This window comes from Hyphomonadaceae bacterium BL14, assembly GCA_027627705.1.
In the GTDB taxonomy this organism is placed as follows: Bacteria; Pseudomonadota; Alphaproteobacteria; order Caulobacterales; family Maricaulaceae; genus Oceanicaulis.
In genome coordinates, this window is record CP091242.1 from 1250040 (window position 1) to 1361419 (window position 111380).

The 111380-nt window shown below is 65.3% G+C and carries 111 protein-coding genes, 2 tRNA genes and 3 pseudogenes (2 of these 116 cut by a window edge); 47 read left to right on the forward strand and 69 right to left on the reverse strand.

The window, feature by feature from the left end; genetic code table 11:
• From L2D00_05985 to L2D00_06010, 6 genes are all read right to left on the reverse strand, one after another.
• Positions 1-1315, reverse strand: partial view of a methyl-accepting chemotaxis protein gene (locus tag L2D00_05985; protein ID WBQ14230.1) — the 5' portion only. The gene continues 365 nt to the left of window position 1, outside the view; the window shows 1315 of its 1680 coding nt (coding positions 1-1315); it begins with the start codon at positions 1313-1315; its stop codon lies off the left edge, out of view.
• 144 nt (positions 1316-1459) lie between these two features.
• Positions 1460-2119 (reverse strand): ABC-type transport auxiliary lipoprotein family protein, encoded by a 660-nt coding sequence (locus L2D00_05990; protein ID WBQ14231.1) that lies wholly within the window; start codon positions 2117-2119, stop codon positions 1460-1462.
• On the reverse strand, positions 2116-3072 hold the full coding sequence (locus tag L2D00_05995) for an MlaD family protein (protein WBQ14232.1): 957 nt from the start codon (positions 3070-3072) through the stop codon (positions 2116-2118). The genes L2D00_05990 and L2D00_05995 overlap by 4 nt, the downstream gene beginning before the upstream one ends.
• 24 nt (positions 3073-3096) lie before the next feature.
• A complete protein-coding gene (locus L2D00_06000; protein ID WBQ14233.1) occupies positions 3097-3873 on the reverse strand; it encodes an ABC transporter ATP-binding protein in 777 nt (258 codons plus the stop codon).
• Positions 3870-5021 (reverse strand): ABC transporter permease, encoded by a 1152-nt coding sequence (locus L2D00_06005; protein ID WBQ14234.1) that lies wholly within the window; start codon positions 5019-5021, stop codon positions 3870-3872. Before L2D00_06005 ends, L2D00_06000 begins: the two co-directional genes overlap by 4 nt.
• A gap of 60 nt (positions 5022-5081) precedes the next feature.
• Entirely contained in the window at positions 5082-6251 is a 1170-nt protein-coding gene (locus L2D00_06010; protein WBQ14235.1) for an MFS transporter, read from the reverse strand.
• A 170-nt stretch (positions 6252-6421) separates the two neighbouring features.
• Between L2D00_06010 and L2D00_06015 the strand changes: the two genes are divergently transcribed.
• Genes L2D00_06015 through L2D00_06025 form a run of 3 tightly spaced genes read left to right on the forward strand, consistent with a single transcriptional unit; the run spans position 6422 to position 9467 of the window.
• Positions 6422-7648 carry a glycosyltransferase family 4 protein gene (locus L2D00_06015; protein WBQ14236.1) on the forward strand — a complete coding sequence of 409 codons (1227 nt, stop codon included), beginning with the start codon at positions 6422-6424 and terminating at the stop codon, positions 7646-7648.
• On the forward strand, positions 7645-8367 hold the full coding sequence (locus L2D00_06020) for a class I SAM-dependent methyltransferase (GenBank protein WBQ14237.1): 723 nt from the start codon (positions 7645-7647) through the stop codon (positions 8365-8367). Before L2D00_06015 ends, L2D00_06020 begins: the two co-directional genes overlap by 4 nt.
• A complete protein-coding gene (locus L2D00_06025) occupies positions 8364-9467 on the forward strand; it encodes a hypothetical protein (protein ID WBQ14238.1) in 1104 nt (367 codons plus the stop codon). The genes L2D00_06020 and L2D00_06025 overlap by 4 nt, the downstream gene beginning before the upstream one ends.
• Here the strand turns inward: L2D00_06025 and L2D00_06030 are convergent.
• Together L2D00_06030 and L2D00_06035 are read right to left on the reverse strand one after the other, a co-directional pair.
• Positions 9436-10068: a class I SAM-dependent methyltransferase gene (locus L2D00_06030; protein WBQ14239.1), complete on the reverse strand. Its 633-nt coding sequence runs from the start codon at positions 10066-10068 to the stop codon at positions 9436-9438. The genes L2D00_06025 and L2D00_06030 overlap by 32 nt on opposite strands.
• 13 nt (positions 10069-10081) lie before the next feature.
• A complete protein-coding gene (locus L2D00_06035; GenBank protein WBQ14240.1) occupies positions 10082-10606 on the reverse strand; it encodes a hypothetical protein in 525 nt (174 codons plus the stop codon).
• A 240-nt stretch (positions 10607-10846) separates the two neighbouring features.
• Between L2D00_06035 and pip the strand changes: the two genes are divergently transcribed.
• Positions 10847-11815, forward strand: coding sequence for a prolyl aminopeptidase (pip, locus tag L2D00_06040; GenBank protein WBQ14241.1), 969 nt, complete (start codon positions 10847-10849; stop codon positions 11813-11815).
• 555 nt (positions 11816-12370) lie between these two features.
• Positions 12371-13954, forward strand: a complete 1584-nt coding sequence (locus L2D00_06045; GenBank protein WBQ14242.1) for an alkaline phosphatase — start codon at positions 12371-12373, stop codon at positions 13952-13954.
• Between the two features lie 229 nt (positions 13955-14183).
• Here L2D00_06045 and L2D00_06050 read toward each other — a convergent pair whose 3' ends face one another.
• From L2D00_06050 to L2D00_06085, 8 genes are read right to left on the reverse strand one after another with little or no spacing between them, the layout of a single operon-like run.
• Positions 14184-15329, reverse strand: a complete 1146-nt coding sequence (locus tag L2D00_06050; protein WBQ14243.1) for a nitrilase — start codon at positions 15327-15329, stop codon at positions 14184-14186.
• Positions 15313-15714, reverse strand: a complete 402-nt coding sequence (locus L2D00_06055; protein WBQ14244.1) for a hypothetical protein — start codon at positions 15712-15714, stop codon at positions 15313-15315. The genes L2D00_06050 and L2D00_06055 overlap by 17 nt, the downstream gene beginning before the upstream one ends.
• Complete coding sequence (locus L2D00_06060) at positions 15711-16634, reverse strand: polysaccharide deacetylase family protein (protein ID WBQ14245.1); 924 nt, start codon at positions 16632-16634, stop codon at positions 15711-15713. The genes L2D00_06055 and L2D00_06060 overlap by 4 nt, the downstream gene beginning before the upstream one ends.
• A complete protein-coding gene (locus tag L2D00_06065; GenBank protein WBQ14246.1) occupies positions 16631-17581 on the reverse strand; it encodes a polysaccharide deacetylase family protein in 951 nt (316 codons plus the stop codon). The genes L2D00_06060 and L2D00_06065 overlap by 4 nt, the downstream gene beginning before the upstream one ends.
• Positions 17578-18285 (reverse strand): isochorismatase family protein, encoded by a 708-nt coding sequence (locus L2D00_06070; GenBank protein ID WBQ14247.1) that lies wholly within the window; start codon positions 18283-18285, stop codon positions 17578-17580. The genes L2D00_06065 and L2D00_06070 overlap by 4 nt, the downstream gene beginning before the upstream one ends.
• 3 nt (positions 18286-18288) lie before the next feature.
• Positions 18289-18987, reverse strand: coding sequence for a chromophore lyase CpcT/CpeT (locus L2D00_06075; GenBank protein WBQ14248.1), 699 nt, complete (start codon positions 18985-18987; stop codon positions 18289-18291).
• A 26-nt stretch (positions 18988-19013) separates the two neighbouring features.
• Positions 19014-20216: a hypothetical protein gene (locus L2D00_06080; GenBank protein WBQ14249.1), complete on the reverse strand. Its 1203-nt coding sequence runs from the start codon at positions 20214-20216 to the stop codon at positions 19014-19016.
• Between the two features lie 5 nt (positions 20217-20221).
• Positions 20222-21013, reverse strand: coding sequence for a DUF1838 domain-containing protein (locus tag L2D00_06085; protein WBQ14250.1), 792 nt, complete (start codon positions 21011-21013; stop codon positions 20222-20224).
• A 166-nt stretch (positions 21014-21179) separates the two neighbouring features.
• Here L2D00_06085 and L2D00_06090 point away from each other — a divergent pair, with 166 nt between their 5' ends.
• Both L2D00_06090 and L2D00_06095 read left to right on the forward strand, forming a co-directional pair.
• The gene (locus tag L2D00_06090) at positions 21180-21629 is read left to right on the forward strand and encodes a DUF1330 domain-containing protein (protein ID WBQ14251.1); all 450 of its coding nucleotides are present in this window, start codon (positions 21180-21182) and stop codon (positions 21627-21629) included.
• Entirely contained in the window at positions 21626-22159 is a 534-nt protein-coding gene (locus L2D00_06095) for a GNAT family N-acetyltransferase (protein ID WBQ14252.1), read from the forward strand. The genes L2D00_06090 and L2D00_06095 overlap by 4 nt, the downstream gene beginning before the upstream one ends.
• Positions 22160-22168: 9 nt before the next feature.
• On the opposite strand, the gene gltX is transcribed toward L2D00_06095, so the two are convergent.
• The 6 genes from gltX to L2D00_06125 all read right to left on the reverse strand — a co-directional run bounded on the left by gltX (position 22169) and on the right by L2D00_06125 (position 27866).
• The gene (gltX, locus tag L2D00_06100) at positions 22169-23515 is read right to left on the reverse strand and encodes a glutamate--tRNA ligase (GenBank protein WBQ14253.1); all 1347 of its coding nucleotides are present in this window, start codon (positions 23513-23515) and stop codon (positions 22169-22171) included.
• 90 nt (positions 23516-23605) lie between these two features.
• Positions 23606-24787: an FAD-dependent monooxygenase gene (locus tag L2D00_06105; GenBank protein WBQ14254.1), complete on the reverse strand. Its 1182-nt coding sequence runs from the start codon at positions 24785-24787 to the stop codon at positions 23606-23608.
• Between the two features lie 4 nt (positions 24788-24791).
• The gene (locus L2D00_06110; GenBank protein WBQ14255.1) at positions 24792-25955 is read right to left on the reverse strand and encodes a DNA cytosine methyltransferase; all 1164 of its coding nucleotides are present in this window, start codon (positions 25953-25955) and stop codon (positions 24792-24794) included.
• Between the two features lie 140 nt (positions 25956-26095).
• Positions 26096-26893: a pyrroline-5-carboxylate reductase gene (proC, locus tag L2D00_06115; GenBank protein ID WBQ14256.1), complete on the reverse strand. Its 798-nt coding sequence runs from the start codon at positions 26891-26893 to the stop codon at positions 26096-26098.
• A 51-nt stretch (positions 26894-26944) separates the two neighbouring features.
• A complete protein-coding gene (locus L2D00_06120; GenBank protein ID WBQ14257.1) occupies positions 26945-27442 on the reverse strand; it encodes a YbjN domain-containing protein in 498 nt (165 codons plus the stop codon).
• Positions 27443-27563: 121 nt separating this feature from the next.
• The gene (locus tag L2D00_06125; protein WBQ14258.1) at positions 27564-27866 is read right to left on the reverse strand and encodes an accessory factor UbiK family protein; all 303 of its coding nucleotides are present in this window, start codon (positions 27864-27866) and stop codon (positions 27564-27566) included.
• Positions 27867-27973: 107 nt separating this feature from the next.
• On the opposite strand from L2D00_06125, the gene lgt reads away from it, so the two are divergent.
• The 5 genes and pseudogenes from lgt (at position 27974) to lpxC (ending at position 33807) form a co-directional block, all read left to right on the forward strand.
• A complete protein-coding gene (gene lgt, locus L2D00_06130; GenBank protein WBQ14259.1) occupies positions 27974-28825 on the forward strand; it encodes a prolipoprotein diacylglyceryl transferase in 852 nt (283 codons plus the stop codon).
• Between the two features lie 12 nt (positions 28826-28837).
• Positions 28838-29971, forward strand: coding sequence for an SAM-dependent methyltransferase (locus L2D00_06135; GenBank protein ID WBQ14260.1), 1134 nt, complete (start codon positions 28838-28840; stop codon positions 29969-29971).
• A 90-nt stretch (positions 29972-30061) separates the two neighbouring features.
• Positions 30062-30901, forward strand: a pseudogene (locus L2D00_06140) (glucose 1-dehydrogenase).
• Between the two features lie 162 nt (positions 30902-31063).
• The gene (gene ftsZ, locus L2D00_06145) at positions 31064-32665 is read left to right on the forward strand and encodes a cell division protein FtsZ (GenBank protein WBQ14261.1); all 1602 of its coding nucleotides are present in this window, start codon (positions 31064-31066) and stop codon (positions 32663-32665) included.
• Between the two features lie 242 nt (positions 32666-32907).
• Positions 32908-33807, forward strand: coding sequence for a UDP-3-O-acyl-N-acetylglucosamine deacetylase (lpxC, locus tag L2D00_06150; protein WBQ14262.1), 900 nt, complete (start codon positions 32908-32910; stop codon positions 33805-33807).
• A 10-nt stretch (positions 33808-33817) separates the two neighbouring features.
• Here the strand turns inward: lpxC and L2D00_06155 are convergent, their stop codons facing one another.
• From L2D00_06155 to L2D00_06165, 3 genes are all read right to left on the reverse strand, one after another.
• The gene (locus L2D00_06155; protein WBQ14263.1) at positions 33818-34045 is read right to left on the reverse strand and encodes a ribbon-helix-helix domain-containing protein; all 228 of its coding nucleotides are present in this window, start codon (positions 34043-34045) and stop codon (positions 33818-33820) included.
• Complete coding sequence (locus tag L2D00_06160; GenBank protein ID WBQ14264.1) at positions 34045-34278, reverse strand: DUF4169 family protein; 234 nt, start codon at positions 34276-34278, stop codon at positions 34045-34047. The genes L2D00_06155 and L2D00_06160 overlap by 1 nt, the downstream gene beginning before the upstream one ends.
• 112 nt (positions 34279-34390) lie before the next feature.
• Complete coding sequence (locus L2D00_06165; protein ID WBQ14265.1) at positions 34391-35986, reverse strand: phosphoenolpyruvate carboxykinase; 1596 nt, start codon at positions 35984-35986, stop codon at positions 34391-34393.
• Positions 35987-36169: 183 nt separating this feature from the next.
• Between L2D00_06165 and L2D00_06170 the strand changes: the two genes are divergently transcribed.
• The gene (locus L2D00_06170) at positions 36170-37270 is read left to right on the forward strand and encodes a DUF2891 domain-containing protein (protein ID WBQ14266.1); all 1101 of its coding nucleotides are present in this window, start codon (positions 36170-36172) and stop codon (positions 37268-37270) included.
• A 4-nt stretch (positions 37271-37274) separates the two neighbouring features.
• Here the strand turns inward: L2D00_06170 and L2D00_06175 are convergent, their stop codons facing one another.
• The 3 genes from L2D00_06175 to L2D00_06185 all read right to left on the reverse strand — a co-directional run bounded on the left by L2D00_06175 (position 37275) and on the right by L2D00_06185 (position 41419).
• Entirely contained in the window at positions 37275-38354 is a 1080-nt protein-coding gene (locus L2D00_06175; protein WBQ14267.1) for an alpha/beta fold hydrolase, read from the reverse strand.
• Positions 38351-39355, reverse strand: a complete 1005-nt coding sequence (locus L2D00_06180; protein ID WBQ14268.1) for an NADP-dependent oxidoreductase — start codon at positions 39353-39355, stop codon at positions 38351-38353. Before L2D00_06180 ends, L2D00_06175 begins: the two co-directional genes overlap by 4 nt.
• A gap of 315 nt (positions 39356-39670) precedes the next feature.
• Entirely contained in the window at positions 39671-41419 is a 1749-nt protein-coding gene (locus L2D00_06185) for a HAMP domain-containing histidine kinase (protein ID WBQ14269.1), read from the reverse strand.
• A 171-nt stretch (positions 41420-41590) separates the two neighbouring features.
• Here L2D00_06185 and L2D00_06190 point away from each other — a divergent pair, with 171 nt between their 5' ends.
• Both L2D00_06190 and L2D00_06195 read left to right on the forward strand, forming a co-directional pair.
• On the forward strand, positions 41591-42670 hold the full coding sequence (locus L2D00_06190; GenBank protein WBQ14270.1) for a hypothetical protein: 1080 nt from the start codon (positions 41591-41593) through the stop codon (positions 42668-42670).
• A gap of 152 nt (positions 42671-42822) precedes the next feature.
• Positions 42823-43182: a hypothetical protein gene (locus L2D00_06195; GenBank protein ID WBQ14271.1), complete on the forward strand. Its 360-nt coding sequence runs from the start codon at positions 42823-42825 to the stop codon at positions 43180-43182.
• 246 nt (positions 43183-43428) lie between these two features.
• On the opposite strand, the gene L2D00_06200 is transcribed toward L2D00_06195, so the two are convergent.
• The 3 genes from L2D00_06200 to hppD form a co-directional block, all read right to left on the reverse strand.
• The gene (locus tag L2D00_06200) at positions 43429-44094 is read right to left on the reverse strand and encodes an alternative oxidase (GenBank protein WBQ14272.1); all 666 of its coding nucleotides are present in this window, start codon (positions 44092-44094) and stop codon (positions 43429-43431) included.
• Between the two features lie 186 nt (positions 44095-44280).
• Positions 44281-44733: a MarR family winged helix-turn-helix transcriptional regulator gene (locus L2D00_06205; protein ID WBQ14273.1), complete on the reverse strand. Its 453-nt coding sequence runs from the start codon at positions 44731-44733 to the stop codon at positions 44281-44283.
• Between the two features lie 46 nt (positions 44734-44779).
• Complete coding sequence (hppD, locus tag L2D00_06210) at positions 44780-45850, reverse strand: 4-hydroxyphenylpyruvate dioxygenase (GenBank protein WBQ14274.1); 1071 nt, start codon at positions 45848-45850, stop codon at positions 44780-44782.
• Between the two features lie 136 nt (positions 45851-45986).
• Here hppD and maiA point away from each other — a divergent pair, with 136 nt between their 5' ends.
• On the forward strand, positions 45987-46631 hold the full coding sequence (gene maiA, locus L2D00_06215) for a maleylacetoacetate isomerase (protein WBQ14275.1): 645 nt from the start codon (positions 45987-45989) through the stop codon (positions 46629-46631).
• Positions 46632-46640: 9 nt separating this feature from the next.
• On the opposite strand, the gene L2D00_06220 is transcribed toward maiA, so the two are convergent.
• Together L2D00_06220 and L2D00_06225 are read right to left on the reverse strand one after the other, a co-directional pair.
• Positions 46641-47036 carry a gamma-glutamylcyclotransferase gene (locus L2D00_06220; GenBank protein WBQ14276.1) on the reverse strand — a complete coding sequence of 132 codons (396 nt, stop codon included), beginning with the start codon at positions 47034-47036 and terminating at the stop codon, positions 46641-46643.
• Complete coding sequence (locus tag L2D00_06225; GenBank protein WBQ14277.1) at positions 47033-48250, reverse strand: DUF418 domain-containing protein; 1218 nt, start codon at positions 48248-48250, stop codon at positions 47033-47035. Before L2D00_06225 ends, L2D00_06220 begins: the two co-directional genes overlap by 4 nt.
• Positions 48251-48467: 217 nt before the next feature.
• On the opposite strand from L2D00_06225, the gene L2D00_06230 reads away from it, so the two are divergent.
• The 3 genes from L2D00_06230 to msrB all read left to right on the forward strand — a co-directional run bounded on the left by L2D00_06230 (position 48468) and on the right by msrB (position 51473).
• Positions 48468-48722, forward strand: coding sequence for a hypothetical protein (locus L2D00_06230; protein WBQ14278.1), 255 nt, complete (start codon positions 48468-48470; stop codon positions 48720-48722).
• 109 nt (positions 48723-48831) lie between these two features.
• Positions 48832-50850: a hypothetical protein gene (locus tag L2D00_06235; GenBank protein ID WBQ14279.1), complete on the forward strand. Its 2019-nt coding sequence runs from the start codon at positions 48832-48834 to the stop codon at positions 50848-50850.
• Between the two features lie 83 nt (positions 50851-50933).
• Complete coding sequence (msrB, locus tag L2D00_06240) at positions 50934-51473, forward strand: peptide-methionine (R)-S-oxide reductase MsrB (GenBank protein ID WBQ14280.1); 540 nt, start codon at positions 50934-50936, stop codon at positions 51471-51473.
• On the opposite strand, the gene L2D00_06245 is transcribed toward msrB, so the two are convergent.
• Positions 51470-52351, reverse strand: a complete 882-nt coding sequence (locus L2D00_06245) for a VOC family protein (GenBank protein ID WBQ14281.1) — start codon at positions 52349-52351, stop codon at positions 51470-51472. The two genes, msrB and L2D00_06245, sit on opposite strands and share 4 nt — an antisense overlap.
• Before the next feature lie 167 nt (positions 52352-52518).
• Between L2D00_06245 and L2D00_06250 the strand changes: the two genes are divergently transcribed.
• The 3 genes from L2D00_06250 to L2D00_06260 all read left to right on the forward strand — a co-directional run bounded on the left by L2D00_06250 (position 52519) and on the right by L2D00_06260 (position 54007).
• Positions 52519-53265, forward strand: coding sequence for a hypothetical protein (locus L2D00_06250; protein WBQ14282.1), 747 nt, complete (start codon positions 52519-52521; stop codon positions 53263-53265).
• 81 nt (positions 53266-53346) lie between these two features.
• Positions 53347-53784, forward strand: coding sequence for a hypothetical protein (locus L2D00_06255; protein ID WBQ14283.1), 438 nt, complete (start codon positions 53347-53349; stop codon positions 53782-53784).
• Positions 53785-53788: 4 nt separating this feature from the next.
• The gene (locus L2D00_06260) at positions 53789-54007 is read left to right on the forward strand and encodes a helix-turn-helix transcriptional regulator (protein ID WBQ14284.1); all 219 of its coding nucleotides are present in this window, start codon (positions 53789-53791) and stop codon (positions 54005-54007) included.
• A 3-nt stretch (positions 54008-54010) separates the two neighbouring features.
• Here the strand turns inward: L2D00_06260 and L2D00_06265 are convergent, their stop codons facing one another.
• On the reverse strand, positions 54011-54637 hold the full coding sequence (locus tag L2D00_06265; protein WBQ14285.1) for a helix-turn-helix transcriptional regulator: 627 nt from the start codon (positions 54635-54637) through the stop codon (positions 54011-54013).
• 161 nt (positions 54638-54798) lie between these two features.
• Here L2D00_06265 and L2D00_06270 point away from each other — a divergent pair, with 161 nt between their 5' ends.
• The 8 genes from L2D00_06270 (at position 54799) to L2D00_06305 (ending at position 63780) form a co-directional block, all read left to right on the forward strand.
• Positions 54799-55149 carry a DUF952 domain-containing protein gene (locus tag L2D00_06270; protein WBQ14286.1) on the forward strand — a complete coding sequence of 117 codons (351 nt, stop codon included), beginning with the start codon at positions 54799-54801 and terminating at the stop codon, positions 55147-55149.
• On the forward strand, positions 55146-56180 hold the full coding sequence (locus L2D00_06275) for a quinone-dependent dihydroorotate dehydrogenase (GenBank protein WBQ14287.1): 1035 nt from the start codon (positions 55146-55148) through the stop codon (positions 56178-56180). Before L2D00_06270 ends, L2D00_06275 begins: the two co-directional genes overlap by 4 nt.
• A 4-nt stretch (positions 56181-56184) precedes the next feature.
• The gene (locus tag L2D00_06280; protein ID WBQ14288.1) at positions 56185-56406 is read left to right on the forward strand and encodes a hypothetical protein; all 222 of its coding nucleotides are present in this window, start codon (positions 56185-56187) and stop codon (positions 56404-56406) included.
• Between the two features lie 69 nt (positions 56407-56475).
• Entirely contained in the window at positions 56476-57357 is an 882-nt protein-coding gene (locus L2D00_06285) for a glycine--tRNA ligase subunit alpha (protein WBQ14289.1), read from the forward strand.
• Positions 57357-57953 carry a glutathione S-transferase family protein gene (locus L2D00_06290; GenBank protein ID WBQ14290.1) on the forward strand — a complete coding sequence of 199 codons (597 nt, stop codon included), beginning with the start codon at positions 57357-57359 and terminating at the stop codon, positions 57951-57953. Before L2D00_06285 ends, L2D00_06290 begins: the two co-directional genes overlap by 1 nt.
• A 12-nt stretch (positions 57954-57965) precedes the next feature.
• The gene (gene glyS / locus L2D00_06295; protein WBQ14291.1) at positions 57966-60089 is read left to right on the forward strand and encodes a glycine--tRNA ligase subunit beta; all 2124 of its coding nucleotides are present in this window, start codon (positions 57966-57968) and stop codon (positions 60087-60089) included.
• Positions 60090-60129: 40 nt separating this feature from the next.
• Positions 60130-62796: a pyruvate, phosphate dikinase gene (gene ppdK, locus L2D00_06300; GenBank protein ID WBQ14292.1), complete on the forward strand. Its 2667-nt coding sequence runs from the start codon at positions 60130-60132 to the stop codon at positions 62794-62796.
• A gap of 231 nt (positions 62797-63027) precedes the next feature.
• Positions 63028-63780, forward strand: a complete 753-nt coding sequence (locus L2D00_06305) for a cell wall hydrolase (protein WBQ14293.1) — start codon at positions 63028-63030, stop codon at positions 63778-63780.
• Between the two features lie 93 nt (positions 63781-63873).
• On the opposite strand, the gene L2D00_06310 is transcribed toward L2D00_06305, so the two are convergent.
• The 17 genes from L2D00_06310 to L2D00_06390 form a co-directional block, all read right to left on the reverse strand.
• Entirely contained in the window at positions 63874-65241 is a 1368-nt protein-coding gene (locus L2D00_06310) for a sodium-dependent transporter (GenBank protein WBQ14294.1), read from the reverse strand.
• 144 nt (positions 65242-65385) lie between these two features.
• Entirely contained in the window at positions 65386-66531 is a 1146-nt protein-coding gene (rodA, locus tag L2D00_06315; protein WBQ14295.1) for a rod shape-determining protein RodA, read from the reverse strand.
• A 3-nt stretch (positions 66532-66534) separates the two neighbouring features.
• Complete coding sequence (gene mrdA / locus L2D00_06320) at positions 66535-68412, reverse strand: penicillin-binding protein 2 (protein WBQ14296.1); 1878 nt, start codon at positions 68410-68412, stop codon at positions 66535-66537.
• Between the two features lie 43 nt (positions 68413-68455).
• Positions 68456-68980: a rod shape-determining protein MreD gene (mreD, locus tag L2D00_06325; GenBank protein WBQ14297.1), complete on the reverse strand. Its 525-nt coding sequence runs from the start codon at positions 68978-68980 to the stop codon at positions 68456-68458.
• Positions 68980-69933 (reverse strand): rod shape-determining protein MreC, encoded by a 954-nt coding sequence (locus L2D00_06330; GenBank protein ID WBQ14298.1) that lies wholly within the window; start codon positions 69931-69933, stop codon positions 68980-68982. Before L2D00_06330 ends, mreD begins: the two co-directional genes overlap by 1 nt.
• A 29-nt stretch (positions 69934-69962) precedes the next feature.
• The gene (locus L2D00_06335; GenBank protein WBQ14299.1) at positions 69963-71003 is read right to left on the reverse strand and encodes a rod shape-determining protein; all 1041 of its coding nucleotides are present in this window, start codon (positions 71001-71003) and stop codon (positions 69963-69965) included.
• A 63-nt stretch (positions 71004-71066) separates the two neighbouring features.
• On the reverse strand, positions 71067-71837 hold the full coding sequence (locus L2D00_06340; protein WBQ14300.1) for a VTT domain-containing protein: 771 nt from the start codon (positions 71835-71837) through the stop codon (positions 71067-71069).
• Between the two features lie 51 nt (positions 71838-71888).
• A complete protein-coding gene (gene ilvC, locus L2D00_06345; GenBank protein WBQ14301.1) occupies positions 71889-72878 on the reverse strand; it encodes a ketol-acid reductoisomerase in 990 nt (329 codons plus the stop codon).
• Positions 72875-73822, reverse strand: coding sequence for a tRNA (adenosine(37)-N6)-dimethylallyltransferase MiaA (gene miaA / locus L2D00_06350; protein WBQ14302.1), 948 nt, complete (start codon positions 73820-73822; stop codon positions 72875-72877). The genes ilvC and miaA overlap by 4 nt, the downstream gene beginning before the upstream one ends.
• Entirely contained in the window at positions 73819-75216 is a 1398-nt protein-coding gene (locus L2D00_06355; GenBank protein WBQ14303.1) for a Do family serine endopeptidase, read from the reverse strand. The genes miaA and L2D00_06355 overlap by 4 nt, the downstream gene beginning before the upstream one ends.
• Before the next feature lie 77 nt (positions 75217-75293).
• Positions 75294-75488: a DUF2065 family protein gene (locus tag L2D00_06360; protein WBQ14304.1), complete on the reverse strand. Its 195-nt coding sequence runs from the start codon at positions 75486-75488 to the stop codon at positions 75294-75296.
• Positions 75488-76405 (reverse strand): protease modulator HflC, encoded by a 918-nt coding sequence (locus tag L2D00_06365; GenBank protein ID WBQ14305.1) that lies wholly within the window; start codon positions 76403-76405, stop codon positions 75488-75490. The genes L2D00_06360 and L2D00_06365 overlap by 1 nt, the downstream gene beginning before the upstream one ends.
• A gap of 3 nt (positions 76406-76408) precedes the next feature.
• Complete coding sequence (gene hflK / locus L2D00_06370; GenBank protein WBQ14306.1) at positions 76409-77560, reverse strand: FtsH protease activity modulator HflK; 1152 nt, start codon at positions 77558-77560, stop codon at positions 76409-76411.
• A gap of 136 nt (positions 77561-77696) precedes the next feature.
• Positions 77697-78203 carry a dihydrofolate reductase gene (locus tag L2D00_06375; GenBank protein WBQ14307.1) on the reverse strand — a complete coding sequence of 169 codons (507 nt, stop codon included), beginning with the start codon at positions 78201-78203 and terminating at the stop codon, positions 77697-77699.
• Positions 78200-78580: a hypothetical protein gene (locus L2D00_06380; protein WBQ14308.1), complete on the reverse strand. Its 381-nt coding sequence runs from the start codon at positions 78578-78580 to the stop codon at positions 78200-78202. Before L2D00_06380 ends, L2D00_06375 begins: the two co-directional genes overlap by 4 nt.
• A gap of 66 nt (positions 78581-78646) precedes the next feature.
• Positions 78647-78979, reverse strand: coding sequence for a hypothetical protein (locus tag L2D00_06385; GenBank protein WBQ14309.1), 333 nt, complete (start codon positions 78977-78979; stop codon positions 78647-78649).
• Between the two features lie 8 nt (positions 78980-78987).
• Entirely contained in the window at positions 78988-79833 is an 846-nt protein-coding gene (locus L2D00_06390) for a thymidylate synthase (protein ID WBQ14494.1), read from the reverse strand.
• Between the two features lie 194 nt (positions 79834-80027).
• Here L2D00_06390 and L2D00_06395 point away from each other — a divergent pair, with 194 nt between their 5' ends.
• Positions 80028-80396 carry a VOC family protein gene (locus tag L2D00_06395; protein WBQ14310.1) on the forward strand — a complete coding sequence of 123 codons (369 nt, stop codon included), beginning with the start codon at positions 80028-80030 and terminating at the stop codon, positions 80394-80396.
• Positions 80397-80448: 52 nt separating this feature from the next.
• Here L2D00_06395 and L2D00_06400 read toward each other — a convergent pair whose 3' ends face one another.
• Positions 80449-80772 carry a hypothetical protein gene (locus L2D00_06400; protein WBQ14311.1) on the reverse strand — a complete coding sequence of 108 codons (324 nt, stop codon included), beginning with the start codon at positions 80770-80772 and terminating at the stop codon, positions 80449-80451.
• A 433-nt stretch (positions 80773-81205) separates the two neighbouring features.
• Between L2D00_06400 and L2D00_06405 the strand changes: the two genes are divergently transcribed.
• The 3 genes from L2D00_06405 to L2D00_06415 all read left to right on the forward strand — a co-directional run bounded on the left by L2D00_06405 (position 81206) and on the right by L2D00_06415 (position 83662).
• Entirely contained in the window at positions 81206-82051 is an 846-nt protein-coding gene (locus L2D00_06405) for a MoxR family ATPase (GenBank protein ID WBQ14312.1), read from the forward strand.
• A 15-nt stretch (positions 82052-82066) separates the two neighbouring features.
• Positions 82067-83242, forward strand: a complete 1176-nt coding sequence (locus tag L2D00_06410; protein WBQ14313.1) for a VWA domain-containing protein — start codon at positions 82067-82069, stop codon at positions 83240-83242.
• Positions 83243-83308: 66 nt separating this feature from the next.
• A complete protein-coding gene (locus tag L2D00_06415) occupies positions 83309-83662 on the forward strand; it encodes a chorismate mutase (protein ID WBQ14314.1) in 354 nt (117 codons plus the stop codon).
• Positions 83663-83690: 28 nt separating this feature from the next.
• On the opposite strand, the gene L2D00_06420 is transcribed toward L2D00_06415, so the two are convergent.
• Complete coding sequence (locus tag L2D00_06420; protein WBQ14315.1) at positions 83691-84032, reverse strand: Hpt domain-containing protein; 342 nt, start codon at positions 84030-84032, stop codon at positions 83691-83693.
• The gene (locus tag L2D00_06425; GenBank protein WBQ14316.1) at positions 84029-87277 is read right to left on the reverse strand and encodes a S41 family peptidase; all 3249 of its coding nucleotides are present in this window, start codon (positions 87275-87277) and stop codon (positions 84029-84031) included. The genes L2D00_06420 and L2D00_06425 overlap by 4 nt, the downstream gene beginning before the upstream one ends.
• A gap of 59 nt (positions 87278-87336) precedes the next feature.
• Between L2D00_06425 and L2D00_06430 the strand changes: the two genes are divergently transcribed.
• Positions 87337-87831, forward strand: coding sequence for a MaoC family dehydratase (locus L2D00_06430; protein WBQ14317.1), 495 nt, complete (start codon positions 87337-87339; stop codon positions 87829-87831).
• 111 nt (positions 87832-87942) lie between these two features.
• On the opposite strand, the gene L2D00_06435 is transcribed toward L2D00_06430, so the two are convergent.
• The 3 genes from L2D00_06435 to L2D00_06445 all read right to left on the reverse strand — a co-directional run bounded on the left by L2D00_06435 (position 87943) and on the right by L2D00_06445 (position 90801).
• The gene (locus tag L2D00_06435) at positions 87943-88569 is read right to left on the reverse strand and encodes a DUF2497 domain-containing protein (protein ID WBQ14318.1); all 627 of its coding nucleotides are present in this window, start codon (positions 88567-88569) and stop codon (positions 87943-87945) included.
• 93 nt (positions 88570-88662) lie between these two features.
• Positions 88663-90024 carry a TolC family outer membrane protein gene (locus L2D00_06440; GenBank protein ID WBQ14319.1) on the reverse strand — a complete coding sequence of 454 codons (1362 nt, stop codon included), beginning with the start codon at positions 90022-90024 and terminating at the stop codon, positions 88663-88665.
• Positions 90025-90147: 123 nt separating this feature from the next.
• Positions 90148-90801: a protein-L-isoaspartate O-methyltransferase gene (locus tag L2D00_06445; GenBank protein WBQ14320.1), complete on the reverse strand. Its 654-nt coding sequence runs from the start codon at positions 90799-90801 to the stop codon at positions 90148-90150.
• A gap of 174 nt (positions 90802-90975) precedes the next feature.
• On the opposite strand from L2D00_06445, the gene L2D00_06450 reads away from it, so the two are divergent.
• Positions 90976-91049: transfer RNA gene (locus L2D00_06450), tRNA-Cys, on the forward strand.
• A gap of 27 nt (positions 91050-91076) precedes the next feature.
• On the opposite strand, the gene L2D00_06455 is transcribed toward L2D00_06450, so the two are convergent.
• Positions 91077-91433 carry a DUF962 domain-containing protein gene (locus L2D00_06455; protein WBQ14321.1) on the reverse strand — a complete coding sequence of 119 codons (357 nt, stop codon included), beginning with the start codon at positions 91431-91433 and terminating at the stop codon, positions 91077-91079.
• A gap of 351 nt (positions 91434-91784) precedes the next feature.
• Here L2D00_06455 and L2D00_06460 point away from each other — a divergent pair.
• Positions 91785-91860, forward strand: a tRNA-Asn gene (locus L2D00_06460).
• 319 nt (positions 91861-92179) lie between these two features.
• Here L2D00_06460 and L2D00_06465 read toward each other — a convergent pair.
• The 9 genes from L2D00_06465 to L2D00_06505 all read right to left on the reverse strand — a co-directional run bounded on the left by L2D00_06465 (position 92180) and on the right by L2D00_06505 (position 101129).
• Positions 92180-92995 (reverse strand): transglutaminase-like cysteine peptidase, encoded by an 816-nt coding sequence (locus L2D00_06465; protein ID WBQ14322.1) that lies wholly within the window; start codon positions 92993-92995, stop codon positions 92180-92182.
• A gap of 349 nt (positions 92996-93344) precedes the next feature.
• A complete protein-coding gene (locus L2D00_06470; GenBank protein ID WBQ14323.1) occupies positions 93345-93671 on the reverse strand; it encodes a hypothetical protein in 327 nt (108 codons plus the stop codon).
• A gap of 154 nt (positions 93672-93825) precedes the next feature.
• A complete protein-coding gene (locus L2D00_06475) occupies positions 93826-94587 on the reverse strand; it encodes a serine/threonine protein phosphatase (GenBank protein WBQ14324.1) in 762 nt (253 codons plus the stop codon).
• 45 nt (positions 94588-94632) lie between these two features.
• Entirely contained in the window at positions 94633-96870 is a 2238-nt protein-coding gene (locus L2D00_06480) for a polysaccharide biosynthesis tyrosine autokinase (protein ID WBQ14325.1), read from the reverse strand.
• Between the two features lie 71 nt (positions 96871-96941).
• Positions 96942-98171 (reverse strand): outer membrane beta-barrel protein, encoded by a 1230-nt coding sequence (locus L2D00_06485; GenBank protein ID WBQ14326.1) that lies wholly within the window; start codon positions 98169-98171, stop codon positions 96942-96944.
• A gap of 155 nt (positions 98172-98326) precedes the next feature.
• Positions 98327-98761, reverse strand: coding sequence for a hypothetical protein (locus tag L2D00_06490; GenBank protein WBQ14327.1), 435 nt, complete (start codon positions 98759-98761; stop codon positions 98327-98329).
• 229 nt (positions 98762-98990) lie between these two features.
• The gene (locus tag L2D00_06495; protein ID WBQ14328.1) at positions 98991-99578 is read right to left on the reverse strand and encodes a polysaccharide export protein; all 588 of its coding nucleotides are present in this window, start codon (positions 99576-99578) and stop codon (positions 98991-98993) included.
• Positions 99579-99751: 173 nt separating this feature from the next.
• Complete coding sequence (locus L2D00_06500) at positions 99752-99979, reverse strand: hypothetical protein (protein WBQ14329.1); 228 nt, start codon at positions 99977-99979, stop codon at positions 99752-99754.
• A gap of 163 nt (positions 99980-100142) precedes the next feature.
• On the reverse strand, positions 100143-101129 hold the full coding sequence (locus tag L2D00_06505) for a hypothetical protein (GenBank protein WBQ14330.1): 987 nt from the start codon (positions 101127-101129) through the stop codon (positions 100143-100145).
• Positions 101130-101451: 322 nt separating this feature from the next.
• Between L2D00_06505 and L2D00_06510 the strand changes: the two genes are divergently transcribed.
• Positions 101452-102936: an exopolysaccharide biosynthesis polyprenyl glycosylphosphotransferase gene (locus L2D00_06510; GenBank protein ID WBQ14331.1), complete on the forward strand. Its 1485-nt coding sequence runs from the start codon at positions 101452-101454 to the stop codon at positions 102934-102936.
• 87 nt (positions 102937-103023) lie between these two features.
• Here the strand turns inward: L2D00_06510 and galE are convergent, their stop codons facing one another.
• Positions 103024-104013 carry a UDP-glucose 4-epimerase GalE gene (gene galE / locus L2D00_06515; protein ID WBQ14332.1) on the reverse strand — a complete coding sequence of 330 codons (990 nt, stop codon included), beginning with the start codon at positions 104011-104013 and terminating at the stop codon, positions 103024-103026.
• An 852-nt stretch (positions 104014-104865) separates the two neighbouring features.
• Between galE and L2D00_06520 the strand changes: the two genes are divergently transcribed.
• The 9 genes and pseudogenes from L2D00_06520 to pseF all read left to right on the forward strand — a co-directional run.
• On the forward strand, positions 104866-105405 hold the full coding sequence (locus L2D00_06520) for a sugar transferase (protein ID WBQ14333.1): 540 nt from the start codon (positions 104866-104868) through the stop codon (positions 105403-105405).
• Positions 105406-105446: 41 nt separating this feature from the next.
• On the forward strand, positions 105447-105743 hold the full coding sequence (locus L2D00_06525; GenBank protein WBQ14334.1) for a hypothetical protein: 297 nt from the start codon (positions 105447-105449) through the stop codon (positions 105741-105743).
• Entirely contained in the window at positions 105740-106318 is a 579-nt protein-coding gene (locus tag L2D00_06530) for a hypothetical protein (protein WBQ14335.1), read from the forward strand. The genes L2D00_06525 and L2D00_06530 overlap by 4 nt, the downstream gene beginning before the upstream one ends.
• 442 nt (positions 106319-106760) lie before the next feature.
• A pseudogene (locus tag L2D00_06535) lies at positions 106761-106973 on the forward strand (phosphoglucosamine mutase).
• 46 nt (positions 106974-107019) lie between these two features.
• A pseudogene (locus L2D00_06540) lies at positions 107020-107175 on the forward strand (UDP-N-acetyl-D-glucosamine dehydrogenase).
• A gap of 162 nt (positions 107176-107337) precedes the next feature.
• Positions 107338-108471 carry a glycosyltransferase gene (locus tag L2D00_06545; GenBank protein WBQ14336.1) on the forward strand — a complete coding sequence of 378 codons (1134 nt, stop codon included), beginning with the start codon at positions 107338-107340 and terminating at the stop codon, positions 108469-108471.
• Between the two features lie 118 nt (positions 108472-108589).
• Positions 108590-109600, forward strand: a complete 1011-nt coding sequence (pseB, locus tag L2D00_06550; GenBank protein ID WBQ14337.1) for a UDP-N-acetylglucosamine 4,6-dehydratase (inverting) — start codon at positions 108590-108592, stop codon at positions 109598-109600.
• Positions 109600-110748, forward strand: a complete 1149-nt coding sequence (pseC, locus tag L2D00_06555; GenBank protein WBQ14338.1) for a UDP-4-amino-4,6-dideoxy-N-acetyl-beta-L-altrosamine transaminase — start codon at positions 109600-109602, stop codon at positions 110746-110748. The genes pseB and pseC overlap by 1 nt, the downstream gene beginning before the upstream one ends.
• Positions 110745-111380, forward strand: partial view of a pseudaminic acid cytidylyltransferase gene (gene pseF / locus L2D00_06560; protein ID WBQ14339.1) — the 5' portion only. Its footprint extends 60 nt past the window's final position; only the first 636 of its 696 coding nucleotides appear in the window; it begins with the start codon at positions 110745-110747; the stop codon falls past the right edge of the window. The genes pseC and pseF overlap by 4 nt, the downstream gene beginning before the upstream one ends.

Sequence of the window (111380 nt, forward strand, 5' to 3'; positions counted from 1 at the left end):
GGGTGGCGAGCGCCTTCACCTCGTTGGCCACGACCGCAAAGCCCTTGCCGGCTTCGCCAGCGCGGGCCGCTTCGATGGTGGCGTTCAGCGCCAGCAAATTGGTCTGCTCGGCAATCCCGTGGATCAGCGAGACGACTTCGCCCACCTTGCTGGCATTTTCAGCCAGGGCGCGCACATCGGCATCGGTCGCCCGGGCCGTGGATACAGCCTGGCCGATGAGCGAGGAGGCGTCCGAAATCTGGCGTGAGATCTCCAGGATGGACGCGGACAGCTCTTCCGACGCGCCGGCCACCGACTGCACATTGGCCGACGTCTCCTCGCAGGCAGCGGCGGCCGAGGTGGATTCTTCGCTGGAGCGGGTCGCGTTCGAGTTGACGACGCCGGCGGCCTTGTAGACGCGGCCCGCAGCCTGGAAGACGTCCTCGATCAAGGCACCGACCTCGGACTCGAATTGTTCAGCGGTGTGGATCATTGTCTCGCGCTGCGCGGCGCGCTGACGCGCCTCCGCCTGCTCCTGATCGGCCTTGAGCGCCTGCGCCTCGTTCAGGGTCGCGCGCAAGACGCCGACCGTGGTCCAGAGCTGGCCGATCTCGTCACGGGTCTGAACGGCCGGGACTTCCACCGACAGATCACCTTTGGAGACCTGTTCCAGCACGTGAGTTACGTTTTTGAGCGGCCGGCTGACCTGGAACACGGCGATGAACAGGCCCAGGCCAAGCCCCGCGGCGACACCGGCGACAGCAATGATCAACAGAACCATAAAACGGGTTTCATAGAATGCCGCCAGCTCGGCCTTGATCGCATCAAGCTCGACCCGATTTTTGTCTACCACCGCGTTGATTTCTTCCTGATAGGCGCGGCGGTTGGAGCGGTTCGCATCGTTATTGCCCTGAACGTTCGCGAGCGCGGGGTCCACATTGGCCCCCAGGCGCGCCGTCTCTGCGCGGAATGCCCGAAACTCCGCCGTACGGGCCCGGACCGCTTCAAACAAGACCCGGTCTTCACCCGAAGCCGGCACGATCTGGCTCCATTCATCCAGCAGCGCGTCGATGGCATCCAGACGCCGCATCAAGCCTTGCGCGAACGGTGCCGCCTGCTCAGTCGTGTCCGAGGCGTAGATGCCGCGCGATTCCATCACCACAGCCGTCACAAGGCGGTTGAGGTGCTCGCCGTAAAAGGCGCGGTCGGCAGCATTCTCGTACGCTGCCACCCGGACATTGTAAGCCTGCATGCTTTGAATTCCGAGGCCTGCCAGAATGACCGACACGAGACCAAACACGCCCAGCGCGAAAAAAATCTTGACGCGAATACTCATTTTCACTCTCCCAGCAACTTGGGACAGGAATGGCCCAGATAGGATAATGCGCCGTAAACCATCGTGACAGCTTCATCGCCGTGCCGCCGCAGGGTCACTGTCTGATGGCCTGGCCCATCCGGGACGGGATTCCGCACAGAGCCTTCAGCCGCAGGCCTCTGCTTCCGGGTCCGCCGCGCAAACGGTCGCCGCCGCCCAGCGCGCAATGTCCCGCGCAGCGTCACCCGACGCGCTTGAGAAAGCGTCCACGATGGGGCCCTGGCGATGAGCGCTGGCGCGGACCTCGTGATTGAACACCTGACGCGCAGCGAGAATGCGTTCGTCACAGTCAATGATGCGCGCCCGCACCGTCACGCGCACCAGCGGCGGCGCGCTGTCACCCTGATCATACACCGCCTCGAACCGGCGCAGCGCCACGTCCAGACGGAAGCGCGCACTCACCCCGTCCTCGGCCCGCACAGGCGACACTTGCGGCGCAGCGGCCTGGAAGGCGTCTTCCAGCACGCTTTCGAACATCGCCGGCGCAGGCGAGGCCCACGCGGCACCGGCCATGTAGGCAATGGCACCGCCGCGATCGATGGCGATCTTGTCACCCGCCAGCGCGCGCGGCGCGGACACACGCTCGACACTCAGCGCAATGGCCCCGCGCACGGGCGCGTCAGCCGTTTCGGAGGTTCCGGTATCCAGCCTGTAGAGCATGCGCGGATTGCTCTCGGGCAGAAGCGAGATGCACCCGCTCAGGGCCAGGATCGCCGCCAATGCAGCCCCCAGCGCCAGCGGGCGCTTGCGATTCAGAGCGCTCATTGCGGCACCTCCACTTCGTCACCCGCCGAACGGGCAACAAAGCCCGACGGGTCTTCTTCCAGATCGAGCACAATGCGTTCAATCGCCGCCAGCGCCGCGCGCAGATCGCGAATGGCGGCGGTTAGCTGCCCCAGGCCTTCTTCGGTGAAGCGCTCCAGACCGGGGCGCAGTTCGGTCAGCATGGCGTAGGTTTCCTGCGAGGCGCGGTCCACCTCGATCGAGGCGGCCGACACGTCAGCCACCATTACCCCGACTTCGTCTGTCAGGAAGGCTTCGGCGGTGCGGCCGAACTGTTCAAGGCTGATGGCCGCGCCCGATACGTCCTGGGCGGCCTGGTCGAGGCTGCGCAGGGCCGTGCGCAGCTCGGTGACCAGCCCGTCTTCCTGCGCGAGTTCAGCGGTCAGAACCTCGATATTACTCATCGTGCGCGAGAAGGTGGCGATATTCTCCTCACTCAGGAGCGCGCCGACGCGCGTAAACGCGACCTGTGAGCTTTCCAGCAGCGTCTCGCCCCCGGATATCAGCTCGTCCAGCTGGGTCTGGCGGGCGTAGATGCGCGGTGCCCGGTCACCGAACCGGCCTTCCAGGCGCGCAGCGTCCTGTGATCCGCCCGACACCTGGATCAGCGACAAGCCTGTCAGGCCTTGCGGCTCCAGCTGCGCGACGGAGTCCACTTTCACCGGCGTGGTCGCATCCACACGAATGCGCGCGACCACCTGAGTGGTGTCTTCAGGATTAAGCCCCAGATCGGTAACCTCCCCGACCTGGATGCCGTTGAAGCGGACTTCGGACGCCACACGCAGCCCGCGCACCGGCCCCTCGAACAGGACGTCGTATTCGCGATACTCGCGGTCAAACGCCATCTGCGAGAGCCAGAGCGCAAAAAAGCCCCCGGCCAGCACCAGAAAGACGACGAAAAAGCCGACGAGGGCGTGATGGGCTTTAGTTTCCATAATTCAGTCCGCCTGTTCGCGCCTTCATTGCCCGGCACCCGAGCGCAGCGCGGCCCGCCCGCGCGGTCCGCCGAAATATTCCTGTATCCACGGGTGCGGGTTTTGCGTCAGCTCGGCCAGCGGCGCATTGGCGATGACGCGCTTTTCCGCGATGACCGCCACCCGGTCGCAAATCGTGTGCAATGTATCAAGATCGTGCGTGATCATCACTACCGTGAGGTCCAGAGTCTTCGACAATTCCCCGATCAATGTGTCGAATTTACCCGCTGCGATGGGATCAAGCCCCGCCGTCGGCTCGTCGAGAAAGAGAATATCGGGGTCCAGGGCCAGTGAACGCGCGAGCGCGGCGCGCTTGCGCATCCCGCCCGACAGCTCGGACGGCAGCTTGCCGGCAGCCTCAGGGCCCAGCCCGGCCAGCGAAATCTTGAGGTCGGCCAGCTCTTCCATCAGCGCGCGGCCCATGGACAGGTGCTCGCGCATCGGTGCCATGACGTTTTCGCGCACGCTCAGTGCAGAGAACAGCGCGCCATACTGAAACAGGACACCCCAGCGCCGCTCCAGTGCCAGTTGCTCTTCGCCGGTGAATTTCGAGCGCGCCTTGCCGTCGAACAGGATCTCGCCTTTGGCCGGTTGGAGCAGGCCGATGATGGAATTGAGCAGCACCGACTTGCCTGATCCCGAGCCGCCGACAATACCCAGAACCTCGCCACGCCGGACCTCCAGGTCCAGCCCGTCATGGACCACATGGGTGCCAAACCGGGTCACCAGCCCGCGCACTTCGATGAGCAGGTCGGCGCTCATATGTCGAGCTCCAGATAAAGCATGGCGAACAGGGCATCGATCAGGATCACGGCAAAAATCGCCTGCACCACCGCTGTGGTCACCGCCGACCCGAGGCTCTCCACATCACCGCCCACCTTCAGACCATGGCGGCAACCGATGACGGCGATGATCAGGCCGAACACAGGGGCTTTCGACAGGCCCACAAACATGTGCTGGATCGGCACTGAGTCCTGAAGGCGAATGATGAACTGGGCCGGCGAAATATCCAGCGTTGTCCAGCTGACCAGCATGCCGCCAAACAACCCGCTCAGCATCGCTGCCAGGGTCAGCAGCGGCGCCATCACCACGCAGGCCACCAGCCGGGGCAGGACCAGCACCTCATACGGATCGAGCCCCATGACCTTCATGGCGTCGACTTCCTGCTGCATCTTCATCGATCCGATGGAGGCGGTGAAGGCCGAGGCCGAGCGCCCCGCCAGCAGGATGGCCGTGATCAGCACCGCAAACTCGCGCAGCACGGCAATGCCCACGAGGTCGACGGTGAAAATCGAAAACCCGAACACTTCGAGCAGGTTGGCGCCCATGTAGGCGACCACGGCACCGATGAACAGGGAGAGGACCGCGATGATCGGCAGCGCATTGACGCCCACCGATTCCATCAGCGCCACCATCGAGGTCACACGCCAGCGTGTCGGGATCGGCGCCACCGCCAGCGCCGTCAGGACGGTGCGCCCGAAAAACGCAAAGCTCTCCACGGTTTCCAGCCAGACCGCATGAGCGCCGGCACCGATGCGCGCCATGATGCCCATGAATGACCGGTCGATATCGGGCTCGGGCTGGCAGCGCACTTGACGGGTTCGGATATCCGAGATCAGGCGCCGGGCGGTGGGGTGTTCGCCGATATAGGTGATGTCATCACCCGCATCCGGGCACGCCCCGAAGGTGCGGCCCAGCAGATACGCGCCCGCCGTATCGATCCGCCCCAGGCCGGTCACGTCAAGTGCGAGACTGCCCGGGTCGCTCTCGGCTTCCAGCTTGCGCAGCGGCGCATCCAGTCGCGCAATAGCCTGCACGACCCAGTCGCCACGCGGCTCCAGGATCAGGCGTCCGGCCTCCAGGCGCGTCGAGAGACTTGCCCGGCCAGGCTTGATCGTATCGGCGCTCATATTCGAGTCTGGACCCCTTTACCCTCGCCGTTCAGACCCTTGGTCTCAAGTCCGGCAAGATTATGGCCTGCTTCGCCCCCGGTTTGCGAGCGTTATGGCGCAGACAAGACCCAGCCCGGCCGGGATCGCCATCATGGCAAACCCGCCCGCCCCGAACGCCGCATAGGCGAAACCGGAGGTGAAGCTGGCGGCGGCCAGGACCAGCCCGCCCGACAAAGCCGAGTTGACGGCCTGCGCCGTGGCCGCGAACCGGTCGGGCACGTGATCAGACGCATAACGCAGGAAACCCAGATAGGTTGCGCCAAAGCTCAGCGCATGCAGGCCTTGCAGCACAAACAGGGCCGCGAGCGGCGGCGACAGGGAGAGTAATCCCCAGCGCAGGATCGCCGCTGCACCGCCCACCGCCATCAGCACCGCAGGCGGAAACCGCGCCATATAGCGCGCCGACAGTGTGAAGAAGACAATCTCTGCCCCCACGCCGGTGGCCCATAGCGCCCCAATCCAGGCCGGGGCGATCCCCTGCGCCTGCCAGGCCACCGCCGAGAACGTGTAATAGAACCCGTGCGCGCCCTGGATCAGTGCCGAGGCAGCAAACGCCAGCGGCATGCCGCCGGCCATCAGTGCGGCGCGCACACCGGGGCGCGGGACCCCCGCAGGCGGCGCCGGGGCGCGCCGGCCTTCGGGCAACCAGAACGAGGCCAGCACCGCCAGCGCGGCCCCGGCCAGCGTCCAGTACAGCGCCGCCTCCCCGCCGAGCAGCGAGATCAGCGCGCCGCAGCCCACATTGCCCAGGATGAACGCCCCTGACCCGATGGCGCGCGGCGGTCCGAACGCGAACCGGCGCCGGCGCGATTCGCCCATGGCGAACGCGTCGATGATCGGGTTGATGCCGGTATAGGCGCCGCCCGCCAGCCCTGCGAGCGCGACGATCAGCCAGGGCTCGCGCGCCGGAATGTGCGCCAGAAAGATCAGCAGCGCCGCAATCGAGAAGGCCGCCACCGCCATGCGCCGGCGCGGCGCGCGGTCGGCCAGATACGCCCCCAGCGGCGCCGCCAGCACCCGCCCCGCCATAGCCGCCGCCCCTGCAGCGCCAATCATTTCAGGGCTTAAGCCCCGCGCCTCGAACCAGACCGGCATGTAGGGCAGATAGGCACCAAAGCCGATATAGAAGGCGCTGTAGAACAACGCAAAACGCGCCGGGCGCGGCAGGGGGAAAAGGCGCAGCTCCATGGCTGCAAGCCTCTAGCGCGCTGCGAGGATTTGCGAAAGGCGCGAGCGCGCGCTGCCCCTGCGGGTGAACAGTGTTTGCTCTTGGCCTTCGCCCCCGCGCGCTATAGCGTCCCGCGCCGATGAAAGACGCCCTGCACCCCCCTCGCCGATCCGTGCCTTTGCGGGTTCTGGTGACGAGCTACCGCTCCCACCCCCATGTCGGGGGACAGGGCGTGTATGTGCGCGAGCTGACGCGGGCGCTGGCGCGCGAGGGCTGCTCTGTGACCGTCGCCTCCGGACCGCCCTACCCGGAGCTGGATGACGCGATTGTGCTGGAGCGCCTGCCCTCGCTGGATTTGTTCGCCGCGCCCAACGCCCTCATGGCGCTGCGCTGGAAGCATCTGGTTTCGCAGGCTGATTTGCATGAGTGGGCTGCGCACAATACCGGTGCCTTTGGTGAAATGACGGCGTTTGCCCTGCGTCTGGAATCCTTCCTCGCCGCCAATGCCGGCCGCTTCGACGTGATCCACGACAACCAGACCCTGGCCGCACCTCTGGCGCGAATCGCAAAGCGCACGCCGGTGATCACCACGCTGCACCATCCCATCGCCATTGATCGGGATTTCGCTGTGGCGGGCGCGGCGACGCGCATGGGCCGCATCCTGTCGCGACGCTGGCATTCCTTTGTGGAGGTGCAGGCGCGCGCAGCGCGAAAACTGGAGCATTTCCTGTGTGTGTCAGAGGCGTCGCGCCGCGCCTATGCCACGCGTTGCGGGGTCGATCCGGCGCGCGTCATGGTGGCCCATAACGGCATTGATCACGCGACGTATTATCCCGATCCGGCGGTCGTGCGGGAGGAGGACAAGCTGGTTGCGCTGGCCTCGGCAGATGTCCCCATCAAAGGCCTCGACGTGCTCATCGAGGCGCTGGACGCGCTCAAGCGCGAGGGCCGCATCGTCCGCCTGACCGTGATCGGCCAGTTGCGCGAAGGTCAGGCGAAACGCGCGCTCGAACGCGCCGGTCTGATGGATCAGGTGACCTTCGTCTCCGGCCTCACCCGCGAGGCCATCGCCGATCTCTACCGGCGCTGCACGGTGTTCGTCTCCGCGTCGCGGTTTGAAGGTTTCGGCTTTCCTACCGCTGAGGCAATGGCCTGCGGCGCGCCGGTGATCGTCTCCGATGGCGGCGCCCTGCCGGAAGTCGCGGGCGATGCCGGCCTCGTGACACCGGCGGGCGACAGCCAGGCTCTGGCACAGGCACTGTCGGGCCTGCTCGGCGATCCTGACCGCCGCGCCCGGATCGGGGCCGCCTGCGCCGCACGTGCCGCGTCCGCCTTCCGCTGGGACGATCATGCCCGCGCCGCGCTTGCGTTGTACGACGAGGCTCTGTCTGCGCGCGAAGGCGCCGCCGCCCCATGATGGTCACGCTGCGCCTGGATGCGCTGGACCTCAAGGATGGTCAGCGCGTGCTTGATCTCGGCTGCGGCCGGGGGCGCCATTCCCATGCGCTGTACTGGCATGAGCGCGCGCTGGACGTGGTGATGCTGGACCTGTCGCTGGACGATCTGAAAGGCGCCGTCGACGGTTTCTTCCAATTGCCGCCACCGTCCCAGCAGCCGCCGCGCAGCGCGGTCTGGTGTGTGGGTGATGCGGCGCGCCTGCCCTGGCCGGACGCCAGCTTCGACGCGGTGATCTGCAGCGAGGTGCTCGAACACCTGCCCGACGTGGACGCGGCGCTGGCCGAGATCACCCGCATCCTGAAGCCCGGCGGCCGGTTTGCGCTGTCGGTCCCGCGCTACTGGCCCGAGGCGATCTGCTGGCGCCTGTCGGACGATTACAGCAATACGCCCGGCGGCCATGTGCGCATTTTCCGCCCTGGCACCCTGCAGGAACAGGTCGAGGCGCGCGGCCTCACCGCCTACAAGCGCCACCACGCCCACGCTCTGCACAGCCCGTACTGGTGGCTGCGCTGCGCCAAATGGGCGCGTCAGGAGCAGAGCCGGTCGGTGGCGCTCTACCGGCGCTTTCTGGAATGGGATCTGATGAAGCGCCCCCGCCTGACCCGCTGGCTGGAGGCGGCCTTGAACCCGGTGCTGGGCAAATCGGTGGCGATGTATTTTCAAAAGGCTGACGCATGAGCCCGCGCGCCCTGCATCTCGGCGTGGATGTCGCCGCCTGCGCTGACCGGATCGAGGCGCTGCAGCGCCGTGACGGAACGATTCCCTGGGTCGAGGCCGGGGTGTGGGACCCGTGGAATCACGGCGAAAGCGCCATGGCGCTGGCGGTCGCCGGACGCAGCGAGGCCGTGACCAAGGCCCTGGACGCTCTGGCGGCGCGTCAGGAGGCCGATGGCGGCTGGACCGGGGAGCTGGGCGCGGGCGTGCCCATGGACGAAAGCGGCGAGCGCATCGCCCCGCCCGCCATTCCCGTCACCGCCCGCGACACCAATTTCACCGGCTATACCGCCGTGACCGTGCTGCGCTGCGCCCTGGCGCTGGACGAGCCGCGCCTGATTGCGCGCCACGCCCCCATGGTCACGCGCGCGCTGGACTGGGTCGCGGCGCGCCAGTGCGAGGCCGGCGACATTGTCTGGCGCGATCCCGATCCGGGCCAGCCCCTGGAGGAGATCGACTCCCTGCGCGCCGGCAATGCCTCGCTGTTCAAGAGCTTTGAAGCGGGCCTGCGCATCGCCGACGCCCTGGGACAGCGCAAGCCGGACTGGGCCCGCGCACGCGCCGCCATCGCCCGTGTTTTCAGTCACACGCCCGAGCGCTTTGACCGGCTGGGCGAAGACCGGACGCGCTATGCCATGGACTGGTACTATCCCGCCCTCAGCGGTGCCATCAGGGGTCAGGCGGCGCGCGACCGGCTGGAGGCAGGCTGGGCGAAATTCGTGGTCGCCGATCTGGGCTGCCGCTGTGTCGCCGAGGAACCGTGGATCACGGCAGCCGAAACCGCCGAGCTCGCCATGGCGTGCCTGTCAGTGGGGTGGCGCGACCGGGCCCTGGGTCTGATCAGCGATCTGGCACCGCTGGCGCGCGGGGGCGGCGGCTACTGGATGGGCTGGCAGTTCGATCTGGGGATGATCTGGCCGAAAGAACGCCCGGGCTGGACGTCAGCCGCCGTGGTGCTGGCCGCCGACGCCCTGTTCGAGCTGGCGCCCGGCCACGATCTGATGGTGCGCCACGCGCGCGCCGACGCCTGGCTCAAACCCGGCGCAGAAACTCGAGCGTATTGACCCGGCCCGCCGGCTCGAACAGGCCGGACGCCACCGCCAGCTTCCAGATTTCATAGGGCGGGCGCCCGCCGTCTTTGGGGTCGGGGAACACGTCATGGATGGCCAGCACGCCGCCGCGCGCCAAATGACCGGCCCAGGCGCGATAGTCAGCCAGCGCGGTCTCCATGGCATGCCCGCCATCGATGAACACGAAGGCCAGCGGCCCGGACCAGGCCGCGCCGGCCGCATCTGACCGGCCCACCACGGGGATCACCCAGTTTTCCAGATCGGCCAGCGCCAGCGTGCGCCGCAGGGCGGGCAGCGTGTCCACGCGGCCCAGCTCGGCGTCAAACAGCGAGGCATCGTGATAGCCTTCTCCAGGCTGATGCTCTTCCGATCCGCGATGATGGTCCACGGCGAACAGAACCCGGCCCGCCGCCCGCGCAGCCCGGCCCAGATACACGCTGGAGCGCCCGCACCACGAGCCGATCTCCACCAGCGCGCCGGGCGCGGCCGCAGCGGCCTCAAGGGCGCGCGCCTGCAGCGCCTCGCCTTCATCGTGCGCCAGAAATCCCTTGATGGATTGCGGATCGAGCCGGTCGCCCGGAATGGCCAGGGTCATGACACAGCTGAGCCTAGCTGACCGCGCCGAGGCGCGTGGCCCAGCGGCGCTCGGCCAGCGCGTCCGCAGCCAGCGCCAGATGCTGCTCGGCCTCACCCAGCTCGGACAACGCCCCGGTCAGACGCTCGCCCCCGGCGCCGGCGTCTTCAGCGGCCGCAAGGAAGAAGCCCTTCGCGCGCCGCACCGCCGCCAGCGCCCCCTCCACAGCCGCCAGATCCGCTGCCAGCGCCTCCGGGCCTGCGTTTGGCGCAGACGCCGCCCGCATGGCCAGCGACGCGGTCTGGTGAGACGCTTGTGTCAGGCGCCCCGCATCGGCTGAGAGCACGGCAGCGGGATTGCCCTCGACTGCGTCAAGATACCGCGCCACGGCGCGTTCACCGGTGCTGTCATGGCCCCGGATCAGGCGCGCCATCAGAGGTGTGCCGCCCAGCGTCCAGCCCTGATCCTCGACCAGGAAGCGCAGGCGCGACGCCGATTGGTGCAGCTCTGCGTGGGCCGTTGCATCCGAAGCGCCATTGAAACCGGCTGACATATCCATCGGCGCGCCCGCACAGGCCGCCAGTCCGGTCGATATCAATAATGCAGAAGCGGTCAGACAGGACCGCATCACCCATACTGAACGCACACGTATTCCCTCGCCAGCGCGGTGCCGAACCCCCTCCGACACCGCTTTCAACTCGATATAAAAGGGCATACTGTCACGGCTAACAAAAGGAAAATATCACTGGCAGGGCGCGCAGCGCCCGGTTGACCCTGGGTGTCGGGACGGGCCTGAGGCATGGATACGCATCGCAATACCAGACGTCTGGGCCTCTACCCTCCCATCGACGCGGCCCATAGCGGTCATCTCGATGTCGGCGACGGGCACAGCATGTATTACGAAGAGTGCGGGCGCCCCGACGGCCTGCCTGTCGTGGCCCTGCACGGCGGACCCGGGGGCGGCGCGGCACCGGCCATGCGCCGCTTCTTCGACCCGCGCGTCTACCGCATCATCATCTTCGACCAGCGCGGCTGTGGCCGCTCCACGCCTCATGGCGAGGTGGAGGCCAATGACACCGGCCGCCTGATCAACGACATGGAACATCTGCGCACGCATCTGGGCGTGGACCGCTGGGTGGTGTTTGGCGGGTCCTGGGGTGCCACGCTGGCCCTGGCCTATGCCCGCGCCTGCCCCGGACAGGTGATCTCCATGATCCTGCGCGGCGTGTTTGCCTGCACGCGCGGGGAGATTGACTGGTTTTACCGCGACGGCGCCAACCGGCTTTTCCCTGACGCGTGGGAGCGGCTCACTGCCCGCCTGACCGCCACCGAGCGCGAGGATGTGCTCAAAGCCTATCACCGGCGCCTGTCGGGCGATGTGGCTGCGCGCCGCGCGGACGCCATTGAATGGGCGCGCTGGGAAAGCGCGCTGATCAGCCTGCATGCCGATCCGAACGCCGCCTCGCCCGAGCCACGCCGGGCCGACGCGCTGGCACGCATGGAGACCCATTACTTCATCCATGGCGGTTTCCTCGACTATGACGGCGTATTGCTCGAGGAAACCGGCCACCTCAAGGACATTCCCGGCATTATCGTCCAGGGCCGCTATGACATGGTGACGCCGGTGCAGACCGCCTGGCGCCTGGCCAGGGCCTGGCCGGCGGCGCGCCTCGACATCATCCCTGACGCCGGCCACGCCGCAGGCGAACCGGGCACCATCGACGCCCTGGTGCGCGCCACCGACAATATGGCGCGAAGGTTCGCGTGAAATGTAACGGGGGTAGGCGGAACAGAACTCTCGCCTCCCACGCATGGGGGTGAGGCCGCAAAGTCTGGTCCGGGGGGCGTGCCTTCTCAGCAACCCGGACGCCCCCCCTCACCGCCGCACACCCCACCCTGGCCCTCCCCTCAAGGGGAGGGACAGATGCGGCGGCGTCTTGGCTCTTCGTTTCAACATGTTTGCGAATGGCTGACACAGCTCCCCCTCCCCCACCGGGGGGGGCGGGGTGGGGGCGCCGCCGAAAGGCGGCCACTAGAAACCTGCACCGGGCGGCGCCATCACCCCACCCGGCCCGGGGCTGACGCCCCGGCCCACCCTCCCCATCAGGAGAGGGAAAAAGAAAGGCCGCGTCCCCCTCCGTACGCTACGCGGACACCTCCCCCGCAACCGGGGAGGAAAGAGGCTGCCCTTTTCTCCCCCTGCGCCCGGCAAACCCGGCTGGCCGCAGCGCGCGTGCGCACCATGTCATGGCGACGTGACAAACACTCGATAAGTTGGTTTTGACCTGACCTGATCTGATCCAGACTGGAGGCTTCGTTGCCCATGATCCGCTTTCGTTATCTTGCCGCTGCTGCCGTCCTCACTCTGGTGCCGGGTGCGGCTTTTGCCGCTGAAGCGCCGGGCGCGCGCAATGTCATCCTGATGATCTCGGATGGTGCCGGCTTCAATGGCTGGCTCGCCGCCGACTATTACGAGGGCCGCGCTGGAGCCCAGCCTTATCAGGTCGTCCGCCCCGACGGCACGGCGCCCTATGTGGGCGCCTCGGCCCACTACGCCCTGCGCCTGATCGCCCCGGACGGGTCGGTGCTGGAGAACAACCAGATCGATGCCGCGCGCGGTGCCGAGGCCCAATACTATGATCCACGTGATCGCTGGACGCGCCTGGAAGGTGCCTTCGCCAATGACTTCGGCGACGTGTCCATCGCCTATACCTCCTATACCGACTCCGCTGCCGCCGGCACGGCGCTTCATAGCGGCCGCAAGACCTCGCCCGGCCGGCTCAACATGACCTGGGACGGAAGCCAGCGGCTGCAGACCATCGGCCATATCGCCCATGAAATGGGCCTGGCCACCGGCGCCATCGCGACGGTGCAGGTCTCCCACGCCACGCCGGCCTCGGTCTGGGCGCAGGTGGACTTCCGCAACCAGTACGCCGAGATTTTCCAACAGATGGCCGACGGCCGCCTGGACGTGATGATGGGCACGGGCGATCCTTATTTTGACCCGACCGGACGCCCGGTCGAGGAACCGAATGACCGCGCCTTCAACTTTGTTGGCGGCCGCGACACCTGGACGGCGCTCACCGGCGAAGAGGGGCTGAACGGTTATACCCTGATCCGCGAGCGCGCGGCGTTCGAACAGCTGGCCGAAGGCGGCGGCGATCTGCCCGCCCGGCTGATTGGCATCCTGCCCTCCACCGGCTCGCATCAGGCCACGCGCATGGACTTCCCGGCAGACGCCTCCACCCCGTCGGGCATGGCGTTCAACCCCGACATGCCCGATCTCGCCACCATGAGCCGGGCGGCGCTCAATGTGCTCAATCAGGATCCGGACGGCTTCTTTCTCATGATCGAAGGCGGCGCGGTGGACTGGATGGGTCACGCCAACAACATGCCGCGCTTCATCGAGGAGCAGATGGACTTCAATGCCGCGGTCAACGCTGTCATTGACTGGGTGGAGACCCATTCCAGCTGGGACGACACCTTGCTGATCATCACCTCCGACCACGAAACCGGCGGCATCTGGGGTGACGGCACGTTCGAGGCCGCCTCGGGCCTGCCCCAGCAGATCACGATGGATCAGGATGTCCTGAACCAGACCCGCTTTGATCCGGCACGCGACCGCTTCGTGGAATTCCGTGCGGTCCAGGACCGCGGTGCCGGCGAGATTCCCGGCCACCAGTTTGCCTCGGGCAATCACACCAATGATCTGGTGCCGCTCTGGGCGCTGGGCACCGGCTCACACCTGTTCGCGCAGTTTGAGCGCCATGACGCGTTCGCGCAGGAACTCTGGGGCGAGCCCTATGGCTGGGACGGCAATTATGTGGACAACACGGCGGTGTTCCACGTGATGAACGCGGTGCTGGCCAACCGGGCGCGGGCCGCGGCGCAGCAGGCGGCGGAGTAGGCAGGCGGAGACGCACAAGACGCCAGGTCCTTCAATCTCCAACCCCTGCTTTCCCGGAAACCGCGAAGCGGTTGTCCGGGACCCATCCCGATATGCCTGATCCGCTTAAGCGGTTGAAAACATAGGTGGATGGATCCCGGCTCGTCCCGGCACGAGGCCGGGGCGTCCGGGACGGCAGCGTTTGATGATTGTGTCTCCGGCTGGATACGGCGTTTCGGAAGCGGGCTCCCTACGGCGCCTCGAACACGCCCGCTTCCCGCAGGCGGTCGATCCGCCCGCGCTGGCGCTCTATGGCTTCGCCCTGGGTGAGCATGCGGCCGTCCGCCATGGCGTTGGGTTCCTGCGACACGCCGGCCTCATAGCCCGGCGCAAAGGCGGCCAGCGGCAGCCGGGTGAGCAGATTGCTCATGCCGGTGCGGGCGCGCGCGGCGCGCAAGGCCGGCAGGTCCAGGATCGCATTGGCGTTGAGGCTCTCGCCCGGACCGGCTTCTGCCAGCACGCGGCCGTTCCAGTCGACAATCTTGCTCATGGCGTCGGTGGAGGCCGACGGCACGGGCGTGCCGGTAATCTCGGCGGAGTTGGCCGACACCACATAGGCCATGTTCTCGATGGCCCGGGCGCGCTTGGAGAGATGCTTGACGGTGAGCTGGGGCGAGCCGACCTCGGAGGTGGGGTGCAGGAACACTTCAGCGCCCTTCAGCGCCTGCATGCGCGCGATTTCCGGATACAGGATCTCCTCCGACGCGATCGAGCCGATGACACCGAGCTCTGTTCGCGCCACAGGGAAGACCGCGTCCATCCCGTACACATCCAGATACCGGTCCCACACATCATAGGGGGTGGGCGTGTAGAGCGAGATCATGCGCCGGTAGCGCAGCACGGTCTCGCCTGAGGGGGCGATCAGGAAATTGGTCTGGAAGTAGAGCTCGGGGAAGTTCGCGTCATTCTCATAGGCGTTACCGCCGAGATACACGCTGTGACGCTGGGCCAGCGCCGCCAGCGCGTCATATTCGGCGCCGCCAATATCCAGCGCCGCCTTGGCCTTCCACTCCTCGCGGCTTTCACGCAGGGGAAAACCCGTGAGGAAGTATTCGGGCAGGCAGACCAGTTTCAGCTCGGTACCATTGAAGGTGCGCAGAAAGCCCTTGGACGCCGCGATCTGACCGCCAATGCGCGCGATCGAGGCCATCATGCGCGCGCGCGCCGTGTCCACGCTGGCATCCTGATTGACGGCGTCACACACCACTTGCAGCGCGCAGGCTGAATAGCGCGGATCCGCCGCCTGCCCCCGGGCCGCTCCGGGCAAGGACGCCGCAGCGGCCGCAGAGAGCGCCAGCGCGCCTGCGCCGGTGACCAGATCACGCCGTGTCGTCATGGCCAAATTCCTTCAATCGGTGGGCGTTTTGCGCGTCCCAGTCTGTCAGAAAACGCTTGGGCGCCTGCTGGCGCCAGACCTTGAACAGATTGCCGCGCGCCCAGCCGGCGTCGAACGCCTCGGGCCGCATCAGGATGAGCCCGTGGGGGCGATGATGGTCGGTGATGAAGAACACCTCCGGCGCGGCCTCAAGCAGAAACTCCTGCTCCTCGCGCGCCACCTTGAACACCGGCGCGTCGGCGAATTGCTGGGGCGCCCACCAGGTCCACAGCTTGCCATGGGCTTTCAGCCCCGGATTGCCCCAGGACACGCTGTCCTCCACCCCCGGCAGGTCCAGCGCCAGCGCGAAGGCGCGCAAGTCCGCCCATCCGCGCAAGCCGCTCATGGGGCCGCCGCGGCGAACGCGCCGGCAATCTCATCGGCACCCGCACACCACACCGCCTCATCCCCGGCGAGCCCATCCAGCAGCGCCTCCAGCGCCGCAATCCGGAACGGCTGACCCGCCACGAACGGGGTGAGCTGAAAGCCCAGCACCGACGCGCCGCGCGCCGCGTGCTCGGTTTTGAGATAGTCCTTCGCTTCGAGAATCTGGCGCACCCACGACGCTTCGTCCTGCTTGCGCTCGATCAGAAGTTTAAAGTCCTCCAGCTCGTTTGAGAGCGGCAGCGCGGCGAGCGGGCCGTGCGCGGTGCGCAGGGGCAGCGGAACCTGATCACTCTCCCAGTCCAGTACCCGGATGAAGCCGGCTTCGGTGAGCAGGTCGGGCGTCGCGAAGCTCTGCTGGCGCGCCGGTGACAGCCAGGTCACCGGCGTGAGTCCTGCGGCCTCAAACATGACCCGAACCTGGCCAATCTTGTCCCGCTCAGCCTGCGTTTCGTCACCAGAATGATGGATAGCCGCCCCGTGCAGCCCCGCCGCGGCGATCTCGTGTCCATCATTTGCAATCGCGTCTATCAACGGCGCCGCGCGCTCCAGCAGCGCGGCCGACACGGCAAAGGTCGCCGTCAGACCGCGCTCACGCAACGCCTTGAGAATACGGAATACGCCTACCCGATTGCCGTAATCGCGCGAGGTGAAATGGCGCAGATCCGGAAAAGGTGTAACCATTCCATGGGGATGGGCGAAGGGCGCCTTGCCTGGATCAATCGGGTGATACTCACACGCCACCACGATCATCGCCGCCAGCTTTGCCCCGGACGCCAGCCCCACCGCCGCGCGGTCTTTCGCCAGCGCCCAGTCATAGCGGTCCATGTCCTGGCCATAGCCGCGCTTCGGGTAGTCCAGATAGGACGGATCGAGGCTCATGACCCGGCCCACGCGTCGAATGCTGTTCCGCCAGCCCTGAGGCCCTTTTCGTCGAGATCATCCTGCACCGCGTCCCAGCAATGCTCGCGGAAATGGCCGGCGATCTCCTGCGCCGTGGCGAGCCAGACATCGTCCGTGTGACCGGTGATGTGGGCCAGCGCGGTTTCGAATGCCCGCAGGCGATGGGGCTGGCTGACCAGATAGGCATGCAGCGGAATGCACATCACCGTGCCGCTCTCCTCGCCCTCGCGCAGCAACTGGTCGAACTGGCGCTTGAGCACATCGGCATAGCGCCACGGGTCCATGGCCAGCTGGCCGTAGGTGATGACGTCATTGACCTCCAGCGAATAGGGCATGGAGACGAGCTTGCCGGTCCTGGTCTTCACCGGCTGGGGCTGGTCGTCCTGGAACAGGTCGCACGTGTACCAAAAATCATGCTCGGCGATCAGATCCAGCGTGCGGGTCGTGTGGGTCAGGGCCGGTGCCAGATAGCCGCGAATGCGCTGGCCGGTCGCGGCCTCCACTGTGGCGATGGAATCGGCCAGCACGGCGCGCTCCTGCGCCTCATCCATCTCGTAGGAAAAGCGGGTATTGTAGATGCCGTGGGAGAAGAACTCCCAGCCGCGCATGGCGCACGCCTCGATGATTTCCGGACAATGGTCGCACATGGCGACGTTCAGGCTGACCGAGCCGCGCAAGCCTTGCCTGTCCATCATCTCCATCAGGCGCCAATGCCCCACCCGGTTGCCGTAATCGCGTTGGGAATAGCCGGTCACATCCGGTGAAGGTCGTGGCCAGCCGGGGCGTTTGGGGTTTCTCGGCGGATCGTATTCATAGAACTCGATATTGGGTGCGATCCAGAAGGCGAGCTTCTTATCCCCCGGCCATGTAATCTTCGGCCGTCCACTATAGGGGTTGTAGTCGTAGAGATTGGGGTCGGTGTTCATGACCCTACCCTGCCCCCATACCCCTCCAGCCAGTCATACACCTCCTTCACCGCCACCACGTCGGCGTATTTGATCAGCAAATCGGTGAGGTTGGCGAAGTGATAGCTTTCATGCTTGTCGGCCACGCATTCGATGGGAACGATGGTGCGGTAGCCGTGGGACAGCGCGTCCACCGCCGTGGCGCGCACGCAGCCGGATGTCGATCCGCCGGTGACCACCACGGTGTCCACTTTGTGCCAGGTCAGAAAACTCGCCAGCGGGGTCTCGAAGAAGGCCGACGGCATGCGCTTGGTATAGACCGCGTCAACCCGCTCATCGATCTCGACCCGGTCATCAAAGGCATGGCGGTCCGAGCCGTATTTGATGTTTTGCAGGCTGTCGGGCGTGTCGGTACGGGTGCCCCAAACACCCGCATCAGCGGCATCGTCCATGTAGGCGACATGGGTCCACACCACCGGCAGGCCCCTGGCGCGCGCGGCTTTCGAGATTGCATTGATATGGGTCAGCTGGTCGGGGTCCGTCACATAGGCGGTCTTGGGAAACAGATCGGGGCGGGTATAGGCCTTTTGCGGGTCCACATTGATGATGGCCAGGCGCTCACCGAAGCCGAAGCGGGCGCGGGCCGGATTGGCGCGCACCTCTTCGAAAATCTCGCGCGCTGTCTGGCCGGAGCGGATCATGGTCGGCTCGAAACGCTGGGTCATGCCTTACTGTCCTTGCGGTGCCGGGCCACTGACCCGGACATAATGATTGGCGATCCCGCCCTCGGGAGCGAAGGTGTATTGCCCGTCATCGGCATACCGTCCGGCCTCGGCATGGGTAAACAGATCGGCCGAGATCGTGAATTCGGCCGTGATGACGAGCCTGCGCCCGGTGCGCCGGGAGTCCATCAGGCAATCGCCATCTACAATTTCGCCGCGGAACTGCGCGCCGTCGACAGTCCATTGAAAGTCGCAGCCCGGGTCAAAGCGCTCCAAATCATCCCGTGTCACCGAAGCCAGCCGCTCGGCCCGCACACCGGGATCTGCAAACGCCTCGGGCGCGCGCAACGTCCACACCGCCATGGCCAGGCGGCCATCTGCACCCGGCCCATCAGCGAACTGGTAGATACGCTGCCGGTAGACCGGCCCCTCCGGCCCGCCCGTGTGAAGCTGGGCGTAGACCAGCGCGCCCTCCATCGCGGCGCTGCTCACCGCCTCATGGATGACATGCAGGCGCGTGCGGCCATCCACGGCGGCCTGGTCTTCATTGTCGAAGCGGCCCGTCATGAGCGCCGCGATCGCCGCGCCGGTCAGGGCGGCCTCGCTCTCAACCGCCTCCGGCGCAGGCACAGCCTCAGGCTCCGCGCCCGGCGTCATGCGATCCGCCTCGCCGCACCCGGCGAGCGCCAGCACACCCAGCGCCATGATTGCCCCTCTGACCGCCCCGCCCCTCATCGCTGGTCCATCGCCCACACGCCTTTGTTGGCGAGATAGCGCGCCGCATCGGCCGTGTCGGTGGGTTGATAGTCAGCGAACAGATTGGGCGGGAACCGGTTGCGATAGGCGTCGAAGACCGGCCGGTACAGGTCCATATGGACATAGGGGATCGTGTGGCGCTGGCGGAACTGGGCCATGGGCAGGCGCGCATTGACCAGGGTTTCAAACTGCGAACCGGCTTCGGCCAGCACCGCGCCGTCCGGGCCGTAAACCGTCGAGCCGCCCGAATTGCCCGGATCCTCGAAAAAGCCCGGATTGCCCGGTGAAATCGCATTGTTGACGATCGCGGTGTAGACGCCGTTATGCACGCTGGTCGAGGCGATATCGGTCTGCGTGAAGCCGCCTGTGGCGGTGCGCAGGAAAATCTCCCCGCCCTTCATGGCAAAGGCGCGCATCAGTTCCGGCTCGCGCTGGACCGAGCTCGTGACGATATTGCCCAGCGGGGTGCGCGTGACCGGCATCACATGATCAAGCCCGTAGCGCTCGATATATTCATCCAGCACGTCATAGATCGTGGTGGTGAACAGCTCGAAACCCGGACCAAACAAGCCTTTGATATTGCGGGCCTTCCAGTGCTTGTCGACGATGGTTCCGGTATTGTCCATAACGCTGGTGATGGACAGGACATGGTTGGGCCAGCTGTCATCTCGCACATAGGAGCCAAAGACGATCCAGCAATTATACTGGCGCGCCTTGCGCGCAATCGCCTCGGTCTCCTCACCCGGAATCTCGATGGCCGCGCGCAGCGTATCCGCACGGCCCCAGCTCGCCCGGTAGCCGGTGATGGGAAATTCGTGGAAGAACAAGATGTCCTTCGGCCCGCCCCAGCCGAAACTGGCGTCGATCAGGTCGAGCATGTGGTTGAGATTGTCCGCCCGCGTGCGGCTGGCCGTACGGGTCGTGGCGGCGTCGACGCCGCGCACCCGGCTTTGCACAACGCCCAGCGTCACGACGGGTTTGGCGAGTTCCAGCTTCTCGTAATCGCCATCATGGGGCACGCCAGGATCCAGCCCACGGTCGGGCAGCGGGCTCGGCCCGTCCGGTGCCTCGTCATGGGCGCGGGCGAGCGCAGGGCCAACGGTGCCGGCACCGGTACCCAGCGCACTCAAAGCAGCGGCGGCGTAGAACAGGCGGCGGCGGTCGATTTCGGTGCTCATAGCGCTCACTCCCCCTGCTGCAACGCGCGGATGGCGTCGAGATCGGCGGGCGGCTCCAGCCAGAGCGGCGCTTCGGCCTCGACATACTCCCGGATCGACTGGGGCAGCTCGTCATATGTATCTACGCGCCAGTTGACGAGGTGAAGCACCGCCATCTGACCGCCCGCCCAGGGCGGCATGCGGCCGATGCGCGCCCAGCTCAGCTGGTGACGCCGGGCGACGCCTTCGGGCTGTATGAAGAAATCATAATTCTCCCACGCCTCGATGCGCCGGTCCGTGCCGGGTATCGCGAAATCGAGAAACAGCGGCGCGGTGAAGATGTATGTATCACCCAGCCTTCGCCAGCTCATGGGCTCGGCCTCGATGGACTGGATGCGCCCGCCTGATCCCTGTTCGACCACGCCTATGACCTGGCCCTCATCCAGGCGGTACTCGATGAACTGATAGGGATAGGCGATGGGGTCGATGGCCATGCCGTTGGCCTCGCGCGCCACCTCGCCAGTGACCGGATCGCGATAGATGAAAATCTTGCGGCCATACTGGTGAGCGATGGGGGCGCCGCGCCCTTCGGGCCGGAAGGACACCGCCGTATCGAACCCTTCCATCGTGTACAGAAGCTCGCCCGAAGGATATGCGCGCACCGTGCCGGTGGAATACCAGTAGACGGGCTCGCCGGCACCCGCGCGCGCATCCATCCAGGTGTCGAAGATCTCCTGGGTGAAGGGTCCGGTGTCCTCGGCCTGCGCCGCGGCGCTCCATCCCAGAACGCCAACCAGTGCAAGCAATCTGATAACCATGGTGCGCAATGCCTCCCTGATGTGTGCCGCCAGCGCCTTGAGTCCTGCGCCGTGTCCGGACAAGGATAGCAAGACCGGCGCGAGAGGGAATGGAAAAGATATATCTTTTCAGCAGGGCCCTCTCTGGGCCATGCTTGCCGGGTCGAACGAAAGGAGCAAGCGTGTCATGAGCGTGGTGCGAAGCGTGATGATCGCCGCCGGGGCCGGCGTGGCGGGCCTGGCGATGGGGCTGGTGCTGGGTCAGGGCCAGTTGTTCGCCAGCGGAAGCACCGCTTCCGCCGCCGAACCCGCCGGTGAGGTGCCCGATGGTGCCTACATGATCGTCATGGGCACCGTCCATGACCGCCCGGCCTTCTTCTCCGGCTATATGCCCGGCCTGCCCGAGCTTTATGCGCGCCATGGCGGCCGCTATATGGCGGTTACAGGCGAGGTAGAGACGCTGGAGGGCGAGACCGGCTTCCAGTCCATCGTGCTCAGCCGCTGGCCGGATATGCAGTCGGCGCGCGATTTCTGGGACGATCCCGATTACCGCGCCCTGGCCAATGCCCGCATTGACGGCGAATGGGGCGATTTCAACGTTGTGCTCGTCCCGGCATTGCCCGCTCGAACCGAGTGAGCACGCTCACCCCTGTCCTCCGCACGGCCCGCCTCACCCTGCGCGAAACGCACGCGCAGGATTTTGAGGCGTGCGCGGCGCTGTGGAGCGATGAACGCGTGGTGCGCTTTATCGGTGGCCGAGTCTCCACGCCGACCGAAAGCTGGGGGCGCATGCTGCGCTTTCCGGGGCTCTGGGCGCTGCTGGGCTATGGCTACTGGACGCTGGAAGAGCGGGAGACGGGCGTGTTTGCCGGTCAGGTGGGGTTCGCCGACTTCAAACGCGATCTCAGCGTCGACATCTCCGGCATTCCCGAAGCCGGCTGGGTGCTGAGCCCTTCTGTCCACGGGCGCGGCTACGCCACCGAAGCCATGCGTGCGGCGCTGGACTGGGCGGACGCCACGCTGGACGCAGTGCGCACCTGCTGCCTGATCGATCCCGGCAATGCCGCCTCGCTCAATGTCGCGCGCAAGCTGGGCTATCGCGACGCGCAAGCGGCCAGGCTCAATGATCACCACACGCTTGTACTGTGGCGGCCACGCGGTGGTTAGAGGCGCTGCCTAGCGTGCCTCACCCAGCAGCCGCGCCCGCGCGGTCTGCGCACCGATCAGCGGCAGCAGCACCGCCATCTCAGGCCCGCGCGGCTGGCCGGTCAGCGCCAGGCGCAGCGGCATGAAGAGGTCCTTGCCCTTGCGCCCGGTGGCGTCCTTCACCGCGCCGGTCCAGGCGCTCCAGCTGGTTTCATCCAGCGGTCCTTCAGGGAGCAGATTGGCGGCGGCATTTGCAAACTCTGCGTCCTCGATCACCGGCGTGACCGGGCCGTCAATCAGCTGGCGCCATTCGGCGACATCGCGTACGCGCACCAGATTGTCGCGAACGGCGTTCCAGAACGCCTCGCCGCTATCGGCATTGAGGGCGGCAAGGCGCTCCTTCACATCCGAATAGTTCATTTCATGAACCAACTTGGCGTTCAAACGCTCCAGGTCCGCCGGGTCAAAGCGTGCGGGCGTACGCGACAGCTTGGCCAGGTCGAAATCCGCCGCCAGCGCTTCGAGCGAGCCGCGCGCCTCGACCGGATCGGACGTGCCGAGCTTCGCCAGAAGGGACAGAACCGCCATGGGTTCGATGTCCTCGTCCTGGCGCAGGCCCTGCACTGACAGGGAGCCCAAACGCTTGGAGAGTTTCTCGCCATCCTTGCCCACCAGCAGCGGATGGTGGCCCAGCTGCGGCGCGCTGCCCTTGCCGCCCAGCGCCTCGAAAATCTCGATCTGGGCGGCCGAATTGGTGACGTGGTCCTCGCCGCGGATGATGTGGGTGATGCCCGCCTCCAGATCATCGACCACGCTGGGCAGGGTGTAGAGATAGCTGCCATCGGCGCGGATCAGGATCGGGTCGGAGACCGAGCTGGTCTCGATGTGGCTCGGCCCGCGCACCAGATCGGTCCACTCGATGCGCCCGCCCGACAGCTTGAAGCGCCAGTGCGGTGTGCGCCCTTCAGACTCCAGCGCGGCGCGCTCGGCGTCGGTGAGGCTCAGCGCGGCGCGGTCATAGACCGGCGGCTTGCCTTGCGCGCGCTGGATCTTGCGCTTGCGGTCAAGCTCCTCCTCGGTTTCGTAGCAGGGATAGAGATAGCCCGCCTCGATGAGGCGCGCCTTGGCCGCTTCATACTGGTCGAAATGGTGCGACTGGTTGAATGTCTCGTCCCAGTGCAGGCCCAGCCAGGTCAGATCATCCTTGATGCCCTGCTCGTACTCGGCTGTGGAGCGCTCCAGATCAGTGTCGTCGATGCGCAACACCACCTGACCGCCTTGGCCGCGCGCGAACAACACGTTCATCAGCGCCGTGCGCACATTGCCCACATGGATGCGCCCGGTGGGGCTCGGGGCGAAGCGGACTTTGACGGTCATGGTCGGGTCGGGTCCTTGAGGCGGGACAGGGGATTGCGGGCTTTAGACCGGCTGCAACCCGGCGTCAAACGCGCCGCGCCGGAGCGCCGCTCACCATGGCAGGCGGCCACGCCCCGTCAGCGTCCAGCCCATCCAGTGGCGCAGGCCCGGCAGCCGCCCCGACAGGTTGAAGACAATATCGCGCACCCAACCCAAGAGCCTGGACGAGGACTGGAAAACCGGCGTGAGCGCCCGGCTCATCAGGCCATAATAGGTCGTGGCGGGCCGGCGCGCGCGTTCAGTAGCCTTGATCGCGTGGTGCACCGGCACGTGGCCGGCCATCGCTGCGGCTAGCTCCGCCGCGTCGCACAGCGCCAGATTGGCGCCCTGCCCCAGCTGCGGGCTCATGGCGTGGGCCGCATCGCCCAGCAGCATGATCCGCCCGCGCCGCCAGCGCGGACACAGCGTGTCCTGATAGGCGGCATAGGCAAAATCGTTCAGCCCCGCTTCGCCCACCGCCAGTCCGGCGCGCGGCCAGTAGCGGGTGAAGCCATCACGGAAAGCCTCGTCACCTGCTGCCAGGACTGCGTCGCGCTCAGTGCTGCGCACCGACCAGAACACGCTCACCCCCGGGCGCCCCAGCGGATCAGCCGGGTTATCGCCCACGGGCAGAAGCCCGATCATGATCCGGCAGCCGTCATACACCTGCTCCAGCTCACCCTCGCGCGCGCCATCAGGATCAGGGCGGATGGCCCAGAAGGCCCCCCAGGGGAAGACCCGCTCTCGCGCCTGCGGGCAGACGATCCGGCGCAGGCGTGAATGGGCCCCGTCGCACACCACAATGAGATCAAACGGTGCCGTGGTCTCGCCGTCCGCCAGCGTGAGACAGGGCGTATCGGTGTCCGGCGCTGCGATATCGATCACGTCCGCACCCGTGCGCCAGTTCGCCCCCGCGTCGCGCGCTGCATCCAGCAGCAGGTTGAACAGGCTGGCGCGGTGAATGCCGACGCCGTAATCGCCTTTGCGTGCATCGCTGTAGCGCAGGTCCAGCACGGTGCGGCCCCTGGCGTTGCGCCCGTTCAGCCGGCTGACCCGCGCCCCGCGCGCCACGGCCTCGCCGCGCAGGTCCAGTGTATCCAGCGCCAGCAGCCCGCTGGGCTGCAGCAGCAGCCCCGCTCCCACAGGGCGGGGCTCGGCGAAGCGTTCAAAGATGGTCACCTGATGCCCGGCACGGGCGAGGTGGGCGGCGCTGGCGAGCCCGGCTATGCCACTGCCGACCACCGCCGCGCGCATCGCGCTATTCCGCCGCCAGCACGGCGGTGCGTGCGTAATCGAGCACCGGCTCGAACAGGCTTTCGCGCAGGAACGCCACCGCGTCCACTGACACGCCATCACCAGCCAGATGCAGCGCCGCATTGTCGCGAGACGGCAGGCGGTAATCCTCGGGCAGGCCCATCAGACGGGCGTATTCGCGCGCCGTCATGGGCCGGGTTCTCACCTTGCCGTTTCTGACCCAGACGACGAACTGGCGGGAGGACCCGCCGCCGGGGGTGCGCAGGCAACCTGCCAGCCCGTCGAAGCGTACTTCGGCGCGCTGGACCTTCACGCCGTTCTCAACCCGCATGCGCCGGTACAGCGCGCCCGCCACAGGTCCCGGCCCATTGCGCGCTTCGGCCAGACGCGCACGCGACGGCGCGCTCATCATGGCAATCAGACGGCGCGTTTCTTCCGGGCTGTGCCAGGGGATGGTGCGCGCAGGCTCCAGAACATCGATCAGCGCCGCATTGGGGCGTGGCGGCACGGGCAAGGCCCACCAGACCCAGCTGGCCTTCAACCGGTCCGGCAGCCGCGCCGCCGCCCGTCGCACCGCACCGGTCAGGAAGGGGGAGAGGTGATCGGGCTCGCTCGCCAGCGCCAGATCATCGGGGATCGGGATATCCTTGCGCAGGGCCAGCACGAACAGGCGCGGGCGCGACTGCGGGGTGAACCAGCGCGCATCGATTTCCACAGCCCCGAAGCGATAGCCGCCCGCATCCAGCGCCTCGCACAAAGCCGTAAAATCCGCGCCACCCGAACAGGTCAGCAGGCCCGGCACATTCTCCAGCCCGATCAGGCGCGGCGCCCGGCCTTCGCCCTGCAGCGCCTCTATCAGGTGCCAGAAGCCGTAGAACACGCCCGAGCGCGCGGCTTTCAGCCCGCCTCGCGGACCGGCCAGCGACAGATCCTGACAGGGAAAGCTCGCCCAGGCGAGATCCGCCGCGCCGGGCAATTCGCCCGGCACCACATCGCCCACATCCCCACCGCGCAGTCCGTGCGCGCCGAAATTCTCAGTGTAGGCTGCAAGCTTGGCCGGATCGATATCATTGGCGAAATCGCAGCGCCAATGACGTCCGAGGCCCAGACGGGCCATGCCACCGCCGCAGAAGAACTCGTAAAAACTGTATCGGGAATCAGCGGCCATGGCCTCAGCATAGCGCGTCCATGCCCCGCGCGAAGCACGGCAGTGTGGCGCTGCGGCGTTTTGGCCGGCCCGCCAGCGCGTGTTTGCTTTGGCGCGCTGTCGAACCGCAGAACCAGTTCCCACTTTTGCTGACAGCGCGCCTAGTTCGAATCCGATCCAAGCTGACGCGAGCGGCGAGCCGCGGCGGCCACGGCGTTTCGCACCAGGCCTGGCAGGCCAGACCCGCCCATCAGGGCGTCGAGGCCCGCCTGGGTCGTGCCGCCGGGCGAGGTGACGGTGCGGCGCAGCTCACTGGCATCGCCCTGGCCGCTGGTCAGCAGCGCGCCGGAGCCCGCCACCGTGCGCACGGCCAGTCTCTGGGCCAGCTCGCGCGGCAGGCCCTCGGCTTCAGCTGCGGCGGCCAGCGCCTCGCAGAACAGGAAGACATAGGCGGGCCCGGACCCGGACACGGCCGTAACCACGTCCATCAGGCGCTCATCATCCACCCACTCCACCGGACCGGCCGGTTTCAGCAACATTTCGGCCCGCGCGCGCTCGTCAGGGCCGTCACCGGCTTCATTGGCCACGCACACCGAGACACCCTTGCCGATGGCACCGGGCGTGTTGGGCATGGCGCGCACGGCCGGACGGCCCGGCAGCGCCCGGCCCAGCGTGCGCAGCGTCACACCTGCAGCGATCGACACCACAAGCGCGTCCTCGGGCAGTTGATCTTTGAGCGGGGCGAGCACATCGGTGACCATGGCCGGCTTGACCGCAATCACGATATCGCTGACCTGCCGGGCCAGCGTCGGCGTCAGCGCCGGTTCGCAACGCACGCCATTGGCGTCAGCCAGCGCGCGCGCGGCATCGCTCAAATTCGGGTCGATGAACACGATCCGTTCGGGCTCGACCCGGTTGCGTGATTTTTTCAGCCAGCCCGCCGCAAGAGCCGCACCCATGCGGCCGGCGCCGATCAGCGCGATTAGACCTAGTGTATCTGACATAACGGTTCAGGCTTCCCCGACCGTATCAAACATGGCCGCCGCGACCGCTTCGGTCGGGGTTTTCCCGCTCCACAGCAGATAGTGGAAGGCTGGGTAAAGCCGCTCGCCGGCCTCCTTGGCCGCAACGATCAGCGCTGCCGCCTGCGCCTCCGACACCCGGTCAAGGTCCGGCAATGTCAGTGCGTGACGGAAGACAATCGAGCCGTCATCGCTCCACACATCAAAATGTCCAACCCAAAGCCGCTCATTGAGGCGCGTGATCAGTTCGCACACTTCGCGCAGGCGATGGTCGGGCGCTTTCAGCTCCAGGCTGGCGCAGATATGGATGACGTCCAGTTCCGGGCGGTAGGCGAACCAGATCTGGTGATCGCGCCAAGCACCCGGCACAGCCATGTGCAGCTCCAACTCGTCGCGCTCATAGGGATATTGCTCGGCCACGACGGCCTGTTCGATGGATTCGAGCGGATCAAACACGCCCGATACTTCCTGGGTATTGAGATCCATGCCGGTCCTCTCCCCTTGCAACGCGCGACTCAAATTCGGCGGGCCGGCGCGTGGACTGACGGTAAGCCGCCGCCGGACGCGCGCGCAACAGCGCATTTGAGTCTGGATGCAAGGCGTTTGCTTATTTGGGCTTTTTCGCCGTGGTGGGTTTCGCTGCCGGCTTTCGGGCGGCGGGTTTTGGCGCGGCGGCCGCTTCCAGAGCCGCCAGACGGGCTTTGAGTGATTCGATTTCGGCGAGCGCCGCGTCACTCTGGGCGCGCAGGCTTTCAACCTCGTCGCGCGTGACCAGATCCAGCTCGGACGCCATGCGTTCGGCTTGGGCGCGGAACACCGCGCGCGCCTCTTCTCCGGCGGACTGAGCGGCGCTGAACGCGTCCGTCATCAGGTCGGCGAAATCGGCGAACAAGGGACTGCGAGACTGCATGACATCACCACCTGCTCTGCTATGAAGGCGTATATAGGCGCTCGCCCCACCCTTGTGCAACGCGCGTGGCGCCGCATTCGATCCGAACACCTGCCCGGAGCCCGTCCATGCAGCCCTGCCAGTCCAGCTTCGACCTGATCGATCCGGTACTGTTTTCCATCGGCTGGTTCGAGCTGCGCTGGTACGCGCTGGCTTACATCGCCGGGCTGTTCCTCGGCTACATGCTGGTGCTGCACGTGACCAAGCGCCCGGCCCTGTGGGGCACGACGCCCAAGACGCAGATCGCACCCTTCGACACGAAATTTGTCGAGGATCTTTTGTTGTGGGTGATGGTGGGCGTGATCGGCGGCGGGCGGATCGGCTTTGTCCTGTTCTACCAGACCAGCATGATCTGGGAGGAGCCGCTGCGCGTGATAACCGGCATCACCGATGGCGGGATGAGCTTTCATGGCGGGCTGATCGGCGTAGCGCTGGCGATGTATCTCACGGCGCGCGCCCATGGTGCCCCGCTCTTGCGCGTCGCTGACGCAGTAGCGCTGGCCACGCCCATCGGCCTCTTGCTGGGGCGGCTGGCCAATTTCATCAATGGCGAGCTGTGGGGCCGGCCGGCACCGGACCTGCCCTGGGCAATGACATTCGCCGCGGACCGGCTCTGCCTGGCGCGTCACCCCAGCCAGCTTTACGAAGCCTTCCTGGAAGGTGCGGTGCTGCTGGCGATCCTGACCGTTCTGGTCTGGCGCTTCCGCGCGCTGGCCAGACCCGGCCTCGTCACCGGCGCATTCCTGATCGGCTACGGCGTGTTCCGCGCGTCTGTCGAGCTGGTGCGCGAACCGGACCGGCAGATGCCCGAAGCTCTACAGGGCTATGTCACCATGGGCATGCTGCTGTGCATTCCGATGATCCTGGCAGGCGCGTACCTGGTGTGGCGCGCCCGCACCCAGCCCGCAGCCAAGGCCTGATCTGCATCTGACATGACCGAGGAATTCCGCCCCGCTGAAGTGCTCGCTGCGCGCCTGCGCGACCGCATCACCAGCGAAGGCCCCCTGCCCGTCAGCGCCTACATGATGCAGGCACTGTTTGATCCCATGGCCGGCTTCTACGCCACCAAGGATCCGCTGGGGGCCCACAACGACTTCATCACCGCCCCGGAAATCAGCCAGATGTTCGGAGAGCTGATCGGGCTGTGGGCGGTGGAGTGCTGGAGCCAGATGGGCGAGCCCGACCCGGTCCAGCTCATCGAGCTCGGCCCCGGCACCGGGCGCATGATGAGCGATGTCGTGCGCGTGCTGCGCGCGGCACCGGGCCTCATCGACGCGGCCGAAGCCACGCTGGTTGAGGTCAGCCCGGCGCTGAAAATGGTTCAGGGACGCACGCTGGCCGGAGCGCCGGTCCCGATACGCTGGGCACCGCGTCTGGAAGCCGTGCGGCCGGGCACGACACTTCTTTTGGCCAATGAATTCCTCGACTGCCTGCCCATCCGTCAGGCGGTGAAGCATGACGGCGTCTGGCGCGAGCGCTGCGTGGCGATGCATCCCGATGACGCCGAGCGCTTTGCCTTCGTCCTCGGCGCAGCGTTCAGCGCGCCTGACCTGGCCCTGATCCCGGAAGCCTTGCGTGATCTGCCGGACGGGTCGCTGGTGGAGCTGCGCCCGGCTGACGCGGCGGTGATCGACGCCGTGGCCGAGCGGCTGAATGATCATCCCGGCTATGCGCTGTTCATCGACTATGGCGCGACCGGGCCCGAGCACGGCGACACGCTGCAGGCCATCCGCAAGCACGAGAAGGTCGATCCGCTCGACGCGCCCGGCACAGCCGACCTGACCGCCTGGGTGGCGTTCGACGCGCTGGCGCGCGAGGGGCTCAGGGCCGGACTGCAGGTGTTTGGCCCGGCGCAGCAGGGTGGCTTTCTCAAGGGCCTCGGCCTGGACGTGCGCGCCGCCCTGCTTGCCAAGGCTCAGGACACAGCGGGCCGCGCCCGGCTGGAGCGTCAGGCCGCCAGGCTGAGCGCACCGGAGGAGATGGGCACCCTGTTCAAGGTGATCGCCTTCGCTTCGCCGGGCCTCGCCCCGCCGCCGGGTCTTGACCGGTTCGTCCCGCCGCAGTGACCGCAGGAAGTGAACGGCGTTCATTTCGCCTTGCCCGCCCCGCGCGGCCATGATCCCCTGCGCGCCCCATCATGACTGAAGGAGCAAGCGATGAACGGACGGTTGAGCGGCAAGACGGCTGTGATCACGGGCGGTGCCAGCGGCATCGGCCGCGCCACGGTGGAGTTGTTCCTGGCCGAAGGCGCCCGTGTCGTCATCGGCGATATCCAGGACGAGCTGGGTGCCAGCATCGCCTAGGCCTCGCCCAACGCCCTCTATCAGCACGCCGACGTGACGCGCGAAGCCGATGTGAAGGCGCTGATCGACCGCGCCGTGGAGGCGTTCGGGCGTATCGACATCCTGTTCAATAATGCCGGGGCCGCCGAGCGTGACGAGGGTTTTGCCTCCATCGACGAGGCGGGCTTCAACCGGGTCATGCAGCTGCATCTGGCCAGCGCCCTCTACGGGATCAAGCACGCCGAGCCACACATGCGCGCCCAGAAGTCCGGGGCCATCATCACAACAAGTTCGGTGGCGGCGGAGGGAACGACCTACGGACCGATCCTCTACTCCATTGCCAAATCGGCGGTGCTGCACATGACGCGCCTCGCCGCTGTGCGCCTGGCAGCCGATGGCGTGCGCGTCAACGCCATTCAGCCCGGTCTGATTGCCACCGCCATTTTCGGGCGCGCGCTGGGACTGGATCAGGAGACCAGCGAGTCCAAGGCCGCGGTCATGACCTCTATCGCCACGCTGATGCAGCCCCTGCCGGTGGCTGGTGCCGGCCGCGATATCGCCGAAGCGGTTTTGTATCTCGCCAGCGATGCTGCCCGCTTCGTCACCGGCCAAAGCTTCTGCGTGGATGGCGGGCTGACGGCAGGCCAGGTTCCTGATCCGGACGGCGGTGTGTTCAAGCCGCTGGCGAATCTGTTCGGGATCGATCCGGCTTGACACAACGGCTTCAAGCGCTGGCGACTCGCTGTTTCGTTCCTGAAGCGTTCCGCAAAATCCCTGCTACGCCCATGGCTTGGCTTAACGCCCGATTAAACAACGCGGCGCATGGTTGATGGATAATGAGGCCTTAAATCCCCAATCCTCGCTGGAGCCCCATCCATGCCCCTCAACCTGTCCGCGCCCGAAACCACTGAGCTCAAGCCGCGAATCCTCGTGTTTGGCGTCGGCGGCGCCGGCGGCAATGCCGTTAACAACATGATCGACGCGTCACTGGAGGGCGTGGATTTTGTGGTCGCCAATACCGACGCTCAGGCACTGGCCCGCTCGCGCTGCGAGCGCCGGGTGCAGATGGGTGCCGGCATCACCGAGGGTCTGGGTGCCGGGGCGCGCCCCGAGGTCGGCCAGCAGGCAGCTGAGGACTCTCTGGCGGAGATCACCGAGCAGCTTCAGGGCGCGCACATGGTGTTCATCACCGCAGGCATGGGCGGCGGCACTGGCACCGGTGCCGCGCCGGTCATCGCGCGCGCCGCGCGTGAGCTGAATATCCTGACCGTGGGCGTCATCACCAAGCCATTCCAGTTCGAAGGCTCGCGCCGCATGCGCTTGGCCGAGGAAGGCATCGAGCGCCTTCAGCAGCATGTCGATACGCTGATCATCATTCCCAACCAGAACCTGTTCCGCATCGCCACCGAGAAGACCACCTTCGCCGAAGCGTTCTCGCTGGCCGACCAGGTGCTGCACTCGGGCGTGCGCGGCATCACCGATCTGATGGTTATGCCCGGCCTGATCAATCTGGACTTCGCCGATGTGCGCACCGTGATGAACGAGATGGGCAAGGCGATGATGGGCACCGGCGAGGCCACGGGCGACAAGCGCGCCATCGAAGCGGCCAACAACGCCATCAACAACCCCCTGCTCGACGACGTGTCGATGAAGGGTGCCAAGGGCGTGCTCATCAACATCACCGGCGGCATGGACATGACGCTGTATGAAGTCGACGAGGCGGCCAACCGCATCCGCGACGAGGTGGACGAAGACGCCAATATCATCGTGGGCTCCACGTTTGACGAAGCTCTTGAGGGCATCATCCGTGTGTCCGTCGTTGCCACCGGCATTGACGGCGAAGCCCTCCAGGCCGCCGATCCGCGCCGCCGCGCTCCCGCTGAAGTCACCCCGGCCTGGAAAGGCCGCGAAGCCCGCCCGCAGCGCCAGGCCGAACCGCTGGTGCGCCGCGCAGCCGACGCTGTGGCTGTGAACGAAACCCCGCACGCCGCGCCGTTCGCCCCGGCGGCTCAGACCCCTGTTGAGACCGCCGCCACCTATGTGGAGACGACCGGCATTACCGATCACCACCCGCAAGATCACTACAACGAAGCCCATGTCTGGGACGAGATCCCTGAAGCGCCTGCCGAGAAACCGGCCGTGGTCCACGCCCAGGAGCGCCTGGCGCGCGAGGTGAACGCGCCGCTTCAGACAGCCCCTGCTGCACACCCGCAAGCCGACGCGCCGCGCGGCCTGCGCTCGCTGTTCGGCCGCCGCCCGAAGCCGGCCCCGGCCACGGTCAAGCGTGATCCGCTGAGCTCGCGCCCGGCAGAAGCCCCGCCGGCGCGCCAGGCAGCCCCCCAGCCTACCCCGCGTGCCACGGCCCACACCGTGCGTCAGGTCCAGCCGGTTCCTGCGCCGCGCGGCGATCTATTCGGTGAAACCCTGGACGAAGGCGAACTGGAAATCCCCGCCTTTCTGCGCCGCCAGGCCAACTAGCGTCACCTGCCCCCTCAGTCAGACAAGGCCGCCGGGCTCGCCCGGCGGCCTTTTTTGCACGTGAAGCATTCGCGGTGGTGCCCGGCTGGCCGGGTCCGGTTCGCGTAACATGGTGCAACAATCGTTTAATTGCTGTGTTGCAGCAAAGCCGTAGAGTGCTGCACCGATGAGGGGTGTTGCGCTCTGAAAGTCACGCGTGGAGAAGCGCGCGGGCGCAAGACAAAACAGACCGGGTAGACGAGATGATGGAACGCACCACACTGGCCGCTCCGGCCGTTTGCGCCGGCATAGGCCTGCACACTGGTGCCCGTGTGCGCATGGTGATGAAACCCGCCGCGGTGGGTTCCGGCATCGTGTTTGATCGCACCGATCTCACCCTGGACGACACCCGGATTCCGGCCCGGCGCGAGTATGTGCGCTCGACCGATCTGGGCACCACCTTGGTCAATGACGCCGGTGCCTCGGTGGCGACGGTAGAGCATCTCATGGCGGCCCTTGCGGGGCTGGGCGTGGATGATGTGCTGCTCGAGCTCGACGGCCCCGAAGCGCCCGCCATGGACGGCTCATCGGCCCCCTTTGTGGAGCTGATGCTGCATGCGGGCCTCAAAACCAGCGCCGCGCCGCGCCGCGCCATTCAGGTGCTGCGCCCGGTTTCGGTGAGCGATGGTGCGCGTCAGGCCGAGTTCCTGCCTGCGCTGAAGCAGACCATCGATATCGAGATCGATTTCAGCGATCCGGCCATTGGACGTCAGGCCTTCGCGTTCGAAGTCACGCGTGAAAACTTCCGCACCCTGGTGGCACCGGCGCGCACGTTCGGCTTCCGCCGTGATCTAGGCGCGCTTCTGAGCGCCGGCCTGGCTCGCGGCAGTTCGCTGGACAATTCGGTTGTGCTCACAGACAGCGGCGTGGAAAACCCCGAGGGCCTGCGCTTTGCTGACGAGTTCGTGCGCCACAAGGCGCTGGACGTGCTGGGCGATCTGTATCTGGCCGGTGCGCCGATCCTGGGCCTCTACCGCGCCACCCGTCCCGGCCATGGCCTGAACGCCAAGGCGCTGGGCGCACTGCTGGCCGATACCAGTGCCTGGCGGTGGGTCAATCTGCGCGAGGCCGATGACGGCGAAGTCTGGCGCGCCCAAGGCTAGGCTGAAAATCTTAAGCCGAACTCCGCGCCAGCGCCCGCCGCAGCACCCATACCCGGCAGGCGCTGGACAAAGGCGCATCCGGATCATCCTGCGCCCGCGCCGCATCAATCCGAGCAATCAGCCGGGCCAGCGGCGCGCCCTCGGCCGCCGCCGCCGCATCGAGTTCCCGCCAGAAATCCTCTTCCAGCGCCAGCGATGTAGCGTGACCGGCGAGCGTCACAGACCGCTTGCGCAGCATTATTCGCCGTCTCCGTCTGTCCGCTGCGGATCGGCACCCTGCCCGTCCGCCTCACCCTCGCCCGTGCGCCGATGCGCCTCAATCCGGCGCGCCGCCTGAGCCTGACGCGCCTGCGCCAGATCGCGCACCGCCTTGGGCGTCCCGTGCACCACGCGGTTCACATCCGCCGCCCGCGCCTTGTCAGCGCGCGTCTTCGCCTTCCTGTACTGACTCAGATTGACCGGCTTGGTCATGACGGGGCTCTTCTGGCGACGAGGCGGCGCTTCAACGGGCCCAGATTAGCCATGGGGCTGGGGCTTGGCCAAAGGGGTCGGCGGCGGATGCTCGTTTGTAACGTCCCTGCCCTTACGCCCCCGCTTTCGGCGCTGCGGCGCGCACGTGCTCATCCACATGGGCGGCGAACTTCTCGAAATTGGCCACGAACATGTCGGCGAGCTTGCGCGCCTGGGCGTCATAGTCGGCCGGGTTGGCCCAGGTCTGGCGCGGGTCGAGGAGCTTGGGATCGACGCCCTCCACCTGGGTGGGCACAGCAAAGCCGAACACCGGATCCGTGCGCATCTGCGCGTCCGCCAGCGAGCCGTCGAGCGCCGCGTTCAGGAGCGCGCGCGTCACCTTGATCGGCATGCGTTCGCCCATGCCATAGGGCCCACCCGTCCAGCCTGTGTTGACTAGCCAGCAATTGACGCCGTGCTGCGCGATCAGGTCTTTCAGGAGCGCACCGTATTCGGCCGGGTGACGCGGCATGAAGGGCGCGCCAAAGCAGGTGGAGAAGGTGGCGCTGGGCTCGGTAACGCCCTTCTCGGTGCCGGCAACCTTGGCGGTGTACCCCGACAGGAAGTGATACATGGCCATGGACGGCGTCAGCCTTGCGATGGGCGGCATGACGCCGAACGCGTCACAGGTCAGCATCACGATATTGCGTGGATGGCCGCAGACATTCCTGTCGCAGGCGTTGGGGATGTAGTGCAGCGGGTAGGCCCCGCGCGAGTTCTCCGCCAGCGAGGCATCGTCCAGATCAAGCTCGCGCGTGGCCGGGTCCATCACCACGTTTTCCAGCACCGTGCCCCACATGCGCGTGGTGGCGTGGATTTGCGGCTCGGCCTCGGCCGACAGGCGGATCATCTTGGCGTAGCAACCGCCCTCGAAATTGAACAGGCCGTCGGGCGACCAGCCATGCTCGTCATCTCCGATGAGGGTGCGTCTGGGATCGGCCGACAGGGTGGTCTTGCCCGTTCCCGACAGGCCGAAGAACACGGCCGCATCGCCCGCCTCACCCACATTGACCGAGCAATGCATCGGCATGATGCGCTTTTCGGGCAGCAGGTAGTTGAGGATGGTGAAGACCGCCTTCTTGGTCTCGCCCGCGTAGGAGGTGCCTGCGATCACGACGAGGCGCTGGGCGAAATTGACCGCGATGACGGTTTCCGACCGCACGCCATGGCGTGCGGGATCGGCCGTGAAGCTCGGCAGGTTGATGATGGTGAAGCCGGGCTCGAACCTCGACAGGTCCGCGCGTGCCGGCCGGCGCAGGAGGTGGCGGATGAACAGGCCGTGCCAGGCGAGCTCGGTGACCACACGCACCGGCAGACGGTGGGCCGGATCGGCCCCGCCGTGAAGCTCCTGCACGAATAGTTCGCGCCCGGCCATATGGGCGCGCACGTCTGCCCAGAGCGCGTCGAAATGCGCAGGCTCCATCGCGACATTGAAATCCCACCAGACGGTGTCTTCGGTGGTCGCATCGCGCACCGTGAACTTGTCACGCGCCGAGCGGCCGGTGTGCTGGCCGGTCGTGACCACCAGCGCGCCGCCTCTGGCGACACGGCCTTCACCGCGGCGCACGGCCTCTTCGTAGAGCGCTTCTTCAGTCCAGTTATAGTGCAGGATTGCGTCCGTCACGCCGAGATCGCGCAGATCCCGGGTCGATATCTGGCCGTCAGCCATGGTGTCCCCCCATATCGGAATGTGTGGTGTATGGCCGCCCGTCTGGCGAGGCGGTCCTTGACCATGGTTCTAGCCCCCCGCGCCGCGAAAATCACCCCTTCTCGCGTCACCCGCCGCGCGGCATTTGCACACCGGCCCGCCTGGTCTAGCGTGGCCGGGCACAAGGCACGAGGAGAGCCGATCATGATGCTGGCAGGAATGATGGCCGCCGGGGCGCTGGCGCTGACGGCGGGCGCAGCGCAGGAGAGCGATATGCTGGATGTAGCCGCAGCGAACCGGTTTGCGCAGCTGGCGCTTGATTGCGTCCACCGCGAATACCCCAACAAGATTGCCCATGTGATGGTTTCGGACTCCGACGCGCAGGCGCCGCGCGACCTCACCCCCATCTTCTACGGCTGCTTTGACTGGCACTCTGCGGTCCACGGCCACTGGCTGCTGACCCGGCTGGCGCGTCAGTTCCCGGACGCGCCGTTTGCCGCAGACGCCCGCGCGGCGCTGGCGCAAAGCTTCACGGCCGGGAACCTGGCCGGCGAGCTCGCCTATTTCGAGGGCGAGGGCCGCGCCTCGTTCGAACGCCCCTATGGCCTGGCCTGGTTTCTCCAGCTCACGGCCGAGCTGCGCGCCTGGGACGATCCGCAGGCTCGTGAATGGGCTGAGATTCTGGCCCCTCTGGAGGACGTGATCGAGGATCGCTTCCTGATCTGGCTGCCCAATCTGGTCTATCCGGTGCGCTCGGGCACCCATAACCAGACCGCGTTCGGCTTTGCCCTGACGCTGGATTGGGCGCGCGCGGCCGGGCGGACGGCCCTCGCTGACCTGATCACTGCCAAGTCGCTGGCCTTTCATCTCGAAGACCGCGACTGCCCGCTGCATTACGAGCCGTCGGGGACCGATTTCCTGTCGCCTTGCCTGATGACCGCCGATCTGATGCGCCGAGTGATCCCGGCTGAGGACTATCCTGCCTGGCTGTCAGCCTATCTGCCGGGCATTCCTGAGGACGGCTCGGCGGACTGGCTGGCGCCAGGCATCGTGCTGGACCCGACCGATGGCCATCTCGTGCATCTTGACGGGGTCAATCTGTCGCGCGCCTGGAATCTGCAAGGCATCGCCGCCAGCCTGCCCCAAGACGATCCGCGCATCGCGTCCCTCAATGCCGCCGAGGCGGTGCATACTGAGGCCGGCGTCGCGGCGGTGTCAGAAGAGCATTACGAGGGCAGTCACTGGCTGGCGAGCTTCGCCGTCTATCTCGTCAGCGGCAAGGCGCGCGAAGCCCACACGCCCTAAACGCTCAAAGCCCCGTGCGCGCCTGGATCGCCGCCGTGACGCGCGCGTGCAGGGCGTGAGGGGCCAGCGCCGCCTCCAGTGCGGCCTGATCGCCCGCGGTCTCTATCGCCTCCAGCCGCATGTCCCGCCAGAGCTTCAAAAGGAAGCCGCCATGATCGTCCGGTGCCCAGTCATGGCGCGCTTGCGGTGCCGCGAGCTTGGCGAGCAGCGCCTTGTCTGACGGATCAGGCCGCGACGCCGCTGCGCCCGGATGGGCAGCTAGATGACGGACGATCGCCTCAAGCGCGCCCGCCCGGTCATCGCCCCAGCGCTCAACGCGCACACCTGGGGCCAGTGCGGGCAAGCGGTCGAGATGGGCGCTCAAGGGATCGCGGCCCATCGCCCCGACGAGCGTGGGCGCGCTCACCCGGTCCGGCCCGTCCTCGCCTTTCGCCTTGAACGCAGCGCGGTAGGGGGCGGGATAGTGCTCATGGGCCGTCAGCCAGTCCCGAAGACGGCGCAGGCGCGTCTCCATGGGCGTGATGGGCAGCGCCATGCGCCCATCCATCCGGGCGTGATACCAGGGAAAAAAGATCAATTGCTCTTCCAGCCGCGCCCAGATTCGCGCGAGGTGCGAGCCGTCGGCGGCGGGAGGGAAGATCACACAGTAATGGGCCAGCAGATCGGCCCGCTCGTCCGGCGTCCACACCGCCAGCCCGTCAAGCGCCAGCGCCGTGATGCGCTCCGGCGCCAACAGCGCGGCTGCCATCGCCGTGCCCGCCCCGGTATGAAACCCGTAAAGTCCGGCGCGCGCCACACCCATCACGTCCATGAAGGCGATCAGATGGCGCGCATAATCGGCCCGGTCCGGATCAGCCTGGTCCAGCGGCTGGGACAGGCCGTTGCCGGGCGTATCGAGCGCGATCACGCATATGCGCTGCGACAGCAGGCGCGCCGCTTCATGCACCGCGCTGGCGCTTTCCGGCGAGCCGTGGAGGAGGATCACCGCCGGCGTGCCCGGCGGCCCGGCGCGCCGGTAATGCACCGCCCGCCCCTGCACGATCACTGCGCCGCGCAGGCCCCAGCTGTGCGCCTGCCTGCTCATAACGCGAGCAGCGCCTTGCCGCGATTTCGCCCCGCCATCAGGCGCTCGAACACGGCTGGCGCCCCGGCGAGGCCGTCTGCAATATCCTCGGCGATGACCAGGTGGCCCGCTTCGGCCAAAGGCTGGCACTCGGCCAGAAACTCATCCCAGCGGTCATAGAAATCATAGACCACTAGCCCGTGCAGGCTCGCCCGCTTCCCGATGATCAGGCCGAAGGGGATACCCGGCGCAGGCGCGTCGCTCTGGTAATGCGCCGCCAGACCGCACAGCACCGCGCGGCCATAGGGCTTCATGTGGGTCAGGGCCAGGGTCAGGATCTCGCTCGACACATTCTCCAGATGCACGCTGATCCCGCCCGACACGGCCTCGGCCAGCGCGTCGCGCCAGCCTTCGGCGCGGTAATCAATGCAGGCGTCAAAGCCATAGGTCTCGCGCACCAGCGCGCATTTGGCCGGCCCGCCGGCTATGCCGATCACCCTGGCCGCCCCGCGCGCCCGGGCGATCTGGCCCGCTGCGCCGCCCACCGCGCCCGCCGCCGCGTCGATCAGCACCACATCTCCGTGCGTCACTTTGGCGAGCTGCGTCATCCCCGCCCAGGCCGTCAGGCCCGGCATGCCGAGGGCCGCAAGGAAGACCGCCGGCGACAAGGCGCCCGGCGCGATCACCCTGACGTCGCTTTCCAGCGCGGGGGCGTATTCGCGCCAGCCCGCGGCCATCATGTGCACCATCGCGCCTTCAGGAATCGCGCAGCGGCTCTCTTCCACCACGCCCACGCCATGGCCGGGGATCGCATCGCGCATCGGTTCCGGCGCCGCCTCGCCCATATGCCGGCCGCGAAGGCGCGCGCCTACATACGGGTCCATGGACACATGGCTCAGCCGCACCAGCACCCCGCCCTCGGGACATTCAGGGCGCGCTGTCTTGACCAGGGCGAAATCTCCCGCCTGCGGAACACGGTCGAGCGGCGCGCGAAGCACGGCTTGCTGCATGGTGGGGCTCATGGAGGCGGTCCTGACGGGCTGGCTGAATTTGTCCGGACTATTTATCGCGGATCAAGCGCGCCGCGCCAAGGCGTTGCGTCAGGGGGGAGGTGGCTGAAAGTCTGCAAGGCGCGGTGCCGCACCCCTCACCTTTATCCCCCCCTCCGAGAGGGGAGAGGGGGCTTTGACGCAGAGCGACATTCAGGACACCGAAGCGCCTGGCTCACAGGCATAAATGCTGCGGTTACAGGCTCATCGCCCCCATTTATGGGGGAAAGGGTAGGGTGAGGGGGACGGTGCGCTCCTCCCCATTCCTCTAAGAGGGGACCTTCCCCTTCAGGCCGCGCCGTCGCTGGTGCGGGCGATGTGTTCGACGGCCGTCTGGGCGGCACGGATGCGCTGGTGAACCTCCAGCGGCTCCACATTGCCGGTCTCGCCCACGGGCGCGGCGAGCACGGGCAGGCGCACGGTGACCGTGGTTCCCTCGCCCGGCTGGCTTTCAATGGTCATGGAGCCGTCGTGCAGTTCGGCCAGCTGGCGCACCAGCACCAGGCCGAGGCCGGAGCTGCGCTCGACCGAGTCGCGGCCTGACTGGCTCTGGGCATAGGGCTGGCCCAGGCGCGCAATCTCGTCCTGGCTGATACCGACGCCACTATCGCCCACCGCCATCACCAGATCAGGGCCTTCCGTGCAGGCCATCAGCACGACTGCGCCACCCTCAGGCGTGAACTTCACAGCGTTGGACAGCAGATTGAGCAGAATCTGGCGCAGTGCCTTGCGGTCGGCCCTCACATGGATTGGCGCATCGCCAGCATCGACATAGAGCGTCACGCCCTGTTCCGTGGCGCGCAGGCGCATCATCTTTGTGCAGATATCGGCGATATCGCGCACGTCGAATTCTTCCAGTGACAGCTCGTAACGGTCGGCCTCGATCCGGGACATGTCCAGCACATCGCCGATCAGCTCCAGCAGATGCCGCCCGCTTTCATGGATCAGATCGCCATATTCGGCGTAGCGTGCCGGCAGCGGCCCGAACAGGCGCTGCTTCATCACGTCAGAGAAACCGATAATGGCGTTGAGTGGCGTGCGCAGCTCGTGGCTGACAGCGGCCAGAAACTCCGACTTTGCACGGCTGGCGGCGATGGCGGCATCACGCTCGGCCATCAGGCGGCGCTCGGCCTCGGCGTCCACACCGGTGGTTTCGGAAAGGCTGAGCACATAGCCTGCCGGCGTTGCCACCGCGCGCGCCGTCAGCGCGCTTTCTCGCCCGCGAGGGCCACGCACAGTGAAGGTGAAGCGCCCGCCATCCGCGCCGCCGCCTGACCGGGCCGAGACAAGACCGGCGCGCAGGGCTGCCTGTTGATCTTCGTCAAAGCCAAGACCATCAGCCGCCAAACCGGTCACGTCCCGCGGCACGCCCGGGGCCACGCGGCGCAGGGCGCGCGAGGCCGCTGTGATCACCCCATCCGGATCGAGCGCCAGCATGGGAGACGGCGCGTGGGTGAAGCCGTCGGCGGCGGGTCGGATCGCCTCCAGCTCCCGCCTGGCCGCGGCCAGGCGGGCCGAAAGCCGGGCGCGGGCGGCGAAACCGGTGATGACAAAGAAGCACGCCAGTGCGACCAGGCCGGCCAGCGCACCGCCGGGGATTGCGCCAAGCGGGTCGGGGCCCAAAAGGCTGAAGCCAGCTGCCAGAAGGAAGGCGCATGCGGATACCACGGCACTGAGGCGCGCCGCACGCGCGCCACCAGAGGCCGCCAGCGCCATGGGGCCAGCCAGAAACACCAGAGCCGCGGGAGACAGCGCGCTGGCAAACATTACCGACGCTGCGAGGCCCGGCAGGCACCAGGCCAGCGCCAGCACCAGCCGCGCGCCATCGCGGGTGTCAGCGTTGGCAGCGCTGAAGAACAAGCCGATGAGACCCGGCGCGCCGGCGGCTAGCACCAGCGCCCAGCCTTGCGGCGACAGAGGTGCCAGGCTGAGGGCGGTAACCGCGCACACGGCCAGCCACGCACCCTGCATTACCGGCCCGGCAACACAGTCCAGCCAGTTGGTCGGACGAGGGGCAGATATCGGGGTCGTGGACATGATGGCGGGGCCGACTCACATAGGGTCACCGGGACGCCAGCACGCTGCGCTGCGGGCGTTAACAATTATTGAATCGGCATTAATCCGCAGGCCTCCCCCTTGGCGTTGAAACTGAACGCGGTCATTATAAAAACTGGCATCATTGCCCCAAGCCCCACAGCAGGTTCCGCCATGAAGACCGTCTGGATCGCCGCCGCTGTTGCCGCCGCTGTCACGCACGCTGCCTTTGCGGACGATCCCGCCGGCGCGCCTGCGCAAGCCGGGCAGCCTGCCCCTGCACCAGCGGCGTCAGACAGTCCGGTTTTGGCTGAGGGGCCGGAACTGGGACCGCTGACCGAAACCGCACAGGTCTATGCCTCCTTCCACATGGATGTGAACCGGGCGGGCCTGCGTGAATTGCGCTCGGGCACGGATCTCGACGTGGTGATGGATTCGCTGGCCTCCTATTATCAGGGCGACCGGCTGGTGGACGCCCAGATCGCCTACGCGGCCCTGGTCGCCGCCCAGCATCCCGAGTTTGTCGACGCCGTACGCGCCGTATCCGATTACTACGGATTCGAGACCGCGCGGGCTGCGCTGCTGCACGACCCGATCTTCGTTACCGGTTTTGCGGGGGCCGATCTGGCCCAGGAGAGCGTGGTGGGTGCCATCGAGGAAGACGTGACCCACATGCGCCAGGTGGGTGAGCGCTACCGCCAGGCTGCCTATTCGCTGCAGCGCGAAAGCTGGGCCTCTCGCCGCGAGCGCGACCGGCGCGACCGCAATGAGGCGCTCAACACCGCCCACATGCGCCTGCAGACAAGCTTCCGCCGCGCCGATCCCGATCCTGCCGCCGAACCTGGAACCCAGAGCGCCGTGCGCCTGACGCGCGACGGGCGCATGGGATCAGCGGTGTCGATGTTCGCCGAGCGCCCCGCCAATTTGCCCGACCTTCCCGAGCTGTCTGTCGCGGTCGGCGAACAGCAGATGACGCCCGATGAGCGGCGTGTCGGCCGCTTCCTGGCCGTCGCCGCCCTGCAATCGATCGAGACTGGTGACATGACCCTGCTCGACGATCTTCTCGGCGATCCCGCGGTGGAGCGGTGCATCGAGTGGTCGCGCCTGATGCTGCAGCAATGCATCGCGGCGGGCAGCTTCCGCTATGAAGACAGCTATTGCATTGCGGCCCACGCGCTCAATGACGTGGCCCAGTGCCTGACCACCGCCCAGCGCGAACGGCGCAATCTCGACCATATCACTGTCTCGAACTGAGACAGGTCAGGGCGAGGGGTTAAGGCTCGATTCATCACGCCCGTTCAGCCTTAACACACCGTTTACCTTTCACCCCGGTTTGACTGGCGAGTCCGGCCTCGTTTGCGCTAGCCTCATTCTTGCTCGGGATGGGCAATGTGTGAGAGGCAAACATGATCTTCATGTTGAGAGCTGCATTTTGGATCGCTGTGGTGGCCGCCTTTGCGCCCGCCGGTTTCAGCGCGCCTGAAGACGGCGCATTTGCACGCGAAGCCCACGCCATTCTCTCCGCTCCGGCCCGCGAGGCGGCGATGGCCGCCTCCGGGACAGGGCAGGAGCTGGAAGCCGGCTTCTGCGCCGAGCATGGAGAGCTGTGCGCTGTCGGCCGGTCGCTGGCCGGTTATGCCAGCCTGGTTACCGATGCCGCCGCCGCCCGCGCCCGCGCCTCGATTGACGAACGCGTGGATGCCGGGGCCGATGCACGCCGCGTCGAAGAAGCGTTTGCCCGCGCCGCCGGCGACCCTCACGGCTAGGGCCGATTTTCGTCGCCACACACGCCGGCTGCCGTCTGCCTGAGCGCGCCGCGCCATGTCGTAAACGGCCGGCCAGGCCACAAACACACCCTCTGTGAACACAAAACACGCTGTCTTGACCACAAGACGGGCGCGGTTGGCCACATCATGTGTGGCTCATGGCGCGGGCCGTCCCGGCGTCCCATTCCAGCCCCGGCCCGGAGCCAGAGCGGAGCGGTCAGGCATGAGCGGAACCCACCCGCCCCCTCATGCCTGGGACCCGGCCTCCACGCCGCCACTGGCCTGGCCAGGCTTGGTCAACGCGTCGGCGAAAGCGTGGTTGGTGTCGCGGTGGCGCGCTTCATCCTCGCGCACCTGGATGACCACATCACGCAGGCGCGCATCCGCGGGCATTTTCCAGTAGTCACGCGCGATCGCCGGCGCAGCCACATTCTCGATCTGACCGTTATCGATGGCGCCAAGGTATTGCGTATAGCTCACCACGGCCTCCTCTTCGAGATAGGCCACAAAGCGGTGCGCCGTGCGCGGCGCAAACAGATACAGGAAGAAATAGGCATTATAGAAGATCGCCTGCGCAATCATGATCAACGCACGCTCCAGCACACTCGGCTGGGCAATGTGGATGAAGGTCATGAGATGCATGCGCTCGTTTTCTGCTTCATCAAGGAGCTCGCGTATCCAGCCCTGATCCTCACAGATATGGCGCAGGCATTTGAGGTGCTGCAACAGCCCGCCCACCATGCCCGGCACGGCGGCCACGGTCTCCAGCACCACCGCCCGGTGGCCATAGCGCTTGCGGAAGAACAGATCGGCGAACACCCGCATGACTCGCACCATCACGAGGGCGATGCGGTCGCGCACGCCTTCCGGGGCGCGCCGTGTGATCGGGCTGTCTTCGGACCGGGCGGTCATGATGTGTCGCTCCAATAGGTTTCAGGTGGATTGCGGGGCTTCTTGCTGAGGCAGGTAAGTCCCGCTCCAGACAGGTGCAAGATATCTTGCGAAAGTGTCGCATCCCGGCAGCGATGATATCACGGAGGCGGCGTGTAAAGCGGCGTCTGGGCAATGAATTGAGCCCATGCGTCACATCGCCTCGATTTAGAGGGTGACGCTGGCCGTTTCTGTCAGCCCGATCAGCCGCGCCTCCAGCTTGTCGAGCAGGGCCACGAGCTGGGCGCGTTCTTCGTCCGAGAAGCCTTCAATCAGCGCCGCTTCGTAGTGCAGGGCCAGCGGGGCGATTTCGAGATAGATGGCCTGCCCGTCGGGGGTCAGCGTCACATCGCTGGCGCGCTTGTCGGCAAGGCTCTGCGTGCGCTTGACCAGGCGGCGCGCATCCAGCGCGCGGATGGCGCGGCTGACCGTCACCTTGTCCATGGCGGTGGCTTCGCACACGGCCTGGGCGGTCAGCGGCGCGCCCTCGCCCAGCACCGCGATCACCCGCCACTCCCAGATGGTCAGCCCGAAGCGGGCCTGGTAGGCGCGGGCGATCAGGCCCGACGCCTTGTTCGAGACCACCGAGAGCCGGTAGGGCAGGTAGTCGCGAAGGCGCATGGTGGCACCTTCGCGGGATATCCGGGACGGCGTGTCATCCATGGCGTCAGCTGGCGGCGGCGGTCTTGATCACGCCGCGCCGGATCTGGTCGAGCTCGATGGATTCAAACAGGGCTTTGAAATTACCCTCGCCGAAGCCCTCATTACCCTTGCGCTGGATGATCTCGAAGAAGATCGGGCCGATATTGGTGGTGGTGAAGATCTGCAGGAGCAGGCCGTCGCCCTTCTCCGGATCACCGTCGACCAGGATGTTGTTGGCTTTGAGCCGCGCCAGGTCCTCGCCATGGCCCGGCACGCGCTCGTCCACCAGCTCATAATAGGTCTGGGGCGTGGACTGGAACTCCAGCCCCGCGGCGCGCAGCTTTTCCACCGTGGCATAGATGTCCGGCGTGGTCAGGGCGATGTGCTGAATGCCTTCGCCATTGTATTCGCGCAGGTATTCGGAGATTTGCGACTGATCGTCAGAGCTTTCGTTGAGCGGGATGCGCAGCTTGCCGCACGCCCCCGTCATCGCCCGCGACAACAGGCCCGTGTGCTGGCCCTTGATGTCGAAATAGCGGATTTCACGGAAGTTGAAGACGCGCTCATAAAAGCCCGCCCAGGTGTCCATATTGCCGTTGAGCACGTTGTGGGTCAGGTGGTCGAGCACTTCCAGATTGACCCCTTTCGTGTCGCCGGCCCCCGGCAGCGGCTCGAACGCCTCGTCGTAGATCGTGGTCTCGCCATAGCGGTCCACCAGATACAGCACCGATCCGCCAATGCCGCGCAGGGCAGGTGCCAGGCTGTCATCGGCCCATACGCCTTCGCCATAGGGCTCGGCGCCACGCTCAATGGCCTCACCGTAGGCCTTGCGCACATCCTTGACGCGGAACGCCATGGCGTTGGCGCTGGGGCCGTGGGCGGCGCGGAAATCGGCCGCCTGGCCGGTCGCTTCGCGATTGACCAGGAAATTGATGTCGCCCTGGGCCCAGCGTGTGATGTCGCGGGTCTTGTGTTTGGCCACGGCGGTGAAGCCCAGCGTGGTGAAGAGCGCCTCCAGCTTTTCCGGCTGCGGGCTGGTGAACTCGACGAACTCGAAACCATCGGTTCCCAGCGGGTTCTCGAACAGATCGGCCATGGCGGGGCTCCTTCATTGACTGTGGGGGACGCCGTGCGGGGGCTTGATATCGGCCCGCCCGCGCGTGCATCGTTCTTCGGACAGGATAGTATCATTTGCAACTAAATTCACCCCCGCACGCGCAGGAGCGCCCGTCATGAAGCTCGTTCTCCACGGCTATTTCCGCTCCGGTACCACCTACCGTGTGCGACTGGCGCTGAACTGGAAGGGGCTGACATACCAGACCGAGCCGGTGAATCTGGTCGATGGCGGCCAGCGGGCGGCAGACTATCTGGCGCGTAATCCGCAAGGCCTCGTCCCGGCGCTGGAGGCAGACGGACGCATCCTGACCCAGAGTCCGGCGATTATCGAATGGATTGAGGAGACCTGGCCCGACCGCCCGCTCCTGCCTGCCGATCGGTTTGAGCGGGCGCGGGTGCGTGCCTTTGCCGCCGCCATCGGATGCGACATCCACCCGATCCAGAATCTGCGTGTGATGAAGAAGTTGCGCGCTGACCACGGCGCGGATCAGGACGGGGCGGCCGCCTGGGCGCGCCACTGGATCGAAACCGGCTTCATGGCGCTGGAACAGATGGCAGCGGATACGGGCGGATCGAACGGCTTCCTGTTCGGCGACGGGCCGTCGCTGGCGGAGATTTATCTGTTGCCGCAGATGTTCAACGCAAGGCGATTTGGCGTGGACCTGGCACCCTTCCCGCGCCTGGTGGCCGCAGACGCCGCCGCCCGTGCCCTGCCCGAGCTTGCCGCCGCCGCGCCGGAGCTTCAGCCCGACGCGGTTTGAGCCGGCTGGCTAGCGCGCCAGCCAGTCCCCGCCCGCAATCGCCCGCGCGCCGGTGAGCGGGCAGACCCAGACATAGACCCAGGCCTGCTCCCCCGCCGGCTCGGTCAGAGTGAGCCGGCGGCGCTCATAACGGGTGCGCGACTTGTCACCGGGCCAGTAGTCCTCGAACGCATCGAGACGCGGCATCACCAGCGCATTGCGCACGGCGAACAGCTCGCCGCGCACCTGGCCCGGCCCGCCGACCAGGCCGGGATAATCCCCCAGATCATAGAGCAGGCCAGGGATCAGGCAGGGGCCGCGGGCCTCGAACGCCCCCGCCAGGCCAAACTGGGCGAACCCGGTCTGACCGGCGCGCAGCAAGCCATAGACCGCGATCAGATCCCCGTCACGAACCGGCCCGCTCATCCTGTGGCGCGCTCCTTCAGGATCGGATGCAGCTTGCCATAGGTCAGCGCCCGCCACAGCCACTCGAACGGTCCGTAGCGGAACACCTGCAGCCACAGCATCGAGACAATCAGCTGCACCACCCAGATGACGATGACCAGCTGGACCTGATCAATCCGCTCCATGGTGCCGAACAGGCCCAGGCCCGGCGTACCCACAAAGATAAACACCATGACAATGGACTGGGTGAGGTAGTTGGTGAAGGCCATGCGTCCCGCCGCGCGGAATGGCGCGCGCAGCAGAGACAGTACCGGTGCCTTGCAGACCAGCATCACCACCGCTGCATAGCCGAACGCCATGAGCAGTGAGCCGATATAGTTGGTGGCCGTGTGGAGCCACATTTCATCAAGAGCAAAGTTGTTGGCCAGCGCGTGATCAGCCCCAAACCAGACCAGCGGCACGCCGACGGCCAGACCCACCAGTGCGCTGATCAGATACTGGGCAACCGACCAGCGTGCGAGCAGGAAACCGGACTTGAACAGCGCCATGCCCAGGAACATCACGCCGATGATCCGTCCGGCATAGAGGATCGTGGACAGCTGACCGGCCACCGCGATGACCGCGTTATAGCCGCGGCTTTCCAGCCATCCGGCCTGGTAGGCGGCGACCTGGGCGGCCAACTGGTCAGGCGGCAGAGCCATATTGACGTCTTCAGCACTCATCCCCTCAGGCAGGAGGATGAAGGCCGACATGGCGCCGACCATGATCAGCCCGGTCAAGGCGGTCCAGAACAGCCCCCAGAACACCAGCTTGCCGATACGCATGCGCCGGAACAGCACCACGATCATGCCCGCAAGCGCGTAGGTAACCAGAATGTCGCCAAACCAAAGCGCGTAGGCGTGCACCATGCCGAAAGCGAGCAGCCATAGCATGCGCCGGTAATGCACTTTGGCGGAGCTGTCCGGCCCGTCCCCGGCCATCAGGATGATCCCGGCACCGAACAGGGCGGAAAACAGCGTGATGAACTTCATCTCGAAGAAGACGTGCTGGACGAACCAGGCCGTCTGGTTGATGCCGGTGAAATCCATATGGGCGGTTGGATTCTGATAGGCCGGCCAGACCATGGCGAACGCCTGCACATTCACCATCAAAATGCCCAGCACGGCGATGCCGCGCAGAACATCCAGGCTTTCAAACCGGTCCTTTGCCGCCACCGGCACCGCATTTGCGGTCATGATGCTCTCCCCTTGCCCGACCGTCGCGCCTGCCGCTGGCGCGGCGAGAACGCATCAGTGTTGGGCCGCACGCTGGCGATTTTGCCGGGCGACTGCAAGAATTTACTGGGCTGCACCCTGGTTCCTTACGAAGAATTCACGCCCGCCTGCGAGGCTTTGAGCTTGTCACGCGTGCGGCCTTGAGCGCATAAGGGACACCACGAAAGGCTGGCGGTTCATGTCATTCCTCATCGAAGTTCTCCACATGCTGGTTGCGGCCCTGCTGGCCGCGATCGGCATTGGCTATGAGCGTGACCTTCAGGACTGCCCGCCGATTCGTTTCGAGCCCGCCGCTCATGTCAGCGTGCAGCCTGAAGCCGCCCGGCCGCTGGTCGAGCTGAGCGATACCGATACCGTATCCGGGGCCACGTGGAGCGGCATCTCGCGCGATTGCGAGCCGCCGCGCACAGCCCTGACGCTTCCGGTGCTTTAACTCCCCGCGCTCAAGGCCTAAAACAGACGGGCGCTCAATCTGACCGTACAGGGATGAGGAGCGCGCGTGTGGGCGCGCATCCGCGCACAGCTTTGAGAAACGGGGCGTCATGGCCGTCAGGGACGCAAAATCCGAACCGGTCGCTGCAAACATCAGTGAGCCTGCCAGCCTGCCCGGCGGCGGGGTGCTGGACACTGTGCGCTCGCGCCGGGACGTCACAGCGCCGCCCGCGGAGCCGGACATGGTGCCGCCCGCGCGCGGCGGCGGCTGGATCGCGTTTCTCGGGCTCGCCTTCGGCCTGTTATGGGCAGGCGGTGCCAGCGCCTATCTGGCCGGATACACAGACCTGGCCAGCCTGACGGCCGCCCAGCTGGCCGGCCTGTCTGTTTTCGCCGTGGCACCCGCGCTTTTGTTCATTCTGGCCGGCTTGCTCGGCCGCGAGGTCGCGCGCTCGAGTGCCCGCGCACGCCGGCTTGACCTGGCCGTGGCGCGCCTGGCCGCGCCCTTGACCCATGCCGAGACCGATACCGCGCGCCTGGCCGACGCCATCGCGGTTCAGATCGACCGGGTCAACTCCACCATGGAAAGCGCGCTGGCGCGCCTGGCCGCCATGGAAGAAGTGATCACCCATCACGCCGACAGTCTGGAAGACAGTTCAGGCAAGGCGCGCGAGCGCGCCGAGGCGCTCGTGCGCTCCCTGCGCGCGGAGCGTGAGAAGCTGTCAGACGTGGCCGAAAGCCTCGATGACAAGGCCGCGCTCATCGCTGCCGCCATCCAGGACCAGTCCAAAATGGTCGCCGCCGCCGCCGAGCTCGCCGATTCGCGCGCAGCCGAGAGCGAGAAGCGCATACGGTCAGGTGCCGACCGGCTCAAATCCGCCGGCGACAGCGTGGAAGACGCCAGCAACCGCGTGACACTCTCACTGGATGCCCGGTCCAACGAGTTGCGGGACTTCGCCGATGCGCTCAAAGCCCGCAGCGAAGGGCTGGAGGCCGCCTATCTCAAGCATCGCGACCGGCTGGGCGAAGCCAGTGACGCCCTGCGCAAGGAGCAGGAAAAGATCGCCGCCTCGCTCGATTTCCACAAGGCCGAGCTGGAAACCATGACCCGCACCGCCCGCGGCGGGGCCGACACACTCAAAGCCGCGGCGGAAAAGTCAGGTCAGATCTTCCAGACCGCCGTTGAAGCCGCGCTCAAGCGCGCCGAATCCCTGGGCGAGCTGGTGCGCAAGGAAAGCGCGGACGCGGCCAAGGCCCAGGAAAAGGCCATGGACCGCCTGCGCGCCGTGGCCGAAGCCGCCCGCGAAGCGGCCGAAAGCGCCGGCTCCAGTCTGGAGGCCCAGGCCGGGGCCGCCGAGGCCGCGCTGGAGCGCGTCAGCGAAGCCGGGTTTGAGGCGGCGCGCCGCTCCGACGACGCCTTCCAGGCCCGTTTGCAGGAAGCCGAAACCCTCACCGAGCGCGCGGCAAAAGCCGCCGAGTCCGCCTCTGAAGCCGTGCGCCGCCAGCTGGCCGATACGCTGGAGACCTCCAGGCGCGAGACGGCGCGCGTTGAATCCGAACTGGCCGATCTGCGCCGCAAGCTGGAAGCCGCGCCCGATGCGGCCCGCGAAAGCGCGCAGGCCATTGAGCGCATCCTGTCAGACGGGCTGGAGCGCCTGACCAGCACGGCGGCGGAAGCCAGCGACCAGGCGCGTGACATCGACGCCCAGTTCCAGGCCCGCATCCGGCAGAATTATGAGCTGCTGTCAGACTTCATCCTGCGCATGGGATCGGTGGCCGGCGGGCGCAAGCCGCTGGATCTGCCCGCCAACGAGGTCCCCGATCCTCTGAGCGCCCGGCGCACTGGGGAAAGCCGCGCGCGCACGGCCAATCCGCGTCCGGCGCGGGACAAAACGGATGACGATGCGCCTGCTGACCCCGCGTTACGTGGTGACAGGTCCGATGACCGTGCAGAGGACGCGTCGCCGGAGCCGGACACCCCGGATAATGACACCGCGCCGTCCCGCACCTCGGCAGCGGGACGCGATCCGGGCTGGCGCTGGCGCGATTTGCTGGCGAACATGGAGCCGAAAGACGAAGACGCGCCTGAGCCAGACCCCGATCCGGCGCCCCGCACGCGCAAACGGTGATCCCGGCTCTCCGGCTTGTGACTGGCCGCGCCGTCCATCCGGGATAGATTGAGCGTCAGGCATCCAAGATAAGGATTTGCGTCATGACGCTGACCACCCGCCGCGTGTTTCTGGGCGCTGCACTCGCCTTCACCGCCGCCGGTCCGGCGCTGGCGCGCAGCCGCTTTGACGAGACCGATCTGTTCGCTCACCCCGGCATTGTGCCCTGGGGCGAGGAAGCCGAAGATTATTCTGCGCTTACAGATGACGACTGGCGGGCGCGCCTGACGCCCGACCAGTTCCGCATCCTGCGCCAGGAGGGTACCGAGCGGCCCGGCTCAAGCCCGCTGGATGACGAGACGCGCGACGGGATTTTTGTGTGCGCCGGCTGCGCCCTGCCGCTGTTTTCCTCGCACACCAAATATGACAGCCGGACCGGTTGGCCCAGCTTCTGGGCACCGCTGGACGGTGCCGTGCGCACCAAGCCGGACCGCCGCCTGTGGACCCCGCGCACCGAGTATCACTGCGCCCGCTGCGGCGGTCATCAGGGCCATGTCTTCGAAGACGGCCCCCGCCCCACCGGCCAGCGCTGGTGCAATAACGGCCTGGCGCTGAATTTCGTGGCGCGGCCGCAGGGCACCTAAAGCTCGATCACTTCCACCAGCAATCCGTCCGGGCCGCGCAGCGTGCCGGAGCGTTTGCCGTTATAGGGCGCGCCCTCGCGCACTGTGGGCGGGCTGACCCACTCGCCCTTGATCGCGTCGAAATCGGGGTGCAGGAAGCTGCCCACGCAGCAGCCGGGGACCAGCATGCCCTCATGCCGGGGGCGCTCCGTCGCGGCGGGCGGGTATTGATCGAGCTCCAGAAACACGTCCCGTCCGTGAATACCGGTGGAGATGGTGTGCAGCTCGGTCTTCGGCGTGCCGAAGGCGTCGGCGAGCATGTGGTATTCGATTTCCATCACCCGGCCGGTCTCAAACCCCAGCGTGTCGTCAAACCATTTCAGGCTGGCATGCATGTCCGAGCAGCCGATCACCAGAATGAACAGGCGGTCGATGGGCGCGGTGGCGCGCGGCAGATCATAGGCCGGCAGATCATCGCGGATCTGGGTAAGGTACACGATCTCCCCGTCTGGGCCTTTCATCTGCATGGGGTAGATCGCGGGCAGGCCCTCGATCTCGCGCGGCGGGCCGATCACCTCAAACGGCGAGGCCTTGATGCGCTCATGGGCGGCGAGCACGTCCTGCACGCAGATTTCGATGGAATTCCAGCCATAGGTGGTCAGCGGCTTGTATTCGGGCACGGGCTTCTGCTCGACCAGCCGCAGATAAATCTCCGCGCCCGAGGCCGGCGCCATGACCAGGCTGCGCGCCCCGGCGGATTTGGGCGCATTGAACGCCTCGGCGAGATCCGCCCCCAGCGTCCCGCGCGAGACGGTCGTGTAGTCGAGATAGTCGCGATACAGCGCCTCGGCGGCGTCCAGATCAGCAACCGTCAGCGTGGCGGCGCGCAGGAGTTTCATATGCCAGACCCTCATTCTGACCCCGGCGCGCGACGGCGCGGGGCATGACCGGACAGCCGGGCTCGCCACGGCTTGATGAGTTGGTATACCATTTGAACCATTCCAGTGCGCAAGCCATGGCCTGCGTTTTGTCCGCCGCCGCTTGCCGGCGCCTGAAGGAGAGACCCATGCTGACCGCCCTCCTCGCCAGCCTGGCGCTGGCCGTCTCCCCGCCCGCCACGGCCGAGCCTGACGCCCTCACCGGACCCGAGATTGTCGCGCGCGCCCACGAGGCCGCCGGCGGCGAGGCCTGGCGCGATCCAGGTTCGCTCTACATGGAGGGGTATGGCCTGTTCTGGCGCGGAGGCGCCGACTTTGTCCGCTACGAGCCCTACCGGATGTGGCGGGTGTATGCGAGCGACAAACCCGACGCCCGTCAGGCCAGCGGCCGCGTGCGCATCGAGGCGTTTCGCGAGGGCGAAATCGTGTTCCAGCTCGCCTATGACGGAGAGCAATCCTACAATCAGGACGGCCCGGTCGAGGCGGGTGCCGATGACTGGGCGTCCAATTTCGGCTTCGGTGCCATCCGCCACGCCTTTGATGAGGGCTGGACCATTGACCGCCTGCCGGACGATCTGGTGGACGCCCGGCCCGCCTACATGGTGCGTCTGAATGATCCGGCGGGCAGTGAGACCCTTTTCGCTATCCGCCAGGACGATTTTGCCATCGTGCGCGTCGGCTTCGACACCCCGCGCGGCTGGCACGAACGCATCTACTCAGATTTCTACACCAACACCGAGGGCGGCTTCGTCCAGCCCGGCCGGCTGCGCCTCTACTATAACGGCGTGAAAGCCAACGAGGTCTACTGGACCGCCTTCACCACCGGCGAGACGTATGACGACGCGCTGTTCCGCATGGGGGTGGAGGGCGAGTAAGAAAAACTTGACATCACCCTCCTCCCGCCTCCATATCGCACCATGTCTGGTTTTTCAGACATTTTGTCAAAGGAGGCAGACATGACGTATCTGGAAAAATCCAACCTCTTGATGCTGGGCGCGATGGTCCTGGTGTACGGGGTGTATTTCGCGCTGGTGTTCGGCGGGCCGCTTGTGTCGGGGGCGCAGATCAACACCGATATCGCCCTGCTCATGTCGAACGGCCTGGTCATCGCCTCGATCCCGGCGCTGGTGGCCATTGCGGTGTTCGGCCACATCGTGATCGCCCTGCTCAATCGCAAGGAGGCGGGGCGCCAGGACGAGCGCGACGCGCTGATCGAGATGCGCGGCGACCAGCGCGGCGGGTTTGTGATGGCGGCCTTCGCGGTATGTGCCATGGGCCTGGCCATGGTGACGGCGGCGCATTTCTGGATCGTCAACCTGATCCTGGCGGGCCTGGTGCTGGGCGAGATCGTCAAGGCGGTCTCCAAGCTCATCGACTACCGCCGGGGCGTGTAGCGCCATGGGCAAGGGCGCGAACCGCATCTCCAACACCATTCGCGAGCAACGCTTTCACGCCGGCGAGATGACGCAGGCCCAGCTTGCCGAAGCGGTCGGGATTACCCGCCAGACCGTCATCGCCATGGAACAGGGGCGCTATTCGCCCTCGCTGGAAGTGGCGTTCCGCGTGGCGCGCACCTTCGGCAAGCCTCTCGAGGACGTGTTCCAGTACGCAGACTGAACGCTACTGGCTGGCCCAGACGATGCGCGCCATCCAAACAATGTCCGAGGGGTTCAAAAGGCGGTTGCCAAAGGCCGGGTTCAGAGAGATCAGCTCCACGCTCTGATTGGTGACCCGGCCGAGTTCCTTGGCCATCACCTCGCCGGAGCGGGTCTTGACCACCACCCGGTCGCCGCGCCGGGGTACGGAATGGGGTGCCACCACGATGCGGTCGCCCGCGCGATAGACCGGCGCCATGGAGTCGCCTGAAATCTCGAGCGCATAGGCGTCCTCGTCATCGACGCCGGGAAAGTGAATTTCCTCCCAGCCCGCCCCGGCCGGAAAGCCCGCATCGTCGAAAAACCCGTGACTGCCAGCCTGCGCGAACCCGATCAGCGGCACAGACCGCCCGCTGACAGATCCTGTGGCCAAAGCGGCAAAATCCTCAAATGCGGTGCCCGACGCCTCCAGGGCCTTGGCGATGCTTTCGGTCGAGGGCCAGCGCGGCTTGGTCCCGTCAGCGCTGGCCCGCTTGGAAGGATTGAATGTGGTCGGGTCCAGCCCGGCCTGGCGCGCGAGCCCGGATGCGCTCAAACCCGCGCGCTGTGCCAGCCGGTCCACGCCACGCCATATCTGGGCATGAGTGAGCATGTGATCCCTCATCCGGAGAACATCATGCTTGGGTATCAGGAAAATTTTCCTTTTCCAAGCGGCTGGGCGGACGATAATCACGCCGGCGTGCAAGGCTGCGGGGCCAGGCACACCGCCTTGCCTCTTGCCTGCGCGCGCCGGGTGCCGTACCGCCATGGCCCATGAGCACACCTGAGATTTACCGCATTGCTGATCCGGCGGCTCTGGCCGCTGCGTCCATCTCCGGGGCGTATGAAGGCGAGGCCCATGACCGGGCCGACGGTTTCATCCATTGCTCCAGCCTGGCCCAGCTCGCCGGCACGCTGGAGGCGCATTACGCCGGTGCCAGCCGCCTCGCCGTGGCGGTGATCGATGCGGCCGCGCTGGGCGATTCAATCAAATGGGAGGCCTCGCGCCGCGGCGAGCTGTTCCCGCACATCTACGGCCCCCTGCCCTTCAGCGCCGTGCGCGCCGTGCATCTGATCACCCGCACCGAGGATGGCTGGCGCCTGCCGCAGGAGCTGTGCCCGTGATCGCCGATGCCGCCGCCCGCCTGATGACGCTATTGCCGCCCGAGCGCGCCCACCGGGCGGCGCTCAACGCCCTGAAACAGGGTCTGGGCCCGCAGGTGCGCACACCGGCCGATCCGGTGCTGGCCACGGCGATCGCAGGGATGGAGCTCGCCCACCCGGTGGGTCTGGCCGCCGGGTTCGACAAGAATGCCGAGGCGCCCGACGCGCTGCTGGACGCCGGGTTCGCCTTTGTCGAGGTGGGCGGCGTGACGCCGCGCCCGCAGGCCGGCAATCCCGCTCCGCGCCTGTTCCGCCTGCGTGAAGACAAGGCGGTGATCAACCGCATGGGCTTCAACAATGAAGGCCTCGACGCGGTGAAGGCCCGGCTGGAAGCGCGCGCAGGCAAGCCCGGCGTGGTCGGCGTCAATCTGGGGGCCAACAAGGATTCGCAAGATCGCGCCGCAGACTACGCGATCCTGCTGAAATCCCTGTCGGGGCTGGCGGATTTCTTCACCCTCAACATTTCCTCGCCCAATACGCCGGGCCTGCGCAATCTCCAGGGCGCGCAGGCGCTCGATGAGCTGATGAATCGTGTCAACGACACGCGCTGGGCCGAGCCGGTCTTCGTCAAGGTGGCGCCCGATCTGGCGCCCGCCGATATCGATGTCATCGCTGAGGCCGCGTTGCGCCACCGCGTGTCAGGGCTCATCGTCTCCAACACCACATTGGCGCGCCCGGACACGCTGAAAAGCCGTCACCACGCTGAAGCGGGCGGCCTGTCCGGCGCGCCGCTGAGGGCATTGTCCACGCAAATGGTGCGCGCCTTCTACCGGCGTGTGGGGGCCGAACTGCCCATCATCGGTGTGGGCGGGGTCGACAGCGCCGAGGCCGCGTATGAGAAGATTCGCGCCGGTGCCAGTGCGGTCCAGCTCTATACCGCTTTGATTTATCAGGGTCCGGGACTGGCCTTGCGCATCCGCGATGGCCTGGCCGCCCTCCTGAAACGCGACGGCTATACACGCCTCGCCGACGCGGTCGGTATGGAGGGGTGAGGCTATGATCGGACTGACGCTTCTCCTGCTGATCGCGGCTGCGGCGCTTTATGTTCTCCTGCAGCCGCACACCCGCGCGCGCAATTCCGCCGCTGAGGACGCCGCCCGCGAAGCGGTGCGCCGGCGCCTCGAACCCGAGGACGAACCCGAGGACGAACCCGAGGACGAACCCGAGGACCGGCCGGGCGATGAGGATGACGGCGGCGCAGCCGGTCCGCGTTCTTGATCACACCCCGGCGCGCGCCTAGTGTCGCGCCCTGCTTCCAACGGCCTCCCTTTCCAGTCCGGACACACCATGACCGCCCGCACCGCGCCCTCGTTTCAGGACTTGATCCTCACCCTGCACCGGTACTGGGCCGATCAGGGCTGCGCGATTCTGCAACCCTATGACATCGAGGTGGGCGCCGGCACACTGCATCCGGCCACCACGCTGCGCTCGCTGGGCCCCAAGCCGTGGCGGGCGGCCTATGTGCAACCGTCACGGCGTCCGGGCGACGGGCGCTACGGGGAGAACCCCAACCGGCTGCAGCACTATTACCAATACCAGGTGCTCCTGAAGCCCTGCCCGGCGAATATTCAGAACCTGTATCTCGGCTCGCTGGACGCCATCGGCATCGACCGCAAGCTCCACGATGTGCGCTTTGTGGAGGATGACTGGGAGAACCCCACCGTGGGCGCCTGGGGGCTGGGCTGGGAGGTCTGGTGCGACGGCATGGAGGTGAGCCAGTTCACTTATTTTCAGCAGGTGGGCGGGCTGGATGTGGAGCTGGTTTCGGGCGAGCTGACCTATGGGCTGGAGCGCCTGGCCATGTATGTGCAGGGCGTGGAGAATGTCTACGATCTCGATTTCAACGGCGCCGGGCTGTCTTATGGCGACGTGTTCCTGGAGAACGAGCGCCAGCAATCGGCCTTCAATTTCGAGCATGCCGATGTCGACATGCTGATCGAGTGGTTCAAGGGCGCGGAAAAGCAGTGCATGGCCCTGCTGGCGCTGGACCCGCCTCTGCCCCTGCCCGCCTATGACTGGTGCCTGAAGGCGTCCCACCTGTTCAATCTGGTCGATGCCCGCGGCGCCATCTCGGTCGCTGAGCGGGCCAGCTGGATCGCCCGGGTGCGCGAGCTGGCCAAGGGCTGCGCGAGTGCGTGGGTGGCCCATCAACACAAGGACGCGGCGTGATGACCGACCTCACCGTCTGGCACGGACCCAATACGCGCTCCACCGGCACGGTGTGGCTGGTTGAAGAGCTGGGCGTGCCCTATGAGCTCAAAAAGGTGGATGTGTTTGGCGGGGCGACGCGCGGGCCGGACTTCCTGTCGGTGAACCCGGCGGGCAAGGTCCCGGCGATCCGCCATAACGGCAAGACCCTCACCGAGATGGCCGCCATCTCGCTCTATCTGGCCGATGCCTTCCCGGAAGCCGGCCTGGCGCCCGCCATCGGCGATCCCGAGCGCGCCGACTATCTCTACTGGTCGGTGTTCCGCCCCGGCGTGCTGGAGCCGGCCATCATTACGAAGTCTCAGGGCCTGGATGTGGACCCGCGCATGGTCGGCTGGGGCGATTGGGACACGGTCCTGTCGCTGGTGGAGCGGCGGCTGTCCGATGGCGAGTATATCCTCGGCGATCAATTCAGCGCGGCCGACATATTGATCGGCGGTGCGCTGGGCTGGCTGAAGCATTTCAAGCTGATGGGCGAAAACTCGTCCATTGACCGCTATATCGACCGGCTGCACGCCCGGCCCGCCTATGCGCGCATGCAAGCAACCAATACCTGACGGACCGGACGCGTGGCTGACCTCCTCCTTGAATTCTTCTGCGAAGAAATCCCGGCGCGCATGCAGGCGCGCGCCGAAGCCGACCTGGCGCGTCTGGTGTCCGCCGCGCTGAAAGACGCAGGCCTCACCTGGGACAGGCTGGAGGCGTTCTCCGGCCCGCGCCGGATGGGTCTGGCGATCGAGGGCCTACCGCTGAAGACCGAGGCCGTGCGCGAGGAGCGCAAGGGTCCGCGCACCGACGCGCCGGAAAAAGCTATTGAAGGCTTCCTGCGTGGCGCGGGTCTCGCCAGCATCGACCAGTGCGACGTGCGCGAGGACAAGAAGGGTGCCTTCTATATCGCCGTGATCGAGACGCCGGGCCGCGACACGGCGGACGTGCTCAAGACTGCCCTGCCCGAGATCACGCGCACTTTCCCCTGGCCCAAATCCATGAAGTTCGGCGAGGGTGCCAAGGCCCAGCGCTGGGTGCGTCCGCTGCACCGGCTGATCTGCCTGCTCGATGGCCAGGTGGTCCCGGTGGAGGTGTTTGGCCTGACCGCCGCCAACATTACCGAAGGCCACCGCATTCACGGCTCCGGCCCCTTCACCGTGACCGGCTTTGCCGACTATGCCGCGCAATTGACATCCAACGGCGTCATCCTGACCCGCGCCGAGCGCTGGCAGAAAATTCTGGACGATGCACGCGCGGTGTGCGCGAAGGCCGGGCTGGAACTTATCGAGGATGAGGGCCTGCTGGACGAGGTGACAGGGCTCGCCGAACAGCCGGTAGCGGTGATGGGCGATATGGATACCAGCTTCCTCGACCTGCCGCCCGAAGTCATCACCCTGACCATGCGCACCCACCAGAAATACTTCGCGGTGCGCGACCCCGGGACCGGCGCGCTGGCGCCCAAATTCGTCACCATCGCCAACCAGACCGCCCCGGACGGCGGCGCGGCCATCGCCGCGGGCAATGCCCGCGTGCTCTCGGCCCGCCTGTCGGATGCGCGCCATTTCTGGGATCTCGACCGCGCCAAGGGCCTCGACGCCATGGCGGGCGAGCTGTCCAAGGTGACGTTCCATGACAGGCTGGGGACGGTGGCACATAAAGTGGATCGTGTGGCCAGGCTGGCGCGCGAGCTTGCCGAAGTGGTGAAGGCCGATCCTGACATGGCTGAAATGGCCGCGCGTCTAGCGAAAGCCGATCTCGTCAGCCAGATGGTCTATGAATTCCCGGAGCTTCAGGGCGCGATGGGCCGATATTATGCGCTCGATGCCGGCCTTGATCTCCAGATCGCGGACGCCATCAAGGACCATTACAAACCCCAAGGCCCGTCTGATGACGTGCCGACCGCGCCGGTCAGCGCCGCTGTCGCGCTGGCGGACAAGCTCGATACGCTGTTGGGCTTCTGGGCGATTGATGAGAAGCCGACCGGCTCCAAAGACCCGTTCGCCCTGCGTCGCGCCGCGCTAGGGGTAATCCGGATTTTGTTGGAGCGCGAATTTAGGCTGGCGCTCAAGCAGCTTTTCTCTCCGACTGTGCTCGACTCTGCCGGTGGTGATGTTGGAGTGCAGGGCGATATGATCGCCAGACGCGACGACCTCCTCGCCTTCTTCGCCGACCGCCTGAAAGTCCATCTGAAGGACGAAGGCATTCGCCATGATGTCATCGACGCCGTGTTCGCACTCGGCGACGACGACCTTGTGCGCGTGACGAACAAATCCCGCGCGCTGCAGGCTTTCCTGGATGCGCCGGACGGGGCGGCGTTGCTGGCGGGCTATCGCCGGGCGGCGAATATCCTGTCTGCGGAGGAGAAGAAGGGGTTTGATCTGGGCGCGGCGGTGGCCGAGGTTCAGGGCGGCGACGCGTCAAACCTTCTCTCCAGGATCGCCAAGGTCGCCAGCGCGCCTGAAGAGCGCGCCCTCGTGACCGCAATCGCAAACGCGGAGGCTGCGGCCCAGGCTGCGCTCGAACTGGAAAACTTCTCCGCCGCCATGTCCGCCCTCGCCCAATTGCGCGAACCCGTGGACGCCTTCTTCGAGGCGGTTGTCGTGAACGACAAAGACCCTATTGTGCGGCGCAACAGGCTGGTGCTTCTGTCGCGGATTCGCGCCGCGGCGGATGCGGTGGCGGATTTTTCCCGGCTGGAAGGCTGATGCCTTCGAAGGCCGCGGGCAAAAATGATGAGGCCTTGAGATGACGAAATGGGTGTACACGTTCGGCGCCGGTGCCTCCGATGGCGACCGCAATGACAAGAATTTGCTGGGCGGCAAGGGCGCGAACCTCGCCGAGATGGCGCGCCTGGGCCTGCCGGTTCCGCCGGGCTTCACTCTGACCACCGGCGTGTGCACCGCGTATTACGACAATGACCGCAACTACCCCGCCGATCTGGACGCCCAGGTCGAGGCGGCCCTGGCCGACCTGGAAGCCAAGGTGGACAAGCGCTTTGGCGATCCGGCCAATCCGCTGCTGGTGTCGGTGCGCTCGGGCGCGCGCGCGTCTATGCCGGGCATGATGGATACCGTGCTCAATCTCGGCCTCAATGATGACACCGCCGAGGGCCTGGCCAAGCTGTCGGGCGACCGGCGGTTTGCGCTGGATTCCTATCGCCGCTTCATCACCATGTATTCGGACGTGGTGCTGGGCGTGCCCCATGAGACGTTTGAGGAAATCCTTGAAATGTTCAAGGAGGACCGCGACTACACGCTCGACACCGAAATCACCGCCGACGAATGGGCCGAGGTGATCGTTGAATACAAGCGCGCCGTGGAAGAGGCGCTTGGCCACCCCTTCCCCACCGATCCGCGCGCCCAGCTCTGGGGCGCCATCTCGGCCGTGTTCGGGTCGTGGATGAATGACCGGGCCATCACCTACCGGCGCATGTATGACATCCCCGCCAGCTGGGGCACGGCGGTCAATGTCCAGGCCATGGTGTTCGGCAATATGGGCAATACCTCGGCCACCGGCGTCGCCTTTACTCGCGACCCGTCCACCGGCGAGGCGGGCTATTACGGCGAGTTCCTGATCAACGCCCAGGGCGAGGACGTGGTGGCCGGCATCCGCACGCCGCAATGCCTGACCAAATCCATGCGCGAGCGCATGGGCGACACCCAGCCTTCCATGGAAGAAGCCCTGCCCGAGGTGTTCGCCGAACTGACCGACGTGTTCGACCGGCTGGAGCGCCACTATCGCGACATGCAGGATATCGAGTTCACCGTGGAGCGCGGCCGGCTGTGGATGCTGCAGACCCGGTCGGGCAAGCGCACCGCGCGCGCGGCGCTGAAAATCGCCGTGGACATGGTGGCCGAAGGCCTGATCGGCGAAGAGGAAGCGGTGCTGCGCGTGGACCCGTCCCAGCTCGACCAGCTTTTGCACCCCACCATCGATGACAGCCATGAGCGCGATGTGCTGGCCAAGGGCCTGCCCGCCTCGCCGGGTGCGGCCAGCGGCCAGGCGGTGTTTGATTCCGATGAGGCCGAAACCATGGCCGCCCAGGGGCTGAAGGTCATCCTGGTGCGCATGGAGACCAGCCCGGAGGATATTCACGGCATGCACGCCGCCCAGGCCATCGTGACGGCGCGCGGGGGCATGACGTCTCACGCGGCGGTGGTGGCGCGCGGGATGGGCCGTCCGTGCGTGTCCGGCGCCGGCGAGATCCGCATCAATGCGGCGGAAAAGCTGTTCACCGCACGCGGCCGCACCATCCGCCAGGGCGATGTGATCACTGTGGACGGTGCCACGGGCGAGGTGCTGTTCGGCGAAGCCCCGATGATCAAACCGGAACTGACCGGCGAGTTCGGCGCGCTGATGGTCTGGGCCGACAAGGCCCGGCGGATGAAGGTGCGCACCAATGCCGACACGCCTGGCGACGTGCAGACCGCGCGCGAGTTCGGCGCCGAGGGCATCGGCCTGTGCCGGACCGAGCACATGTTCTTTGACGCCGACCGCATCGCGGCCGTGCGCGAAATGATCCTGGCCGACAGCCAGGCCGGGCGCATCAAGGCGCTGGCGAAAATCCTGCCTATGCAGCGCGATGATTTCGCGGCCATTTTCCGCATCATGGAAGACCGGCCTTGCACCATCCGCCTGCTCGATCCGCCCCTGCACGAATTCCTGCCCCACACGGCGGATGATGTGGTGGCCGTGGCCGAAGCCACCGGCGTGTCCGCCGATGCGCTGATGCAGCGCGCGCGCGACCTGTCGGAAACCAACCCCATGCTGGGCCATCGCGGCTGCCGCCTCGGCATCACCTATCCGGAAATCTACGAGATGCAGGCACGCGCCATTTTCGAGGCGCAGGCGCTGGTGGAAAAGGAAACCGGCGTCAAACCGGTCGCCGAGGTGATGATCCCGCTGGTGGCCGTGGCGCGCGAGCTGGAAATCCTGAAAGTGCGCGTCGCCGCTGTGGCACGCCAGGTGGAGAGCGAGACCGGCGTGGCACCGATCTATCTCATCGGCACCATGATCGAGCTGCCGCGCGCGGCCCTGCGCGCCGCGGACATCGCCGCCCATGCCGAGTTCTTCTCATTCGGCACCAACGACCTGACCCAGACCACGTTCGGCCTGTCGCGCGACGATGCGGGCAAGTTCCTGGGCGATTATCTCGAAGCCGGGATTTTTGAGAAAGACCCGTTCGTCTCCCTCGATCAGGAGGGGGTCGGCGATCTCATCCGCATCGCCGTGGAGCGCGGGCGCGGAGCGCGCGAGGGCCTGAAACTCGGCATTTGCGGGGAGCATGGCGGCGACCCGGCCTCGATCCAGTTCTGCGAATCAGCCGGGCTCGACTATGTGTCCTGTTCGCCATACCGCGTGCCCATTGCGCGGCTGGCGGCGGCCCAGGCGGCTTTGCGCGCGAAATCGTGATCGCCTTGACTGGCAGGTGACTTAGCCCGTTATTGCGGCAGCGCACAAGCGTTGCCCAATTTTCGCCCAACCTGAACACTATTGACCCGCGGCTTGGGGCGACATACGTGCTCTCTTAATGGTTCAATCCTTGCACAGGGGTTTCTCGCAAATCCCTGGTGCGGGCCGACGCTTCGAACCCGCTCCGCCCCGTTGGCGCGGCGCAGACAAAGCGCCAAAGACAGAGGCTTCATGCTGGCTGCCAAAGACCTGATCCGGCGCTCACGTACCGCGCTGAAAGGTGCCGCTGCGACAGCGGCGCTCATATTCGTGGCCGGGGCCGTGACCCTGGCACCCGAGCGCGCGCGTGAACAGGATGAGGCTGCGGTGTGGCGCAGCCTGGCCGCCGCCTATCTTGAGTCCGGCGACGTGCTGGAATGGGACGCGCCCGCCCAGCTGGTCGCGGCCTCCTACACCGTCGCGCCCGACACCGAGATGGGCGCTGCGGTGGTGACCCGCTCGCTGGACGATCTGCGCAGCTTTGACGCGGGACACCTGCAGCGCGCGCGCCTGAACGCCCGCGAGCGCCAGTGTCTGGCCGAAGCCATCTATTATGAGGCGCGCGGCGAAAGCTTCGCCGGCCAGCTGGCTGTGGCCGAAGTCGTGCTCAACCGGGTACGCCACCGGGCCTATCCCGAAACCGTCTGCGGCGTGGTCTATCAGGGCTCCGAGCGCGTCACCGGGTGCCAGTTCTCCTTCACCTGCGACGGGTCGCTGGAGCGCACCGCCCAGGGCCGCGCCTGGCGCCGCGCCGAGCTGGTGGCCGATCATGCGCTGATGGGGTTTGCCCGGCCGATGACGCGGTCGGCCACGCACTATCACACCACGCAGGTCGATCCGGTCTGGAACGCCTCGCTGGTGCAGACGCGGCGCATCGGTGCGCACATTTTCTACCGCATTCCCAGCCCGTCTGAGCGCCGCATCCTGAGAGAGCGCGAAGCCTGATTGGCTCCTCACGCCTCAATAGACAAAGCCCCGGAGCAGCGCTGCTCCGGGGCTTTGTCGTTCTGACGCCGCGCTGAGCTGCGCCGCGTGCGATCAGTCCGTCGCCACCTCGGTCTGTCCCAGGAAGGGCAGCGGGATGCTGAACGTGTCCGCGAGGCCCGCGATAATGATCAACGCCACGGCGACGGGCGCGATGTAGCGGACGGAAAAGCGCCAGTAGCCGAAGAAGGCTGTGCTCGCCTGTTCCAGTTCGGTCAGCATGAGCTGGCGCGACACGATCCACCCGGTGAACACCGCGATCAAGAGCCCGCCCAGCGGCAGCAGGATCGTGCCCGACACCTTGTCCAGAACATCGAAGAACCCGCCCGAGAAGGCCGCGCCCACGCCGAACATGAAGATAATGGCGCCAAAGAACACCGCCGAGCCGACACGGCCAAAGTCAGTATGCTCCTCGCCAAAGGACACGATCACCTGCAAAAGCGAAATCGAGCTGGTCAACGCAGCGATGAAGGCCAGGGAGAAGAAGGCGGTGCCCACCCACTGTCCGCCCGGCATCTGCGCGAACACCGCCGGCAGGGTTTCGAAGAACAGGCCAGGACCACCAGCCGGATTGAGTCCGAAAGCGAACACGAACGGGAAGATCGCCAGACCGGCAATGATCGCCACCAGGGTGTCGGCGCCGGCGATGATGGCCGCCGACTGGGGCAGGTTATCATCCCTCCGCAGATACGAGCCGTAGGTGATCATGATCGCCGAGCCCACGCCGATGGAGAAGAAGGCCTGACCAAGCGCCGCAATCAGGGTCTGCCCGCTCAGCTCGCTGAAGTCGGGGGTGAACAGATAACTCAGCGCCGCGCCCATATCCGCGGTCATCCCGGCATAAACCACCAGACCCACGAGCATCAGGAAGAAGAGCGGCATCAGGATGGTGACGGCCCGCTCAATGCCTTGCGTCACGCCCATGGACACGATGCCGATGGTCACCACCATGAACAGGCTGTGCCAGCCGATCACCGTGGTCGTGTCGCCAGTCAGCTCGCCGAACGCGCCGGCCACCACCTCAGGCGAGGCGTTTACGAACGCTCCCGTGGCGGTCTGGAACACAAAGGCGGCGACCCAACCGGCCACCACCGAATAGAAGCACAGGATCATCACCCCGCCCGCCATGGCCACCCAGCCGGCGATGGACCACATTTCAGACGCACCGGCGTCGAACGCCATCTTGCGCGTGGAGCCGACGGCGGAGCGGCGGGCATGGCGGCCCACCGCCAGCTCCGCGATCAGGATGGGAAAAGCGATCAGGATGACACAGGCCAGATACACCAGCACGAAAACGGCGCCGCCATTCTCGCCGGCGGTATAGGGAAAGCGCCAGAAATTGCCCAGGCCCACGGACGAGCCGATCGCCGCCATCAGGAACCCGAACCGCGAGTTCCAGGTAATCGTCCCGCCACCGGCCATGAAGTGATCTCCCCGTTTGACGCCCGGCGCATCCGGTCAAGGACGCGCGATTCATGCTGAAACCCCGCGATGACAGGGCCATTTGGCGCGGGAGGGTGGGCGATCCGGCGCGCCCGGTCAAGCTGGCGGGCGCCCTTGGTACCGCTATCCGAACAGACCGGCACCTTTGGGCGGTTCGGCGCCGCGATGCACGTGAGCGCCCAGGATCAGTCCCAGCCCGATCAGGACAGTCATCATCACCGATCCGCCATAGGAGATCATGGGCAGCGGCACGCCAACCACGGGGAATAGCCCCATCACCATGCCTGCATTGATGAAGACATAGAAGGCGAAGGTGGAGGCCACCCCCATCACCACCAGGCGCAGGAAAGTCGACTTGCACGATGCGGCGATCATCAGACAGTTCATCAACAGGATGGCGTAGAGCCCCAACACCACGATGCAGCCGACAAATCCGAACTCCTCCCCCAGCATGGTGAAGATGAAATCGGTCTGCTTTTCAGGCAGGTAATTCAGGTGAGCCTGGCTGCCCTCCATGTATCCCTTGCCCGTCATGCCCCCTGAGCCGAGCGCGATCTTGGACTGCATGATCTGATAGCCGGCGCCCAGCGGGTCAGCTTCCGGATTGAGGAAGGTGAAGATGCGCTCGCGCTGATAATCCTTCAGCCCGTATTGCAGCAGCCCCCAGACGCCGATGGCGCCGAACACCGCGCCCGCGCCGATCACCCGCCAGGACAGGCCGGCCAGGAATACGATCACCAGACCGGTGGCCGCGATGAGCACGGATGTTCCCAGATCCGGCTGGCGCGACACCAGCAGCACCGGCGCGGCGATCATCATGACCGGGATGAGCAGGCCGAACAGGCTGGAGACGCGGTGTTCTTCCAGGTCGTGGTAGTAGCGCGCCAGGGCCAGCACGAGCGCGATCTTCATGATTTCCGAGGGCTGCATGCGGATCGGACCGATGTCCAGCCAGCGCTTGGCACCCATGGCGACGGAGCCGAAGAACTCCACTCCGACCAGCAGGACCAGGGCACCCAGATAGGCCGGATAGGCCAGTCCCATCCACAGCCGGGGCGGTGCCAGAGCCACAGTCAGCATCACGGCGAACCCGGCGGCGAAGCGCACGGCGTGGCGCGAGGCGTAGGGGTCCCACTGCCCGCCTTCCACCGAATACAACATGCCCACGCCGATCATGCCGATCAGAACGATCAGCAGCACCAGCGCCCAGTTGATTTCGTAGAGCTTCTCGCGCAGGCCGCGCGGCACAGACTGGGTGAAAACGCCCATGCTTCAGCCCTCCTGCGCGCTTGTGCGCGTCAGTTCGGCAACCGGCCCAAGACGGCTCGCCGCAGGGTCGCGCTCCACCAGATCGCGCAGAATGTCGCGCGCCGGGCGTGCCGCGGAGCGCGTGCCGCCCATGCCGTGCTCAACCACCACAGCCACCGCGTAGCGCGGATTGTCCGACGGGGCGTATCCCACAAACAGGCCATGATTGCGCAGCCGCCAGGGCAGATCGTCCTGATCGCGCACGCCGCGTGCGCGCTCCTCCGGGGTGATGGAGTAGACCTGGGCGGTGCCGGTCTTGCCGCACATCTGGACGTCCGGCACGCCCAGCCCCGGTTGCAGCGTCCAGTATGCCCCGCCGCCCGGTTCATTGACCACGCCATGCATGGCCCGGTGCACGGCGCCGACGTGTTCGGGGTCAAAGCCCAGCGCTTCAAACTCGAAGCCCTGCGGACGCAGGGCCAGCGTCGGCATCACCGCCCTGCCCGTCGCCAGGCGCGCTGTCATCACGGCAAGCTGCAACGGGGAGGTCAGCATATAGCCCTGACCGATGCCGGTATTGAACGTGTCGCCCGTCGTCCAGGGCTGGCCGCGCCGCGCGCGCTTCCAGGCGGCGCTGGGCACCAGGCCTGACGCGCGATCGGGGATGGGCAGACCGATATCGAACAACTGCCCCAACCCGCACCGCACCGCCATTTCACGGATGCGGTCTATGCCGAGCCGGCGCGCCACTTCATAGAAATAGGTGTCGCACGACACCTTGATCGCATCGTGCATGTGAACATGGCCGTGCCCCTCGCGCCGCCAGCAATGGAACCGGCGATCGCCCAGAACAACGCTGCCCGAACAATGGATGCGCTCGCTGGGGCTGATCAGCCCATGCTCCAGCGCGGCCATGGAGATCAGGCCCTTGATCGTGGAGGCCGGCGCATACAGACCCGTGGTCGCCTTGTTGAACAGGGGCCGAAATTCATTGGTGTTGAGCGCGTTGAACTCGCTCTGGCCGATGCCCAGCACAAATGCGTTGGCGTCAAAGCCCGGCGTCGAGGCGAGCACCAGCAGTTCGCCATTGGTCACGTCCAGAGCCACAGCCGCGGCTGATTCCTGACCCAGCACCTGCATCGCCGTGCGCTGGGCGCGCAAATCGATACTCAGCGGCACATCCCCGCCAGCGCGCGCCGGCACAGACTGTTCGGGCAGCTCACGGATCACCCGGCCGAACGCATTGACCTCCACCTTCAACTGGCCCGGAGCGCCGCGCAGCGTGCTTTCATTGGCGATTTCCGCTCCGGAGCGTCCGATTCTGAAGCCCGGATGGAGCAGCAGGCGGTCATTGCGCGCCACTTCGGGCGAGGCGACCTGAACATAGCCGGTGACATGGGACATCACCTGGCCGTGGGGATAGGTGCGCACCTCCCCCACGTCGGGCAGAATACCAGGCAATTCCGGCAGATGCAGATTGATGCGGGCAAACGTCTCCCAGTCCAGGTCCTCGGCAACAGTCACCGGCTGGAAGCGCGGCGCACGCGCGATCTGGAACAGCAAGCGCTCCATGCGAACCTCGGTCATCGGCAGATGACGCGCCAGGCGTTCCAGCGCCTGGGCCGCATTACCGGCCTGTTCAGGCACGATGAAGAGCCGATAGTTGTCGCGATTCTCCGCCAACGGTTCGCCGAACCTGTCCAGAATCCGGCCGCGCACGGGCGGCTGCAGGCGGAAGCTGAACTGGTTGCTGTCAGACAGGGTCCGGTAACGGTCCTGCTCAAGGATCTGAAGCGTGTAAAGCCGGCCCGCCAGACCCGCGAACATGAGGGCACCGGCACCGCCGAGCAGCATCACGCGCCGGTTAAACCGCGCCTGGAATTCCTGCTTGTCGCGTCGCATGCCGCTTGGGCCTCATGCTTAGGGTGGCCACACTCGCGCCAGCTTAACCGCCGCGACCGGAATTAAACATGGCAGCGCGTTCTTTACGCCGTGCAAACAACCATCCCAGCACTGGAAAGACGAGGATGGTCATAATCGTCTCGGTAATCAACGGGGCAGCCCCAGCGGGCACTCCGATAGCAGCCGATCCGGCACCCCAGGCGAACCCAAAGGCCAGCAGAGACAGTACGACAAACCGGATGGTGAGCGGGACAAGGTCAGCGGCTCCCTCATCACTGCGCGGGCGCGCGATCGCGAACGCCGCCAGATAGGCCAGCGCCCAGACACCCATGACACCACCGCTGATCAGGTCCTGCAGGAGCCCTACGAGCAGAATGACCGGCGGAGACACGAACCAGGGCCGGCGCACCGCCCAGATGAACAGCGCAATCAGCGGCAAGGACGGCGTCAGGTCCGGCAGCCCGCCCACGCTGGACGGCGCGGTGTAGAGCACCAGCGCCAGCAGCAGCGACACCATGAACCCGGCGACCGAAGGCCACATCGCGTCGCCATCACGTACCGCGCGCATCAGCCCTCTCCCTCGGAAACCGCTGGCGCGGCGGCACCCGCCCCGTCCTCATCGCGCTCCACCGCCGGGCCCGACAGAAGCTCGCCGACGGCCCCGGCATCAGGTTCGGCCCCGGGATCGGCGACGGCATCAAACGGCCAGATCCAGACCAGATCCAGGGGCGCTGCGTCGCTGTACAGCGCCACACGCCAGCGCCCCTCACTGTCCACGAACGCCTGGCCCACAGGCAGGCCGCGTGGCAGCACATTGTCATCACCGGACGTGACGATGCGGTCACCTACGACCAGGTCCGGCTCGCGGCTGAGATATTCCAGGCGGGGCTGGCCGGTATTGTCGCCCAGCAGAAGGGCACGCGCATTGGAGCGGTCCGCCATGACCGCCACACGGCTGTTGAGGTCAGTCAGAAGCAAGATGCGCGAGGACCTCCGGCCCACATCCACAATGCGCCCGACCAGTCCATACACATTCACAGCCGGGAAGCCCGCGCGCACGCCGGCCTCGGCCCCGGCCCCCACAAGGCGCGACCGCACGAAGGCGTTGGAGCGGTCCGCCACCGTCCAGGCCGTGATCCGCTCGCCCGCCTCGGGTGCCTGGAGATTGAGAGCTTCGCGATAGCGCGCATTGCGCTCCTGACCGGCCAGGGCGACATCACGCCAGGCGCGCAGCTCCGAGACCTGCAGCCGCAGCTGACGGTTTTCCTCGGCCAGCGCCAGCTGGCTGCGCCACCACGGACCGGTATTGGCGAACCCGCGCAAGGGCCGCGCCGCCAGCTCCAGAACCGGCGCAGCCAGATCGTTGAACCCGGCGCGCAGATTGGCGAGCGGCTGGATGCGCGCATCGGGACGGTCGAGGAAGGCCAGCACAATGGCGATCACAAGACAGGCAATGGTCAGGGTCGGCGCAAAGCGGACCCCGTCATCTACCTGCCGTCGCCCGGTCCAGCGCTGCGCCAACACTCATCCCCGCTTGCCGCGCTCGTGCGTTATACCGCTTCAGCCAGAATTGGCCGCCACAAGCGCAAATTCTCAACCGCCTTGCCACAGCCGAGCACGACACAGGACAAGGGCTCGTCCGCGAGGCTGACCGGCAGTCCGGTACGGTCGCGCAGCTCGGTGTCGAGATTGCGCAGCAGCGCACCGCCGCCCGTGAGCACAATGCCCTTGTCCACGATGTCGGCCGCCAACTCCGGCGGCGTGGCTTCCAGCGCCTGCTTCACCGCCTCGACGATCTGCTCGACCGGCTCGGCAAGTGCGTCGGCGATCATCGCCTCGGTGATGACGATTTCGCGCGGCACGCCGTTCATCAGGTCTCGGCCCTTGATGTCCAGGGTCAGGCCCTCGCCCTTCAGCGGCGGCATGGCCGAGCCGATTTCCTTCTTGATGCGCTCGGCGCTGGTCTCGCCGATCAGCAGATTCGCCGAGCGGCGGATATAGTTGATGATCGCCTCGTCCATCTTGTCGCCGCCGACCCGCACGGAACGCGAATAGACAATGCCCGACAGGGACATCACCGCCACTTCGGTGGTGCCGCCACCAATATCGACGATCATGGAGCCGGTGGGTTCATCAATGGGCAGACCTGCGCCCACGGCAGCGGCCATCGGCTCATCAATGAGATAGACCTTGCGCGCGCCCGCGCTGGCGGCGCTTTCATGGATGGCGCGCCGCTCCACCGCCGTGGCACCGGACGGCACGCAGATCACCACTTGCGGGCTGACAAAGGCCTGCCGGTTGTGGACCTTGCGGATGAAGTACTTGATCATTTCCTGCGCGACTTCGAAGTCGGCAATCACGCCGTCGCGCATGGGACGGATGGCTTCAACATTGCCCGGCGTCTTGCCCAGCATGAGCTTGGCTTCCGCGCCGACGGCCTGGACGTGCTTGCGCCCTTTTTCGATCTTGTAGGCGACTACGGAGGGCTCGTTCAGCACCACGCCGCGTCCCTTGACGTAGACCAGCGTATTCGCGGTCCCCAGATCGATCGCAATGTCGGCGCTCAGCAGGCCGAACAGGCTGGAGAACATGGCATGACCCGTATGATCCGGCGCCCGCGCCAAAGACGCGTGCGCCTATGGTAAAAAATGGCTCTAGTCCTTGTGCGATGCTCCGGGCGTCTTTGCAAGCGCGTCACCCGCTTCCCTGTCAGCCGCCTCGCCGTCCGCCGGACCGGTCAGCCAGCGCCGGGCGATCAGCATGGCACCCAGCCATCCCCCCGCCGCCAGAAGCGCTGATGCCGCCAGCCACAGACTGCCGCCGCCGACCAGTTCGATCACGCCGCGTCCGGCAAAGGCGACGAGGGCAATTTTGGGAATGATGCCAATGGCTGTCCCGGCGAAAAACGCCAGAAACGTCATGCGGGACACGCCGGCGGCCATATTGACCACAATAAACGGCGCGCTGGGCACATTGCGGATGATCATGCTCGCCCAGAAGCCGTTGCGTCCGACGAATTCCGAAATGCGATTGACCGTACGCCCGCCATAACGGCGCACCACGTCCGCACCGGCAAGGCGCCCGGTGTAGAAGGTGACGCTGGCCGACACCAGGGTCGCGATCCACGCATAGCCCGACCCGCTCCACGGCCCGAACGCGAGTACGCACGCGGCGATCAGCGCAAACTGCGGGGCACCGATATAAGCGAGCACCGTGAAGGCCAGAACGGTGGCCGGGAGCGCGTAATACCAGTGGCGTGCGGTCGCGCCGAGCCATGTATTGATGGCGTCGGAATCCACCAGACCGCTGCGCCCGACCACGAACATGGCCGCCACCAGCGCGAACAGGCCGAGCGATATGACCACCGCGCGTACCGCGCGTGCGTCCATGTTGGTGAAAAATCGGATCACTGCATCCAACCGCATGCCACTCCCGCCCCGCATGTCCTGATGCGGTCCTTTGCAAGCCCGGCGCCGTCAGCTGCGCCGCGCCGCCCCGGCCCGGATCGCGTCGCCGGCCGCCTCCACAGGATGCGCGGCTGCCGCGTTGCGCCGGGCCATAAGCGTTTTGCGTCCGGCTTCATAGTCCGCCACCCAGCGCTGCGCAAATGCGCCGGACGTGACGTCTGTCACAATAGCCTCGAACACCGGACGGACCGCCTGGCGGATTGCGCCTTCAACCTCGTGCGCACCGAATTCGGCTGTGTCAGAGATGGCCGCATACATGCCCGCCATGCCACGATCATGGATCAGATCGGCGATGTATTTGATCTCGTGAACCGTGTCGATATACGCCATTTCCGGGCTGATCCCGGCTTGTATCAATGTTTCAAACCCTTCGCGGGCCAGCGCGCAGACGCCGCCGACCAACACCGCCTGCTCGCCCAGAATGTCGGCCAGTGCCTCTTCGCGGAAGCTGGTCTCGCGGATGCCCGCACGCCCGCAGCCGAGGCCTGCGAGATAGGCCTTGGCCAAATCTCCGGCCCCGCCGCTGGCGTCCTGGTGCACAGCCCAGAAGCCCAACAGCCCGCCGCCGCGTTCGAACGCAGACCTTACCGCCCCGCCCGGCCCCTTGGCGGCCGCCAGCACCACATCGGCGTCCGGGGCCGGTTCAATCAGCCCGTAATCGATGGAGAACCCGTGACACAGGATCAGTGCCTGACCCGGCTTGCGGTGTGGCGCAATATGCTCGCGCCAGATCTCGCCATGAGCCTCGTCGGCGGCCAGCAAGGAGACAATGTCGGCGCGCCGGGCTGCTTCATCCAGGCCCACCACTTCAAACCCGTCGCCTTCAGCCCGCGCCCGGTTGGGTGATCCCTCGCGCAGTGCCACCAGAATGGCCTGCGAGCCGGTGTCACGCAGATTGAGCGCATGGGACCGGCCATGATTGCCATACCCGATAATTGCCAGCGTGCGGCCATGCAGCGGCGCGCGATCAATATCGGCCTCGTAAAGGACGTCGGTCATGATGGCGTACTTTCAAAATTGGCGTCCAGAATGACCTCAAGCTCGGCGCAGGCGCCTTTCGGGTCAAGGCTGGTCATGCGGGCCCAGTCCGGGTGCTGGTTTGAGAACCAGGTAAATTGCCGTTTGGCGTAACGGCGGCTGTCGCGCTTGGCCGTTTCGATTGCCGCTTCCAGAGGGCAGCGCCCGGCCAGATAATCCAACAGCGGCGGCAGGCCCACCGCCTTCATGGCCGGCAGGTCCGGCGCGAGTGCGCGCGCAGCGATCATGCTGGCCTCATCCAGCGCCCCGCCTGCGATCATCGCATCAAAGCGCGCCTCGATGCGGGCATAGAGCGCAGCCCGGTCGGGCAGAATCGCCACGCCCAGCGCGCGGGCCGGATCAATCAGCGGCCGGGTATCGGCCTGCAGCTGCGACAAGGGACGCCCGCACGCGCGCGCCACAGCAATCAGGCGCATCAGCCTCTGGCGATCGCCCGCCTCGACCCGCGCCGCGCCCGCCGCGTCCAGCTGATCTGCCTCGGCGCGCAGGGCCTCGACCCCGCCGCGAGCGTAGAGCGCGTCAATTTCGGCCTGGATTGCATCAGGGATTTCCGGTGCCGGTGCCAACCCTTCCAGCAACGCCTTGAAATAAAGACCCGTCCCGCCTGTCAGCACGATACGGCGTCCGCGGCTGCGCACATCGGCAATCAGATCGACCGCCAGGCGCGTCCAGCGCCCCACCGAACACCGCTCGCCCGGGTCAATCACCCCGAACAGGTGATGGGTCACGCCGCCCATCTCGTCGGCACCGGGCCGCGCGGTGAGCACGCGCAACCCCTCATAGACCTGAAGGGAGTCGGCATTGATGATCTCGGCGTCCAGGCAGCGGGCTGCGTGAATCGCCAGCGCCGTCTTGCCCGACGCGGTCGGGCCGCCGAGGAGCACTATGTCACGTTGGCCGCTCACCCGCGCAGGGTCTGGAGCAGGTACTGGCCCTGCCGGTTCAACGTCACCAGCACCGGTCCGCTGGCCCGCGCGGTGTCAGCAAGCTCGCGCGCCTGAGCCAGGCTCTCGACCCGCGTCCAGGCGATTTCTTCGAGCACATCACCCACGCGCACCTTGCCCGCCGCGTCACTGGTGGCTTCGACCGCGGTGACGACCAGGCCCTCCGCGTCGGGATGCACACGGTATTGCCGGCGCAGCGCGTCCGTCATGGGTGCCAGGGTCAGCCCGAACAGGCTGGTGCTTGCCGTTTGGGCGGGAGCGGTCTCGCTCTCATCGCGCAGCCCCGGACGAACCGCCGCCGCCCGCTCGCGCAGGCGGGCGATCTCGACATCCAGGGTCAGGGATTCCCCGCGGCGGAACACTTCCAGCCGGACGCGGGCGCCGGGCTCGGTTTCAGCCACGATGCGCGTCAGGCGCCGGTCATCGGCGACCGCGCGCCCGGCGATCGCCAGAATCACGTCGCCCGCCTGCAAACCACTGGAGGCGGCGGGACCTTCAGGATCGATCCGGGTCACCACCGCGCCACGCGCCGAGGACAGGCCCATGGCGCGCGCCATGTCCGGCGTCACGGGCTGGACATTCACGCCCAGCCAGCCACGGCGGGTTTCACCATATTCGATCAGCTGATCGATAACGGGACGCGCCACGGCGCTGGGCACCGAGAAGGAAATCCCGACACTGGCACCGGTAGGCGAGAAGATGGCGGTATTCACCCCGATGACTTCGCCATCCAGATTGAACAGCGGCCCGCCCGAATTGCCGCGATTGATGGACACGTCGCTTTGCAGATAGTCGTCATACTGGCCGCCGATATCGCGCCCGCGTGCGCTGATCACGCCCACAGTGAGCGAACCGCCCAGGCCGAACGGATTACCGATGGCCACCACCCAGTCGCCCACGCGCGCGGCATCGCTGTCACCGAAAACCACGTGAGGCAGCACCTCGCCGGCATCCACGCGCAGCACAGCCAGATCCGTTGCAGGGTCGCGCCCGATCACCTGTGCGGGGAGCACCCGCCCGTCCTGCAGCACCACCTCGACGGCGTCGGCTTCCTCGATGACGTGGTTGTTGGTGATCACCAGGCCTTCACCGTCAATGATGAAGCCTGAGCCCAGCGAGCGGGCCATGCGTGGCCCCTCACCGAGCATGTCGTTAAACCGCTCCAGCGGCGAGCCCGGCGGAAACACGGGCAGGCCATCGGCCGCGCCCACGCGCTGGGCTGTGGCAATATTGACCACAGCCGGGCTGAGCCGGTCATTGAGGTCGGCAAAGCCTTGCGACGGCTGGCCGAAGGCAGTGCCTGCGGCCGCAAGGGTCAGCGTGACACTGGCGGCGAGAATGGCAAATGGGCGCATGGCGGGCTCCGGCGGCAAAGTGTACAGAGACTTAACGCGCTGCGGCATCCCGCGCCAAGGGGACGTCTGCGCGCGCTCTATCCGATCCGGGTCACAAGCGCGACAATCCCCACCCCGGCAGCGACCGCCGCCAGACCGGCCAGACGCAAATGCGCAGGGTCAGCGGCCGACGCCATGGCGGCCATCTTTTTCATGGAGCCGGGAGCGGCGGCGTAGCATGCGCCCTCAAGCACGCATGCTACGCCAAGCCCGATCAGCAGCCATTCCATCATCAACGCGGCGAAGGGGCCGAGCCGCGTTCGCTGCGGAAGTAACGGAAGAACTCCGAGTCGGCAGGCACGATGATCGGCGTGCCGGCCCGCATCGCTGTCTCGTAGGCGATCATCGTGCGGTAGAAGTCGGCGAACTCGGGGTCCTGACCATAAGCCGCAGCGAAGATGCGATTGCGCTCGCCATCGCCTTCACCCCGGACGCGTTCGGAATCGGCGCGGGCATTGGCCAGAATGACCTCCACCTGCCGGTCGGCGTCCGCGCGCACCTCGCGTGAGCGCTGCTCACCCTCGGCGCGGATCTGCGCCGCTTCCTGCTGACGCTCGGCGCGCATGCGTTCGAACACCTGGGTGGCGATCTGCTGGGGCAGATCGGCGCGCTTGATGCGCGCATCAATGATTTCAATGCCGAGATCCTGGTTCAGGGCCTGGGTCTCGACCGCCACGCGGATGCGTTCCATCAGCTCGGCGCGCTGGCCGGAGATGATCTCGTTGGACGGCATGGAGGCGACCACGCCGCGCACCGAGTCGTCCATGATTGCCTGAAGGCGCTGGCGCAGACCGCGCTCGTCGCGCACCGTCTGGAATACCCGCAGCGGGTTGACGACCCGGTAGCGCAGGAACGCGTCCACAACGATCCGTTCCTGGTCCGACGCCAGGATTTCAGCCGGGTTGGTGTCGAACTCGAGATTGCGCTTGTCGAACATGGTGACAGTGGTCACGAACGGCGTGCGGAAGTGCAGTCCGGCTTCGCTCGGGCGCGGGTTTTGCGGATCGACGATCGCGTTCACCACGCCGACCGGCTCACCGAAGCGCAACACCAGCGCCTGCTGGCGTTCGGTCACGACGTAGAGCGAATTCATCAGAACGATGACGCCCACAACGACCAGGGCAAGAATGAGGTAGATGATCGTGCGCATGACTTATTGGCCTCCCGTGCGGCCGCGCGACTGGGTCGCGCTGTTCTGGGGGGCCGCACCCCGGTTTTGTCCAAGCCTGTCGAGCGGAAGGTAAGGCACCGCGCCGCCATCGGCTTCCAGGATCATGAGGTCCGAGCGTCCCAGCACCTGCTCCATGGTTTCGAGATACATCCGCCGGCGTGTCACTTCGGGTGCCTGCTGATATTCCGCGTAGATAGAGTTGAAGCGGTCAGCCAGACCGGCCGCCTCGGCGATCACGCGCTCGCGGTAACCGCGGGCCTGTTCGTCGATACGCGAGGCTTCACCGCGCGCTTCGGGGATGACCGTGTTGGCATAGGCGCGGGCCTGAAGCTCAAGCCGGGTGCGGTCCTGACGCGCAGCGTCCACATCGCGGAAAGCGTCAATCACCGTCGCAGGCGGGGTTGCTTCTTGCAGCTGGACTTCCAGAACCTGGATGCCGGCCGAGTAATTGTTGAGCGCGGTCTGGAGAATTTCACGCGCCCGGCGGCCCACTTCGGCGCGGGCCTGGGTGATGATCGGCTGCAGGTCGTTGGTGCCGACCACTTCACGCATGGCGCTTTCGGCCAGGGCTTTCACTGTGCCCTCGGGATCACGCACATTGAACAGGAAGTCGCGCACGCCATCCGGCTCCGTCAGATCAACCCGCCACTGCACCGTGAAGGTGATGTCGACGATGTTCTCGTCGCGCGTCAGCATGAGGCTTTCCTGCGGGGTTGTCCCGACGCGGATTTCGCGCACTGTCGTGACCGATTCCAGCTCCACGGTTTCCACCGGATAGGGCAGCTTCAGACGCAGGCCGGGATCTTCGATACGCTTGAACTCGCCAAAGCGCAGGACCGCACCGGCCTGATCAGCACCGACGAAATAATAGAAATTGCCCGGCACCGCGACCCAGATGAAGACCGCCGCCACGATGATCAGGCCGGCCAGCCCGCCGCCGCCGCCACCGCGCCCGCCGAACAGGCCGCCGAGCCATGCCTGGAGTTTGCGCACCGCATCTTCCAGATCCGGTTCCTGTCCACCAGGCCCGCGGCGTGGACCACCCGGTCCGCTTCCCCAGGGGTTATTGTTCTTGCCGCCGCCGCCAGGCGACCCCCACGGACCACCGCCGCCTGCATTATTATTCCAGGGCATAGTGTTTTCGTCTCCCGGCATAAAACCCGTGCGCCGCATCGGAGCGCGCACTGTGATGCAGTATCTGAACGCTCACTGCCTCAGGTTCAAGGGAAACCGGACATGTGACCGGTCACGCCGCGCAGTGAGGCCCGGGTCAAACCCGCTCCAGCACCCGCGCCACAAAGGCGGCATCATCGCCCGCGCCCGCCGCCACGCGCTCAGCCGTGACTTCGCGCCACACCCCCGGGTCGAGCGCCGGGAAGTGCGAATCGCCCTCGGGCTCCAGATCGACTTCGGTCAGGTAAATGCGCGCCGCGCGGTCCAGCACCGCGGCGTAAATCTGCGCGCCGCCAATGATACAGATCTCGGATGCGCCCTGCGCCATGGCTGCCTCTTGCGCGGCCTTCAGCGCGGCATCGAGATCGGGCCGGACCAGCGCACCAGGCGTCTCCGCCAGCGTCCGGCTCACCACGATATTGACCCGGCCCGGCAAGGGCTTGCGCGGCAGGCTGTCCCAGGTCTTGCGCCCCATCACCACCGGCTTGCCCAGCGTGACCTGCTTGAATCGCTTCAAATCCGACGAAATCCGCCACGGCAGATCGCCGTCCCGGCCGATGACGCCGTTTCGGGCGACGGCGACGACGAGGGCGATGGGGGTCAAAGCGCCATCCGGTAAACGTAGGCGTCTTCAATGTAGACGCCGTCTATCCAGTTTCCTGTGAACCGGGTGCCACTCATGCCATCAACCCGCATGAATTTTGACAATGCCCGAACCAGAGGATCGCTAGCAGGAAGCAGTTTTATGTCAGACAGATCGAACGGCGTGGATTGCTGATTGAATGCCCGGCGGATCTTCAGGAGTTCGTCGGTCACAGCCCCGCCGCTGAAACCTTCAGGCACGATAACGAGCCTCCACCCACCCAGCTCTGAGTAATAATTCCAGAATGCGGCGCACACAGGATAGCCGTTGGAATCAAGCGATCGCAGCGCCGCCTCGCCTGAGGCAACGCGATCATTCACCAGAACGTCTTGATCCATGCCTGAATTCCTTCCTTATCGACAGCAGCCGAAACGAACTCTGTGGCCTCCGGACGAGAGATTGTCTCATAACGCGCTGTAATGGACCATGCCCGAACGACCGACCATCGCACCTCGAACCTCGAACGTTACGTCCTCAACCAGCCTTGCTTGCAGCTGAGCTTTGATGCCGGCAAGCCCAATCAATTCGTCCAACTGGTGCGAATGAGCGCGCTCAACAATTTTCCTGTCAGGCAAAACACCATCGAGAAAACGATCGCAAATAAGCGCCTTCAGGCTGCACTCGACCGCGATCCCAGCCAGATGAACCGCATTGGTGTGCCGATGTGCCTCTAGCAGCATGTGCGCATCTTCTGCATGCATCTCTGCCAGTTGCTGGAACTGCCGCTTTGAGGTCATCTAATGCCTCACACCGCCACCGGTGCCTTGATCGCCGGATGCGGGTCATAGCCCTCCAGCGATATGTGCTCGTACTCCAAGGCGAACAAATCGGTCACTGACGGGTCCAGCATCAGGCGCGGCGCACGGCGCGGCGTGCGCGACAGCTGCTCACGCACCTGGTCCATGTGGTTTGTGTAGATGTGGGCGTCACCAAACGTGTGAATGTATTCACCCGGCTCATATCCCGTAGCCCGCGCCACCATGCACAGCAGCAGCGCATAGCTGGCGATATTGAACGGCACGCCCAGGAACATGTCGGCGCTGCGCTGGTAGAGCTGCAGGTGCAGGCGTCCGCCCAGCACCTTGAACTGGAACAGGGTGTGGCAGGGCGGCAGGGCCATGGAGGGCACGTCCGCCGGGTTCCAGGCTGACAGGATCAGGCGGCGGCTGTCGGGCGTAGAGCGAATCGCCTCGAGCAGATCGGCCAGCTGATCGATCTCCCGCCCGTCCGGGCCGGTCCAGCGCCGCCATTGCTTGCCGTAGACCGGGCCGAGCTCCCCGTCCGCGTCGGCCCACTCGTTCCAGATCGACACCCCGCGCTCCTGCAGCCAGCGCACATTGGTCATGCCCTTGATAAACCAGAGCAGCTCCACGGCCACGGACTTGAAATGCACCTTCTTTGTGGTCAGGAGCGGGAAGCCACCGGCGAGATCACAGCGGATCTGGCGGCCGAACACGGCGCGCGTGCCGGTGCCGGTACGGTCGCTCTGGTCTTGGCCGGTCTCGATGATCTCACGCAGGAGGTCGAGATAGGCGCGCTCGGCCGGCGAGCCTGCAGCGTCGCGGGACAAATCGGGATGAGGGTGGGCCATCGCCATAAATCACTCCGCTCGTGTCGAGGCGTCATCTCGGACCGATTCGGCGCCAGAGGGCGCGCGCTGACAAGAGCTGTGCTGATCAGCAGCGTGGAAAAGCGCCCCGCCCCGGAGCGCCACATCCAGATTCCGCTCGACAGGCTCAAACAGGTGAGCAATAGTCACTGGGCCAGAACAAAGGGGGTACAACTATGATTGGATACGTAACGCTCGGCAGCCGCGACATCCAGAAGGCAGCGCCTTTCTATGACGCTCTGGCCAAGGAGCTCGACACTCCGCGCATGATGGAGAGCGACAGCTTCATCGCCTGGGGCAAGCCGGATGGATCGGCTGGCATCGGCCTGACCCTGCCCTTCAATGGCGAGCCGGCCACTGTTGGCAATGGCGTCATGGTCGCGCTGGCCGCGCGCGACCATGACCAGGTGCGCCGGCTCTACGAGATCGCGATAGCGATGGGCGGCAAGTGCGAAGGCCCTCCGGGCCCGCGCGGCGAGACCTTCTATGCGGCCTATTTCCGCGATCCCGACGGCAACAAGCTCAATGCCTTCGTGATGGTCTGATCCTCACCCCGCCGGCGGTGGAGCAGGAACAACTGAGAGGGCAATGGCTTCACTAATGCCCTCTCAGTTGATCTCGCAGGGCGTCACAATTGCGGTATCGATACTGGCGATGGCCGTAGAGACGGGCGGAGTGCTGGGCATTGCGGTTCTGCTCCTGGCAGGCCGTGATCTGGGCCTCGACCTGGCGCTCGCGCTCCCGGCGCGGTCCGTCACGCTCGGCGGCGGCGCGCTGCTGCTCGGCGTGACGGGCTTGCAGGGCGCGGTGCTCGGGTGTGCCATGATAGCTTTCGCCGTACCAGGGCCGGCCGTCTGCTGTGGCGGGCAAGCACCCGCCCAGCATCAGGGTGCCCAGAGCCACAATCAGGATGGCTTTCATTGTCTCGTCTCCACAGTGTGCCCGACACCTGCACGGCATCTGTGGATCAGACTGACCGCCGCACGATCAGGCTGAAATCCCCTGTTCAGGGGGGGGCATGGACTGATCGCACGGGCACACAGGTCAGGGCCCGCAGCACCGCCGCGCCGCAGCTCTGGCGCCGGGTCATCAGCTGCTGCCGCAGCGCGTTGCCTTTGCGTCCGTGATATTCGCGATGCCCTTAGAGCGGGGCGCGGTGGCGCAGATGCCGGTCTTCATGCTTGCAAGCGCGCGAAGCGCCGCCGCCGCCCTGCCGGTCCGCTTCCCGTAAAGGGACATAACCTTTCGCGTTATAGCTGCACGCCAGACGCGCCTGTCGGTTGCATGGCGATGAACACCGTTTCAGTATGCGCTTTCAGGTGTGAGCCCCTAGCCAACGGAATTTTGACAGATCATGCGATTTGAAGGCACGTCATCCTATGTCGCCACGGACGAGCTCGCCGCTGCCGTCAATGCCGCGATCATTCTGGAGCGCCCCCTTCTGGTGAAGGGCGAGCCGGGCACGGGCAAGACCGAACTGGCCCGCCAGGTCGCCGATTCGCTCGGCGCACCGCTGCTCGAATGGCACATCAAATCCACCACCAAGGCCCATCAGGGCCTGTACGAATACGACGCCGTGGCGCGCCTGCGCGATTCCCAGCTGGGCGATGACCGGGTCCATGACGTCGGCAATTACATCCGCAAAGGCAAGCTGTGGGACGCGTTCACCGCGCCCGAGCGCCCGGTGCTGCTGATCGACGAGATCGACAAGGCCGACATCGAATTTCCCAACGATCTCCTGCAGGAGCTCGACCGGATGGAGTTCAATGTCTACGAGACCGGCCAGACCATCCGTGCCGAGCGCCGGCCGGTGGTGATCATCACCTCCAACAACGAAAAAGAGCTTCCGGACGCGTTCCTGCGCCGGTGCTTCTTCCACTTCATCGCCTTTCCTGACGAAGAGACGATGGAGCAGATCGTCAAGGTCCACTTCCCCGATCTCAAAGGCCGGCTTCTGTCAGATGCGCTGAGCAAATTCTTCGAGATGCGCACCGTGCCGGGCCTGAAGAAAAAGCCTTCGACATCCGAGCTTCTGGACTGGCTCAAGCTCCTCCTGGCCGAGGATATTGACCCGGCCGTCCTGCGCGAGCGCGACCCGCGCAAGCTCATCCCGCCCATGCACGGCGCGCTTTTGAAGAACGAGCAGGACGTTCAGCTATTCGAGCGCCTGGCCTTCATGGCCCGCCGCGACGGCGGGTGAGCGGAACGCTGCGCCATGTTCCATCGCTTCTTCACCGAGCTGCGCGTGGCGAAAATCCCGGTCTCCACCCGGGAATACCTCACCCTGCTTGAAGCCCTGCACAAGGGCGCCATCAACGCTGATCTCGACAGCTTCTACGCCGTCAGCCGGGCGGCGCTGGTCAAGGACGAGCGGCATTTCGACAAGTTCGACAAGGTCTTCGCCCGTGTCTTCGAGGGCATCGAGGCGCTGGGCGATCTGTTCAAGGGCGAGGACGTGCCCGAGGACTGGCTCCGCGCCGAGCTGATGCGCCACCTGTCCGACGAGGACAAGGCCGCCATCGAGGCGATGGATTTCGACGCGCTGATGGAGACGCTGCAACAGCGCCTGAAAGAGCAATCGGAACGCCATGAGGGCGGCAATAAATGGATCGGCACCGGCGGGAGCAGCCCCTATGGCCACTCCGGCTGGAACCCGGCCGGGGTGCGCATCGGCGGCGAGTCTCGCAACAAACAGGCGATCAAAGTATGGGAGCATCGAAGGTTCAAGGATCTCGATTCAGATCGCGAGCTGGGCACGCGCAATCTGAAAGTGGCGCTGCGGCGCTTGCGCCGTTTCGCCCGCGACGGCGCCGCCGAGGAGCTTGATCTCAAGGAAACCATCAATGCCACGGCACGCCAGGGTCATCTGGATGTGAAGATGCGCCCCGAGCGGCGCAACGCCATCAAGGTGCTGGTGTTTTTTGACGTGGGCGGGTCCATGGACCCGTATATCGATCTGACAGAGCGGCTCTTCTCGGCCGCTCGCTCTGTGTTCAAGAATCTCGAGTATTTCTACTTCCACAACTGCCCGTACGAGGCCGTGTGGCGCTCCAATCAGCGCCGCCGCCAGGAAGTCATCCCTGTCTGGGACGTGCTGCACAAATACCCCTCCGACTACAAGGTCGTGATCGTCGGCGACGCGGCCATGGCACCCAGCGAGATCACCCATCCCGGCGGCTCTGTGGAACACTGGAATGAGGAGGCCGGCGGCGTCTGGCTGCGCTGGATTCTGGAAACCTACCCCCATGCCGTCTGGCTCAATCCGACGCCGGAAAGCTGGTGGGCACACACCTATTCGGTTCAGCTGGTGCGCGAGATCATCGGGCCCCAGCGCATGTTCCCTCTGACGCTGGACGGCGTGGACCGGGCGATGAAGGCGCTGGCGCGTTGAGGCCCGCGCCCTGCGGTGCCGCGCCCGCTTGGGCGGCGCGCATCGGCGTCTTATAAGCTTGGCATCATGACTCGCTTTTCGCCCCTGCCCCCTGGACTGGACCTCGACGATCTCGCCGCGCGCACTGCGCCGCAGGCCTGCGAGGACATGGCTGGCGTACGCGATGGCGTGGACCGTCTGGATCGGGCGCTGGTCGCCCTGATCGCCGAGCGCACCCGCTACATGGCCGCCGCTGCCCGCATCAAGCCGGACCGCGCCGCCGTGCGCGACGAGGCGCGCATCGAAGATGTGGTGGAAAAGGTCTGCCACGCGGCGGCCCAGGCTGGGCTGCCCGTGACGCTGGCCGAACCGGTCTGGCGCGAACTGGTCGAACGCTCCATCGCCTACGAGCTGGATACCTTCGACCGCACGCGCGGCTAAAGACAGCCAGCCCCTCGCAGGCGCGTCCTCAGGCCGCGCGCGCAGCCTTCATGGCGTCCCGCGCGGCACTCGCAGCCGTATTCACAGCCTGCAGCGCGTCCGCATCATGGGGCCGGGTCTCCGCGGCGGCGCACGCCTCTCCCAGCTGCATGGCCCCGACGCCGCGCGCCGCGCCTTTGAGCGTATGGGCGGCGTCGCGCCAGGCTTGAGCATCACCGGGCGCGGCCTGCGACATGAGAGCTAGGCACGCCTCGATCTGACTGTCGAGGAGACCGAACAATTCCGCCTCCAGCGCCGCATCGCCGCCGGAATACCTGGCCAGATGGGCGCGATCGAGCACCTTCAGCCCATCCTGCTCGCCGTCATTCACTCCTGAGCCTCCAATATGTCGATCAGCGCCGCCACTGCGGCCTGAAGCTGGGCGTCCTCTCCGCGCGCCGCCTCGGCAGGCGGGTTGTCGACGCGGATGTCTGGCTGCAGCTCCTGGTTCTCCACCGGCCGGTCATCGGGATCCAAGACCGGAAGCTGGGGGATGCCGAACACCAGATCGCCGGTCATCAAGGTTTCCCACCAGACTGCGGTGCCCGTGCCGGGCACCGGCATGCCCACCAGCGGACCGACGCCGAACAGCTGGTAGACATAGGGGAACATGTGGGCGTTGGAATAATTGCCCTCATTCATCACCACGGCGCTCGGCCGTGACCAGCGCTCTTCGGGTGCACCACGGATGATCCGGTCGCGCGCCCGCAGCCGGAAGTAATCCTCGCCGGTCAGCAGGGTCAGCAGATCATCATGGAGCCAGCCGCCGCCATTGAAGCGGGTGTCGATGACCACCGCCTCACGATGAAAATTGCGGCCCAGCAGCTCGCCATAGACCTGGCGGTAGCCGGCATCATTCATGGAGCGGATGTGGGCGTAACCGATGCGCCCGCCCGAGGCCTCCTCAACGATCGCGCGCCGGCGCTCGATCCAGCGCTGATAGCGGGCCTGACTCTCCTGCCCCTGGCTATAGGGGCGCACGGTCAGCTCCCGCGCACGCCCGCCACGCGCAGGCTCTATCGTAATGCGGATGCGCGCGCCCGCGCGGCGGTTCAGCAGGCTGAACGGATTGACGCCTGCCTCCAGCGCGGTTCCGGCGATGGCGGTGATGCGCGCGCCGGGCCGGATGTCGAAGCCATCCCGGTCCAGCGGTCCGCCAGGCAGAACTTCAGCGATCACCAGACCGGGGCCATCTGCCGAGAGGTCATAGATCACGCCCAGCGACGCCGTGGAGTCGTTCACATTGCCCGTGTCCTGCGGGCGGAAGCGCATACCGGTATGGCTGGCGTTGAGCTGGCCCAGCATTTCCGACATCAGCAAGGCAAAATCCCGGCTGGTGGAGACCCCGGCGAGCTTGGGCTCGTAGGCTGCGCGCATGGCCGGCCAGTCGACGCCGTGGAAGCCGGGATCGTAGAATTTGTCGTCAACCTGGCGCCAGACATGCTCGAACAAATGGGCACGTTCGGAGTCGGCGCGCAGGCTCACTTCCGCGCTGATCGCCACCGGCGTCACCGTGCCACCCGGCAGGGTAACCTTGCGCAGATTGCCGTCGACCAGAAGGAAGGCGGTGCTGTCGTCAGCCAGCTGCAGGCTGGCGCTGCGCGCGTTGAGCTGGGCGATGCGCTTGGTTTCGCCCTTGTGCAGATCGTGCATCCACAGATCAAATCCGCCCTCGAACCGGGCAAGATAGTAGAGCGCTGACAGATCGGAATTGAGCCGGGCATCAGCCAGCTCAGACGAATGAATGGTCAGGCGCCGGGTGCGCTGCTCCACGGCGTCCAGATCGAGCTGGGTTGGCCCCTCCAGCGCCGCGCCGATCCAGTTGAAGAAGTCGGCCAGGGCACCATCGCGCTCGCCGGCGTCGTCGCCTTCTTCCATCTCCTCGGCCAGGGCGCGTTCCTGTTCGGTCAGATTGAACCGGTCCCAGGCCGACTGGGTCAGGAAGCCGGCCATCACGTCCTGCTGGGCACCCCAGCTGCCGTGACTGCGCGGACCATAACGGTTGGACACCCAGACGATCGCACCGCCGCCCTCATGCCATTGCGGGCTGTAGTCGCCATAGCCGGTCAGCGTGATGTCACGCGGCGGGGCGGATCCGTCCGCCGGTGCGACGCCGATATTGGCGTAGAAGAAATTGCCCGGCGTGAAGCTCGAGGCGATCCAGCGCGAATCCGGTGACCAGGAGAATTGCAGGTCGCCGTCCGAATAGGAGTAATTGAGCTCCGGCCCGAACACGGTGCGGCGATTGCGCCCCTGACGGGTCACGACGCTGATGGCATCGCGGTTCTCAATGAAAGCGATCAACTCGCCATTCGGGCTGTAGGCAGGCTGGAAGGCTTCGCCGCCGGGCTGGCTGTAGACCAGGCGCTCGCGCCAGGCGGTGGCGGCGGAAAAGCGCGGCTCGGACGTATCGGTCAGGCTGGTCTCGTAAATCGCCCAGGCCCCGTCGCGGTTGGAGGCGTAGAGCACCGAGCGGCCATCGGGAGAGAAACTCACCGAGCGCTCCTGCTCGGGGCTGTTTGTCAGGCGCACCGTGGTGGAAAAGTCGGCTGCGGTGACGAACACTTCGCCGCGCGCCACAAACGCCAGTTCCTGGCCGTCGGGCGACACCGCGAACTCACTGATCCGGCCCGCCACCGGGAAGGGCCGCGGCGCATCGCGCAAGGGCGGCGCTGACAGGCTTACATCCAGCCGGCGCGGTGCGTCTGCGCGGCGCACGCGATAGATATCGCCGTGCCAGGTGTATACCGCCAGCCCGTCACGGCTGACAGACAGATCGCGCGCCGGATGCGGGCCATGGTCCGTCAGCGGTGTGCGCGCACCGGTCTCCAGATCGAGATGATGGACATTGAACGCGCCCCCATCGATTTCGGACAGCAGGAGGAGCGATCCGTCATCGGCCCAGGCCGGAGCATGATCGCCGCCGGCATTGACAGAGACATTCTCGTGCGTGCCCGCCGCCAGATCGAACACCCAGACATCGCGGGCGAAGGAGGACACATCGCGCTGGCGTTCTGTGCTCTCATAGGCGCGTTCCTGGCGATAGGCGATGCGGGTGCCGTCCGGGCTCCAGCGCGCCTCATTGGCCGGTACGGTGGTGACCATGCGCGGCACGCCGCCGGTGATGGCGATCTCGTAAAGCTCGGGCAAGGCACCGGTGGGGAAATAGCTGGATTGGGCCGACGCGCCGCGCGCCGAGCTGAACAGAACGCGCTGGCCGTCAGGCGAAAAGTCTGACGGGCGGTCATCAGCCGAATGGTGGGTCAGCCGCGCAATTTGCGACCCATCCGCGCGCATGGCGAAAATATCGAGATTGCCGAACCGGTCATTGGCGAATGCGATCATGGATCCGTCCGGCGACCAGACCGGATGCCCGCTCCATCCCTCCCCTGTGGTGATGGGCGAGGCCGTCCCGCCCTCGGCGCTGACGCGCCAGAGCTGACCGTGAGCGGAAAAGACGATCTGGGTTCCGTCCGGGGACACAGCCGCGTGGCGCAGCCAATGCTCCGCCACGTCGGCCAGCGCCGCCCCTGTCCAGATTAACGCCGCTGCAAGCCCCGCCAGAATCGCGCGCATGGAATTCTCCCCGTTAAATCAGCGCTGCACGCTGGCATGCCGCGCACATGCGGGCAAGCATGATGCTTGACGCCGGGGCCCGGCGCGGGTCAATTGCCGCCATGACTGACACTGAAGACTTCCAATCACGCATCGGCGAGACCCGGCATTCAGACTGGTTCCTGGTGGACCAGGGCCGCGTGAACGGCTTTGCCGACATTACGCTGGATCACCAGTTCATCCATGTGGACCCGGAGCGGGCGAAAGCCGAAACCCCGTTCGGTGGCCCCATCGCCCACGGGTTTCTGACCCTGTCCATGCTCAGCCATTTCGCGGCCCAGTGCCTGCCCGCCTTCCCGGACAAGGCGATCGGCATCAATTACGGCTTTGACAAAGTGCGCTTCCTGAGCCCGGTGCCGGTGGGTGCGCGCATTCGCGGCAAGTTCACGCTCGCCAGCGCCGATCAGCGCAAGCCGGGCCAGATCCAGCTTGCCCATGATGTGGCGGTGGAGATCGAGAATTTCCCCACACCGGCTCTCGCCGCCCGCTGGCTCAGTCTCGTCGTTACCGGCTAGAATCAGACCGGCACGACAACGCGCCAGGCTGGCCGCGCCACCAGAACCATCCAAATGCAAAGCCCCGGACAATCGTCCGGGGCTTTGTCGTTCGGCTTGACGGCAAACGGATCAGCGGCGGCGGCGCGCGATGCGCTCGACTTCCGCCTGGACCTTTTCTTCGACGATAGAGGGCAGATTGTCATCCAGCCACTTCTTGAGCATCGGACGCATCATTTCACGCACGATCCCTTCCAGGGTCTGCCCCTGATCGGATGAGACGCGCAGATTGTCTGACAGGGCCGCGAACATGCCAGCCGCAAGGCTTGCCGGCGCAGCGTCCACCAGCAAATCGTCATCGGCGTCGGGCTCAGACACCGGGGCGGGGCGCGGCGCGGCTGCCACGGGCTCAGGGGCCGGTTCGGGTTCGTCCTCCAGCTCGTCTTCGCGATCAACGATCATGAGATCATCCGCAATCGCCATCGGTGTCGTGCCGCCGGACAGAGCATCGTCTTCGATGCGGTCGGTCAGTTCCAGAACATCTTCCTCGTCCATCGCCATATCCATCGCCTCGGGCTCAGGATCGGGTTCAGGCTCCGGCTCGGATGCAGCAGCCTCCGGTTCGGATGAGGCATCGGCCTGCGGCTCCGGAGCGGACTGTTCTGCAGGCTTGGCCTCATCATCTTCATTGATGATGCGGCGAATGGAGGCGAGGATCTCCTCCATTGTCGGTTCCTGGTCGGCGCTTTCCTGAGCCATAACGATGTCCTTGCTCCGTCGAGGGGAAACGGTCGCGCCGAACTTAGGCGCTACCGCGCGTCCCTGTCCAGCTTCGGGGACGCCGGATAGACGTTAATTCCAAGGAATTAAGTTGAAGTTAGGCCACCGGGCGCGGCTGTCATCGCCTGTATCGGCTTCCCCGGTGACCGCAAGCCCGAGATCGCGGGCGCTGAGCAGGCCCAATGTCTGCAACAGGCCATAGCTGGCGACCGCCAGGTCGCGCTCGGCGCGGACCAGCTCAAGGCGCGAATTGAGCAATTCCTGTTCGGCGTTGAGCACGTCCAGCGTTGTGCGAAGCCCGACAAAGGCCTCCTGCTCCACACCCTCGAACGCGATCTCGTTGGCGCGCACGGCCTCGCGGCTTGATTCGATCACCGCCTGGGCAGCCAGATAGGTGTTCCAGGCGTTGGATACCGCCTCGATCACCTGACGGCGCGTGGTCAGACCGGCAAGGCGCGCTTCGTCGGCGGAGGCTTGCGCCTCGCGCACACGCGACTGGTTCAGCCCGCCGGTGAAGATCGGCACGCTGACGCGCGCCTGGACCGAGGCGGAACCGCGCGCCTGTCCGGAGAACGCCGAATCGCGGCTCTCATTGACAGACGCGCTGAGCGACACTTCCGGCAGCATTGTCCCGCGCGCCACCCGGATGCCTTCGCGGGCGGCCAGCTCATTGAACTCCACCGCGCGCAGGTCAGGATTATTGTCCAGCGCCAGATTCTGAGCACCCTCCAGCGCGTCGGGCAAACCGGCGCCCGGTCCGATCAGATCCGGCTGAACCGGGTCAACGCCGGTGACGCGGGCATAGGCAGCCCGGGATGCGGCCAGCGCTGACTGAGCGCCGGACAGCTGGGCGCGTGCGCCGGACAGGCGCGCTTCGGCCTGGGCAACATCGGTGCGGGTAATCTCGCCCACTTCAAACCGGTCGCGTGCAGCACGCAGCTGCTCGCCAAGCACCTCAACGTTATTGGAGCGGATGGAGACGATCTGCTGATCGCGGGTTACATTGGCGTGGGCCGACACGGCGTCGAACAGCACGTTCTGCTCCACGGCGCGCAGCCGCTCGCGTCCAGCCTCAAGGCGCGCCTCGGCCGCATTGATCGAACCGCGGGTACGGCCGCCGCGATAGAGCGGCTGGCTCAATTGAGCCCCCACGGAGCTGGATCCGTCCCCGCCGCCACCAGCGCCGCCAAAGCCGCTTGCGCCCCAGGTCTCGGATTCCGACAGCGTGGCGCTGGCCGACACGCTCGGCAACATCGCGGATCGCGCCTGCACCAAACCTTCTGTGCTCTGGCGCAAACGGGCGCGTTCGGCCTGGAGCTGGGGATTGGTGCGGTAAGCCGCTGACAGCGTCTCTTCGAGTGACTGAGACCAGCCCGCCGGGGCGGCCATGGTCATCATCCCCGCTGCCAGTGCAGAAGTGATCAGATATTTCATAGCGCCCTCATGCCCTTCGAGCTTGCCCGGTCAAGCTCCTATCTGGTCACATATAACGCAAAAGCAAAAGTGAACAGCGTTCACTTCATTAAATTTTTGCGAGTGTTTCGTCCTGCCCGGTCCTCAGAACACGAACCCGGGCTGCGGCTCGAAGCCCGGAAGGAAAGGCGGCGCAGAATCAAACACCGCGCGCTCACCGATTGAACGCGCCGAGCGTTTGAAAACCGTCGCGCGTCCCACCTCGCCGGAGCGCAAGATCACGACCAGGCGCCCGCCTTCCGCCAGCTGGTCCAGCCAGGCGGCAGGTGCCTGCGCGACAGCGCCGTTGACGAAGATCACGTCAAACGGCCCCTGTCCGGGCAAGCCGTCGGCCAGCGGGCCCTCGACAATGACGGCGTTATCTGCACCGGCCGCTGCCAGGCGGTCGCCTGCTTTGGCCGCCATGGCCGCATCGCTTTCCAGTCCGACGACTGTTTCGGCCAGACGCGCCAGCACAGCGGTGGAGTAGCCGAGCCCACATGCGATATCGAGCACCACTTCAGTGGAGAGAATACCGGCCGCTTCAGCCAGCTTGGCGAAGTCGCGCGGGCTGAGCATGGCCCGCCCGCCCGGCAGGGCAATCTGTGTATCCGCGTAAGCCCGCCCCATCTGGGATTTGGGTACAAAGCGCTCTCGGGGTATGGCGGCCATGGCATCCTGCAGACGGATATCCGTCACGTCGCTGGGACGCACCTGGCTATTGACCATGGCGAGGCGGGCCTGGGTGAAATCGGACACGGGGCGCGACCTTGTGGCTGGTCCGGCGGTGCGGACGAAACAGTGACCGCCGCGCTTATATCCCGCCCGCTTCCCGGGCGGCAAGGCGCGGGGCGAGGCGCATGCAGCGCGCTGCAGTCAAGCGCGTTGCGGGGCGCGCGCTGCTTGGCTATGAAAGGGGTTCTGCTCAGGAGCGGCGCCATGGCGGAGTGGTGACGCAGAGGACTGCAAATCCTTGCACCCCGGTTCGATTCCGGGTGGCGCCTCCAGAGCCCTTCCCCCCGAACCGGCAGCCTTCATTCCGCCGCTGCCGCGTTCGGGTGATCCAGCACACCGGCCTCGATCAGGTGCGGGCGCAGCCGGCCGGTGAAAGCCAGAAACGTCATGCGGTAATCACTGATCAGCGACCAGAGCGGATGGTCGAACGTGGCGGGCTTGTTGCGCTCCACGAAGGCGTGGCTGACCCAGGCGAAGCCATACCCGAACACCGGAAACAGGATCAGGGCCCACCAGGTTTGGGTGACCAGCGCAAACACCAGTGAGGCCGTGGCCAGCACCGTGCCTGCATAATGGAGATAGCGCGTGGGCATCAGCGCGTGTTCACGCAGATAATAGGGCCAGAACCCGGCATAGGTATCAGCGCGCTTGGCCATGTGCGTCCCTCCCCTATCGAATGCGGCGGCTTCGACCCGCGCATGCTGTTGAGCGAAGGCTAGCATGACCGGGCCCCGGCGCGAAACGCCTTGACGGTCAGTGTCCGGCATCATCCGCGAGATCGGGAATTTTCTGTTAACGTTAGGGCGGTGTTAACCGGTGATTCGGTAAATCTTTACGCGTCTTCCCTCGAAGACACCCCACCATCCACCCAATGCCTTTTCGGGAGCCCCTTCGGCTCCCGATTTTTTTTGACCTGAGGTCCGGCGAGGGTGCAATGGAGTGCCGTGAGCGGCTTGCACGGGGCGCACAGCGTTGCTAAACACCAGCCTCCGTCGCGCACGGTGTATTCCCCGGTAGCTCAGTTGGTAGAGCAATCGACTGTTAATCGATCGGTCGCTGGTTCGAGTCCGGCCCGGGGAGCCATCGCCTGAAGCCATGATTGGCTGTAGCCACGGCGGCACTTCAAATTCTTGTTTTCGGGCGGGAAGCCGGCAGGTGCCGGCGTGACCTGGCCTGCGTGCACACGCTCCTGCCTGGCCGGGCTCCTCCCGCATGGTGTTGGGCAAGGCCACCGGGTTCGCTCTTGCCGGCATGGCCCATGGCGCTGGCGGCTTGAGGGTGCCTTCAAGGCCCCCTGCGCCATGGCCTTCAACACGCGGCCCGCCACACGAACCCGCACAAAGGCATCAGGCTTTGCTCAGGCCGTTCAGGCCATGCGCAGCGGCCGTGCGTCCGGTTTCGGTTATGAACCCGCCCCGGCAGCCGGCTGCGGCGAACGGCCGCCACCCTCGCCGGCGACGGCACGCCCGGTATCATCAGCGCCCGACCCGCCGCCGTCGTCAAACGATGCCCAGGCCAACAGGCTGTCTCCGGCCTGTATGGCCAGCCACTGGTAGGGCGTATCCATCACCCGGCGAATTTCGGTATCGGCATTGTCGAGGACGTAGTCGGTGCCGTCCACATTGAGCACCAACACGGCGTGATGACCCGTCAGCTGTGACCATACGAGCGCCATGCGCATGGTCTGCGGGGCCACGCCGGCCGCCAGCAGCATGGCACGCTTTTCCAGCGCATAGTCTTCGCAGTCCCCATAGATCACGCCATGCATGGACAGGGGCAGCGTCCAGTAATCTTCCACCCCCCAGACCTCCAGATCGGATCGATAGGTGATGGCCTGGTTCACAAAGCTGTTGATGGCGCGTGCCATGTCGAGCGCCGCGCCGGGTTGTTGGACTGTCTCCACGACCGGGACCGGGACCGGGACAACCGCCTCGCCCGCCTTGGCATCTGCGGGCGCTCCATCGCCGGCCGTGCGCACGGTCTTGGTTGAGAGATCCGGGGACCTGGCGTCACCGAGCTCACATTCGCCGGGGTTGCGAACGCAAAACTCGAACAACCCCATGGGCGCCGCCACCGGCATACCCGGCATGAGTTGCGTCGGCGCGCCCCCAGTCGTGGCGCAGGCTGTGCAGGCCAACGCTGAGACCACCAGGATCACCGGCTTGCGGATCAGGTTGAAGGCGACAGTGCGCAGCCGCTTGAACAACGTTGAAGCCATTTTTCTCTCCCACGGATGACGCGGGAAAGATGGCGTCTAGAAAACAAAACGAAGTCAAAAAAGACGGTTAATCGCAATTAATGCTAATAAAGTTTTATCGTAATGGTTTTTGTTTTTGAATTCAATGCAACTGTTTCATTTTGAGACAGCTCTTGACTGAATCCGCATCGTGTACAGATGATGCGTGGGCCCTCATGACGCGGCAAAGCCCGCGCCGCCATGAGCGGTGCGGGCCTGATCAGATGATTTCAGTAAAAGGGGTAAGCTTCAGCCCGGGAGGCACCAGGCCGTGCGATGCGCCGGGCTCGGGACGCTCCTCCAGGAGCGTTGCCCGGGCGCGTATGAGGCGTCAGGCCGCGATCATGGTTCGCACGGCGAGACCAAGGGCGATCCAGAAGCCTGCGCAGACCAGCAACGTCACACCATACGACAGGGCAAGCGGATAGCGCTCTTCAAAGATGTCGCACTCACCGTCGGCGTCACCATGGATGAACGCGTCTGCCAGTTGCGCCTGCAAATCGCGCGCGGGCGATAGGCCGGCAGCACCGGGCGCGTCGCCAGCATGACGACTGGCATCCCGGTCAAGGGTCACATCAAGGATTGGCTCGAAAGTCCTGGCCGCAGCGTCCGGCGCGGACACGAAATCCATATCGGCAATGCGGCTGGCTCTGGGCATGACAGGACCTTTTTGATCAGTCTACTCAGATCACTATGTATGGCGCAGCCGAATATTTCCTTAAACAGGCGCTTATCAGTTGTTCACCATAAATACCGGTGACCCGCTTGCGCCTGCGGTCTCGTGCCCTCGCCCGGTCCGGCGCACACCGGGATCACGTGCTGAGGAAGCTGACCCTGCCCGCCATCAGGCAGGCCGCGGTCAGCACGCCGGTCTGATAGGCTCCGGTGTCCAGGCCGATCCGGCGCTGATCGGCGAACGGCCCGGGGGCCGGGGTGTGTCCATGCACAATAATGCGTGGCAGCGTGCGGCTATCGTTCAGGAAGGCGTCGCGCACCCACAGAAGGCTGGCCTCGTCCTGTTGATCGAGCGGGGTCTCGGGATCGACGCCGGCATGGGCGAAGAAATAACATCCGCGCTCGGCCGAAAGTGCGAGCTGCTGATAGAAAGACAAATGCCCGGTCGGCAGTTGCGCGGCCAGGTCCGCACTGGTCTTCACCCAGCCCGCCTCGTCCAGACGGCCCAGGGGCGCGCGCACGCCATAGCTGATCAGCGTTTCGCCACCGCCAAATTGCGCCCAGGACGGTCCGACTTGTGGATTGGACAGGAAGTCGAGCAAGGTCGCTTCGTGATTGCCCTTCAGGTACGTGCACGTAAACGTGTCGGGAAACGGGTCGGACAGAAGAAAGCTGACCACTCCCGCTGAATCCTGACCGCGGTCGATATAGTCGCCCAGGAAAATGATTTCAGCCGGGGTGCCGGCTGCGTGATCAATGATGCGCTGTGACAGCCGCTCAAGCAGGTCGAGGCGTCCGTGGATATCGCCAACGGCGTAGATCATCTGCTCGGGCGGTGCGGGACGCGGCTCTGTGCTGCCCAGCCAGCGCCGCCACCAGGGCAATGTCGATGCGCTCATAGGCAGGTGCCCGCATCATGGCCGCACCGGACCGGCCGCGGACGGTCAGTTCGAATAATATTTGCGATACGAGCGATAGTAATATCCTGACGTGTCATAGCCATACCGCGCCTGGGCTTCCATATCGACGCCATTGAGGGTCACCCCCAGCACGCGCGCCTTGGATGCCCGCAGCTCCTGCAGCGCGCGCCGCACAATATTGACACTGCTCTTGCGCCAGCGGGCCGTGACCACCACGGCATCGGCCTGGGACGCGATAACGCGGGTATCGGCGACCGCCAGAACCGGCGCTGTATCCAGAATAATCTGGTCATAACGCTCGCGCAGCGTATCGAGCAGCTCGCCGAAGCCGCGCGAGCTGAACACGTCCTGAGGCGTGAAGGTCGCATCGCGCAGCGGCAGGAAATGCAGCGGGGTCGCTTCGTCGGTCGCGATGGCAGCGTCCAGGTCCACCGAGCCGGACAGCACTTCCAGCAAGCCGGCCGGCACATCCGGTGCGAGAGCCTTCGTCAAAAGGCGCCGGCGCAGGTCGGTATCGACCACGATCACACGCGCACCGGCCATCGCCGATACCCGGCCGAGGCACAGTGACAGGGTTGTCTTGCCCTCACCGGGCACCGCCGACGTGATGGCGACCACCTGGGCTGTGTCATCGATCGCGCTGACGCGAATGGCCGACTTGATGGTTCGGAAGGCCTCGGCAAAACTCGACAGCGGTTTATCGACCACGTACTGGCCCGGATCGGCACCGCCGGAATTACCGCCCAGACGCTTGAGCAGACCTGCCTTGATCAAGGGCACAGAGGCGATGTGCGCAACGCCAAGCTGGCGCTCGATATCGGCTTCGCTGTTCAGGCCGTTATCCAGCATTTCCAGGACAAACACCACGCCCACCCCGGCAACGCCTGCCAGAACAAGCCCCAGGGCGAGGTTCAGCATCAGGTTTGGCGCGCTGGGCGCCAATGGCAAGGACGCCGCAGACACGATGCGCGCGTCGGCTTCGGCGAGGCCATCGGCTTCTGATGTCTGCCGGAAGCGGTTCAGGAAAGATTCAAACAGGGCGCGGCTGGCTTCGGCCTCGCGCTCAAGTTCTCGCAGGCGCACAATCGCGCTGTTGTTCTGTGCAAGCTCGCCGCGGGTCTCCGACAGGCTTTGCTCCAGTGACCGCACACGCTGATTGGCGATATTCACCTCATTTTCGAGGCTCGCAACGATCCGCTGGATCTCGCGGTCAATCTGGTCCTCGATATCGGCCAGCTCCCTCCGCGCCGTCAGGATCTGGGGATGGCGCGGACCGTAGCGGCTCAGCAGTTCTGCCTGACGCCGGGTTACCTCGGCCAATTGGCGGCGCAAATCCTGGATGGTCGATGAGCGCAGCACCTCGCCTATGGTGTCGGCGCTGACGCCGCGATCAAGCTGGCTGCGAACGGCATTGAGGCGTGCCAGCGACTCGGCCCGTTCGGCGCGCTGGATCGCCAGTTGCGAATTGAGGTCGGCGACCTGTTGCTCGGCGATTGTGGAGCCCTGCGCGTCGATCAACCCGGCCTGTTCGCGGTACTGCGCGACGGCCTGCTCACGCACGCGCACTTCTTCGCGAAGCGTATCCACCCGTTCATTCAGCCAGACATTGGCGCGCTCTGTCGCTTCAAACTTCGCCTCCAGCTGGGTGAGAAGATACAGATCGCCATAGGTATTGGCGATGTCGCGCGCCAGAGATGGGTTTTCCGAGGTCACCGATATATTGACCACGTATGTCAGCCCCGAACGGCGGATGCTGACGGCTTCCTTCAGCGCGCTGATCACCCGCTCGCGGACCTGCTGTTCTTCTTCGTCCTGCGCAAGCGCCCGCCCGCCCGCAGGAACGAGGGCGCGCACAAAACCGGCGAGGCTGGACCGGATCGCGTCCACCAGGCCTGGCTCTTGCAGATCAGCATTGAATTCCGGGACCGAGACCAGATCCATGCGGTCAACCACGGCCCCGACCAGCGCGCGGCTGCGCAGCACTTCGGCCTCGGTGTCCACCATCGCTGAATCCGGCGCCATGCCTGACAGGACCGCTTCGATATCAACCACGCGCGCCTGGCGCACATTCAGCAGGACGCTGGAGACGGCGGTATATTTGGGGGTCATCTGCAAGGTGACGACCGCCACGGTGGTAAACACCAGCGCGCCGACAGCGATGAGGGTCCAGAACCGGCGCCGGAATACGGTCAGCAATTGACTCAGATCGATGAGGTCATCATCGCTGGAGTCAGGCCGGGACGGAACGGTCGTGTCGGTCATGGTTTCACTTTAAGCCCAGCAAAAAGGCCGCCGCAATGCGGCGGCCTTTGACGGTTGCAGTTAACGCTCGGCTATCGGCGCAGCACGAGGCTGCACATCACCGAGTTGCGGGTGAAGTCGCGACCCGCCCCCGCACCGGACGAGGTTTGCTCCATATAGGTGTACGTGGCTCTGACCCCTGCCGAGCGGTTGAGCATGTAGGTCGCGCCCGCATTCGCCGAAAGACGCTCGTCGGTGCGCGCCACACCCGAGTAATCATCCTCGCCCCAGCGCGCACCCGCGGACAGGATGATATTGCGGCGCAATTCGTGATCGACGCTCACGCCTGCTTCGGTGTTGAAGTAACCGGCCACACCAGCGATAGCGGCATCCTGCACCGACCGCGACGCATGAGCGGTCACGGTCGTCAGAGGGGTGGGGAACCACTCCACCATCGCATCAACACTCATACCCGATTGCTTGGCGATGGTTGCGTCGTCGTAGTCTTGCTCGGTGTAACCGATCCCGACAGCACCGCGCGCCACGCCGCGAATGTCAAAGTCAACACCGCCGTCGAGCGTGTAGCCGCTCGAATTGCGATCCAGACCCACAGCCGGAGGGCTCAGGCGATAATCCTTGTCGTTCAGGCGCAGGCGCACAAACACCGCCGTGTCCGGGCTGATCGCAGCGTCGGCGCGGAGCGTGGCCCCGTAATCGGTGCGATCACGGAAGTTCTGGTCGGCAATGCCGCCCCCGAACAAAGGCACGCTGTCATAATCAATCTCGGCATAGGTCAGGCGGGACTGCAGGCGCAGCCGTCCGGACATGTGTTCGCCGCCAACAAACGCGCTCAGCGTGTCAAACTCGATCGGTTCGGCGGCCGCGCCGGCAGCCCCGGCCGAGGTGCGCGGCTCGGTCGCGGTGGCGTAGCGCGCACCCGCGTCAATGAAGCTCTGCCGCTGCAGATCCACGCGGCCGGATGTTCCCACCGTATAGGTGACCGTGTTCTCGTCATCGAACTCGAAATAATTCTTGCTCGTGAGCGAGGCGTCGAAGGACAGGCCGTGATTGGACCACAGCGTGTTCCCGCTGATGCGCGGGGTCACGGAAAAAGCGGTGTCTGATTGGGCCTGTGTCGGCGTCGCGAAGACGTTGTCGGTCCATTCCAGATCGGTCTGGAGCTCAGGCCTCAGCACCCAGGCACCGGCGCGCACACCCGCCGCATCGTACTCGGGACGCGGGCGCTGCATGACCGAGACATTGCGGTCGCGCGAGAACATATTGTCCGGGGTGGTGACCTGGGCGGCCGCGGGAGCCGACACGGCGATCATCCCCACGAGCGACGCACCGCAGACTGACACGGTTAAAGCTGCTTTATTCATCGTCGCCCCCAATAACTGAACATTCAGACGAACGCGCCACGGCTGCGCGTTGGCTAAAAAGCGCCGCGCTCATGCGCAGCGCTTTTGATTAGCTTTTAGTAGTCGGAGGAACCGCCGCCTCCACCCGCCGGCGGCGGGGGCGGTGCGGGCGGCGTACCACCACCAGCCGGGGCACCGCCAGCCGGCGCCGTTCCGCCAGGCTGCTGAGCGGCAGCGGCAGCAGACGTTGCCGCCGCGACGATCACAGGGTTAGAGGCGTTGTTCGCCGCGACGGTGGCAAGTGCCATCGTGACTGTGGCGGCGTCAGCGCCAGACGCCGCTACGGCCGCCTGGATGGCCGCCTCGACCTGTTCTTCGGTGGCGTCTTCGGGCAGGGCATCAACCGCAGCCTGGATCTGGGCGGCGAGCGCCTCGGCCGGGCTCACCTCTTGCTGTGCAGCGAACGCCATGGCGGGCACGCTTGCGGCACCGGCCATACCGGCAGCGAGCAGGCCCGCCACCAGGGCTTTTGAAATCATGGTCTTCGACATCGCGTGTCCCCTTTTTGCTCTGCCGCGCGGACGTAAGTCGACGCAGATGCAGCATTCATACCTATCGTTTACCCCAAGATCGCTGCTGACGCTAGGGCGTACACACAAATTTCACGAATATGCGATCCGTCGCCGCCGCAACCGTGTTCTGCCGGTCACACTCTCGCTCCGCACGCGCCCGTTGAGGTGTGTCGTGAGCGCACACCGAGCCGGGCTCCCCGGCACCTGCCTAGAAGAAGCGCTCGCCCACACGAATGGTGTCGCCGGGCATGACCCTGAGGGTCGCCGTCATCGGCACGGCGACCTCTTCACTTGCACCCGCGCGCTTGATGAACACCACGCGGGTGTTGGCGCGGTAGGTGAACCCGCCCGCGCGCGCAATGGCGTTGATGACGGTCAGACCATCCGAATAGGGATATTCGCCTGAGCTCTCGACCTCACCCATGATGAAGAAGGGCCGGAAATTGATCACTTCGGCGTTGACGCGCGGATCGTTGAGGTAACCATTGCGCAAGATTGTTTCCAGCTCGGTGCGGAACTCGCGCACCGTCAGGCCGCGCGCGCGCACCTCGCCCACCAGCGGCATCGACACCGAGCCCGAACCGTCGATGACGAACTCGCCCGACAGGTCTTCCTCACCGAACACCGACACACGCAGCTGGTCTCCCACGCCGAGCGTGTAGACATTCTCGCCCATGACCTGGAGCGCCTCGGTGGTCAGGGTGACCTCGCCGGCGGCCGGCGTGGTTGCGCCGCACCCGCTGACAACCAGCGCGCCCGCGATCAACGCTGCAAACTGCGATATCGGTATTCTCATGACGTCAACCCCTGGTGCGATCCCGCCTTGTGTGCGGTGCGTGGACAATACTTTGTATCGAGACCCGCCTGCGTTTCAAGCAAAACCGCGGGCACGACCGCGCCCAGGCGCGGCCTTAGCCCATTGTGTTCACGCACACGCCTTCACGCACAGTGCGCGCAAGCCCGGCCCGCTCATCTGTGACGGTTCATGCCGAGCCACGCCCCGACAAGCGTGATCGCAGCGCCGGCCACGATAATGGCGTGATCCACGCGCCCCGCCTCGCCGATAAACAGCTCGAGTGCAGCCAGCTGCACCAGGCTGAGCCCGCTCGCCATCAAGACGGCCGACACGATCATGACGCGCTGATGGTTCACGGCCAGCACCCCGCTCTGCTCCGGACTGAGCCTGGGCTGCAGCAAGCGGCGTGCCAGAACCGCGCGCCACATCGGTCAGACGGGCAACCAGACGGCCAGACGGGCAATCAGAGGGGCAAGCGGCGTTATCGCGCGTGGAGCTGTCAGACAGACGCCCAGCTACGCCTGGGTGACAGCCCCAGCGCCGCGGCCCGGCCCAGATTTGCGGTTACGTCTCGAGCTCGCTCCTGGACAAAACGCGCATCTGGATCCGGTCGATGTGCGCGCGCCGGATCGCAAAATAGAGGCAGATCGTGAACTCAAGCGGGTTGATGGCGCTGTCGCGATTGGACTTGAAAGGTGAAAGCGGCACGATCAGCGTCTCTGACTTAAGGCGTGTGGGCCCCACATATTCAGCCGCCTTGTTCGTCTTGGTCTTGGAATCTGAGGGCTCAAAACTGGGATCCAAAAGGCTGTTTTCCGTGATCAGCGGCACACGCAGATGCTCGCGCCCGGATGCATCCTCCTTGAACCAGAGCACCATAGCCTTGAAGAACGCCTCAAACGGCTCTCCTTGAACCAGGCCTGACTTGACATCAGCAAGCCTTGCATTGCGGAAAGGCAAAATCTCGATATCGGGCAGGTTGTTATCCTGGATGAATTGATCCATGTCGACCGCCCAGTAATATATTGTGGACGACAGACGATTGGATTTGATGGCAAGGCCTTCATCGCCCAGTGCTATGGAATACTGCGCCGACCCGAAATAGAGCGTGCGATGGGTCAGCGATTGGGTGATCGCTTGCTCGACGCGCTGGTACTCGGCACGTATCTGCCGCGTCAAAGAGAACTCAACCCACCCCAGGGAAGCAAGGCCAACGGCCGGCGCAGCGACGCTCCATGCGGTGAGCGCGATCTGCACAGCACTCAACACGCCAAGCCAGTTGAGGCCGAGCTGCGCGACGCCGGAAATGAGCCCGGTCACCAGCGACAAGATGGCCAATCCTTGCAGACTGGTCCGCAGCCTTGCCAGATCCTTGATCCTGTTGAACGACTTGTACGTGCACCGAACGCTGACATCGCCGTCAAATTGCTCCGGAAAAACGTTTCTTACGGCGCTGGAAAACTGCTCGAACTGGGTTTTCGAGTGGCCTTCACCCTGCTCGAACGTGCGCTCTCCCGGACGCTGGCCCGGGTCCTCAATACGATCTGTCATTGACGATGTCCCCCCTACCCTCATCGTCAAAGATTTTCGTCTTTGGATCAATATCCATCTGGCAAAATGCAGGCATCAGGCGCGCGCCGGTCATCAAGCTGCTTTGAGCGGATGACCATCTTGCCAACTGACGTCGACCGGACCCGGATCACTTTAAGCTCAATCGCGCGTTAAACGTCGCGGGCACCCCTTACACAGGCCTCGGACCGGGCTTTGGTGCGGCCTTCGCCCCGGCCCCTTCAGCCACCCGCTTCATCTGGAATGGGCCTTGCATCGCCTGCCCTCAACGCACGCACAATGCGTCTATCTGGAGCAGGGTATCATGCAGGGCATCGAGGCAGGCACCGCCGCTGGCACAACAGCCAGGCCGCTCGGCCAACACCAGGGCCAACACCAGGACCAGCTCCAGGGCCAGCTTAAATCGGCAAGCCTTCAGTCGATCAAGTCGGCCGCCCTGCTGTGGGCGGACGTGGCGGCATTCGCGATCGCTGCGGCGGCGGCCTATGTGCTGACCGATGTCCTGCGCGCCGCGGCCGGTTATCCTGCCCTGTCCGACTATCCGGCAGGCCTCAGCGTGCATTTCGCGATCGTGGGCGCGTTCAGCCTGATCATGCTGGTCTGGCTGCGCTCCAAGGGTCACTACCACCGCCGCGAGGCGCTGAGCGATCAGCTGCCGTCGATCCTGACGGGCTGCGCGTTGGCAATGCTGGGCGCGGGTGCCATTCAGTTTGCCACGATCGAAGTCGGCTCACGCGTGCTGACCGCCACACACTGGCTCATTCTGGCACCCGCGCTGGCGGGCGCGCGCCTGGCCGCGCGTCAGGCGCTCAGATCGGCCGGACTGTGGACCAGCCCGGCCGTTCTGTTCACCGCAGCGGCCCGATCGGACGCGGTGCGCGAGGTGATCGCCAGGCACGACGCGCTGGGCGTCCACGTGGACAGCGCGATTGCGACCGACGACATGGACAAGGCGCGCCTGATCGACGTGATGCGGCGCGCCGCCATCTCGGGCAGAGGCGTGGTCTATGCGCCCGCGCCCGATGAGCACGATCAGCACGACGTGATCCGCGCCCTCGTCCTGGAGGGCGTGCCCTTCCTGCTGGCACCCCGGATCGGTCCCCTGCCCACCCAGGCCGAGGTGCTCAACTATCCGCTGGAGGACGTGTCCTTCATCGATGTGCGCGACCCTCTGGCACGCCCTGCAGCCAAGATCGCCAAGCGTGTGTTCGACGTGGCCGCATCGGCGGGGCTGTTGCTGTTTTTGCTGCCGGTTTTGGGTGCCGTGACGCTGGTTGTACGCGCCGATGGTGGGCCGGCCCTGTTCCGCCAGAGGCGCGTCGGCCGCGGCGGGCGGAGTTTTGACTGCCTGAAATTCCGGTCCATGCAGCTGGACGCAGAGGCGCGCCTGGACAAACTGATCCGCGATAATCCGGCCATCGCGTCGGAGTGGCACGCCTTCCAGAAACTGCGCCGCGATCCGCGCATCACGCCGGTGGGCTGGCTGATCCGCAAGACCAATCTGGATGAACTGCCCCAGCTGATCAACGTCTTGCGGGGCGATATGAGCCTGGTCGGGCCGCGGCCGATGACGCTGTCCCAGATTAGCGCCTACGGCGACTATATGACTGCCTATGCCCGCATGCGCCCCGGCCTGACCGGCCTGTGGCAGACCAACGGCCGCAACCAGACCACATTTGCCGAACGCGCGCGCCTGGACGCCTGGTATGTGCGCAACTGGTCGCTCTGGCGCGATTGCGTCATTCTGGTGCGCACCGTGCGCGAAGTGATCTTCGCACGCGGCGGCTAGCCTGCTGCACCCTAGATGACTGGGCTTGCTGTACGCGGCCTTGGCCTCAGGACCTTATCGAGGCAACGCCCTGCCGGGCCCAGCCCACTATTGGATCGCGCCACCCCATTGCGGGGCATGGAAGCGCCAGGCGTCGGCGATGATCTGCTCGGCGCTGGAGCAGACCGGGGTGAACGCCAGCAATTCGGACGCCCGGGAGGTATCAGCCACCAGACGCACTGCGTCGCCGGACCGTCGCGGGGCAAGGGTAAAGGGAACGGCCCTGCCGGTGACTTTTTCGACCGCATCAAGGATCTCGCGCACCGATAGGCCGTTTCCTGTACCGATGTTGCAAGCAAAGGACTCCCGACCCGCCAGCAGCAGATCCAACGCCTTGAGATGGGCATCGGCCAGATCCATCACATGGACATAGTCGCGTATGCAGGTGCCGTCCGGGGTTGGATAATCATCGCCAAAAAGCTTCATGGCTGGACCCAACCCCGCAGCCGCTTTCAGCGCATTGGGAATGAGATGGGTCTCAGGATCATGCTGCTCGCCGATCTCCCCGTCCGGGCTGGCCCCGCAGGCATTGAAATAGCGCAGGCTCGCATACCGCAAACGGCCCGTTTTCGCTGTATCAGCCAGAAGGTCTTCCACCGCCTTTTTGGTGCGCCCGTAAACACTGACGGGCGTGCGCGGTTCATCCTCACTGATCGGCACGCGCTCGGGCTCGCCATACACGGCGCAGGTCGACGAGAAGACCAGCGTTGCGACACCGCCTCGGTCCATGGCTTTGAGAAGGCTGACCACGCCGGCGACATTGTTGTCCCAGAATGCCAGGGGCGCACGCTCGCCCTCACCTACCTCGATGTGGGCGGCAAAATGCATGACCGCATCGGGTTGGTGATCGGCGAAGGCACGATCAAGCGCAACGCCATCGCGAATATCGCCGGTGACCAGAGGCCCCCATTGCACAGCGTGGGCATGTCCCGCAGACAGATTGTCAAACACAATCGGGGTGTCGCCGCGCGCCGCCAGCGCCTTGCAGAAATGCGAGCCAATATAGCCTGCGCCCCCGACAACCAGAATTTTTGCCACGATCTGCCCCACTCGCTTCGTACTGGTTCTGACGCGCTTTCTATGCGTGCTTGCCGGGCCAATGCAATCGCTGTTTCGTGGGTAGAACGTATATTTCTCGTTTGGTTCGCTACCAGTCTTTCAGCGAGGCTGCTTAAGCCATGGGCGCAGGCGATGATCACACTCCACCACAGCGCGATCTGCTTCTATTGCGCAGCCCTTCAGGCATAAGAAGTCCGACTGCCCACAACAGGAAGCAAGATGCCGCGCAACGCGGCTTTCAAAATGCTGCAAGTGCGGACTCGTTCACCCAGGTCACGTCACTAGCCAAGGAGCTCATATACACAGAGCCCCTGCTGATTAGCGCCCAATGAGCACGCCTGCGGGGGCCAACCAGGGTCACCCCTAGTTATAAAATCATTCACCACTAAGCAGTGTGGCACCCCTGTAAGCCTCCAATTTCTCAATTGAATACGAGCGGTAAACGAGTTCGGTGAGGCAAAAATCGCCCAAAAAGAATAATTGGTTAACAAATTATTGCTTGCAATTTTCGCCCGCTTCGGCTTTTCTCTAAGCCATATGGGCGGTTGGACGTACACGTCTTGCGGGCACGAGACGCTGGTCCAAGGGGGACGCTTCAGAGCCAAAATATTTGTGCGATTGAAGTTTTGATTGCGGCTCGTGTTGCGCCGCAGCATGCCGCGGTTTGAGTTGAGGAATGGCGGGGGGCATTTCATGGATGGTTCGGGGTTTGGTGCGACTTTGGTCAGCGATACCGTGTCGGTGACGCGGCACGGTTGGGTGCAGAGGGCTGCCAAACGTTCGCTGGACGTATGCGCTGCCTTGGGGGGGCTCATTTTTTTGAGCCCCGTCATGCTGGCGATCAGCTTGGCTATACGTCTCCACGATGGCGGCCCGGCTGTGTTTGCCCACACCCGCATTGGCAAAGGCGGGCGCTGGTTCAAATGTTTGAAATTCCGCACGATGGTCGTTGATGCAGAGCAGCGCCTGAGCGATCTTCTGAACACCGATCCTGAAGCAGCCGCAGAATGGGCAAAAGACCAGAAGCTGAGCCGCGACCCTCGCATCACCGCGCTAGGACGCTTTTTGCGCAAATCCAGCCTCGACGAGCTGCCCCAATTGATCAACATCCTGAAGGGCGAAATGTCGGTGGTTGGCCCCCGTCCGATCGTGGCCGAAGAGGTGGTTCGCTACGCTGATCTTTTCGAAGCCTACACATCTGTCAAACCTGGCGTGACCGGCCTCTGGCAGGTCAGCGGGCGCAATGATGTGCCTTATGAGGCGCGCGTTCGCCTGGACGCGCACTACGCCGCGCACTGGACCGTTCTGGGCGATATCTGGATCATTCTTAAAACCGTGCCTGCCGTGGTGCTGAGCCGGGGCGCAAGCTGACTGCCAATCCGGTAGGCAAACGAGAAAGCGCGCCCCTGACCATGTCCGTCTTTATTTTGTCCCAGTATTTTCATCCCGAGCCAAACGGCAGCGAGCCGCCGGTGACCGATCTGGCCCCTTGGCTGGCGGGTGCCTGGCATGAATCTGACGTGGTGATGGCCCGGCGTTGCGCGCGCACGGGCTGCCTTAGCCCCGGTACATATGGCACCCCCGCCCGCGACACGAGCCGTGAGGCGCTTGCTCATCTGGTTCACGACACGCTTCATCGCGGCGTGTTTCATACGCAGCGCGCTCTGCGGCGCTGGCCAGCCCCTCGCGGCCATGAGGCGCGGTCATGAGCGCCCTTGACTGCGAAGACCGCGCCGACGCTGCGCGCTGGTATCTGGTCAACACCCAGACCGGGCGCGAGCGCCTCGCCATGGATCATCTCGAACGACAGGACTACCGCGCATTCACGCCCTGGACGCGCAAAACCTTGCGCCACGCCCGCAGGATCACCACGGTGCGCGCGGCATTCTTCCCGGGATACGTGTTCGTTGCGCTCGATATGAGCCGCCAGCGCTGGCGGCCCATAGACGGGACGGTCGGCGTGCTGCGGATCGTGAAGGCGGGCGTCGCGCCGGTCGCAGCGCCGGACGGGCTAGTAGAGGCGTTCATCGCGGCCGGCGATGAGGAAGGTTATGTCTCCTTTGGGGCGGACCTGGCTGTTGGCGATGATGTGCGCATTACGGCGGGGCCCTTCGAAGAACGCCTCGCCGTGATCGAGGCTCTGCCCGGTCCAGATCGCGTGCGCGTGCTACTGGAGTTCATGAACCAGGGCGTGCGCGTGGAACTCGACGCCAGAGACGTGACGACAACAGGCGATGCTCATCGCAGGAGACGCGACATACTGGTGACAGGTCTGCGACGGTAAGGTGAATAATGACGCCGCGGCCCGTGTCACGGGTTGCGGATGGCGCTCTGGTGGATCATCAAGGGCGCATCGACAAAACGTTTGGACAGGGTGCCTCGACAAGGCGCTCTGACACAGGCCGCGCGGCGCGGGACAGACCCGCAAGCGCGCCAACAGGCAGACCAGGCCGGGTGAGGCATGTTTCACCCTGATGGCGGTAGCGTGCCTGAACACCCTCGCCTTGGTGCAGGCAAAACGGGCGCACGACAGCTGTCATGCCGATCCTAGCCAAAGCTCGATCAAACACATGAATGCCGGGACAGACATCACACGGACCCAGACCGGCGCCAGAGCAAGGCGCGCCGTCAAGACGCCTGTCATCAAGCCAGAGTATGCTGAGCACCCCAAACCCAAGCGCTATTTAGGCACGGACGGCGTGCGCGGCGAGACCAACAGCTTTCCCATGACGGCCGAGACGGCGCTGCACCTGGAGATGGCGGCGTCGCGCTATTTCCGCCGGTCCAATGGCGGGCGCCATTCGGTGGTGGTCGGCAAGGATACCCGCCTGTCGGGATACATGCTGGAAAACGCACTGACCGCCGGCTTCACCAGCTCGGGCATGGATGTGTCGATTGTAGGTCTGGTGCCGACCCCTGCGGTGGCCACGCTGACACGCTCGCTGCGCGCGGATCTCGGCGTGATGATCATTGCCTCGCACAATCTATACAAGGAGAGTGGAGGACATGCGCGAAAGCCCGGCTGTGGAAATCATGGAGCTGATCCGCGACGCCGGCGGCGATCCTTGCTACAGTGACCCACACGTTCCCGTATTTCCGAAGATGCGCGAGCACAAATTCGACCTATCGAGCGTACCGCTTGATGGGAGGCCTTATCGGGCGTGCGGGGGAAATGGGGTGGTTTGGGACCGGGCTGGACGGGTCAGTTTGATTAACAGTGAGCGTTATCGGGCGTGAAGCTGCCATCGCGAACCCGCTCGCGTTGAGTCCCCCCCCAATCAAGCGCCTTAAGAAGGTCAAAGAATGCACATGCGGGTAGCACTTATCCACTACTGGCTTGTCGGAATGCGCGGCGGAGAAAAAGTCATCGAAGCGCTTTGCCGCATGTTTCCGGATGCCGACATCTTTACCCATGTATACAATCCGAAAGCTGTCAGCGAGACCATCCGACGCCACCAAGTTTTCGAGACCGGGATCGCCAAACTTCCTTTCGCCCGTAGCCGTTATCAAGCCTATCTTCCTCTGATGCCGGGTGCGCTCGAGAGGCTGGATCTCAGCGACTACGACCTCGTGATTTCCAGTGAGGCCGGGCCGGCCAAGGGCGTGATCGTGCCACCTGACACGGTTCACATTTGTTACTGCCACTCGCCGATGCGCTATCTTTGGGACCAGCAGCATATTTACCGTGAAGGAGCCGGGTTTGCGCCGCGCCTTGCAATGGATCTGTTCGGCTCCAGCCTGCGCCAGTGGGATGTCACGAGCGCGGCGCGGGTCGATCGGTTCGTCGCCAACTCTAACCACGTTGCCAAGCGGATCGAGAAGTACTGGCGTCGTGACTCCGCCGTAGTCCATCCCCCGGTCGCAGTAGATGATTTCAGTCCCGTTTCCGAAAAGGAGCGAGGGGATTTCTACCTGATGGCGGGGGAGCTAAGGTCCTATAAGCGCCCGGACCTTGCTATTGAGGCGTTCAACCAACTTGGAAAGCCCCTGGTTGTGATTGGTGGCGCGGATGGCTGGGGTGAGAGGCTAAAGCAGCGAGCAAAGGCGAATGTTATCTTTCTCGGCAAGGTTACGTTTGAAGTACTAAAAGACCATATGCGCCGCTGCAAAGCGCTTGTGTTCCCCGGCGAGGAAGATTTCGGCATCATACCGGTCGAGGTGCAAGCTTCGGGCCGGCCGGTTATTGCCTATAAGCGGGGTGGGGCACTTGATACAGTGTTGGACGGCGAAACAGGACTGCTCTTCGAGGACCAAAGCGTGGACGGACTGATCGAAGCGATCCAGTCTTTCGAGGTAGCCGGAATGGAGCGGCTCGAACCAAAGCTTATTGCCTTGCATGCGCAAAAATTCAGCGAGAAAAATTTCATCGCCGGTGTAGGTCAGAACCTCAAGGCAGCCGGGCTTGACCTATCGCTCGAGAATTCATTGCTCGGCTAGCAATATGTTGAGCGACGAGCAACCTCTTAGATTTTATTGCGAGGGGCGTAAAATGAGAGTGATCAATCCGGCTGCTGTTCGGTAGGGGACTAAAAAGTCTAAAATGGAGAACAAAGCAATGAGTGATAGTTTGTTCGATTATTCAACGGTGCTGCTGACGGGGGGGACCGGATCATTCGGGCATGCATTCGTCCCCGCCGCTCTTTCCAATGCTAAGCTGAAAAAACTAATCATTTTTTCCCGCGATGAAATGAAGCAGTGGGAAATGGCTAAGCTTTACGGTGATGATCCCCGGGTGCGATTTTTTATCGGGGACGTGCGCGATCGTGACCGTCTCTCTCGCGCCTTCGATGGCGTGGATTACGTCGTCCACGCGGCAGCGACGAAAATCGTGCCTACGGCAGAGTATAACCCATTTGAGTGCATAAAGACCAACGTTAACGGCGCGATGAATGTTATCGATTCCGCCATAGACAAGGGCGTGAAGCGTGTTGTTGCGCTGTCCACAGATAAGGCGTCAAGCCCAATCAACCTATACGGAGCTTCTAAACTGGCCGCCGACAAGCTTTTCGTGTCCGGAAACGCCTACGCTGGAGAGCATGGTACTCGGTTTTCAGTGGTGCGTTACGGTAATGTGATGGGGTCACGAGGCTCGGTTATTCCCTTCTTTTTATCGATCGCAGATCAAGGTGTCCTGCCGATTACCGATGATCGCATGACCCGTTTTATGATCTCGTTGGAAGAGGGCGTTGGGCTGGTTCAACATGCCTTCCATGACATGATTGGGGGTGAGATCTACGTAAAAAAAATTCCTTCGATGAAGGTGGTGGATATCGCGCGGGTCTTGGCCCCGGAAGCCCGCCATGAGATCATCGGTATCCGACCAGGCGAGAAGCTTCACGAGCAGATGATCGGAATTGAAGACGCGCCTTACACCTATGAATATGATTCGCACTTCAAAATATTGCCCGCAATCAACAAGTGGGCCGACGATCCCTCTCGCATAAGGAATGGGCGCAAGGTGGCCGAGAACTTTGTCTATACAAGCGATCTCAATTCGGAATGGATGAGCGCTTCAGAGCTCGCTAGTTGGGTGGCTGCGCATCAAGCCAAAATCGGAGCGATTTGATGATCCCATATGGCCGACACATCATCAGCGCTGACGACATCGCAGCTGTTACGACGGTTCTGCGATCAGATTTTCTGACCCAGGGCCCAGTCTTGCCACGGTTTGAGGCCGCGGTTGCTGAGCGCGTTGGCGCACATCGTGGGCTCGCGGTAAATTCGGCAACCTCGGCTCTGCACATAGCATGCCTGGCCCTCGGTCTCGGCCCCGGCGATCTTCTTTGGACCTCCCCGATCACATTCGTTGCCTCCGCTAATTGTGGTCGTTATTGCGGAGCGGAGATCGATTTTATCGATATTGACCCCGATACATTTAACATTTGCCCCGATGCATTGGAGAAAAAACTTATCGCCGCGGCCCGAGCGGGCCGTTTGCCTAAGGTGATCGTTGCGGTCCATATGTGCGGCCAGTCTCCGGATATGGCGCGTATCGCCGATCTTGCTCGCGCACACGGGGTACGCATTATCGAGGATGCCAGCCACTCCATCGGCGCAGCTTACCTTGGCAGGCCGGTGGGCAGTTGCACGCATTCTGATATCACCGTGTTCAGCTTCCACCCCGTCAAGATTATCACCACCGCAGAGGGCGGTATGGCGCTGACGAACGATGCGAGCCTTGCCGGGCGGATGGAGCTGCTGCGCAGCCATGGCATTACTCGTCAGGCGGAGTTAATGACACATGTCTCCGACGGGCCGTGGTATTACCAGCAGCTAGAGCTCGGCTGGAACTATCGCATGACCGAGATGCAGGCCGCGCTCGGGCTGAGCCAGATTGAACGGCTGGACGCTTTCATTGCCCGCCGTCGTGCGTTGGCCGATGCATACGATGACGCGCTTGCTGGTTTGCCCCTCCGTCGGCCTGGACGGCAACATGGGGCGGATTCGTCTTGGCATCTCTATATTATCCGGCTCGACGACCCGGCTCGCCATCGCGCGGTGTTCGAAGCGCTGCGCGCAGCGGCCATCGGGGTGAACCTACACTATATCCCCGTGCATCTTCAGCCATACTACCGGGCGCTCGGTTTCGTCCCGGGTGATTTTCCAGTTTCCGAGGATTACTATTCCCGGGCTATTTCGATACCACTACATGCTGGCCTTACCGACGCGGAGCAGGCTGAGGTCTCGGCTGCCATCTCGAAGGCACTTGCATGAGTATTTGTGTGATCCCGGCAAGAGGCGGTTCGAAGCGGATACCTCGAAAGAACATCCGAGAATTCTTGGGGAAGCCGATGATTGCATGGCCGATCCTTGCCTCCATTGATTGCGGCTTCTTCGAACGCATCGTTGTCTCGACGGATGATGATGAAATTGCGGAGGTCGCCGAGCGTTTCGGCGCCGAAGTGCCTTTCCGGAGAAGTGCGGACCTGGCTGATGATTACACACCCACGGTTCCCGTCATCGCCGACGCAATCGCCAGACTTGGCGTGCCGCCGCGTACGCCCGTCTGCTGTCTTTACGCGACCTCGCCTTTCGTTGCTCCTGCCGATCTGTCTCGAGGCCTAATTCGGCTCGAAGAAACTGACGCTCCATTCGTTTTAAGCGTGACGACCTTCCCTTTTCCAATTCAGCGTGCACTGCGCCGTAGCCGATCGGGCAATGTGGAGATGTTGCATCCGGAACAGATGCAAACCCGATCGCAAGACCTTGAAGAGGCCTGGCACGATGCTGGGCAGTTCTACTGGGGTCGCGCAAAAAGTTGGGCAACTAGGCCTTGGGTATTTGATTCTGGCACTCAAGGCGTAGCGGTGCCACGACACAGGGTGCAGGATATCGATACCGAAGAG

What these genes read in the sequence shown, in the direction of transcription:
- maiA (WBQ14275.1), top strand. Translation starts at nt 45,987, where the DNA reads ATGAAGCTCGTTCTCCACGGCTATTTCCGCTCCGGTACCACCTACCGT.
- L2D00_06180 (WBQ14268.1), bottom strand. Translation starts at nt 39,355, where the DNA reads ATGAGCCCCACCATGCAGCAAGCCGTGCTTCGCGCGCCGCTCGACCGT.
- L2D00_06125 (WBQ14258.1), bottom strand. Translation starts at nt 27,866, where the DNA reads ATGCAGTCTCGCAGTCCCTTGTTCGCCGATTTCGCCGACCTGATGACG.
- L2D00_06430 (WBQ14317.1), top strand. Translation starts at nt 87,337, where the DNA reads ATGATGCTTGACGCCGGGGCCCGGCGCGGGTCAATTGCCGCCATGACT.
- L2D00_06235 (WBQ14279.1), top strand. Translation starts at nt 48,832, where the DNA reads ATGGCCGTCAGGGACGCAAAATCCGAACCGGTCGCTGCAAACATCAGT.
- L2D00_06285 (WBQ14289.1), top strand. Translation starts at nt 56,476, where the DNA reads ATGACCGCCCGCACCGCGCCCTCGTTTCAGGACTTGATCCTCACCCTG.
- L2D00_06305 (WBQ14293.1), top strand. Translation starts at nt 63,028, where the DNA reads ATGCTGGCTGCCAAAGACCTGATCCGGCGCTCACGTACCGCGCTGAAA.
- L2D00_06035 (WBQ14240.1), bottom strand. Translation starts at nt 10,606, where the DNA reads ATGGATATGTCAGCCGGTTTCAATGGCGCTTCGGATGCAACGGCCCAC.
- L2D00_06465 (WBQ14322.1), bottom strand. Translation starts at nt 92,995, where the DNA reads ATGGCTTCAACGTTGTTCAAGCGGCTGCGCACTGTCGCCTTCAACCTG.
- L2D00_06390 (WBQ14494.1), bottom strand. Translation starts at nt 79,833, where the DNA reads ATGGCCCACCCTCATCCCGATTTGTCCCGCGACGCTGCAGGCTCGCCG.
- L2D00_06220 (WBQ14276.1), bottom strand. Translation starts at nt 47,036, where the DNA reads ATGAGCGGGCCGGTTCGTGACGGGGATCTGATCGCGGTCTATGGCTTG.
- L2D00_06490 (WBQ14327.1), bottom strand. Translation starts at nt 98,761, where the DNA reads ATGTCGAAGACCATGATTTCAAAAGCCCTGGTGGCGGGCCTGCTCGCT.
- L2D00_06470 (WBQ14323.1), bottom strand. Translation starts at nt 93,671, where the DNA reads ATGCCCAGAGCCAGCCGCATTGCCGATATGGATTTCGTGTCCGCGCCG.
- L2D00_06270 (WBQ14286.1), top strand. Translation starts at nt 54,799, where the DNA reads ATGAGCACACCTGAGATTTACCGCATTGCTGATCCGGCGGCTCTGGCC.
- L2D00_06165 (WBQ14265.1), bottom strand. Translation starts at nt 35,986, where the DNA reads ATGGCTGACGGCCAGATATCGACCCGGGATCTGCGCGATCTCGGCGTG.
- L2D00_06185 (WBQ14269.1), bottom strand. Translation starts at nt 41,419, where the DNA reads ATGTCCACGACCCCGATATCTGCCCCTCGTCCGACCAACTGGCTGGAC.
- ftsZ (WBQ14261.1), top strand. Translation starts at nt 31,064, where the DNA reads ATGCCCCTCAACCTGTCCGCGCCCGAAACCACTGAGCTCAAGCCGCGA.
- L2D00_06360 (WBQ14304.1), bottom strand. Translation starts at nt 75,488, where the DNA reads ATGATGGAATGGCTGCTGATCGGGCTTGGCGTAGCATGCGTGCTTGAG.
- mreD (WBQ14297.1), bottom strand. Translation starts at nt 68,980, where the DNA reads ATGCGCGCGGTACGTGATGGCGACGCGATGTGGCCTTCGGTCGCCGGG.
- L2D00_06335 (WBQ14299.1), bottom strand. Translation starts at nt 71,003, where the DNA reads ATGTTCTCCAGCCTGTTCGGCCTGCTGAGCGCCGACATTGCGATCGAT.
- L2D00_06135 (WBQ14260.1), top strand. Translation starts at nt 28,838, where the DNA reads ATGACCGAGGAATTCCGCCCCGCTGAAGTGCTCGCTGCGCGCCTGCGC.
- L2D00_06310 (WBQ14294.1), bottom strand. Translation starts at nt 65,241, where the DNA reads ATGGCCGGTGGCGGGACGATTACCTGGAACTCGCGGTTCGGGTTCCTG.
- mrdA (WBQ14296.1), bottom strand. Translation starts at nt 68,412, where the DNA reads ATGCGACGCGACAAGCAGGAATTCCAGGCGCGGTTTAACCGGCGCGTG.
- L2D00_06425 (WBQ14316.1), bottom strand. Translation starts at nt 87,277, where the DNA reads ATGCGCGCGATTCTGGCGGGGCTTGCAGCGGCGTTAATCTGGACAGGG.
- L2D00_06415 (WBQ14314.1), top strand. Translation starts at nt 83,309, where the DNA reads ATGACTCGCTTTTCGCCCCTGCCCCCTGGACTGGACCTCGACGATCTC.
- L2D00_06110 (WBQ14255.1), bottom strand. Translation starts at nt 25,955, where the DNA reads ATGGCCGCTGATTCCCGATACAGTTTTTACGAGTTCTTCTGCGGCGGT.
- L2D00_06075 (WBQ14248.1), bottom strand. Translation starts at nt 18,987, where the DNA reads ATGGCGCTGGGTGTGCTGGCGCTCGCCGGGTGCGGCGAGGCGGATCGC.
- L2D00_06170 (WBQ14266.1), top strand. Translation starts at nt 36,170, where the DNA reads ATGATGCTGGCAGGAATGATGGCCGCCGGGGCGCTGGCGCTGACGGCG.
- L2D00_06000 (WBQ14233.1), bottom strand. Translation starts at nt 3,873, where the DNA reads ATGAGCGCCGACCTGCTCATCGAAGTGCGCGGGCTGGTGACCCGGTTT.
- L2D00_06200 (WBQ14272.1), bottom strand. Translation starts at nt 44,094, where the DNA reads ATGACCGCCCGGTCCGAAGACAGCCCGATCACACGGCGCGCCCCGGAA.
- L2D00_06105 (WBQ14254.1), bottom strand. Translation starts at nt 24,787, where the DNA reads ATGCGCGCGGCGGTGGTCGGCAGTGGCATAGCCGGGCTCGCCAGCGCC.
- L2D00_06280 (WBQ14288.1), top strand. Translation starts at nt 56,185, where the DNA reads ATGATCGGACTGACGCTTCTCCTGCTGATCGCGGCTGCGGCGCTTTAT.
- pseB (WBQ14337.1), top strand. Translation starts at nt 108,590, where the DNA reads ATGAGTGATAGTTTGTTCGATTATTCAACGGTGCTGCTGACGGGGGGG.
- gltX (WBQ14253.1), bottom strand. Translation starts at nt 23,515, where the DNA reads ATGACCGTCAAAGTCCGCTTCGCCCCGAGCCCCACCGGGCGCATCCAT.
- L2D00_06030 (WBQ14239.1), bottom strand. Translation starts at nt 10,068, where the DNA reads ATGACCCTGGCCATTCCGGGCGACCGGCTCGATCCGCAATCCATCAAG.
- L2D00_06190 (WBQ14270.1), top strand. Translation starts at nt 41,591, where the DNA reads ATGAAGACCGTCTGGATCGCCGCCGCTGTTGCCGCCGCTGTCACGCAC.
- L2D00_06355 (WBQ14303.1), bottom strand. Translation starts at nt 75,216, where the DNA reads ATGCGCCCATTTGCCATTCTCGCCGCCAGTGTCACGCTGACCCTTGCG.
- L2D00_06195 (WBQ14271.1), top strand. Translation starts at nt 42,823, where the DNA reads ATGATCTTCATGTTGAGAGCTGCATTTTGGATCGCTGTGGTGGCCGCC.
- L2D00_06455 (WBQ14321.1), bottom strand. Translation starts at nt 91,433, where the DNA reads ATGGCCAAGCGCGCTGATACCTATGCCGGGTTCTGGCCCTATTATCTG.
- L2D00_06055 (WBQ14244.1), bottom strand. Translation starts at nt 15,714, where the DNA reads ATGAGCGGCTTGCGCGGATGGGCGGACTTGCGCGCCTTCGCGCTGGCG.
- L2D00_06155 (WBQ14263.1), bottom strand. Translation starts at nt 34,045, where the DNA reads ATGCTGCGCAAGCGGTCTGTGACGCTCGCCGGTCACGCTACATCGCTG.
- L2D00_06530 (WBQ14335.1), top strand. Translation starts at nt 105,740, where the DNA reads ATGAGCGCCCTTGACTGCGAAGACCGCGCCGACGCTGCGCGCTGGTAT.
- hppD (WBQ14274.1), bottom strand. Translation starts at nt 45,850, where the DNA reads ATGGCCGATCTGTTCGAGAACCCGCTGGGAACCGATGGTTTCGAGTTC.
- L2D00_05995 (WBQ14232.1), bottom strand. Translation starts at nt 3,072, where the DNA reads ATGGAAACTAAAGCCCATCACGCCCTCGTCGGCTTTTTCGTCGTCTTT.
- L2D00_06160 (WBQ14264.1), bottom strand. Translation starts at nt 34,278, where the DNA reads ATGACCAAGCCGGTCAATCTGAGTCAGTACAGGAAGGCGAAGACGCGC.
- L2D00_06480 (WBQ14325.1), bottom strand. Translation starts at nt 96,870, where the DNA reads ATGACCGACACGACCGTTCCGTCCCGGCCTGACTCCAGCGATGATGAC.
- msrB (WBQ14280.1), top strand. Translation starts at nt 50,934, where the DNA reads ATGACGCTGACCACCCGCCGCGTGTTTCTGGGCGCTGCACTCGCCTTC.
- L2D00_06060 (WBQ14245.1), bottom strand. Translation starts at nt 16,634, where the DNA reads ATGAGCCTCGATCCGTCCTATCTGGACTACCCGAAGCGCGGCTATGGC.
- lgt (WBQ14259.1), top strand. Translation starts at nt 27,974, where the DNA reads ATGCAGCCCTGCCAGTCCAGCTTCGACCTGATCGATCCGGTACTGTTT.
- pseC (WBQ14338.1), top strand. Translation starts at nt 109,600, where the DNA reads ATGATCCCATATGGCCGACACATCATCAGCGCTGACGACATCGCAGCT.
- L2D00_06405 (WBQ14312.1), top strand. Translation starts at nt 81,206, where the DNA reads ATGCGATTTGAAGGCACGTCATCCTATGTCGCCACGGACGAGCTCGCC.
- L2D00_06085 (WBQ14250.1), bottom strand. Translation starts at nt 21,013, where the DNA reads ATGGTTATCAGATTGCTTGCACTGGTTGGCGTTCTGGGATGGAGCGCC.
- L2D00_06175 (WBQ14267.1), bottom strand. Translation starts at nt 38,354, where the DNA reads ATGAGCAGGCAGGCGCACAGCTGGGGCCTGCGCGGCGCAGTGATCGTG.
- L2D00_06410 (WBQ14313.1), top strand. Translation starts at nt 82,067, where the DNA reads ATGTTCCATCGCTTCTTCACCGAGCTGCGCGTGGCGAAAATCCCGGTC.
- L2D00_06245 (WBQ14281.1), bottom strand. Translation starts at nt 52,351, where the DNA reads ATGAAACTCCTGCGCGCCGCCACGCTGACGGTTGCTGATCTGGACGCC.
- L2D00_06255 (WBQ14283.1), top strand. Translation starts at nt 53,347, where the DNA reads ATGACGTATCTGGAAAAATCCAACCTCTTGATGCTGGGCGCGATGGTC.
- L2D00_06090 (WBQ14251.1), top strand. Translation starts at nt 21,180, where the DNA reads ATGAGCGTGGTGCGAAGCGTGATGATCGCCGCCGGGGCCGGCGTGGCG.
- L2D00_06025 (WBQ14238.1), top strand. Translation starts at nt 8,364, where the DNA reads ATGAGCCCGCGCGCCCTGCATCTCGGCGTGGATGTCGCCGCCTGCGCT.
- L2D00_06020 (WBQ14237.1), top strand. Translation starts at nt 7,645, where the DNA reads ATGATGGTCACGCTGCGCCTGGATGCGCTGGACCTCAAGGATGGTCAG.
- ppdK (WBQ14292.1), top strand. Translation starts at nt 60,130, where the DNA reads ATGACGAAATGGGTGTACACGTTCGGCGCCGGTGCCTCCGATGGCGAC.
- L2D00_06475 (WBQ14324.1), bottom strand. Translation starts at nt 94,587, where the DNA reads ATGAGCGCATCGACATTGCCCTGGTGGCGGCGCTGGCTGGGCAGCACA.
- L2D00_06225 (WBQ14277.1), bottom strand. Translation starts at nt 48,250, where the DNA reads ATGACCGCAAATGCGGTGCCGGTGGCGGCAAAGGACCGGTTTGAAAGC.
- pip (WBQ14241.1), top strand. Translation starts at nt 10,847, where the DNA reads ATGGATACGCATCGCAATACCAGACGTCTGGGCCTCTACCCTCCCATC.
- L2D00_06385 (WBQ14309.1), bottom strand. Translation starts at nt 78,979, where the DNA reads ATGACCTCAAAGCGGCAGTTCCAGCAACTGGCAGAGATGCATGCAGAA.
- L2D00_06505 (WBQ14330.1), bottom strand. Translation starts at nt 101,129, where the DNA reads ATGACAGATCGTATTGAGGACCCGGGCCAGCGTCCGGGAGAGCGCACG.
- ilvC (WBQ14301.1), bottom strand. Translation starts at nt 72,878, where the DNA reads ATGACCGACGTCCTTTACGAGGCCGATATTGATCGCGCGCCGCTGCAT.
- L2D00_06525 (WBQ14334.1), top strand. Translation starts at nt 105,447, where the DNA reads ATGTCCGTCTTTATTTTGTCCCAGTATTTTCATCCCGAGCCAAACGGC.
- L2D00_06495 (WBQ14328.1), bottom strand. Translation starts at nt 99,578, where the DNA reads ATGAGAATACCGATATCGCAGTTTGCAGCGTTGATCGCGGGCGCGCTG.
- L2D00_06065 (WBQ14246.1), bottom strand. Translation starts at nt 17,581, where the DNA reads ATGAACACCGACCCCAATCTCTACGACTACAACCCCTATAGTGGACGG.
- L2D00_06080 (WBQ14249.1), bottom strand. Translation starts at nt 20,216, where the DNA reads ATGAGCACCGAAATCGACCGCCGCCGCCTGTTCTACGCCGCCGCTGCT.
- L2D00_06340 (WBQ14300.1), bottom strand. Translation starts at nt 71,837, where the DNA reads ATGCGGTTGGATGCAGTGATCCGATTTTTCACCAACATGGACGCACGC.
- L2D00_06230 (WBQ14278.1), top strand. Translation starts at nt 48,468, where the DNA reads ATGTCATTCCTCATCGAAGTTCTCCACATGCTGGTTGCGGCCCTGCTG.
- lpxC (WBQ14262.1), top strand. Translation starts at nt 32,908, where the DNA reads ATGATGGAACGCACCACACTGGCCGCTCCGGCCGTTTGCGCCGGCATA.
- L2D00_06400 (WBQ14311.1), bottom strand. Translation starts at nt 80,772, where the DNA reads ATGAAAGCCATCCTGATTGTGGCTCTGGGCACCCTGATGCTGGGCGGG.
- L2D00_06365 (WBQ14305.1), bottom strand. Translation starts at nt 76,405, where the DNA reads ATGCGCACGATCATCTACCTCATTCTTGCCCTGGTCGTTGTGGGCGTC.
- L2D00_06380 (WBQ14308.1), bottom strand. Translation starts at nt 78,580, where the DNA reads ATGGATCAAGACGTTCTGGTGAATGATCGCGTTGCCTCAGGCGAGGCG.
- L2D00_06050 (WBQ14243.1), bottom strand. Translation starts at nt 15,329, where the DNA reads ATGACGACACGGCGTGATCTGGTCACCGGCGCAGGCGCGCTGGCGCTC.
- L2D00_06545 (WBQ14336.1), top strand. Translation starts at nt 107,338, where the DNA reads ATGCACATGCGGGTAGCACTTATCCACTACTGGCTTGTCGGAATGCGC.
- L2D00_06045 (WBQ14242.1), top strand. Translation starts at nt 12,371, where the DNA reads ATGATCCGCTTTCGTTATCTTGCCGCTGCTGCCGTCCTCACTCTGGTG.
- L2D00_05990 (WBQ14231.1), bottom strand. Translation starts at nt 2,119, where the DNA reads ATGAGCGCTCTGAATCGCAAGCGCCCGCTGGCGCTGGGGGCTGCATTG.
- L2D00_06070 (WBQ14247.1), bottom strand. Translation starts at nt 18,285, where the DNA reads ATGACCCAGCGTTTCGAGCCGACCATGATCCGCTCCGGCCAGACAGCG.
- L2D00_06395 (WBQ14310.1), top strand. Translation starts at nt 80,028, where the DNA reads ATGATTGGATACGTAACGCTCGGCAGCCGCGACATCCAGAAGGCAGCG.
- L2D00_06440 (WBQ14319.1), bottom strand. Translation starts at nt 90,024, where the DNA reads ATGAAATATCTGATCACTTCTGCACTGGCAGCGGGGATGATGACCATG.
- L2D00_06205 (WBQ14273.1), bottom strand. Translation starts at nt 44,733, where the DNA reads ATGCGCCTTCGCGACTACCTGCCCTACCGGCTCTCGGTGGTCTCGAAC.
- hflK (WBQ14306.1), bottom strand. Translation starts at nt 77,560, where the DNA reads ATGCCCTGGAATAATAATGCAGGCGGCGGTGGTCCGTGGGGGTCGCCT.
- L2D00_06010 (WBQ14235.1), bottom strand. Translation starts at nt 6,251, where the DNA reads ATGGAGCTGCGCCTTTTCCCCCTGCCGCGCCCGGCGCGTTTTGCGTTG.
- L2D00_06120 (WBQ14257.1), bottom strand. Translation starts at nt 27,442, where the DNA reads ATGGATCTCAATACCCAGGAAGTATCGGGCGTGTTTGATCCGCTCGAA.
- L2D00_06510 (WBQ14331.1), top strand. Translation starts at nt 101,452, where the DNA reads ATGCAGGGCATCGAGGCAGGCACCGCCGCTGGCACAACAGCCAGGCCG.
- L2D00_06260 (WBQ14284.1), top strand. Translation starts at nt 53,789, where the DNA reads ATGGGCAAGGGCGCGAACCGCATCTCCAACACCATTCGCGAGCAACGC.
- proC (WBQ14256.1), bottom strand. Translation starts at nt 26,893, where the DNA reads ATGGGTGCGGCTCTTGCGGCGGGCTGGCTGAAAAAATCACGCAACCGG.
- L2D00_06520 (WBQ14333.1), top strand. Translation starts at nt 104,866, where the DNA reads ATGCTGGCGATCAGCTTGGCTATACGTCTCCACGATGGCGGCCCGGCT.
- L2D00_06005 (WBQ14234.1), bottom strand. Translation starts at nt 5,021, where the DNA reads ATGAGCGCCGATACGATCAAGCCTGGCCGGGCAAGTCTCTCGACGCGC.
- L2D00_06435 (WBQ14318.1), bottom strand. Translation starts at nt 88,569, where the DNA reads ATGGCTCAGGAAAGCGCCGACCAGGAACCGACAATGGAGGAGATCCTC.
- L2D00_06265 (WBQ14285.1), bottom strand. Translation starts at nt 54,637, where the DNA reads ATGCTCACTCATGCCCAGATATGGCGTGGCGTGGACCGGCTGGCACAG.
- rodA (WBQ14295.1), bottom strand. Translation starts at nt 66,531, where the DNA reads ATGGGCGTTTTCACCCAGTCTGTGCCGCGCGGCCTGCGCGAGAAGCTC.
- L2D00_06290 (WBQ14290.1), top strand. Translation starts at nt 57,357, where the DNA reads ATGACCGACCTCACCGTCTGGCACGGACCCAATACGCGCTCCACCGGC.
- L2D00_06250 (WBQ14282.1), top strand. Translation starts at nt 52,519, where the DNA reads ATGCTGACCGCCCTCCTCGCCAGCCTGGCGCTGGCCGTCTCCCCGCCC.